The sequence below is a fragment of the Lunatimonas salinarum genome, from assembly GCF_017811155.1.
GTDB lineage: Bacteria > Bacteroidota > Bacteroidia > Cytophagales > Cyclobacteriaceae > Lunatimonas > Lunatimonas salinarum.
On record NZ_JACVCV010000016.1, the window covers coordinates 1 to 99,017 of the forward strand.

Here is a 99,017-nt window from a genome sequence, read left to right on the forward strand (position 1 = left end):
TCCTTCACTTCTCATTCTTGACCTTGCGAAGTTTCCCCTTAATTGATAGCAACTAACATGTATTCGACGCATTATGAGAAATCTTGCCTTCCTAAATGTTTTGCTTAGTTGGTAGTATCCACTAGGATAAAGATTCCATTCTCTCGGAATATCATTTGTGAATTGAAGGTAATAACGCGGCACCTTTGAGGTCTAATTCTATCCAATCATAATGATTAGCTCAATCTTAGCGTTATCAGACCAAATAACTTTTTTTTTAATTTTACCAAGTCTCTGATTCTTTCTCAACCTCATCTACTGAAGAAAACTTCCTCAAGTCCCGTAGGGATGGCCGATTTAATCTTGGTAAGTATCGGCCGTCCCGATTGGACTTTTGCTAGTCACAGTTGTGGCAGCCCCCGCGGTTAATAATTCACTTCCAACCCACGCAAAGTCCTTGCGAACATCCGATGGTTTTCTTCTCTGAAACAGCCTTGCTCCCATCCACCGTTAATCCCTTACCTTTTGCATCCGGTTTTTGTCCTGCCCACTCGTCAAAAACCGCAGCCTTTTTGCCTTCCTCCGTCAAAATAATGCTAACTTTACAGACTTGTAGCTGTTACACCTCTAGCCATGAATACCCCATTGGACCACTCCCGGATAACCGCCTATTTACTGGAAAACCTCCAGCAGCAGACCCCCTCCGGGGCCACGGAATGGCTGCAGGCCCAAGCCGTAAAGATCGCAGGAGCAGATAAGGCCTCTCCGCTCTTTATTGCCTTTGGCCAAGCCTCCAGGTACTTTCCCAAAGAGGCATTTGCCCTCACCCCCGAGGCAGCTGCAAGTGCCAAAAAGCTACGGAAGGATTGGAGACCGGAAACCTGGGATCAGCTCAAGGCGGCACGGGCTTATTTGGTTTTGCACCTGAATGCGTCCGATGCCGACTGGTGGATGGCACAGCTTAGCCGCCTCTTTGAGACGGGGGATATGTACGAGTTGGAGGCACTCTATGCCGCCCTCTGCATCCTGCCCCACCAAGGCAGGCTGGCACAGCGGGCTTCCGAAGGCCTGCGCTCCAATATCAGTACGGTATTCGACGCCGTGGCGCTGAACAATCCCTTTCCTTCCGAGCAGCTCAACGAAATGGCCTGGAACCAACTGGTGCTAAAAGCCATCTTCCTGCAACGCCCCCTGTACCAAATCATCGGCTCCGATAGCCGCAACAATGCCAACCTGGCCGATACGCTGCTCGACGCCGTGCGGGAACGGTGGTCGGCAAACCGTAGCGTGATGCCGGAACTCTGGCGCTACGTGGGGCCGTTTATAGACGAAAGCAACTTCTACCTTATTGAAAAGCTCTTTGCTCAGGGAAGCACACTGGAACTACAGGCCGGCATGCTGGCCCTGACAGTGAGCAACTATCCTCCTGCACAGGAGTTGATGGGCAGGCATCCGGAAATACGCCGTCAAATCGAATCAGGGGAGGTAACCTGGGACAGCGTAGGCAGACAATACGTTCCCTTTTCCTAAGATCCTGTACTTAGGAGCCGGTCCAAAAGGCAGAAGCCTTGAAATACAACCCGAAAATAGTTAGGTTAGCATAAATATTCCTACGCGATGATGTACTTAGATCCACATATCCATATGGTCTCCCGGACCACCAACGACTACGAAGCCATGAAAAAAGCTGGCATTGTGGCCGTGATCGAACCCGCATTCTGGCTGGGGCAGCCCCGCACGACGGTGGGCAGTTTTCAGGATTATTTCAGTACCCTGGTGGGCTGGGAGCGCTTTCGGGCCAAGCAATTTGGCATCAAGCACTACTGCACCATCGGCCTGAACAGCAAGGAAGCCAACAACGTGGCCCTGGCCGAGGAGGTCATGGAGTTGCTTCCGCTCTATGCGGGGAAGGAAGGCGTGGTAGCCATCGGTGAGATCGGCTACGACGATCAGACCGAGGCGGAAGACCGATTCTTCCGGGCCCAACTGGAGTTGGCCAAGGAAATGAACCTGCCGGTGATGATCCATACCCCCCACCGGGACAAACGAAAGGGCACCCTGCGCAGCATGGCCGTATGCGAGGAGCACGGCATGGATCCTACCATGGTGGTGGTGGACCACAACAACGAAGAAACGGTAAAGGATGTGCTGGACCGCGGTTATTGGGCCGGATTTACCATCTACCCACACTCCAAGATGGACAGTACCCGCATGGCGGTCGTGGTGGAGCAGTATGGCCCGGATCGGATTATCGTGGACAGTTCGGCCGATTGGGGAGTAAGTGATCCCCTTGCCGTACCCAGAACCGCCCAGATCATGCGGGACCGGGGCATATCCGAAGCCCATATCCGCATGACCTCCTATCAAAATGCACTGGACATATATGGCAAGAGCGGACAGATCAAAGAAAGCGACTGGCTAAGCCGGGCGCCCATCAATCAGACCGAACTCCACGACGGCAACTCCGTCTTGCGCGGTCAGACCCCACTGGTGGAGGATGAAGCCTCGGTAAAATCTAACGGCAACTAAGCCCGGATGGGAAACCTATTAGCGCACATACGCCTCACGAGGCCCGCCAATATCGTTACCGCCGTAGCGGACATATGGGCGGGTTTTGCTATTTCAGGGGTAGTCGCCGCACTGATAAGCGGCGACCTCTCGGTGTACCTCGGAGACATGGTTTGGCTCACGATAGCCACCGTTGGCCTCTATGGTGGAGGGGTGGCTTTTAACGACGTGTTTGATGCAGAGCTGGATCGGGTGGAGCGGCCCGAGCGGCCAATTCCATCGGGTCAGGCCAGCGTGTGGAGTGCGGGATTGATGGCAGCAGGACTCCTGCTGCTGGGAATCATAGCTGCGTTGCAGGTGGGTGTCTGGAGTGGTGAGATTGCGGTATTTATTGCTGTATTTGCGGTGATCTATGATGCTTGGGGCAAGCACCAACAGATCTTCGGCCCTATCAATATGGGGCTATGCCGTGGGGCCAACCTGCTCCTTGGCGTAAGTCTTATTTCCGAGTCCATTGGTCCCAATTGGTACCTGGCATTGGTTCCTATTGCCTACATTTCGGCGATCACGATGATCAGTCGGGGGGAGGTTCGCGGAAAAAACCGAAGCGCACTCTTGGGAGGATTATGGATTTATTTCGCCATATTTGCCGCGCTATTAGCTATTTCCGTGAAGCAACAGGGATATGGCTTCTGGCAGGTAGTTCCCTTTATCGGCCTATTTGCATACCTCATTCTTCCCCCGTTATGGAAGGCGATTGCCACACAAGAGCCTAAACATATCGGCAAGGCGGTAAAGGCCGGGGTTCTTTCCCTGATCGTGATGAATGCCTGCTTTGCCGCGGCATTTGCCGGTTGGTGGGTTGCCTTGATCATTTTGGCGCTGCTTCCTTTATCGAGGTGGCTTGCAAAAAGGTTTGCCGTAACCTAACGGGCTTGGAAGGGGTTAACTATATTGGAAGCCGCTGCCTTATGAACATTGATAAACAAGGACAATCAGATGAATAAAATTATTGAGCAAACATTTAGCGTACCCTTTCGGTATCCGGTTTGTTTTACATCTCGCCTATTTGACCCCAAGAATACCCTTCTGGCTGACCTGCTGAAGGGCGATAAAATACCCAAGGCCTTTTTTGTGATCGATCAGGGTGTTAGTGACGCCCATCCGAGCTTGATCAGCGATATACTAACATATGCTCAGGCACACAGTGGCGTATTCACGCTTGCTGCCGATCCGTTGGTAGTACCCGGCGGGGAGCAATGCAAAAACGACCAAAAGCCCTTTCAGCAGGTATTGGACGCCTCCAATGACTTTGGCATTGATCGGCATTCGTATATCATTGCCATCGGAGGAGGTGCCTTGTTGGACATGGTAGGCTTTGCAGCTGCCATTGCCCACCGGGGGATTCGGCATATCCGCATACCTACCACCGTACTTTCCCAAAACGATTCTGGGGTAGGGGTCAAAAACGGCATCAATGCCTACGGCAAAAAGAATTTTCTGGGCACCTTTACCCCACCTGCGGCCGTAATCAATGACTTGGCATTCTTGGAAACACTGGATGACCGGGACTGGCGCTCCGGGATATCCGAGGCGATCAAGGTTGCCTTGATCAAAGACGCGGATTTCTTTCGATGGATTGTGGAAAATGCCCGGGCATTGGCCGAGCGGGATATGGATGCGATGAATCAGCTGATCATCCGATGTGCGGAGATGCACATGGAACATATCGGCGGGAAAGATCCCTTTGAAACCGGTTCATCCAGGCCGTTGGACTTCGGCCACTGGGCGGCGCATAAGCTGGAACACTTGACCGACTACCGCGTTCGACATGGCGAGGCCGTGGCTATCGGCATCGCGTTGGACTCCACCTATTCTTACCTGAAAGGGCTGTTGGCGGCCGAGGAGCTGGATCAGATCATTCAGGTAATCCGGGATTTGGGCTTCGAGCTGTATGTTCCTGAGCTTTCCGGGGAGGTGCTGCTCCAAGGTTTGCAGGAGTTTCGAGAGCACTTAGGAGGTAGACTTACCATCATGTTGCTGGAAAAGATCGGACATGGGGTAGAGGTGCATGCAATGGACACCGAGCTTATCCAAGAGGCAGCCGCCAGGCTAAAGGCGTCACAGATGGAGGGACAAAATGTCTCCTCGTAAAGAATATTCCATTTTCTCCCAGTAACCCCGTTCATATGCACGTAAAGCAGCATCATCTCACTTATTGTTCCAACATCCACCCGGGTGAAAGCTGGGCGGCTACCAAGGCAAATTTGGAGAAGTACCTGCCAGAAATAAAGTCCAAGGTATCTGGTTCCGCGCCCCTTGCCATAGGTCTGCGCCTGTCCAACGAGGCGAGCCTGGATATCTTAAAGAATGACCAATTGCCAGCCTTCAAGCGTTGGCTGGACGAAAACGGCTTTTATATCTTTACTTTCAACGGCTTTCCGTATGGCGGATTCCACCGACAGGTGGTAAAGGACGAGGTGCACACGCCTGATTGGACCACAGCGGACAGAAAGGCTTACACGCTTCGTCTATTCGATATCCTTTCGGTGTTGTTGGCCGAGGGGATGGATGGAGGGGTTTCGACCTCTCCCCTGTCTTATAAATACTGGCATCCAAAGCCTTCCGATCTGGATTTTGCCATGCAGCGCAGCACCGAGCAGGTGGTGGAAGTGGCCGTTAGACTTTTTGAAATCTATCAGCAGCAAGGCAAGCTGCTGCACCTGGACATTGAACCAGAGCCGGATGGATTGATTGAGAACAGCGAGGAGCTTATTTCGTTTTTCAGCAATTGGCTGCTACCGCTAGGAGTGCCTGTGTTTAAGGAGAAATTTGACCTGACGGATGAATTGGCAGAAAAGGCCCTAAAGGAGCATATCCGCGTGTGTTACGATATCTGCCATTTTGCCGTAGGCTTCGAACATCACCAAGAGGTATTTGATGCCTTGGACCAAGAAGGCATCAAGATCGGAAAGATACAGATCAGTGCGGCGTTGAAGGTGCCGATTCCCGTAGAAATCAGTGAGCGTAAAAAGGTGGAGAAAGCCCTGCATCCGTTTGTAGAATCCACGTACCTGCACCAGGTGGTGGGCAAAAAGGAGAACGGTTCGCTTAAGTCTTTTCGTGATCTTCCCGACGCCCTTATTACCCTAGCGGAGACGAAACTCACCGAATGGCGAATCCACTTCCACGTGCCGATTTTTTTGGATACTTATGGGAGATTGGCCTCTACGCAGGGAGATATCACCGAGGTGCTTAAGTTGGTGAACGAGCGCCCGCTTACCAACCACTTGGAAATTGAAACGTACACTTGGGAGGTTCTTCCCGAGGATATCCATTTGAGTCTTGGGGAGTCCATCTCCCGGGAGTTGCTTTGGACATTGGAGAAACTGCAATCATGAAGAAATCTGTAATCATTGATATCGTAGCCCTGTCATCCAGGGTGATCGGAGAGTATACGCCCTTTTTGGCCCAATGGGCAAAGGATGCCCATCACGCCCGTATCCGACCGGTGCTGCCCGCCGTGACCTGCTCTGCACAGAGCGTTTACCTCACGGGCAAGTGGCCTGAAGAGAACGGCATCGTGGGCAATGGCTGGTACTTCAGAGACGAATGTGAAGTGAAGTTCTGGCGCCAATCCAACCGCTTAGTGCAGTCCCCTAAAATCTGGGAGGAACTCAAACAGCAAAATCCGGAATTTACCTGTGCGAATATGTTCTGGTGGTACAATATGTACAGTAGCGTGGACTACGCAGTGACTCCTCGGCCCTTGTACCCGTCCGACGGACGCAAGTTGCCTGATGTGCACTCCCAGCCCATGGATCTCAGGGATCGGCTTCAGCAGGAGTTGGGTCAGTTCCCTTTGTTTTCTTTTTGGGGACCAAATGCCAATATCGAATCTACCCAGTGGATCGCCAAGGCATCCATGAAGGTGGATGAGTGGTTTGACCCAACTCTTACCTTGATTTACCTGCCCCACCTGGATTATGGCTTGCAGAAGCATGGGATCGACTTTGACAAGATCGGCAAGGATTTGCGAGAGGTAGACGAGGTGGTTCGTGAACTGGTGACCTACTACGAGGCAAAAGGGGCCGATGTGCTGCTGTTGTCCGAATATGGCATCACCACAGTAAATCGCCCAGTGCACATCAACCGCATGCTTCGTAAAGAGGGGTATATCCAAGTCAAAAACGAGCTTGGGCTGGAAACACTGGATGCAGGTACCTGCAGGGCTTTTGCGGTAGCTGACCATCAGCTGGCCCACCTATACATTCCTAATCCAGAAGACAGGCCCAAGGTGAAAGCCCTGGTAGAGGCTATGCCGGGTGTGGAGCGGGTATTGGATGAGACCAGCAAAGGGGATGAACACATCGGCCACGAACGTGCCGGGGACCTGATAGCCGTAGCGGACAAGGACTCCTGGTTTACCTATTACTACTGGCTGGACGATACCAAGGCACCGGACTATGCGCGTACGGTAGACATACACCGCAAGCCAGGGTATGATCCCGTAGAAATGTTTGCCAACCCCGAAATCCCCCTTCTAAAAGCCAAAATTGGCTGGAAGCTCATTCAGAAGAAGTTGGGCTTTAGGTACCTGATGGATGTGATTCCGCTGAAGGCGGAACTGGTAAAGGGGTCCCATGGCCGCATTCCAGAAGACAGCTTGGATTGGCCGGTGTTAATAGGAAAACGGAAAGCCTGTATTCCATCAGCGTCCGTTAGCCCTACGGATGTTTATGGGGTCATTCGGGACTACGTGGAAGGAAAGTAGGATATCTTAGGAATAGTTTGGGGTATTCGCAGCACGAAATAGCGAAATCAGGAAAAGGTGGTTTTTGCAGCCGTATTTTTTTCCTAACTTCGTTCGTATTTATTCAACATCAATCGGTTACCGGATTCGTTTGAGGATGGCCTGGGCGGTACGACCTAAGGGAAGCAAGCGTAGACAGACTTTGTGTTTGCCGTAAGGCAGGCACCTGACCATAAATAGAGAAAAGGATGAATAAAGGATGGAAAATCTTCTTTGGGACTTGGGCCGGGTTGTTTCTATTGTTTGCTTTTTGGCAGCTAAACGATCCCGATCCGGAGTGGTGGGTTCCTGCCTATTTGATCGGGGCGCTGATGTCTGGTTTGGCGGCAACTGGTCGGTTTAACCTTCGGATATTGGTGATCACCACGCTGCTGTACCTTACCGTATCCCTGTTTTTTTGGCCTCAGGAGATCTTTGGGTGGGTCTCGCAGGAATGGGAACAGAAAAATCTGGCCATGAAGACCGATGCGATGGAAATCAATCGAGAGTTTTTCGGTCTGCTTACGTTGGCACTCATCACCGGCTTAGCTTATTGGGTTGGTAGAGGTCAACATATCAAAAAACAACAATCATGATGAAGAAATACGATGTAACCGGCATTGGCAACGCCCTGGTAGATATAGAGTTTACCGTTTCGGATGAATTTTTAGCTAGGTTTGGCGTGGAAAAGGGCTTGATGACGCTGGTGGACGAGGAGCGGCAGACCATGCTGATGCAAGAAATCAACCGAAAGACCGCCAAAATGCAATGCGGAGGTTCAGCGGCCAACACGGTGATTGCGCTGAGTCAGTTTGGGGGCAATTCCTATTACTGCTGCCGGGTGGGTGATGACGAGCTGGGAAGGTTCTTTTTGGATGACCTAAAGGAATCGGGTGTTCATCATAGTTTGGATGCGGAAAAGCTGGAAAAAGGTATCACCGGTAAGTGTTTGGTGATGGTGACCGAGGATGCGGAGCGGACCATGAACACCTTTTTGGGCATTACCCAAGATTTTTCTATTCGTGACATCAACGAATATGCGCTGAAGGATTCCAAGTACGTGTATATCGAAGGATATTTGGTTACTTCTGAGAATGGAAAGGAAGCCATGCGGTATGCTAAGAGGGTGGCCGAAGACAGCGGCTCCAAGGTGGCCCTTACGTTTTCAGACCCAGCCATGGTCAAGTATTTTTCCTCAGCGTTTGACGAGGTAATCGGGGCGAGTGTGGACCTGCTCTTTGCCAATGAGGAAGAAGCCATGCTGTATACCAAGAAAAGTAACCTACAGGAAGCCCGCGAGGAGCTGAAAAAGGCAGCCAAGCATTTTGTTATCACCCAAGGTAAAAATGGTGCGATGATATACGACGGGGATACCTTTATAGATATAGAACCCTATTCCACCAAGGCCGTGGACAGCAACGGTGCCGGCGATATGTTTGCGGGAGCATTTTTGTACGGTATCACCAATGGGCATTCCTATGCATCCAGTGGAAAGTTGGCCAGTATGGCTTCGTCCAAGGTGGTCAGCCAGTTTGGTCCTAGGCTGAAATGGCACGAGGCCAAGGAAATTTTGGGGAGATTACTGCCCTAGAGCGGAAAGTCAATAAAAAATAGCTCGGTTTCCTCGTGCATACGAGACAGTTAATTACCGTCGTATACGTTGGTCACATGATTGATGACCAGTCGTGTGGCTGGTAGCGTGTCGTTGTCCGTGGGTGTATAATCCAATTCCAACGTGGCCACTTTCAAGTCCAGTGCATCGTAAATGATCAGTTGAAATACGGTGGTGTCCAATGGCGTGAAGCTATAGTGGTTGCCCTCTCTGAGTCCGATCGAGAGTTCTCCCGGTAATTCTTTTGGAAACCGTAGTTTGAGGTAGTATTTGTCTTCGTATAAAAAATGGTCGAATAACTCTGGATGTAGCCAGGTGGTGGTCCGGTCTTTAGCGGTGTTTGGGGTTGAAGGGGTGGCATTGTCGGGATTCTTTACAGAATCCGAAGGATTGCTGAGTATTTCGGGCTCATTCATGGCAGTGTGGTTATTCGGAGTAGGACCACAGGAAATAAGCAGCATGAAGCAGCATATTCGACTGCATGAAACGATCAGCCGGGTTTCCATGCGCGGGTCATTTCTTTTTTACCTGGAGGCCCAGGCACCTGATCCAAAACCAAGCCCAGCGCCTGTAGGTCTCTTTTCAGTTGGGCGGCGGCGCAGTAGGTGACGAACACGGCATTTGGATTCATGGCATCCACGATGTCCCTTAGCCTATCTATGTGCCAGAGTTCGGGTTGCTTTTTCGGCGAAAAAGCATCAAAATAGACCACGTCTATCGGGTAGAGTGTTGCCTCTTGCAGGGTTGTTTGGTCTTTCTTGATATTGAAAAACTCCGTCATTGGCTTACCAAGGTCCCATTCCATCGCATGCAGCCGGTTGAAGTAGGCATTGTAGTGGATGGTGAAGGATTCATCGACAGTGGTGTAGTTCAGGGCTGAATAGATTTCTTTTTCGAGTGGGAAGGGCTCGATGGTATGGTAAGCCACCGGCACTTGACTTTGTTCAGCCCAAATGAGGCTCAGCCAAGCATTCAGGCCGGTGCCGAAGCCAACCTCAAAAACGCGTATGGGAAATTTCCCACGGTTTCGAGCAAACCAGGCTTCCAAACCGTAGAGAATAAATACATGCACGGATTCTCTGTAAGCACCGTGTGAACTGTGGTAACTTTCGTTGATCTCGGGTAAGTAGATGGAGTGTGAACCGTCCTCGGTGGTGATGATTTTCGTTTCCCGTGCCATGTTAGCCTTTTTGGTGGATCAATACGACACAATAAGCCGAAACGCCCTCTTCCCGCCCCACAAACCCGAGTTTTTCGGTGGTGGTGGCTTTGATGGAAAGTTGTCCCTCGGAAATACCCATCACCTTGGCAAGGCAGGTCTTCATTTCCGGAATGTGGGGGTTGATTTTGGGCACTTGCAGGCAGATCGTGGAATCGATATTGCCGATTACATATCCTGCTTTATCGAGTAAGTTGACGACATCCTTCAGCAAAATTTTACTATCGATACCCTTGTATTTGGGGTCTTTGTCAGAAAAGTGATATCCGATATCCCGCAGGTTTGCTGCTCCCAAGAGGGCATCGCAGATCACGTGCACCAACACATCCGCATCGGAATGTCCCACGGCCCCTTTGGTATGGGGGATCTGTATACCGCCTAGCCAAAAGGCCTGACCTTCCTGTAGTTGGTGTACGTCATATCCAAATCCTACTCTAAATCCATTCATCGTTATGGGGTTATCGGGAGCGTTTCGATATTTTTAGGCTACCGCCTCTGTTTCGTTTTGCATCACACCCCCTTCTTGGGGAGTCTGTTTGTAATAGAGCACCGACGCATTTTCGGGCACAAGGATTTTGTTGGCCCAGGAGATGATTTCGGCGCTCTTGGTTTTGAGTTTTTGGGTGTATTCCGCTTCGTACAGCTCTGGACTTCCCAAGTGAGCGTAATAGGCTAGTTTCATCGCCCGGTTGAGCAGGTGTACTCCTTCGTAAGACCGCATGGCCTCGCTTTGGTTTTTCACTTTCTGCAAAATCTTGGGGGAAATGGTGGATACCTTGAAACTCTCCAACTCCCTGTCCAAGAGTTCTTCTGCCTGCTCGGCGGTAAAGCCCTTTTCCATCCGCCCGCTTACAATCAGAAGGCTGGGATCCACGCTGCCCAATACATAAGCCCGGCAGTTGGCAAAAACCTCCGTGTTTTTTACCAAGCGTTGTTCCAAAATGGAGGAGCGTCCGAAGCCCAATACATCGGTAATCAGGTCGGCTTCCAAGTATCCCGCTTCCAAGCGGCCCGGCATATGATACGCCTTGTACAGGGAATCGGTAGGTACCTCGGCAAAGACCGTTTTGGTTCGTTGCTGCGTTTGGGGGGGTTCGCTGACCGGGCGTAACAAGTGCGCTTTGCCTACGGGAATGGTGCCAAACCATTTTTCAGAGAGGCGTTCTATTTGGTCGAGCGTTACGTTGCCGGCCACTACCAAGATGGCGTTGTCAGGTCGGTAGTAGGTCTCGTAAAAGTCCCGGATGTCGGCTTCGGTGAAATTTTCGATATCGCTCACCTCCAAGCCGATGGTCGGCCAGCGGTAGGGGTGCTTGGTAAAGGCCAAAGCTCTCAGATGGTGCATGGCATCCCCATAAGGCTGGTTCAGGTAGCGCTGTTTAAACTCTTCGATGACTACGTTACGTTGGGCTTCTATCACTCGCTCTTGTAGCGTCAGCGCCAGCATCCTATCCGATTCCAACCAAAAGGCCGTTTCTATGTTGATGGCGGGAAGGCTGATATAGTAGTTGGTGATGTCGGTGGAGGTGAAGGCATTGCATTCGCCTCCTACCCGCTCGATGGCTGTGTCGAAGGAAGGCACGTGCTCTGAGCCGCCAAACATCAGGTGCTCAAAATAGTGCGCCAGCCCGGTTTTGCCGGGGACCTCGTTTCTCGAGCCCACCTTATAAAGCAGGTTGAGGACAGCCATTTCGGTGTTTGGGTCCTCGTGTACGTATACCTGCAGCCCGTTGCCCAGTACAAATTTTTGGTAGTCCATCATAGTTTGGAAAGCAAAATTAGCGATTTTTTCCGCTTTCCCACCCGGGAACCTAAATAGATTCTCCCCGGTAACCTGCCCGTTGCAGCGCCGATTTCACTGTTTCTTCTGGCAAGTCTCCAGCTACTTCCAGGATACGGTCGGGATGACTCAGGTCTACTTTCCACTGGTTTGGTGCGATTTTGTCCATTTCGGGGGTAATGCTGGCCACGCAGGCGCCACATTTCACATTTGTCTTAAGCTTGATCATGATAGAATTGTTTTTAGTTTGCGAATTTTAATCTCAGGCTGTTGCTAACGACTGAAACTGAGCTCAGGGCCATGGCGGCTCCGGCGATCATCGGATTCAGCAAAAAGCCAAAAGCGGGGAACAGCACCCCCGCGGCTACCGGTATGCCGATGATGTTGTAAATAAAGGCCCAGAACAGGTTCTGATGGATGGTGCGGACGGTCTTTTTGGAGAGCCTGAGTAACTTGGGGATTTCCGACAGGGTTGAATGCATCAGGGTAGCCTTGGCTACGTCCATGGCGATGTCCGTTCCCTTGCCCATTGCGATGCTGAGGTCAGCGAGCACCAACGCCTCACTGTCGTTGATTCCATCCCCCGCCATGGCAACCCGTTTGCCTTCGTCTTTGAGCTGTTCGATATAGGCAGCCTTATCACTGGGCAGGGCCTGACTGCGCACTTTGGAAATGCCAACCTGTCTGGCGATGTGTGCAGCGGTTTTTTCATTGTCACCGGTCAGCATGTGTACCTCAATGCCCATCTGTATCAGTTCACGTATGGCTTCCCTAGAATCTTCCTTGATGGGATCTGCAATCCCTATCACGGCCAGAACCTCCGAAGGATTGGCGAAGTAGATTACGATCATTCCTTGCCCAAGGAGAGCGTGGGCCTGTGCCTGTAGCTCGGTTGAAAGTTGACAACCCTGGCTTTTCAGCCAAGTGATGCTGCCAGCAAGGTACGTTTTTCCTGCGATTTCCCCGCTGACACCCTTTCCAGTGACCGACTGGAAGCCAGAAACCTTTGGACGGTTAGCGGGTTCGTTGGAGAAGTAGTCTGTCAGCGCAACGGCTAAGGGGTGTTCACTGCGGGATTCCAGGGCGGCTAATGCCTGGCCCAGTTCGGTGCTTTCCGCAGGGTGTTGCCAGTGTACCACCCGCACCTCAGGTTTGCCGGCAGTGATGGTGCCCGTTTTGTCCAATACCAAGGTGTCTATCTGTTTGCCCAGTTCCAGGCTTTCGGCGTCCTTTACCAGTATCCCCATGGAGGCAGCCTTTCCGATCCCAACCATGATGGCGGTGGGCGTGGCTAGCCCTAAGGCACAGGGACAAGCAATGACCAATACCGTGATCATGGATAGCATGCCCATCAGGTAGGCACCGGTCAACATCCAGACCACAAAGGTGAGCAAGGAGATGGCGAGGACGGCAGGCACAAAGATGGCCGTCACCTTGTCTACTGTTCGCTGTATAGGTGCTTTGGAGCTTTGTGCGGCTTTTACCCGCTGGATAATGCCGGCCAGAAGTGTATGGGCGGAGCTTTCTGTTACCAGCACCTCCATGCGGCCTGCTTGGTTGATGGTTCCGGCAAACACCTTTTCTCCCGAAACCTTTCGGACGGGGAGGGGTTCTCCGGTAAGCATACTTTCGTCCACGAAGGAATCGCCTTCCGTCACGGTCCCGTCTAGGGGGATTTTTTGTCCCGGTTTGACAAGAATAAGTTCACCCTTTCTGACTTCTTCCACGGCCTTTTCGATCTCTTGGGTTTCTGCTAGTACCCAAACCCGGTCGGGTTGTAGGCTCATGAGTTTTTTCAGCGCTTCCCCGGTGCCCGCCTTTGCGCCGGATTCCAATGTTCGTCCAAGTAAGATAAAAAATACAATGACTGCAGCAGTTTCGAAATACACATGTGGCTCCATCCCTCGGCTGAGCAAGACCTGTGGAAATAGGGTGTTGAACGTACTGTAGGAATAGGCGATGCCCGTACTTAGTGCCACGAGTGAGTCCATATTTGCCTTGCCCATCCGTGTTTGGTTGGCTGCATTGATAAAAAAGCTTCTTCCAAAATAGAAAAGAACGGGTGTGGTGAGTAGCCAAGATAGTTCATTCCCATAAGGCATGTGCATCCAAAACATGCCGATCATAAAAACAGGTAGGGCAAGAAGCCCTGCAGCAAGGGTGTTTCGTTTTAGCTGCTGAAACGCCCTCTTTTGGATTCCTTCCAAGTCCTTTTGTTCTTGTTCCTCTATAAGCAGGTCGTATCCAATGGATTTTACCAACTGCCGCAATTCAGTCAAGTTGGCAGGGTGATCCGGATCCAAAGTGATCACCGCTGAATGGCTGGCGTAATTCACCCGTACATCAGATACGCCGGGTGCTTGCGAGAGCATCGACTCCACACTGCCGGCACAAGCCGCGCAGCTCATTCCGGTGACGGGTAATTCAATTTCTTGGGTCATGATAGGCAAAGGATTCATTAGATTACAAAGGTAACTGTTGGAATGCAGGGACTTTCATAGAATTTTTGAAAGAGTTTATACGTCCACATTGCCATTCAAGAAATTCACCCTGGCCATTTGCAGGTTGTAACGGGCGATACCCAAAAAAATGATAACTTTACGGAGCATGAACAGATGAACTATACCGCTCACTTTAGAGTTTTCATCCATATTCGAAAAGTTAAACCGCATACCCTTACATGAAGCAATCTGCCGTCGATCCCGCGTGTACCTCGTTGTTTTCGCCCCTTTTTCTCGATTATTTAGATCAAAAAGAAGCCTTAAAACCCTTCTATTCTTTTTTTCCGGAGCTTTCCAATTTTGGTCAAGCTATTCAGGGAAGACGGTTTTCTACCGGTAACCGGGAGGTATTGGCAGACGAGCTGGCACGGCAGTACGAGAATCTACCCGATCGCGGAGTAGTAGATCAACAGATCAGGCTGCTGCAGGAGGATCGTACGTTCACAGTCACTACAGGCCACCAACTGAATTTGATGACAGGCCCTTTGTACTTCATTTATAAGATAGTCTCCACCATCAATCTGGCCAAAAAGCTGAAGACAGCCTATCCCGAATACGAATTTGTTCCCGTATACTGGATGGCTTCAGAAGATCATGACTTTGCAGAGATCAACCATTTCGTATTTGATGGCAAAAAGTATGCATGGGAGAGCGATCAAACAGGCCCGGTTGGCGCATTTCAGATTGACGCGTCTTTACAGGAGCTGCTTGCTGACCTGCGTTTTTTGCCCGAGTTCTTCCGAAAAGCGTACCTCGAGTCTGCGAATCTGTCAGAGGCTGTCCGGAAATATGTCCACTATTTGTTTGGGGCGGAGGGTCTATTGGTGTTGGATGCAAGCAGTGCGCCCTTAAAGCGTCTCTTTAAACCGGTAATCGAGGATGACCTCCTTACTCAGCGAGCCAATGAACTGGTCAAGCTCCAAAACGATAGCTTGCAATCGCTTGGTTATAAGACCCAGATTTACCCTCGGGAAATCAACTTTTTCTATATGAAAGAAGGGTTACGGGAGCGCATTGTCCGCGCCGGAAGCCGGTTTGAGGTAGTAGGAACGGAGTTGTCATGGACGGAGCAGGAACTGATGGCGGAGTTGGAAGCCCATCCAGCGCGTTTCAGTCCGAACGTGGTCATGCGTCCGTTGTACCAAGAGGTGATTCTCCCCAATATCGCCTATTTGGGCGGTCCGGCGGAAGTCGCCTACTGGTTCCAGCTCAAGGGGGTATTTGATCATTATCAAGTAGATTATCCCGCTGTGATGCCGCGAAATTTTGGGCTAATCGTGCCCAAGGTAGTATCCAGGAAGATAGCAGCTTTGGGATTGTCCAAAGAGGATTTGTTTAAATCTTTTGACGAATTGCGGATCTCCTATACCATTGCCCATGCGGAAGCGGACGTGTTGTTAGGTTCAGAGCATGTGGAGCTGAAAGATTTATTCGGAAGATTAGAGGAACGTTTGTCGGCAGTCGATCCAACGTTGGGTCCGGCGGTTCTGGCAGCGGAAAGGAGGGGACTTTCGATCCTTCAGCAACTTTCGGTTAAGCTTCGCAAGGCGGAGGAGCGGAAGCATCAGGAATCGATCCGTAGGTTATTGGAGATCAAAGAAGCGCTATTCCCAGGAGGGGTGCCCCAGGAACGAAGGGAGAATTTCCTCCATTTTTATCTCGGACATGAGGCGATCATTTCAGAATTTCTTTCCACCTTTGATCCGTTGGATTTCCGGGTTGTAGTGATGGAATTGGATGATTGAGGGTAAAGATAGCATACGGAGGCGATACAAAAAGAAGCGGGCAGATTTAGGCCCCGAGCAGAGGGCTGCGTTAAGTGGTCAATTGATAGCGCAGGCCATGGCCTTCCTTGCCAGTCGGGGTCAGGTACGGCATATTCACTTATTTTTACCCATTGCCCGCTTGTACGAGGTAGATACCACCCTATTGATAGACCGGCTAGTTGAAAGTGGCAGAAAACTGTATACCTCGGTCACGGACTTTTCGGCCAAGAAAATGCAAACGGTTTCCCTTGTGCCGGGGACGAAGTGGGAGGAAGATGAGAGGGGTATTCCGGTGCCGTCTAATTTTCAGGTGGTAGAACATGAAGGTCAAATTGATTTGGTGTTTTTGCCGCTTTTGGCATTTGATTTGGAGGGTTTTCGTATTGGCTATGGCATGGGCTACTACGATCAATTTTTGTCGCGCCTTCCGAATGGGGTATTGAAGGTGGGCCTGTCGTATTTTCCGGCAGAGGAACGCTTACCAAGGGAACACCACGATGTGCCCATGGATGCATGTATTTTACCGAAAGAAATTTTATATTTTATTAGATAACTAAACGTTTTATTATGAAGGAAAGAATCCTATTGATCGTGTTTGGGTTGTTGGTATTGACGCTGACTACCGAGGTGAAGGCACAGTCATATGCCACGGGCATAGGGCTACGTTCGGGTGTGAGTAATGGGTTGACGGTGAAGCATTTTATCGACACAGACCTGGCTATTGAAGGTATTTTGCACTCCCGTTGGAGAGGACTGGTGATCACGGGTTTGATCGAGAAGCACAAGGACATCTCCGAAGTACGCGGTTTGAGGTGGTTTTATGGTGGGGGTGCCCATATAGGTTCCTGGAATGGCAACCGTAATCCTCCGTGGGCGGATTCATCGTTTAGCGGTGGCACCGTATTCGGGTTAGATGGTATCATCGGGTTGGATTACATTTTTACCGGTGCGCCGATTAACCTTTCGTTGGATTATAAGCCGGCATTCAACATTACCAACAATGCCGGATTTTGGGGGGATGAGGTCGCACTTTCGATCCGCTTCGCATTTTGATGCAGGGGATAAAAAAAATCCGGAGGAAATTTCATCTTTTCTCCGGATTTTTTGTTTCGATTAGGTTTTCACGTTAGCCTTGCGGCACCAGTTTGATCAGTAGGCCTGTTGCCTCGGTTACGGCATAGATGTACCCATCCGGGCTTTGGGCCACGTGGCGAACCCTGCCAATGTCCTGAAGGAGTCTTTCTTCATTGATAAATTGGGTGCCTTGTAATTGTACTCGGTTGATATGTTGCTTGGCCAGTGCGCCTACCAATAGGTTACCTTTCCAAGAGGGGTATTTATCCGAAGTAACCAAGACCGCTCCACAAGGGGCGATAGAGGGTCTCCAGAAGTGGATAGGCTGCTCCAATCCTGTACGGACGGTATCCTCCGTAATGATTGTATCGTCGTAGTTGATGCCGTAGGTTATTTCTGGCCAGCCGTAATTCTTGCCCTTTTGGATTAGGTTGATTTCGTCACCTCCCTTCGGTCCGTGTTCGATGCCCCAGATTCTGTCGGAGGAGGCATCGTATACCAATCCTTGAGGATTTCGGTTGCCATAGGTCCAGATTGATGGGATGGCATCGGGCTCGTTTACAAATGGGTTGTCAGAGGGGATGCGTCCATCGTCGTGGATTCGGTGAATCTTTCCATGGGAGTTTTTCAGTGTTTGGGCGTTTTCCGGATTGGCTCCGCGCTCCCCGTTGCTAAAAAACAAGTAGTTGTCCTTATCAAAGATGATTCGGCTACCAAAGTGCCTTCCGCCTTCTACAGCCGGTGTGGTGATGATCAGATCTTCCTGTTCTACCAGTCGGTTGCCATCCAGTTTAGCCCGCATGATGGCCGTGGCCCCGCCGCCTTCTACCGGTTTGGCATAGGCGATGTAGATCCATCCGTTATGGGTATAATCCGGGTGGATTTGAATGTCTAACAGGCCCGCCTGATTGACTGCATGGACGGCCGGCACACCTTCTAATTTATGGCCGGTGAAGGCATCGTTTTCAAAAACCAGAATTTCGCCTTTGCGTTCTGTGACCAACATTCTGCCATCCGGCAACCAGGTCATGCCCCATGGGTTTTCTAGTTCCGTGTACAGCGTGTCCACTTTGATGACGTGTTTTTCGGTTGTCACCGCAAAGGGGTCGATTTCGATAACAGCCTCGGATGTTTTTTCTTCGCAGGAAGAAAAGGCGATGATTGCCAGTAGGATAAAATGTAAGGAATGGTTTATTTTCATCTGTTTATAATTTGTTCTTTAGCGGTCAGATGGAATCTCGCACGAATTACAATCGTCCCTCCGTGTGTCGCTTGCGTCGTGCTCGATTTCATGTGTCTATAATTGTTTTTCAGTGGTAACGTCGAACTTCGGTATATAAAGCAGTAGTCAATGTGCGTATCCCGCATGTTCCTGCCGGTTTGCCGTTGAAGGAAACGTATTTTACGGTGTATTGACCTTATTTAACCTGATCCATTGGTTTCCAATACACTTCGATTGGCAAAGGTAACCAATTCCCGGAAATAATTTGGGTTTGGGTGTAGGCCATTTCTTACGCATATACGTGACTTCTGCGGGAATTTCGGCATGTGGTCTTATACGGTTCACTAGCTTCTTCCCCCATGGCCTTTTGGGTAGCTTTTTTAGCTATGATTACGCCTGTAGAGTTGGAGATTTAGGGTCTAAGGTTCGATTTTTGAGTCCTTCACATGGGTGAAGTTTTTTCTTTTACCATTTCACATATAATATTCTGTAATTTACGGTATTAAATCTGCTTTATATTTATTTTTTAACTATATATTGAAAATATACAAAATAATATTTTGATTTGTACTCGATATTCTATACATTTAGTAAGTGTCAGTGATTAGCGATGGCAGGGGAGTTGTCCCTTAATTATTGTGATCATGGACAGGATTGAGGGTGAATTTGATGAGGGAAGACGAAGGGCGAGATAGGTGGGCGGTCATGCAATGTTCAAATTGATTTTACCCGATTTTTCCTACGATTCACCTTTCAAAATGGGCGGTTAATCGAATATTCCCGGAATTCGCCAGACTTGTATCGATATTTGGGATATCAAAACTGAACAGCTAAAAGGATAAAATTATGAATAAGGCAATTATCTATCGTTGGGGGGGAATTTTTATGACAGTCGCCGTGCTGTCGTTTACCTCCTGTATGCCGGATCCGATTGAAGAGGGTCCGAGTGACATTGTGGAAACCCCTCTATCGGGGTTGGTGGCCAGTGAAGCGTTTGAATGGTCTACCTTTAAGGAAGTAGAGGTTTCCGTGACTGGTTTGCCACTACCTGCCCTAGTGGAAAGAAGACTTACCTTAATGACAGGTGATGGGGATGTGTTCTTTTCCGGTCTTCAGTCGATGTCGGAGGATTTCAAGATGGTGTTTTCCCTACCCAATCACATCTCTACCCTGAAAATGACATACGGGGAGATCGAAAAGGAAGTGACCATCGAATCTGCCAAGGTGGTGTTGGATTACTTAGTAGCATTGGACAATGCAGATTTGGACGAATAGAACCCTACAAAAGACATTTATTATGAAGAAGATCACATATATTCTATTGGGTTTGCTTGTTGGCTTTCAAACGGCCTTTGGGCAGAATACCCTCGAAAACGATGCAGAGGCTGGCAGCAGGGATATTTATGCTGCGCAGTGTTGGGCTTTTGGTGCGGTGACGGCAAGTAATTCAGCAAGTACTTTGATATCAGGAAGTTATAGTTTTCGGACTAATCAAGTTACGAGCGACCTAAATACCTCTACTTGGATCAAAAGCCCTTGGATTCAGCCCTTGGAAGGTGCTATTACATTCAATGCAAGGCTGGATGGTACTCAGGGAGGAAATCGTTCCATCTTGATTCAATACATTCCCTACGACGAAAGCAGTGCAAATGGGGAGGGTACTGAGGTGTTGTTTCACCAATACGATTTTCCCAATCCTATCACCAATCAAACAGTAGGAAGAGAAGTCAGCGCCGCTATTCCGGCAGCTATCATTGGTAAGCCACATAAGATTTTCATCAGCTTTGTTGGAACGGGCGGCACTGCACGTATTGGGCTGGATGATTTGGTGATTCCCGGTATTTATTTCTCTGATCCATCAAATGGCTGTACAATAGAGAAGACCGTAAAGGATGCCGATGGAGATGGTGTAGCCGATGCCGAAGATGCGTATCCGGAAGATCCCTATCGGGCATTTGATAACCCATTCCCTGCAAAGGGTTTCAGCACCTTGATGTTTGAAGACTTGTGGCCTGCCTTGGGAGATTACGATTTCAATGACTTGGTGGTAGATTACCGCATCAATCGTGTGACCGATGCCAAAGGCGAAATCGTGGAGGTGATTGCTGAACTCAAGACGAGGGCTGCGGGTGCGGGTTATCGAAATGGGTTTGGAATCGAATTTACCGGGGTAGCTCCTTCCAAGGTTATTGGAGTGGAAGGAACGAAAATCAAAGGAGGTTCCATTCACCAATTCGAGGCAAATGGGCTGGAATCAAATACGAGGTTTGTCACAGTGATTGCCTTTGATGACGTATACAATGTGCTGCCGCACCTTGGCCAAGGTACTACAGGGGTGAATACCACTCCGGGAGGTCCGTTTCAGGAGGTTACGCTTCAGCAAGTGGTGATAACCTTCAAAAAGGATGGAATAGCCGGTTCTGGGGGTGCTGCGAAGTTGAGTGACATCACCCATGCTAATTTCAATCCTTTCCTGATAGCGAACCAAAAGAGAGGCTACGAGATCCATTTGCCCTTCAAGCCAGCGACAAGTTTGGCGGATCCAAGTTTGTTTGGAACCATCGATGACAATGCCATGGTTGGTGCTAGGGCTAGAAGCAATTATCGAAGCAAAAACGGAAATCTACCTTGGGCATTGGATATAGCGGAGAACATCCCCTACCTTCAGGAAGGTAATAATTTTACCAAAGGATACCTGAAGTTTACAGACTGGGTAAAGTCGAATGGTAGCATGTATGCAGATTGGTATTTGGACGAGTCGGGCTATCGCAACAGGGAGGCTCTCTTAGATATCAAGTAAGGATGCGGGGTCGTCAATAGGTAGGGGTTTACCTACTATGGTAATTTTGATATGAATTGTTAAAAAGAACAGGGGATACACTTAGCTCCTGTTCTTTTTATTGGGTGAAAATTAAAATTTTGTTTAGCTTTGTCCAAGTGAGCATGTCAAGCTTAGGGGGCATTTAAGAACCAATCGCATAAGTTGTCACACGAGAAGCATGCCTTTTTGATGGGTCGGGTTTTTTCGGTGTTTTATGGAATGTAGGGGAATAGTTTTTAATAAGGGAATATGATGAGTGATATCAAAGATTTAATCAGTAGATCAGTGGGTTTGATCACGATTTTCAAAGCTGCTGTGGTTTTATTTTTTTGCTTTCAAGCCAGTGTTCTGCTCGGCCAAAGTATCGTGGTGACAGAAAACCAGAACAATATACCTATTGTGGAACTGACCTTGGAAGTGGATGGACAGGAGATTGTACAGGTTTCCGCGGAAGGGAATATTAACCCTACTCCAGCAAATGTCCCGGTAGTCATCAAGTCAGTTAAGGTAGCGGAGGATCGAAATATCTTCGCCACTACCAGGCGGCCGATAGTTACCAATCCAAACCCCCTACTAGGGACGGAACAGATACCAGCGAATGCGGTGCAAATCATTAATTTTGACAATCAAAACATATCGCACCGGGATCCGACTTTTTTGGCTAGGTTTGAGGATGCCGTTTCAGTACCGGATTTGCGGACGTATTGGGACATCAGCTTTCAACCGTCCATTCCCAGAGGTGAGCAGTTTGTTGACTTGATCTATCCGGATCAGGTAGTAACCAACGGTTTTCTGTTGTATACCGAACGATTTGGGAACTCAGCGACCGACTTTATTGCATTGGGAAGAAATGGAGAACCCATCCCAGGGGCGAATTTGGTTCAAGTGCGAGGTTGGCAATGGGATACCGGTGTAAATCACGTTTCCAACGTTTCCGAACAAAGTCAGTGGCTGATCCTGTTTTCCCCTTCCATTTTTGAATCCAGCGAGCCAATATTCGGCATACGCGTGATCAGTACGAATGAACCCGATGGAAAGATTGTCTTTTTCGTAAACTCGGTTTCTGCTACACCGGATTTGGTAGAGCGGGTTAACAGTGAAATAGGAGGTGAAAGCATCGTAAACGTCCTTGACAACGACGAGCTAAACGGATTGCCTTTGGTTCCCATTGATGTACAACTGAGCATTTTGGAGCCCTTTGGAACAGACCAAGTGATCTTGAATGCGGATGGTTCGGTAGATGTGCTACCCAATACTCCTCCAGGTGTATACACCGCTACCTATCAAATCCGAGCAGGGGACGGCGAAATTTCTACCGCAGACATAACCATTGAGGTGATCGAGTACATCCCTATTGCAGGAGAAGATTTTGTGGCACTGGACAATAGTCTGGGGCAGGAGGCTGCTGTAAATGTCTTACAAAACGATTTATTGAACGGCTTGCCAGCTACTGCTGAAAGTGTGTTGCTGACGGAGGTGACCAATGAGACGGGAGGAATTCTCACACTCAATGCAGATGGTACAGTGGATGTAGCGGTCGGTGTTCCTAACGGTATCTATACCCTGGTATATCAGATTTGCGACCGCGAAGACCCGGCGAAGTGTGATCAAGCAACAGTGACCGTTGCGGTTAATGAGACGGTGCTGCGAGCGATTGATGATGATTTTAGAAGGATTAACCTGAATGTGGGAGGGGTTGCTGGTAATGTGATTGCCAACGATTTGTTAAACAATCAACCCATCCCCCCGGGTAGAGTAGGGGCGACGATCACAGATAATGCAGGATTGATGGGTGTGTCCCTATCGGAGACCGGAGAGTTGGTTATCCCAGAAGGTCTTCCCGAGGGAATTTACACGTTGACTTACGATTTATTTGAATTGGTAAATACGGACAATCGGGATGAGGCTACGATAACCATCGAGCTAGTAGATCCCCAGATTAGGGCGGAGGACGACTCGGCAATCACCAACCAAAATGAGGCAGTAACCATACCGATTTTGGCTAATGACTTTATTTCTGTAGGGGAGTTGGTTTTGTCGACTCTTGCCGTGACCGTGCCCCCTGCAAATGGTACCGCCGCTATCAGTGCGGAGGGTACAGTGACGTACACCCCGATGGCCAACTTTTCAGGGCAGGATACCTTTACCTACCAAATATGTGGAGAGGAGCCAGGCGTATGTGATATTGCATTGGTGACGGTCACTGTGCAGCCGATATTAGTGGAATTACTCAAGGAGGCCGATGTCTCCGAGGCGCAGGTGGGAGATTTGGTAAATTATACGGTTGAAGTCACCAATAATTCGGTTTTTGAACTTTCGGAATTTGTAATCCAGGACCTCTTGCCATCTAATTTGGAGTTGGTGAGTTCTGAACCTGCACTAGGCAGTGACCTGGCGTGGAATTTGGGTGGGCTGGCAGCCGGTGTTTCCGTATCCTTTACCTTGCAGGTAAGGGCCCTATCCGAGGGGTCAGCGATAAATCAGGTCAGCATGGTTCTTGGTGCCTATCAAAACACCCAAGCCGCAGATCCGGTAATCATTGGGCCAAGGCAAGTCGACCTAGTTGTCTCAAAAACGTCTTTTGAGGCGGAGATTTTTGAGGGAAATGAATTTGAATACGAAATTCAGCTATCTAACGTAGGGGACCGTATGGCGACCGATGTCCAATTGGTAGATAATCTGCCAGCGGGCTTGGTATTCCTTGGGTTTACTTCGGTAGATTTCACCGGAGCGCCCAGCGTTTCCGCAAATGCCATCACCTGGACGGTACCTGTGGTGAATCCGGGGCAGACAATGCGCTTCCGAATCCGTGCGCAAGCCACCCAAGTAGGGCAGATTACCAATACCGTTCGATTTACCCTAGGTGAAGGGCAGGAATTGCTGACTTCAACGGCAGAAGCAACTGACATCAACAATGTTCGGGCATTTTTTATACCGAATGTAATTACTCCAGGTCGAATGGACGGGAAAAATGACCGGTTCGTAATCGGTGGAGTAGATCGATTTGCCTACAGCAAGCTGACCATTTTTAACCGAAATGGGGATCATGTCTTAGAGCGTGAAAATTACGCCAATGACTGGTCAGCCGACGGCTTACAAGCCGGATCCTACTACTACGTACTCACTACGAGGGATTCGGACGGAACGGAGCGCACATTTAAGGGCTGGGTACAGGTTATTCGGTAGGACAAACACGTAGAGGCAATAGAAAGAAAAATAAACCTGATTTTTGGTTTACACGCAGTAAGTAACAGACCGGGAATCGTAATTAAGTAGGAGGAATGAAAGAGACTTTTAGAATTTTATGCGTGGTGTGGGTAGCGCTTGGCTTGGTCGTTGGAAATCTCCAAGCGCAGCAACTCCCCCAATTTAGCCAATACATGTTCAATGGCTTACATATCAACCCGGCCTATGCGGGCTACAAGGGGGAACATTATATACAATCGACCTATCGAAGTCAATGGGTGGACTTTCCGGGCGCACCGAAGACGTTCACTGCCACCGGAGATTTCAGCGCCAATGAGGGACGTATGGGCTTTGGGGCATCCTTTATGACCGATCAGTTTGGGCCCGCAAAGACAAACGCTATCATGGCATCCTATGCGTACCGAATTCAAACAGGTGAAGATTCCTATTTGGGGCTGGGAGCCAGTGCAGGGGCTATTGAATATGCCATTGATGGAAGCCTTTTTAATCCGGGTGATCTAGATGATCCCGATGTGCCACAAGGTGTGCTGAACGCCTTCACTCCCAACCTGAATACGGGTGTGTTTTTCCACACCCCGAGGTTTTATGCAGGAGTAAGTGCTTATAATTTGGTGGGAAGGCAGAAGTTGGCAGATGAAGGGCTGGCCTTGGCCTACCATAACTTGCACTATTATGTAACGATGGGCGGATTGTTTCCGCTTTCAGAAAAAGTGCAGTTCAAGCCTTCCTTTCTGGTGCGTCATTCCGATACAGGGCCTACTAACGTGGACTTGAACGGCATGGTGCTGTTTGTGGAAAGAATCTGGGTGGGTGCATCGTACCGTACCAATGTAAAGGTCAACAGTGGATTGCCGGAGGATCTTTCTTCCCGAAACGCGCTTTCGTTTATCTTGGAACTTTTTGCGTTGGATAATCTGAGATTGGGCTATGCCTACGATTTGCAAAACAACGTATTGAGCGGTTTGCGGAATAATTCCCATGAATTTTCCGTGGGCTATTACATCGCTCCGAGGAAAGTTAATATGAAAAACCCCAGATGGTTCTGATTATGAAAAAGATTTTTACCTATTTATTCAGCATAACGGTACTATACTGTTTTTCAACACCGGTCTTAGGTCAAACAGGTGCTCTTCGCTACGCAGATGCCCGCATGAAAGAGGGAAATCTCAAGGAAGCGGCATTGGGCTATGAGGACGCATATAAGCGAAAGCCCTCTTACCGGGCGGCAGTTGGTGCTGCAGAAGCCTATTCACTGCTGAGGGATTACCCAAAGGCGTACCAGTATCGGAAAAATGCCATGAGCCATCCGCAGGCAAGCAAAGAGGATGTATTGCAGTTCGTTGCAGCCACCAACCAACAAGGAGACCTGGAGGCGGTTTTTAAGGCATTGGACTCACTGTCTTATTCAGTAAACGGCCCAATTTCGAATCTCCATTTGGATTCGCTCCGCAAATGGTATGGCACTGCGGCAAATGCCGAGTTGGTCAGCGTTAAGGAAATTAATACCGCTAGTACGGAATACGGTATAGTCCGTGATGCGGCTGGGAATACTTATTTCTCATCAGATAGGGGAGGTGCCGCTGCATTGAGGGCCAAAAAGGCGCTTCGATTTGATCGTTCCAGCGTTTATTACGATCGGGCTGTTGATTTTACCGGCCGGAATTTCCTGGGCATATACAGATTGAATGCCGCTGGGTCGGAGGTGAAAATGATTGACATTCCTGTGCCAAGTCATTTGCATGCGTCCGATCCTACTTTTTTGACCGAAAAGTCCTTGATGTTTTATTCTGTAACCCGGCAGGTTAAGTCGAAGGGAGATTACACGGTGCATCCGGAAATATTCTACAGCAAGATCGATAGCGAAGGCAAATTGACAGATTACGTTTCCTTTGTCTCCAACAACGCGCTGGAATACGGATTGATTACCCCCTATGTGGATGAGGCTGCCAAGCGCCTGTATTTCGCCTCCGATATGCCGGGGGGACAAGGGGGCTATGACCTTTACTATGTCACTTACGATCTTGATTTGAATTTTAGTGATCCGGTCAACCTAGGCCCCAGCATCAATACCCCCGGTCACGAGCGGGATCCTTATGTAGCAGGCAATGAATTTTATTTTTCTTCGAATGGGCATCCTGGTTTGGGTGGGCAGGACTTGTTTGTTGCATCCCTTCGAAACGGTCGTGTAGTAGGCGTAAAAAACCTGGGCATACCCATCAATTCGCCTCAGGATGACCTCAAGATATTCAAAGGGAAAGCTTCGTCGGTTTATGTGGCATCCAATCGAAGCCAAGGCTTAGACGATGTCTACGTATTGCAGGAGTTGTTTAAAAAGCTCCAGGCGGTAGTCATTGACTGTGAAGGTGAATCGATAGCGGGTGACCTGCAAGTGGTAATCGCTGATAAGCAATCTAAAGTGAATCAGTCGGTGGACGTAGCTGGCAACGGTACTTTTACAGCGCAGTTGGCACCAGATGCGGATTTTGAGCTGTCGATCCGAAAGCCAGGATATTTCGCACTTCTTGGCGAGGCGCTAAGTAGCAAGGGGGTGCAGGGCGAAGGAATGCAAAAATCGTATAAGCTGATCAGAATTCCTTACCAAGCGCCCGTCTACACGGATTTGATCTATTATAATTTGGACCAATCTGCCATTCGTAAGGATGCGGAACCCATCCTTACGAAGGTAGCCGAATTGCTTAAATCCTACTCCTTTATAGATATTTCTGTCGATTCCCATACGGATGCACGTGCGTCTGACGAATACAATCAGGCGCTAAGTGAACGAAGGGCCAATGCAGTGCGTGATTTCTTGAGTCAGTACGGTATCGCCCGCTCTAGGGTAAAAGCCAATTGGTATGGTAAAACCCAGTTAGTCAACGACTGTGGGGAGGGCGTACCTTGTCCAGAGCAGGATCATCAGTTAAACAGAAGAAGTGAGTTGGTACTGTATGCTTTTCCGGAGATAGACCGAGCCTATGATATTCCATCGGAATTGGTTGGGGTAGATCTGTGTGAGCCTGCCAATCTTCAGATTCCCATGGAACTGCCCGTGGTTTATTTTGGGTTTGATCGGGCCGATTTAAGTGCGGCAGACAAGCAGTCTTTGGAGCGAGTGGTTTTGATGCTTCGGCACATGGTTAATCAGCGGCTTCAAATTACCGGACATACCGATTCCAGAGGGCCTGATGCTTACAATGAATCACTTTCGGAGAAGCGTGCAGTGGTTGTAAAGAGCTATTTAGAAAAGCGCGGAATCGCCAGCGAACGCGTGGTTTACGACTTTTTTGGGAAACTTCGGCCGGTGAATAATTGTGAAACAGTAGCATGTTCCGAAGCAATGCATCGGATTAACCGGCGAACCGAACTGTCCCTCCCGGAGCTAAACAAAGATTGGACCAAGGGTCAACGATAGCAAATTAAGGAGTGGCGCAGGATGTCTAGTCGTTCGCTAAAGGTTCTGCGTGGGCTCGGATTGGAAAGATGACCTATTCAGTTGGGTTTCTCCCGGGTAGATACCAAAAAATAGAAAGGAGGCTGTCTTAGATCATAAAGACAGCCTCCTCTTTTTATGCTTGAGTTTTACGGGGATCCGGTTTTTCAATTGTCGTTTAATGTAAGCAGGGTACTTGGAGTGGTGTAGGGAATCGCCACCAATGTCTGTATAATACTCCGTTTGGTGTCCTCAAACGCTACCTTGTTTTCTTCGGAGATCGGTTCTGCTGGGGGGATTTTTTCTTTCAGCCAATCGACTTGCTTTCCATGCTTCCAAAAGCGAAAGCAAAGGTGCGGGCCGGTAGCCAAACCGGTACTGCCTACATAGCCGATTACCTGCCCCTGACGTACGCGGGTGCCTGCCTTGATGCCCGAGCCGAACTTAGACATGTGCAGGTATTGGGTGGTATAGGTGGCGTTATGCTTGATTTTTACGTAGTTGCCATTGCCACCGCTGTATCCTGCCTCCACAACGGTTCCGTCGCCTACGGATCGGATCTCTGTACCGGTGGGCGCCGCGTAATCGGTGCCCAGATGGGGCTTGTAGCGTTTTTGTACCGGATGAAACCGATTGAGGTTGTAACGGGAACTGATGCGGGTGAATTTTAAGGGGTCCCTAAGAAAGGCTTTTTTAAGACTTTCCCCGTGTTGATCGAAGTAGGACATTTCCCCGTTTTGAACAAACGGAATTGCATGATAGGGTTCTCCCATATGTTCAAAATAAGCAGCTTCGATGTCTTCTATGCCGACGATGTTTCCTTCTATGCTTTTTTCGTTGAATATTACCTTAAACTTATCGCCCTTCTGCAGCCGTTGGAAGTCCACTACCCAACCATATAAGTCTGCAAATTGATCAATCAGGTCGGGCGTCAAACCTAGCTCCACCATATTTACATAAAGGGACTTGCTAATGGTGCCACCGATTTCCCGCCTGCTGATCTGTACCGGTTTGCTTTCTTTGTACACATTGGCGTCGTCCAATTTGAAAACCACAAACTCCGTGGGGTTTGGCTCATAAATGAAATATTGGGCCAAGAGCGTATCCTTTGGGGTGAGGACCGTGAATTTTTTATTGAATGCGATTCGTCTCACATCAAAGATGTCTTTCGATTTTTTGGCAATCTCATCAATCATCTGATAGGAGACATTGAATGGGCTTAGAATGGTGGACAGCGTCTGATTACGTTCTACGGTGCCTTCGATAATCTCAAAATTATCGACATTGATTCCAAAAAGTAGGTTTTCCTCTTCCTCGATGATTTCTTCCGGGAGTTCATTTACCACGTAATCCTGCTCCAGAGATGTGTAATAATGGTAAAAGGCAAATGCAGATGCTAGCAATAAAAAAGATCCTAGGGCTGTCCAAATGTATTTCATGTGTGGAATGTGGGTTTAATGGCGATAAACGAACTACAAAAGAAGGTTTTTTTTCGGTAAAAGTGCAACTATTTTGAATTAATTTTATAATTGAACTAGGATAAACTTTGTATTTCGGTGTAGTAAACTCCATGTTGAATTGCTATCTTTGGCGATTCAATTTGACAAAAAGCGAATCTGACATGTTAAGGACACATACTTGCGGTGAATTACGTATCTCGGATATTAACAAAGAAGTCGTTTTAGCCGGCTGGGTGCAGCGGGTCAGAAATAAAGGTGGTCTTATTTGGGTGGATCTCCGCGATCGATATGGGCTTACTCAGCTTATTTTTGAGGAAGGTAGTGGGAATTTGTCGCTGTTGGAAAAAGCGGCCTCGCTTGGGCGGGAATTTGTGGTTCAGGCAAAAGGTACCGTAATCGAACGTGCAGCCAAAAATGACCGGATTCCGACGGGTGATATCGAAGTAAGGCCTCATGAACTGAACGTGCTGAATCCAGCCAAGGTGCCTCCCTTTATCATCGAGGATGAAACCGATGGGGGAGAGGATTTACGCATGAAATACCGTTACTTGGACTTGCGGAGAAATGTGATACGTGAAAAGCTACAGCTACGGCACCGCATGATGCAGGAAACCCGAAAATACATGGATGGGGAGCATTTCATTGAAGTGGAAACCCCGGTTTTGATCAAATCCACTCCAGAAGGAGCCCGGGATTTTGTGGTACCCAGCCGGATTAATCCGGGTGAGTTTTATGCTTTGCCCCAATCTCCACAGACTTTCAAACAGCTATTGATGGTCAGTGGATTTGACCGGTATTTTCAGATAGTGAAATGTTTTCGGGACGAGGATCTTCGGGCAGATCGGCAGCCGGAGTTTACGCAGATAGATTGTGAAATGGCCTTCGTGGAGCAAGAGGATATCCTACAAACATTCGAGGGTCTGATAAGGCATCTTTTTGCCACCGTGAAAGGGGTGGAATTAGGTGAGGTGGCACGCATGAGCTATGCAGATGCGATGAAATATTACGGCAACGATAAGCCAGACCTTCGTTTTGGCATGCCGTTTTCGGAGCTGAATGATTTGGCGCAGGGAAAGGGCTTCTCGATTTTTGACCAGGCGGAGCTCGTGGTGGGTTTTTGTGCCTCCGGGGCAGGAGAGTATACCCGGAAGCAGGTCGATGCCCTAACCGATTGGGTGCGACGCCCTCAGATTGGGGCAAAGGGCCTAGTTTATGTCAAATGCAATGCGGATGGTACCTTTAAGTCGTCGGTAGATAAGTTTTACGGACAGGAAGATTTGAGAGCATGGGCCGACAGAATGGGGGCTGAAGCAGGTGATTTAATGCTTATTCTATCCGGCGAATCCGCTGCGACCCGCAAGCAGCTTTCCGAGTTGCGGCTGAAGATGGGAGAAGACCTGGGTTTGCGGGACCGAAACGTATTCAAACCACTTTGGGTATTGGATTTCCCCCTATTGGAGTGGGACGAGGAAACGCAGCGTTACCATGCCATGCACCATCCCTTTACTTCTCCAAAGAAAGAGGATTTTGGCCTATTGGATTCAGATCCAGGGTCGGTGCGGGCCAATGCCTATGATTTGGTGATTAACGGTGTCGAGATTGGAGGCGGGTCGATTCGTATTCACGACCGAGGGATGCAACAAACGATGTTTAGGCACCTCGGTTTCACAGAAGAAGAGGCCAAAGCGCAATTTGGCTTTTTGATGGAAGCTTTTGAATACGGGGCGCCTCCACATGGAGGTATCGCTTTCGGTTTCGATAGGCTGTGTGCGATTTTTGGGGGAAGTGATTCCATCCGCGATTACATTGCTTTTCCAAAGAATAATTCGGGTCGGGACGTCATGATTGATTCTCCAAGTCCCATTGCTGCTGCACAATTGGAAGAGCTGAGCATTTCCCTTGCGCCAAAGAAGTCCTAAATCACGCTGTGCGGGAATGTTGTAATGCTTGTTAGCAGATAAGAGCTACTAAAAATACGCCTTGGATGATCCCAGGGCTTATTTTTTTATGGCGATCAAGTGGCTGCGTATACCCATCACGATGAGTAATTGGGCCATTGTATAGGTGCCCATAATGAGTATGCCGGCATCGTCTATGGGTTGGAAGAAGCGGTTGAGAGCCAATATTGAATCCGAAACCAAGAAAAGTGCAGCTCCTAAAAATACCTGCCAAAAACTGGCGGCGTTTGTTTTTCCGAATCGTTCCCTAGCCATGGTTACCATCATCACGATGACCATGATGTAGATGACCATGGGAATTTGAAGATCCTGAAGGTTTTTGCGTATTAGGAAATAGACAAATGCGGCAGCAATGTAAATGGGTAAGTTAAAAAAGAACGTCCGTACAAAATTGACGTTCAAGGGGTTGAAACCTTGGTTTTGGGTGAGTTTAAAGGCAACGATATAGCAGATATGAGTCATTAGGAAAGCACCTAGGCCAAAGAGGAATAGATTTGGAAATAGCAATAGGGTGTCTCCGGCGATGGAAAAGATCAAGCCGGCGGCCACACTCTTTCGTAGGATGCTGCCCTTGATGCTGTTTGTGCTGGTCAAAAAATAGAACAGCAGGCCTGTGACAATCAGAGGCTTGCTCGCATAACGGAACTGCGGTTCTCCCTGTGTGACAAAAGCCATGTCTGCGATGGCAGCCAATAGGAATAAGTAGAGCCAAGCGATTCCTTTACGGTACATAAGGTGGGATGAGTTGGTGGAGGATAAAGATAGAGATAAAAAAATACCGGCTCGAATGATCGGGTAATATTCTATTTGGAAAAGACAAAAAACCAACTCTAGATCCAATTGGCATGGATGGTATTCTGCTTTTTTTGATAGTTTTTTGAGTAAAATCCAATGAAAAATTTGTTTTTTCAGCAAACTAAGGGGGTAGAAATATTTCCTTTGTCGATTTGTTTTACCTGAATGTTAATTACTTTTGCATTGAGAACGCCAAACTTAACAATTTCCCAAAACGTTTGCGCTCGGCAAATCCTACCTTTGCACTGCCCAAAAAACCTTGATTCGCTTTAGCAGTTATCTATTCTTGATTATAACTATAAACAACATGAGGCAAAATTTACTGAGAAATTTATTTGGGATGTTCGTATTGACGGTACTTACGGTCAATGCCGGACTTGCACAGGTGACCACTAGTTTCCTTCAGGGGATTATTAGTGATGCCGACGGTGAATCGCTCCCCGGAGCAAACATTGTGGCTATCCATGAGCCTTCGGGTACTCGCTATGGAGCTGTTTCTAACATGGATGGTAGATTTACACTCCCAAACCTGCGGACCGGCGGCCCTTATACTGTTCAGGTTAGTTTTATCGGGTTCAGATCCCAATCCTACACAGATATTAATCTGAAGCTTGGTGAGCCCTATTCCTTGAATGTTGTGCTTCAGGATGACAGCGCAGACTTGTCAGAGGTGGTTATTTCAGCTTCCAGGTCCAGTGATTTTACTTCGTCTAGGACAGGTGCTGCCACGAACGTGAGTAACGAACAGATCAATTCATTGCCGACTATCCAGCGAAGCTTAACCGATTTTACAAGGCTTACGCCCCAGGCCAACGGAAATAGTTTTGCGGGCAGAGATGGTAGGTATAACAATGTGCAGATTGACGGGGCAAACTTTAACAATGGCTTTGGCCTTAGTGATGGATTGCTTCCAGGAGGTAGGTCTCAGCCGATCTCATTGGATGCCATAGAAGAAATAACGGTAAATATCGCCCCGTTTGATGTTCGCCAGAGCGGGTTTACCGGCGCGGGTGTAAATGCGATTACCCGTAGCGGAACCAACTCTTTTGAAGGGTCAGCGTTTGGTTTTTTCAGAAATCAGGATTACAACGGCAGACGGGTAGGTAGCCTCGAGCTAGACGAACAGGATCAGGCATCCACCCGTATAATGGGATTCCGATTAGGAGGCCCCATCATTAAGAATAAGCTATTCTTTTTCGTGAATGCCGAGCAAACCAGAAACGAAGGAACCAACCCAGGTGCAGTAAACCTATGGAAGCCTTCACAAGACGGAGTAGCCATTCCAGATCAAAATATTGCACGGACAAGAGAGTCTGATCTGATCGCAGTACGGGATCACCTGATAAATCAATGGAACTATGATCCCGGACGATACGAAGGATATGCCAACGATGCCGGTGACGAAAGCCTGTCACTGTTTGCCAGATTGGATTGGAACATCAATGACAAACATAAATTGTCGGCGAGATTTAGCAATGTACGTGGATCACGTAGTTCACTCGTAAACGGAAGCTCAGGGCCAAGGCCAAGATCCGGTACCAACAGGGTGAGTGACCAATCTATCGCGTTCGAGTCCACACAGTATGGTATAGATGATATCGTGGATTCCTATGCGATCGAATTGAGTAGCTATTTCACGCCCAAGCTTTCCAATCAGTTTATCGCCTCTTATTCAAAAATCCAGGCAACCCGATCGTCGTTTAGCCCAAGGGTGTTCCCTACCATTGATATTGGTTTTGGTATAGAAACAAATCCAGAGACGGGATTGCCTGACGGACACAGTAATTACATCACAGCCGGTTATGATCCGTTTACATTCGGAAACGATGTGATCAACAATAACTTTAACTTTGTAAACAACCTGACCTATATCGAGGGGAAACACGAAATTACTGCAGGAGCGGCTTTTGAATCCCAAAATTTCGGTAACCAGTTTTTAAGATTGGGTGCGTCCTATTACCGGTATAGAACTGTAGAGGATTTTCTGACCACCGGTACCCCAAATGAAGTGGCGCCTATCATGTTTGGTGTCACCTATCCTTACGAAGGGGCAGATACCTATGGTGGAATTACACTGGGAACCGCAGGGCTTTACATTCAAGACAAAATCAATGTTAATCAAAAGCTGGACTTGACAGTTGGTTTGCGTGGAGAGATGGCCTTATTCATGAACCAGTTGACCACAAATCCAGAAATTGATGCGCTTCAATTCCGCTCCATCGATGGTGGAACGAAGAATTACCGTTCGGGGGAGTGGCCTAAATCCAGACTTAATCTTAGCCCAAGGGTCGGTTTTAATTACGATGTGTACGGAGACGGCGCACTCAAACTGCGAGGGGGTACCGGTATTTTCTTTGGTAACATTCCTTTTGTTTGGTTTACTAACATGCCTTCCGGTGCCGGTGGATATCAAAACAATGTAGAGCCTAATACCTATGCGGAAATCCAAGGATGGATCGGAAATATTCGATTTAATCCAGACCAATACCACTGGCCAAATAACCCCCCTGCAGGTGCGGAGGATGTTTTTATCAGAAGTGCAGAAGGTGGAGTTCCCAGTACGATTGCCTTGGTAGACGATGATTTTAGAATGCCAAGTGTGTGGAGAAGCAGCCTTGGTTTAGACTACAAGGTTCCGTCTCTCCCTATCACCCTTACCACAGACCTGATGTATACGCGGGATGTGAACGCAGTCTATCAGTTCTTGGCCAACAGGGCAGAGGCTACGGAATTTATCAATAACGGAAACGACAATCGGGAGTTTTATCCCAACGGTGCAACAAGATTCAATTCCGCGGTTGGGCCTAATAGTGTGTTTATCCTGTCTAATACACAGGAAAAAGGAAATATCTTCAATGCAACGTTTGGTGCCTCGGTGAATACCAACAAAGGATTATTTGGTTCTTTAGCGTACACCTACACCTATGCAGACGAAGTTTCCAGCAACCCCGGGTCATCTGCCAATTCGGCTTTTGCTGGGCCAAACATTAACAATCCAAATCAGCAGATGCTGTACAACTCGTTCTTTGCGGTACCCCACCGGATTGTAGGAAGCGTTTCGTACCGATTCAATTATTTCAATCATGCTGCGACTACCATATCCTTGTTTTACAACGGTTCGCATCAGGGAAGATTTAGCTATCGGTACCTGAACGACGTAAACAACGATGGTATAAACTCGGATCTACTCTATATACCGGCAAATGATAGCGAGATTAATTTCGCAGATATCGTTTCAGGAGGAACGGTACGGTTTACGGCGGCGGAACAATTGGCAGCATTCAACAGGTACATCGAAAACGACGAATACCTTCGTAACAGAAGGGGACAATATGCGGAGAGAAATTCCAACTTAATCCCTTGGTTGAACAGAGTAGATTTTAGGTTACTTCAGGATGTTTTTACCGATATAGGAAGTAGGAAAAATACGCTTCAGCTTAGCTTGGATGTCCTCAATTTCGGAAACCTGATCAATTCGGATTGGGGAATTGCCAAAACACTAAACAATGCGCAGAACCTGCTTAATCCGGTAAGCGTGCAACAAAATGGTCCTTCCACGTTTAGGATGAATACGGTGACGGAAGGTGGCGTGACCGTTTTGCCGACTACCCCATTTAGAAACGTAACGACCACAAGCACAACCTGGAGCATGCAAATTGGGCTTCGATATATTTTCTAAGTCACAAATGACGATTTGAAAAAGAGAGGTCATTCCATTTTGGTTTGATCTCTCTTTGCTTAAAGTGTATTTCGAGAATTCGAAATGCCGTTGAGCGACAGTTGAATCAACAACCAACTATTTGTAATTTTATGTGTATATCTATTTTTGGGGCTTTAATTTTAACCGATATTAAAAAAAATTAATTAAAATATGGCAAAGCAAGTTGGTTTTGCCAACTTGTAAGCGGAAATTCAATAACAACCATTTGTGGCTGCTTGTAGCCACCTGTGTCTATTTACTTTATTTAAATGACTCAAATGGCTATTTTGCCATCTAATAAAGTGTAAGATTTCGGTTTTAAATTGCTCAGTAGAAACAAATAAAATAAGGTGTTTTCGTGAATCCAAGTAGCGGAAAATGGCGCCCTTTGTTACTAATAGTCTCCGACTTAAAACGAACTAAACCTATTCAATACCCCTGATGAAGAAACAGACTAAGCTTATTGTTATCATAATCACCGTGTTGGTGATTGGGATCGCATTTTTTTATCCCCGCATGGATTCTTTTTTTTCCAAGACTGAACAAACGGGACCCGTTCCCGCTTCCGCTTCGCAGCAGGGTTCCGGAGGTGGTCAGGGGCTTCCGGTAAACGTGATAGAGGCAAGGTATGAGACTTTGGAAAACAGTTTGAATGTTACCGGTAGTTTAATTCCGAACGAGATGGTCAACCTTCGGCCGGAGATCGCCGGTCTTGTCACCAGGATTGATTTTAGAGAGGGTCAGTTTGTAAAGAAGGGTACCCCATTACTTTATCTGCGGGATGATGAATTGCGTGCGCAGTACGATCGCTTGAATTATACCAAAAAGCTATTTGAAAGCCAAGAGAATAGGCAGAAGCAACTCTTGGAGCGAGAGGCAATCTCTCAGGAGGAATACGATATCGCATTAAATCAGTTTAATACCAACTTGGCTGACCTCCGGTTAATCGAAGCGCAGTTGGATAAGACGGTGATTGTGGCACCTTTTGACGGGGTGCTCGGCTTACGAGATGTCTCGGAGGGAGGTGTCATCAGCTCTGCGGATGTGATTTCCACCATCGTAAATATCGATCCAATTAAACTGGAGTTTTCAATACCTGAGCGCTATGCCAACGATATCAAAGTAGGTGCTTCGGTATATTTCCGATCAACCGTGACCTCTGAGGAAGCGGAGGGAAAGGTATATGCGATTGAACCAAACATCGACGTGAATACCCGTACGCTTAAAATTCGAGCAGAAAGCCCCAACAATGACCGACGTTTTCTTCCAGGTATGTTTGCCCGCGTCAGGTTGGTATTGAATGTGGAAGAAGACGCGATTTTGGTTCCATCTGAATCAGTCATTCCGGAATTATCCGGATACAAAGTATTTGTAGCCAAAGACGGCAAGGCAGAGTCACGGGTAGTGACCATCGGTAAACGAACTGAAAATACGGTTCAAATACTTAGTGGTGTCAAACCCGGGGAGCAGGTATTGACAACCGGTATATTACAAGCAAGAGAAGGAATGTCTCTTCAAGTCACACAAATCAACTGATAGCCCATGTCTAGTTTATCCACCATCAGTATCCGGAGACCTGTGTTGTCCATCGTGATGAGCCTCACCATCATGATTTTTGGACTCATAGGGATTTCCTTTTTGGGAGTGAGGGAATATCCCAGTGTGGATCCTCCGATCATCAGTGTAAGGACATCCTATGTGGGAGCGAATGCGGACGTAATCCTAGCGCAAATCACCGAGCCGTTGGAAGAGGCAATCAACGGTATTTCCGGCATCAAGTCCCTCACCTCCATCAGTAACGACGGTGTATCCAATATCACGGTAGAATTTGAAGTAGGCGGAGACATGGAGGCAGCCGCCAACGACGTGCGGGACAAGGTGTCCCGTGCGCAGCGAAACCTTCCACCGGACGTAGATCCGCCGGTCATCTCCAAGCAAGATGCAGACTCGCAACCGGTGGTGATGATGACCGTAGGCAGTAGTCAACGGAACCTATTGGAGCTTTCGGATATTGCATTGAATATCTTTAAGGAGCGCATTCAGACCATTGAAGGGGTGAGTGAGATTCGAATTTGGGGGGATAAGGAGTACGCCATGCGCCTGAGAATGGATCCACTCTTGATGGCGTCTTATGGGGTTACTCCTTTGGATGTATTGAACAAGGTGCAGAGTGAAAACGTGGAGCTTCCTTCGGGGAGAATTGAAGGGGATGCCATCGAACTGTCAGTTAGGACTAAAAGTAGTTTGAGTACTCCTGAGGAATTTAATCGGCTTATTATTCGAGAGGAGTCTAACCGGGTGGTGCTGTTTCAGGATGTGGGACGTGCCGAGTTGGCACCGCTAAATGAGCGAACCGTGCTTAAAAAGGATGGAGTGCCAATGGTAGGCGTGGCCGTTTATCCCCTTCCCGGAGCTAATAGTATCGATATCGTGGATCAGTTCTATGAACGCGTAGAGTTTATCAAAAAGGACCTTCCAAGCGATATCGAATTGAGTGTAGGGATTGATACGACCAAGTTTATCCGCCAATCCATCAATGAAGTGCAGGAAACGATCATTGTGGCTTTTTTCTTGGTGGTTTTGGTGATCTTTTTGTTTCTCCGGGATTGGCGTACCACATTCATACCCGTATTGACTATTCCGATTAGTTTGGTGGGCGTATTTTTTATCATGTACCTGATGGGTTTTTCCATCAATGTGCTGACGCTATTGGGTATTGTGTTGTCCATTGGCCTAGTCGTGGATGATGCCATTGTGGTATTGGAAAACATTTATACGAAGATTGAGAAAGGAGAGGATCCAAAGAAAGCAGCAGAGCTTGGAGCCGAGGAGATATTTTTTGCCGTGATAGCGACTACGGTAGCCTTGGCTGCGGTGTTTTTGCCGGTGATATTCCTCACGGGTACCACGGGCAGGCTGTTTAGGGAGTTTGGGGTGGTGGTTGCAGGTGCGGTGATTATTTCCTCCTTTGTGGCGCTTACCATGACGCCCATGCTAAGTTCCAAGCTTTTGAAGAAACGCGAAAAGCAAAGCTGGTTATACTTGAAAACAGAACCATTCTTCGTCTGGTTGAACGAGGCATACGAAAGTTTACTGGTTCGCTTTATGGGATATCGATGGCTTTCCCTGGTGATCTTTGGAGTGATGGTGTATGGGATTTATTACCTGTTTGGGCAAATCCCCACCGAGCTGGCGCCTATTGAAGACCGTGGACAGATCCGGGTAAACCTTACCGGCCCGGAGGGGGCTACGTTTGCCTACATGGATAGAGTGATTGATGAAATGACTTCGGAGTTGGGGGAAGTGATTCCTGAAGAAGACCGCAAGGGATTGATGGGGATTACCTCTCCAGGATTTGGCAGTGCCTCATCCAACTCCGGTTTTATCCGGGTAATGCTACAGGATGCCACAGACCGGGAGCGTAGTCAGCAGGAGATATTCAATGATGTAAATAACTACCTGCGTAGAAAGACCTCTGCGCGATCCTTTGCGGTGCAGGAGCCGTCCATTGGTGATCGAAGGGCGGGGTTGCCGGTACAATACGTCATTCAGGCGCAGACGATCGATAAATTGAAAGCCATTATTCCGGACTTCTTGGAAAGGGCTAACAAGAGTGAGGTGTTTAATTTTGCCGATGTAAACCTGAAATTTACCAAGCCCGAAATCGAGGTGGAGATTGACCGGGAAAAGGCCAGAAACATTGGGGTATCGGTTCAGGAGATAGCGCGAACTCTCCAACTCTCCTATTCCGGTCAGCGGTTTGACTATTTTATCATGAATGGAAAGCAGTACCAGGTAATCGGTGAGATGCAATTGGAAGACAGGAATGAGCCTATAAATCTAAGGATGCTTTACGTGCGGGCAGAGAATGGTCAGTTAATTCAAATGGACAACTTGGTCACCATTTCCGAAAGGAGCACTCCCCCGTCGTTATATAGGTTTAACCGATTTGTAAGTGCCACTGTAACGGCCGGTCTGTCCGATGGCTATACCGTAGGTCAGGGATTAGATGAGATGGATCGGATCGCAGAAGAAGTGCTGGATGAAACCTACAGTACGGATGTTGCAGGGCTCTCCAAGGAATACCGGGACAGTTCCAATAGCTTGATATTCGCCTTTGTGTTTGCCTTGATACTTATTTATTTGGTGTTATCTGCTCAGTTTGAGAGCTTTATGGATCCTCTTACAATCATGTTTACGGTGCCATTGGCCATATTTGGGGCATTGTTTTCACTTTGGTTGTTTGATTTCACCTTGAATGTGTTCAGTCAGATTGGTATCATCATGCTGATAGGCTTGGTGACCAAAAACGGTATTTTGATTGTCGAATTTGCCAATCAGCGAAAAGCACAGGGAATGAGTGTGCGTGAATCCATAGAGGGAGCTGCTTCCGCCCGCTTTAGACCTATATTGATGACCAGTTTTTCCACTATTTTAGGAATTCTGCCTATCGCATTGGCTTTGGGTGCTGGAGCGGAAAGCCGGGTGCCTATGGGTGTGGCGGTAATTGGTGGCATGTTGATCTCTACCATACTTACGCTGTTTGTGATTCCCGGAATATACACATACTTAACCTCCAAAGAAGGAAGATTAGCAAGAGCTTGATGAATAGACTATTTTTAATAATCGCATGTGGGTTATTGCTGTGCCCTGGTAGTTATGCACAGGATATCGAAGAACTCAATTTTGAACGGGCCATTGAGATCGGATTAGAGCGTAACTTCGACGTGAAGATCGCCATCAATGAAGGTCTATTAAGAGAAAATGACCGTAGGATCGGTGAAAGTGCTTTGATGCCTTCGCTAGGGGTAACCAATACACGGACGTTTCGAAGGGAAGATACCGAACAACGGTTCGTGAACGACCCTGAGCCCCGGTTGATTGATGGTGCCCAAACCCGCATCAATAATTACAGCCTTGTGGCTATTTACGGCTTTCGTCCCGAAGCAGTAGTTGCCTTGAAGCGCTTAGGCAAACTTAGTGAGGTGGGTGAGCTGGAAGCTAAGGTAATGATGGAGAATACGGTGGCGGCCATTTCTATGGCCTACTACCGATTGGTGCTGGAATTGCAACGGTATAATGTATTGAACACGACGCTGAAATTCTCAGATGAACGTAGGGAAATAGCCAAAGCGCAATACGAGTTCGGGAGGGCTTCGAAGAGGGATTTTTTGGCCGCCCAAGTGGATTACAACGCAGACCTGACGGCACTTGTCAATCAGGAGCAGATTATCCAAAACTCCCGCGTCAATCTCAATCAGCTTTTGGCATTGGATCCGGATAAGGAGTTTGCGGTAAAGGATACGATTCTGATTCAGGAAAACCTAAACTTTGAGGATTTGGTAGATAATGCCTATGAGCATAACAAGCAATTGCTTATCACACAGCGAATGCAGAATGTGGCATTTTTGCAGTTGCGGGAAATTCAGGCCGAACGCCTGCCTTTTGTGACGCTAAATGGGGCGTACAATGACAATACCCTTAATTCACAGGCAGGCTTTTTGATTCAGAATAAGCAACAGGGTTACACCCTAGGAGCGACGCTTGGCCTTAATCTTTTCAGTGGTTTTTCCATCAATAGAAGGGTGCAGGGAGCCAAGCTTCAAATGCGCAATCAACAGCACATGTTGGATCAGTACGAGCTACAAATGAAATCGGATCTTCAGCGTACGTACAACGTGTATCAAAACAGCAAGCGGCTCCTTGATATAGAAAGAGCAAATTACGAAGTGGCGATCGAAAATGCAGATATTGCCTTGGATCGGTTTAGGCTCGGAATAGCCAACTACCTAGAGTTTAGAGATGCGCAGGTGAACCGTCTTACGGCTGAGAGCCGCTTAATCGAATCGTTGTACAACATTAAGGAAAATGAAATTGAATTGATGCGTCTTTCCGGTAGGATTTATTTTGCCAATCCGAACGAAAATATCTATTGATGATTTGGTTTTTTTGTCGTTTTTTAATGCTCCGAATCCAGGTGTTTTTCAAATAATTTGGTATCCTGTCAATTATGCTGTATAATTGAGGGAATCAATTCCTGAATGACAGGAGCTACTGCATGAAAAAACATACATGGCACGTCTTTGTATTCGGAATCTTTATTTTTTTTCTCCCCGCGTGTGATAACAGTGAGCCAGCAGAACCACATTTTTGGGAAAACCCAGCAGAGATAGATTTTGATGCTATTAAAGAAAGAGGATTTATCCGTGCGGTGGTGGATAACTCCTCTACCAGCTATTACGTATATCGTGGGCGCACGATGGGTTATGAGTTTGAACTTCTCCGTAACCTATCCAATCGTCTTGGCGTAGAACTTCACCTCGTAGTCAGTGATGGGTTGGAGGAGTCCTTTCGCTTACTGAATCAAGGGAAGGCGGATCTAATTGCCATCAATTTCGAGCGGTCGGAGGAGCGGAGGAAATTTGCAGCCTTTACGAACCCGATTAATGAGATGCGTACCATCTTGGTGCAGCAGAAGCGTGAAGATATGATTACCTCATTCGATCAATTACAGAATACCGAGGTATTCATCAAAAAGGGGACCATCTACAAGGATAAATTGCGGGCACTGAACGATTCGCTCGACCTTGGTATAGAGGTTGTTGAAAACGAGGAATCCTTGGAGTCCCTGATTCTGAAGGTGGTTGAAGGGGAAATTCCCCACACGGTGGTGGATGAAGATATTGCCCTTGTAAATGCCACCTATTACGATGAGATAGATGTCAGCTTTGCGGTGAGCAACCCATCCCAGGTGGGTTGGGCGGTGCGCAAAAATGCACCGCAGCTATTGGGTAAGTTGAATGAATGGATTGCTCGGATCCATAAATCCGGTTTTCAGGCAATTTTGTATCAAAAGTACTTTTTGAACAAGAAGAATAGCTATTTTCGAAGCAGTTCCGCATTTTCTTCCGTGTCCGGAGGGCGGATTTCTGCTTTTGATGAGCTGATCAAAGAGGGAGCCGATATGTTGGGATGGGATTGGCGGTTGCTGGCTTCTCTGGTATACAAAGAGAGTCGTTTTGATACCACGGCGGTCTCCTATGCCGGGGCCGTCGGCTTGCTGCAGTTAATGCCGGTCACACTCAGGCAATTTGGAGTCACCAATCCCAATGATCCACGAGAAAGCTTGCGTGGAGGGGTCAATTACCTGCGGTACTTGGATGGATTTTGGCTGGAACGCATCCCGGATAACAATGAGCGCATCCGCTTTATTCTGGCTTCCTACAATATTGGCCATGGGCACGTACAGGATGCTTGGAGGTTGGCCTTAAAATATGGGAAAGATTCCCGGATCTGGTCGAGTGTTGCGTTCTATTTGGAGCGGAAATCCAAGCCAGAGATCTATCGGGATCCATTGGTCACAAGTGGCTATGCCAAAGGGCATTTGGCAGTGCAATATGTAATTGATATTCTAAGCCTTTACGAGTCTTACAAGGTGCTGGTCAATCCCTGACCTGCTTTTCACGGATCATTTCGGTCATGATTTTGGCCGATAGGAGGCTGAGGGGTATGCCGCCGCCAGGATGTACACTTCCTCCGCAAAAATACAGGTTTCGGATTTCTGAGGAATCATTGGCATGCCGGAGAAAGGCCGCATAGCGGTTGTTGGAGCTGTTGCCGTAGAGAGCGCCTTGTGAGCTGGAAGTCTTGGATTCAATGGTTCTGGGATCCAGTACCTCCTCTACTTCGATGAGGGGCTCCAAGTCTGTTTGGAGAATACGGTTTATCTTTTGGATGATATTTTTGCGGGCATCCGCGATCATTTTTTCCCAATCCTGTCCCTGATTATTGGGGGTATTGATCATTGTAAACCAATTCATTCCGCCTTCTGGGGCATCATCGGATTTGTAAACCGACGTGATGTTGATATACACCGTAGGATCATGGTAGATACGGCCCTGCTGGAAAATATGGGAAAATTCCGCTTGGTAATCCTCGCTAAAAAAGATGTTGTGCAGGTCAAGTTCCCGAAAGGATTTTTTGATTCCCCAGTAAAAGATTAGTGCGGAGCTGGATTTAGGCTGTTTGAGGAGGTACTGTGGTTGTTTTTGGTCACTGAGTAAATGCCGGTAAGCATTTACCATGTCCATGTTGTTGACGACCAAATCTCCTTGGTAGGACTTTTCAGCCACCCGTATGCCGACGGCGTTTCCATTTTCTACCAGGATTTTATCCACCTTTTGATTAAAATGAAACGTTACACCCATATCCAGTGCCAGCCGGTAGATGCTTAAGGTGATGTCGTGCATGCCCTTTTTGGGAAAGAAAGCCCCCATGTTGTATTCCAAGTGGGGAATGATGTTAAGGGTCGCCGGTGTTTGGTAGGGGTCGGATCCGTTGTAGGTGGCATAGCGGTTGAAGAGCTGAACCATTTTTGGGTTCCGAAATTGTTTTTGGTTGGCACCGTTCATGGTACCGAATATTCCCAATTTGCCCATTCTCAAGTAGGATGCCATAGCCTTGCGGTTGACCCAGGTTTTCCAGCGGTGCAGGGACCGGTGCATGAACAAGGGGGCGAGGTGCCGGTACATATAAGCGGAGCGATCTAGCGACTTGCGTACATGTTCAGCCGGTTCGCCGAGCTTATCTGCTACCTCTTGGGCAAATTTTTCCGGATCGGCATGTGCCTTCAGTCGGGTGCCATCCTCCCAAAAATAGTGGCAAAGTACCGGTAACCGTATATATTCAAAATGTTCCTCGGGGGTTTTGCCGGATAGTCGAAAGAGTTCCTCTACGTGTTCGGGAAGGGTAAAGAGAGAAGGGCCCGCATCGAAGCGATAGTTACCAATTTGAATTTCAGAGAGTTTTCCGCCAGGATACGAATTGGCTTCAAATACCTCTACGGCATACCCCAGGTTTTTTAGTCGTACTGCTGCAGCCAGTCCAGCGATTCCCGAGCCGATTACGATGGCTTTTTTATTCATGTTGATACAACCTAGATCGATAGAAAGTGTTTTTCGCCCGGTGGGTAGTAGTATGGTTTAGTTAAAGATAATGGTTCGGTTGCCCACTACCTGTATCTTACGGGCCAAGTGGTATTTAATTGCCCGGGAGAGGACTACCTTTTCCACATCTTGGCCCATTTGAACCATTTCTTCTACGGTGTTGTGGTGCCTCACACGGGCCACATCCTGCTCGATTATCGGGCCTGCGTCGAGTTCTTCGGTGACATAGTGGGCGGTGGCTCCGATGATTTTCACGCCTCTTTTATGGGCAGCGTGGTAGGGTTTTGCGCCCACGAAGGCTGGTAGGAAGGAGTGGTGTATATTGATGATACGGTTAGGGTAATTCCGGATAAAATCCCCGCTTAGGATCTGCATGTAACGGGCCAATACCACGAAGTCTACCCGATGTTCCCGTAACAACTCAAGCTGTCTTTGCTCCTGTTCTTGTTTGTTTTCTTTGGTGATAGGCAAATGATAGAATGGAATACCAAAGCCTTTTACCACCCTTTTCAAGTCGGTATGGTTGGAGATGATCAAGGGAATTTCTACCTGAAACTGTCCGGAGTAATAGCGGCTAAGGATGTCGAATAGGCAATGGGACAATTTGGAAACAAAAATCACCATCCGTGGTTTCGGGGTATTGAACTCCAGCGAACAATTCATGGCAAACTGCTTGCCGACTTCGTCGTGGAATACTTGGGAGATGCGGTCTTTGGGTATGGCAAAGCTCTCCAGTTCCCACTCGGCCCGCATAAAGAAATCGCCGACCTCCTCGTCGATGTGTTGGTCCACTTCGATGATATTGCCATTATATCGGAACAAGAAATCCGATACCGCAGCGACGATTCCCTTATCGTCTCTGCATTGTATGATCATAATCGCTGTTTGCATGGCTAATTCGTTGGTTGGGGGATTTAGGATAGTAGTGCGGCAATATCTTCGCTGTTTAGGCTTTTGATAAAGCTTTCTTCCGTGTGGATCAGTTCTCCTGCAAGGGCCATCTTTCGTTCCTGCAGCGCCATGATTTTCTCTTCAACGGTATCTTTGGTGATGAATTTGTAGATGATGACTTTATTTTCTTGTCCGATGCGGTGGGCACGATCTATGGCTTGTGCCTCCACGGCGGGATTCCACCAGGGATCCAATAGGAACACGTATTCTGCTTTGGTCAGGTTCAAACCTACCCCACCGGCTTTTAGGGAGATCAGGAATACCTTGATGTCGTCGTTTTGCTGAAAGGAAGAAACCTGCGCCTGACGGTCTTTGGTACTGCCATCCAAATAGGCAAACGAGATGGCTTCTTTGGTAAGGATCTCACTGATAATGTCTAGGTGTTTCACAAATTGACTAAATATCAGTACTTTGTGGCCTTCGCTTGCGGTTGAGGAAATCATATGAGTGATATCTTCCAACTTGCCCGAATCACCAAGATACCCTTCATCGGTCAGCTTGGGGTGATTGGCAATCTGCCGCAGTTGTGTAAGGCCGCGTAGCAGCGTAAAGGAGTTTCTCGAAAGGCCGGGAATGGAAGCGTCATCCATGATTTTTTCCCGAAAGTAGTTTTTGGTGTCCTCGTATATTTTAGCCTGTTCCTTCGACATGGATGAATATTTCACATTGATCACCTTTTCCGGAAGGTCCGTAGCCACTTGGGTTTTAAGTCGCCGCAGGATAAATGGTTTGATCATGGAATGGAGCTTGGCGGCTTTGCCCATATCTCCTTTCTTTTCAATGGGTAGCAAAAACTGCCTTTTAAAGCTTCCTTTGGATCCAAGTAGGCCCGGGTTAATAAAGTTTACTTGAGACCAAAGGTCCATGGTTCCGTTTTCTACCGGCGTACCGGTGAGGATTAGCCTGTGGTGGCTCTTGAGCTGCATCACGGATTTGGAGATAATGCTTTCCGGGTTTTTAATCGCTTGCGATTCGTCCAATATGACATAGTTGAAAAAGAAATTGCTGAGGACATCGATGTCGATTCGCGTGATACCATAAGAGGTGAGTACCAGGTCGTATCTGCTAAACTGCTCTACATCTTTGACCCGTTGGCCGCCGGTATATACCAGCACCTTGAGTTTGGGGGTAAACTTCCGTGCCTCAAGTTCCCAATTATATATCAGCGAGGTAGGCATGACTAGCAAGGAGGTTGAGCCCTCTGAAAACTCTTTTTGATGTGCCAGGAGTGCCAATGTTTGTACGGTCTTTCCCAGTCCCATATCGTCTGCCAAGCAGCCTCCAAATTGGTACTCGTGTAGAAAGCGTAGCCAGTTGTAGCCAGCCTTTTGGTATGGTCTTAGTTTACCTTTGAAATATCTCGAAAGATCGTAATCCTCAAATTGGGTAAAATCTTTTAGCCTAGCCAGTCGTTCGCTCAAGGAAAGTTTCACCAAGTTGGACTTTTGGAGCTCTTGGGCCAGTGCAATATGGTGTTTTTTCAGCTTTAGCTTTCCGGCGCTTGCCTCTTCCTCCTCCATAAAGGAAAAAATTTCTCCGTAGTGTTCAAACCAGGATTTAGGGATTATGGCGATCTCTTTGTTGGGCAGTTCTAATTCGGACCGGCCATTCAGCAGCATTTTACGGAATTTCTTAAATGGAATCTCATAGTCTCCAAAAGTGACCACGGCCTCCACGTCAAACCAATCGATTTTTTCCGAAATTCGAATGGAAATATTGGTTTTTCCGATAAAATAACGTTTGCTTTTGTCTTGGTTTGCCTGAATAAGCGTAATGCCGAGCTCATCCATTTTTTCTTTGTGGATAAGAATCCATTCGTATGCGGCACGTTTGGACATGGGGACTCTTCCACTGCGAAATGTCAGGCCACGGCTTTTGAAAAAGTCGCAGATTTCGGCTTCCCTTACTAAGTTCCGGATGATTTTATGAAACGTATACTCCTCACCATGTTTTTCCAACGCAACGTTGGTAGGTGTCAATTGGTCCGCTCGATAAGAGTTGAATCCATACTGAAAGCGCAAGTCAAAGACCAGTTTTTCTTCCGCTTCTATGTCGAGTTTTTTTCCAAACATATCTGTGGTAGGATTCCCGGGGAGGTCGCTGATGATGAGCTGAGGATCTGGTTTTGACCGATCTACCACGATGTCGAATCCCTTCGCGTGCACATCAAAAGAGGCTACCAATTGCGTGACAAATCTACGGTAATAATCGTCCTCCATCTTGCGGGGGATGACGATGAATTTTTTATTGAGGAAGGGGGCCAGCTTTTTGCCATCTACGTTTTTTTCGAAGCTAAATAGTCTGCCATCTACGACCAGCCAAGCAGGCTCTTTGCAGATGAGGTATCCTCCACGGTACTGCCACTCCAGCTTTTCGTTTCCGTATTTCAGTGTGGGAAAGTAGTGGGTGTTTTCTTCATTTCGGCGAAAGTGAAATAGTGCCGTCGCTTTTTCAGGCAGGATTTCTATTTCCTTCCAGGCAGGGTTTCCGTCACTGCCGGTTTCGAACAGGCGTTTGCCTTTCAGGAGGTTCAGGATCTTTGCACGGGTAATTTCCAAACGGTTTTCTATGAGTTTTTGGGTTTCCTTGGCGTATGCGTTTTGCGGCTGCTCCTGATAGATTTTGCGGATAAAGTCCTTGGGCTTTACATTTTTGCTGTTGAATTTTTTCACAATGGCCTCCTGTTGCATGCTGTCCATCAGTCGAATAAGCTCATAGTCTGCGTCGTCCAATTCACTGGCAAATTCGGCGGCATTCTGATAGGAGATATTTTGGTAGGCAAGCGAAAGCCGTCCCTTCTCATCCAATTGTACAGCGTATGATTCGAAAAGAATTCCAAGGAATTCGTGGTTGAAGAGGGCATATATGATCCTAAACGGCTTTTCAGCGGAAACTTTCATGATAGTATGCTATTACGGTCAGAATTTGAAAAAATAGTGAATATTCGAATTTAACCAGTTTGCAAATTACGCAAATAATTAACTATTCCTCTATGCCCTTGGTATTATTTGGCGCTAGAGGTGGTCCACCGTTCGGACCTTTGAGGCAATCAATGCGGGTCTATAGGAAGCTAAAAAGGTAATGACAACCACGCTTAAACTGGTGTACAAAAAGTCGCTAAGCTTCATCTTGACGGGATAGCTATCCACTACGGAAGAAGTGACACCAAGGGAGACGAGCCCGAAGGTGTCCTGAAGCCAGCAAACCAAAAAGCCCAATACCAATCCAATCAGTGCTCCAGATAATGCGATAATCGCCCCTTCCTTCACGTAAATGGCTTTGATAAGCCTGCGGGGAGCACCCATTGCGAAAAGAACGGCGATATCCTTTTTCTTTTCGATGGCCAGCATGCTTAAGGAAAAGAAAATATTAAAGGAAGCCACCGCTAATATAAAGGTAAGGGTCAGGAATACAAATAGTTTTTCCAAACGGATGGTCATTAGCAGACTGGCATGCTGTTCATCGGTGTCTTTAACGGTGAAGGGGTCACCAAGCTGAGTGCGGAGTAGTTGTTTTACTTTTTTGATATCCTGTCCGGGGCTTACTTTGATCTCCAAGGCGGTTCGCTTGTCGCCGTAGTTCATTAGGCGCTGGGCAAAACTCAGGGGGACTATGATATATTCGTCGTCAAACTGTTTTTCGATACTGAAAATTCCCACTGGGCGCAGTGTCTCCCGATTATACATGCTGTTTGGGTCAATGCTGCCCGCCCGAGGGGCTTTTGGGTAGTAGGCCTGTAGGAGATCAAACTCATTTTCCAAGTCTATCAACAAGTAGTAGGAAACGCCCCTTCCCACTAGCGCAAAGGGTTTGGTGTCTGTTCCCAGGGACATTTCTCCCGCAAACAGTCCCTGCTCGAATCTGCCCTGTTCCAGGAAGTTGTCCGATACGCCCTTAATGGTGGCGACCAATTGGTTTTCACCAAAGCGGAACAGCGCATTGTCTTCGATGACCTCTGTGACCACTTCCACGCCGGGGGTTTGGCGGATAGTTTCCAGCCACTCTTCGGTTACTTCAAAGGACTTTCCTTGGCTTGCTTCCACCTTGAGCTCGGCATCAAAGGAGGCGTAGAGGCTTTTGATAAGATCCTCCAGCCCGTTAAATACGGAAAGGACGATCACTAATGCCATGGTGCCCACCGCCACGCCAATCATCGATATCCGGGAAAGGATCGTGATGAAATTCCGTTTCTTTTTACTCCGGAAATACCTAGCCGCTATAAAGAAAGATAGATTCAATTAGTTTACAGAATAAGGCCGTCGTTATGCTTCTTCTTCTTCTTCATTCTCTTCCGGAGCTTCCGGTATGTCTAGTTTAGAAATTACGCCGTCCATGTGTTGGGCGTATGCGGCAGATTCATCCAGGAAAAAGGCAATTTCCGGGGTAATGCGTGCGGACTTTCCGATTCGCTTACCCAAGCCTCCCCTAATCGCCTTTTTGGCCGCATTTATTTTTTCAAAAAGTACTTGATTGTTTGCATTAAGGAAGCTTAGGTATACCCTCGCAACGCTCAAATCCGGACTCATCTGCACCCGTGTTACCGTAACCAAGGCATTTCCGATTAGGGATCGGGATTCCCGCTGAAAAATATCGCCTAGCTCCTTTTGGATAAGTTTAGAATACTTCAACTGTCTTTTGCTTTCCATGATAATAAAGTTAGGACAAATTTAGTGAATTATATCCTTTACACTTAATTTCGTATCCTTCAAATCAACCATAAGGTTCCCTTGCTCCAATTTTTCAAATTAAACGACCCCTTTAGGCTGGTAGGAATCCTGTTGTTCCTCGGGCTTTTTAGGCTGCCATACTACCTGATCGGCATGCCCCTAATCCAGCCTGAAATGGTTTGGCTGCTTATTGGCGAAAGAATGGCAGGGGGATTTGCGATGTATGGGGAAATCATGGATGACACCGGGCCGTTTTCGGCCCTTACCTATGGGCTATTGCACTTTTTTTTTGGGAGGTCACTATTTATGCACCATCTCTTCGCAGCCTTTGTGATCTTCTTTCAGGTTACGTATCTCAATTTCCTCTTTATCCGGTTTAAAACCTACAAGGAGAACACCTATTTGCCGGCAATTGTTATGCTGTGTTTTTTTCATCTTTCCTATGATTTTCTTGTACTTTCTCCCAGTCTACTGGGCAACACGTTTATCCTCTTGGCATTCGGGCAGCTGTTTTCTCAAACGGCCGTAAATAAAAATTCCACGGAATCCATCTTGCTATTGGGGCTCTATGGAGGTATCGCTTTGTGTTTTCACTTTCCCTTGGTCGTATTTCTGCCACTCATGGTGGTTTTTGGGATGGTGATCGGTGGTTTTAATTTTCAGCAGCTACTTTTGGCTGTTACCGCCTATTTGATACCATTGGCGTTGGTTGGGGTTTATTTCTTTTGGATAGAGGGGCTTGAGGATTTTTTCATTGAGTTTGTGCTGGCCTCGCGTAAGATTGAGGGGCTGGTACACAGTACCTTGCGTGAAATAGGCTTTGTCTTTTTTCTACCTCTGTTACTTTCTACATGGGGCTTCTTTGCGATTCTGTTAGTAAAAAAGCTATATATCAATCAGCAAAAACAAAGTCAGTTGATGATTCTGTACCTGGTGTGTGCTTCTTTTACCGTGTTTGTCGCAAACCGTACCATTGCATACCAATTTTTGGGTTTGATACCGGTATTTACCTTCTACACGGTACACTATTTGGTGTCTATTCGTAAGCCTATTCTCCAGTCATTGCTGTTTTATGTGTTGTTTTTAGGGACGCCGTTCATTGGAGCTAGTTGGTTGTTTTACAAACAAAATGATCCGACTTATTTTGAGTACGCAGTCAAAGACGGTCCGGAATACCATTTTTCGGATGGGGCTTCGGTTCTGGTATTAGGTAAAGACCTGGGCTATTACCGAAATGCGCCTTTGGCCACACCTTACCTGAATTTTGCGATGGCGAAGCCATATTTGGCTGATCTGGAGAATTTTGAAAACAGGGCAAAGATCAACCGGTTTTTCAGGGAGGAAAGGCCCGGGTGGGTTATTGATGATGAGGGGGTTTTTGGCGATTTATTGCCCAATTACCCTCAGATTCAAGCGATGTATGAATTGGAGGAAATAAACAGGTATCGGTTAAAAAAATAACGAGGCCAATGATCTCACGGGCCTCGTTGAAGAACTTTTTCAATGGGAGCAGTTAGCAGGGGATTTTATTTACCCGTGTGGCGTGACGCCCCCCCTCAAAGTCCGTCTGAAGGAAGATATCTACCATTCGGACTACCAAGTCAAAGTCCACAAAACGAGCCGGAATCGAGATTAGGTTAGCGTCATTATGCTGCCTTGAAAGGGCTGCAAGGTCTTCATTCCAGCAGATGGCCGCTCTTATTCCCTGATGTTTGTTTGCAGTGATTGCTACGCCATTACCACTCCCGCAGATGATTATGCCGCGTTGGTGGTTTCCCGCTTCTATGCTCTGGCAAAGGGGATGTATGAAATCGGGGTAGTCTACAGACGCATCGGAACTGGGTCCGAAATCCTTCACTTGGTATCCTTTTTTTTCCAGTACCTCGATCAGGCGCTGTTTATATTCAAATCCGGCATGGTCGCCGCCGATGGCAATTACTTCATTCATGTGCTTGGCTAGTAATCGTTTTTCAATTCCTCTTCCCGCTGCTGTCGTTCTAGACGCTTGGCAATAAAAATGCCTGCTTCATACAGCACCAGAATGGGCATTGCAATCAATATTTGACTGATGACATCAGGCGGTGTGATCAATGCAGACAACACTAATATGATCACGATGGCATGCCTACGGTATGTTTTCAAAAACGCCGAGCTTACCAAGCCCGCCTTGGTGAGGAAGTATATCACAATAGGCAGTTGGAACATGACAGCCGACGCCAGGACGAGCATGGCCAACGTGGAAATGTAGGAGGTGATGTCAAATTCGTTTGCAATCGACGGATCCAACTGGTAATTCGACAGGAAGTTGATGGAAAGTGGAGCCAGTATAAAATATCCGAAAGCCGCTCCCATAAAGAACAGTAGGCTCACAAAAAACACCGCACCTCGGGCTGCATTGCGTTCCTTGTCGTAAAGGCCCGGGGAAATAAATCGCCATACTTCCCAAAATACATAGGGAAAGGCAACGATCAGACCCACTACCAAGCTGGAAGTCATGTGCATGGAAAACTGACCCGTCATTTGCCGGCTCTGAATGATAAAGGGAAGTTCCTGTATGCACAAAGCAGGTATAGAAAGCGCCTCTGATACCTGGCAAAGTACCCGGTAGGTGATAAAGTCAATCTTAGAGGGGCCCAAGATAACGACCCCAAACACAAAACTTTTGGACAGAAAAGCGGCCACCATAAAGATAAGGATAGCCGAAATCGATCGAAGCAGGTGCCAGCGAAGCTGCTCTAAGTGGTCTAGGAAGGACATGCCTTCCTCTTCCTCATCGTCTTTGTATTGATCCAGTGCCACGTGCTTTCGTTAGTCGTTTAGTACAAAGGAAATTGAACCATCCATTCGTTCACCTCTTGCTTGATTTTGGCGAGCATGGATTCGTCTTGGTTGTTGGAGAGTGCTTTGTCAATCAGGTTGACGATCTTTCGCATATCGTCTTCTTTCAGTCCCCTCGTGGTGACTGCGGCCGTGCCGACGCGCATGCCCGAGGTTACGAATGGGGAACGGGTATCGAAAGGCACCATGTTTTTATTAATGGTAATGTCTACTTTGCCAAGCGTCTCTTCGGCCAATTTTCCGGTAAGGTCTTTGTTTCGCAGATCGATCAGCATGAGGTGGTTGTCCGTGCCTCCAGAGATGATTTCATAGCCTTTTCCCAGAAACGCCTGCGCCATGACTGCCCCATTCTTTTGAACCTGTAAGATGTAGTGCATGTAGTCGTCAGACAGCGCTTCTTGGAACGCAACCGCTTTGGCGGCGATGATATGCTCCAAAGGACCTCCCTGAGTACCTGGAAACACTCCTGAATCCAGCAAGGATGACATTTTCCGTAATTCGCCTTTTGGTGTCGTAAGTCCGAAGGGATTTTCAAAATCTTCCCGCATCAGGATAAGCCCGCCTCTGGGGCCTCTAAGGGTCTTATGCGTGGTAGTAGTGACAATATGGCAATAGTCCAGCGGATCATTTAACAAGCCCTTGGCGATAAGTCCGGACGGGTGCGAAATATCCGCCAACAAGATAGCTCCCACTTCGTCGGCAATCTCTCGAAGGCGCTTGTAATCCCAGTCCCTGCTGTAGGCTGAGGCACCGCATATTAATAGTTTGGGTTTTACCTCACGGGCTTTTGAAGCTACTTTGTCGTAGTCTATGAGACCGGTTTCCTGCTCTACTCCGTAGAAGTGGGGCTGGTATAGCTTACCGGAAAAGTTCACAGGCGATCCGTGGGTAAGGTGCCCGCCGTGTGACAAGTCAAAACCGAGGATGCTATCTCCTGTCTGCAAGCAGGCCAAAAATACCGCAGCATTTGCTTGGGCGCCAGAGTGTGGCTGTACATTGGCCCAGGTAGCTCCAAAAAGTTCCTTGGCGCGATCGATGGCAAGCTGCTCGATTTCGTCTACCACCTCACAACCGCCATAGTATCGTTTATTGGGCAGTCCTTCGGCATATTTGTTGGTCAATACGCTGCCTGCGGCCTCCATGACCTGCTTGCTGGTGAAGTTTTCGGAGGCAATCAGTTCTATACCCCGGCGTTGTCTGTCTTCTTCTTTTGCAATTAGGCCAAATATTACCTGATCTCTTTCCATTGGATGTATGCTAATTAATGTCGATTGGGCTTAGAGCCTTCGGTAGGGTATTCAGCTAAAGGCCTAAGTCCCACCCCCAAACATAAGGCTATTTTTTGGATGGGCAAAATTAGTCCGAATCGCTGTATATTCCAATCGAATAGGGGATTTGATCGGGGGTGAACCGGGATATTTTTACATTATGTGTATCTTTGAATATCTTAAGAAGATTATGAAAAAAATATTGATAAGTACCGGAGGGGGTGATTGCCCTGGACTGAATGCGGTCATCCGGGGGATTTATAAGCGTGCCAAACACGAAAAAGGCTGGGAGGTGTATGGTAGTATTGAGGCGCTAAGCGGGATTATGCGCAACCCGCCCGAGCTAGTCAAGCTCACCCGGTCTAAGACAGCCGGCATTCACGTGCGGGGCGGTACCATCCTAAAGACCACAAATAAGGGTAATCCACTGATGTATCCCATCAAGGATGAACAGGGTCAGATTACTTTTCACGACATCACCGATCGAGTAGCGGCCCGGATCAGAGAGCTGGGTTTTGATGCGGTAATCAACATCGGAGGTGACGGTTCCCAAAAGATATCAGAAGCACTGCATCGCCATGGTATCCCAATTATCGGTGTTCCCAAGACCATTGATAACGATCTGAAGGGTACCGATATGACCTTCGGGTTTCAAACTGCCGTGCAGATCGCAACGGACAGCTTCGATAAGTTGGTCACCACGGCGGAAAGCCACCACCGGGTCATGATCATGGAGGTCATGGGTAGGGACGCTGGGTGGATAGCCCTCCATACGGCCATCGCAGGAGGAGCAGAGATTTGTCTCATCCCGGAGATTCCCTATGAGGTAAATAAGGTGCTCAAACGTATCAATGACCGGTATGAAAAGGGCCGAGGCTTTATCAACATAGTCATCGCAGAAGGCGCTAAAGCCAAAGATGGCACCATCACTTTTTCAGCTGGAGAGGAAGGGTCTGAGCATGTGCGGCTGGGTGGAGTTGCCTTTGAGTTGGCACGTCAGTTGAAAGCTGCCGGCTGTAAGCAGGAGATCCGGGAGACAGTCCTGGGTCATGTGCAGCGTGGAGGTACTCCGGTGGCCTTTGATCGGGTATTGGCCACCCTGTTTGGAGTCAAGGCCTTTGAGTTGGTGCTGGAAGGGGCCTTCGGCCGAATGGTTTCTTTTCAGAATAATACCATCACCTCGGTAGCACTGGCAGATGCCACCCAGAGCTACAACCACGTGGATCCAGATGGGTTTCTGGTACAGGCTGCCAAAGGCATGGGGGTTTCTTTTGGAGATTGATGCCTTGGAGGCGCGGGACTTTTCTAGGTATTCAATCCGCAATGGACCGGTGTTTGGTGGGGACTTCTTTGCGCAGGCCTAGCTGAGCAAAATAGTTTATTTGCCTAGTGAAATTGCTAATTTTGCTGATCCTGCAAAAAAAAGGGGGCTGACTCGTGATGAGTAGCCCCCTTTTTCGATATATAAGAGAGTAAAAAAATGCTTACCAACTTCTGGCTCCACCAGGGCGCATACCACTACCTCCGGGTCGCATCCCAGGGCCAAAGCCACCTTGACCGGGTGCTTCCTCGGCTTTCTTAAAGTTGCCGATGATGTAGGTGAAACTAAGCATGCCGTATCGGGTCAGTACATTGGAGAAAACGTCTGTTATCGCCACATCGGATATGGTTCGCGAGATGGCGTTGTTTTGGCTTAGCACATCGAAGACAAATAGCTTTAACTCGGCTTTGTTGTTTTTCATGAACCGGTAGCCGGCCTCTATGTTCCAAAGCCATACCGACTGATCCAACCCTTCGGAGAGGCCCCGGTAGAGCATGTTGTTAGCGCTGTTGGCGATAAACAATTTGCCGTCATTGGGAGAATAGTAGAAGCGGAGGTTGCTGTTTTGGATGTAGTAATTGTTATCCAGGTTGCTTTGCAAGCTACTTTTTACCACGGTGTAGGTACCGTTGGTGGACAGGGTGAAGTCGACGTCTTTGCTGATGTTACTGGCCAGGGTCACGCCACCACGGAAGTCGAAGTTTTCGTTTACGTTCATCTGTCCGTTGATGATACCGGGGGTGCGTCCGTAGCTCAGACCCGGATTTACATTTACTTTGGTCTTAAATTTAGGAATACTGGTGCCGTAGTTAACAGCCAATCGAGACATCCACTGTCCGTTTAGGTTTACCGGTCGGGTAATCTGTCCACCGCTCCGGAGCAGAATTTCGTTGTTAATCAAGGTATCTCTGGTCGCTACAAAGGTGTTTGTACCCACGAAGTTGTCAGTGATAGAGGCAAACAGAAACATGAATAAGGTTTTGTTTTTTTCCATATCCACCTTTGACATGTTTAGGAAAAACGTGTTGTTAAAGGCCTGTGCCAGCTCAGGGTTACCCACTGTTAGGTTGAGCGGGTTGTTATTGTTAATCACGTTTTGGAGCTGATTTACGCTGGGTTCCTGAGTCCGCGTTCGGTACCTGAATCGATAGCTGATGCCTTTTTCGGTACGGTAGTTGACCACCGCTGTAGGCAGGAAGTTGCGGAAATCCCGGTAGACATTGCCCTCCTGAGGAAACATGATGTCGTTGTCCAATACGGCGTATTGGTAGTCCATGCTAAAATTGGCATTAAATCCTTTGTAGGTGTACATGTAGCCTAATCCTGCCCGCTGGGTAAAGAAGCGGTTGTCAAACTCATTGCTGAGGGCGGTGTCCAAGACCATGATCCCTTGCTCATTGGCGAGCTGGAAGGTCTTCTGGTCTGCGGCGCTTTTATTGTTTCCGAAGGAATATCGCGCTGTGGCTACCGATCGCTCGGAAATGGGTTCGGTATAAGACAGGTTAATATTGTAGTTAAAGCCGTCGGATAAGGCACTTGTTTCTTGGATCAGGGTGTCTTGAGAAGACCGTACATAATCCCTATTTGCCGCGATCAGATCTGTGAGTTGGTCGCGCTTGTTGAGCGAGGTAAACACATCGGTGGATAGTGTTCTGCCCTTTTTTTCAAATTTGTACCGATAGGTTAGGGAGTTGGACAGGTTATACCCCTGGGTTTCGTTTTCGGTAGTCGTTCTGGTGGCACTTAGCGGGTCCAGAGCGCTATTCAGGTTTAGCCCGTCTAGGTCACTGTAGCGGCTGTTGTTTTGAAAACTAAGCGAGGGACGGATTATCAGTGCGTTTTTGTCATTGATATCGTATTCGATCATTCCATTCATCCGGTGATTTCGGTTGTTGACCGTAGAGAGTTGGTTTTCTTGGTAGAACTGTCGCTGCTGTTCGCTCAGGATGGTCTCCCGGTTGGTAATATCCAGTACGGCATTGTCGGTGTCGTTATAGAAATAGCTGCCGGTAAAGTTTATTTTTTCGCCCCATTTGTCGCTGTAGTTTATTCCCAGGGAGTTGGTGGTTACTATACCGTTGTTTTGCGCCACGGCAAAATTACCGCCGCCACCACCGCCCCAGCCGCCACCGCCGGGTCTTCCACCTCCACCACCTCGTCGGCCACCGCCGCCCATAGAACTACTAGTGACGCCCAGTAGATCGTCAGAGGAGAAATTTTGTTGGTTTACGTTGTTGAAAAGGCCGATGATTGAGAATCGTTTGGCACCTTTGAAAAAATTGATGTTTCCACCCAGGGAATAGCGATCGTCAGTTCCGTACCCGGCATACACCCGGCCAAAGTGGCTATTACGCATGTTGCCCTTGGTAATGATGTTGATCGTTTTGGCGTAGTTGCCGTCATCCAATCCGGTGAGGCGGGACTGGTCTGACCGCTGATCTAATACCTGCACACTCTCAACCATATCTGCGGGGAGGTTGCGAAGGGCAATGGAGGGGTCGTTGCCAAAAAATTCCCGACCGTCCACCAGGATACGCTGCACTTGCTCGCCTTGCGCCTGTACCTGCCCGTTTTCGATCGTTACGCCAGGCAGCTTTCCAATAAGTTCCTCAGCCATCGCGTTTTCTCGGGTCTTAAATGCGCTTGCATTAAATACCGCCGTGTCACCTTTCATTTCACCTACCGCGGTTTCGCCTTGAATCACCACTTCCCCCAGTAACTCACTGTCCTCGCTGATGGCGATCACCCCGAGGTCTAGAGGAACCCCCCTATTCATGTTTCGGGTTACTTTTTCATAGCCCACATAGGTGATTTCCAGTTTGAAGGATTGCATGCGGGGATAGGCAATCTCAAATTTGCCATCCGTGCCAGTCACTGTATTGCTCACCAGGGTGTCGCCCATGGTTTTGATCAGGATATTGGCACCGATCAGTGGATCTTTTGTGGTACCCTCTACTACCTGTCCGCGGATCATGGGTGTATCCCCCCCGGTGGCTCTTCGCTGCTGGGCTTCCAGGACTTGTAGACCAAAAAGGAATACGAAAAGTGTGGATAATGTAAAGATTTTCATGTGTTTATAATTGTTTTTCAGCGGTCCCATGGAATCTCGCATGGCCAATAGTCATTCTGTTGTTTGATGCCTACTTCATGCTCGATTTCATTGCAGATGTCTTGTTTGTCCCAGTTAGACATCTGCTACTTATAGAAAGTTTAATGAAGGTGTCGGGAAAGGGTCAATATTGTTTTGAATGGGTAAAAATTCCATTGGAAGGTTAAAAAAAGGGTTGGGGTAACGGGTATTGGTGTGAAAAAGATCGGTCCAAGGTTAATTGGACCGATCCATCAGTTCTTCGTAGTTGATACCCATATGACTGGTATCGTATACCGCCTCTCCGTTTTTGATCAAAATGACCTGCGGTGAGGCATGCGGGACTGCAAAACGGCTGGCAATGGCATCGGAAATGCCCCTGTAGGCAATCAAGTCCAAGTAGTAGGGTTCCACCTTTTGGTTGTCCTCTTCCTTCCAGCTACGTGTGATGCGGTTCCAGGCCATGCTGCTGATCGAACAGCGCGTAGAATGTTTGAAAACCACCACCGGCCGCGTTTTGCTTTCCTCGATCAATTGATCGATCTGCGTTATTTCTTCCAATTTTTTCCAACTCATGGGGCAAAGTGTTTACAGAACCTTTACAGGTAGTTCGTTTGTTGTGTATAACCGATCAGAAAGTAATTTGAGTTCACCCACTGAAAAAAAATTGCCTGCTTACCGGTTTCCGTACTAAATTCGTTATAGTTTTGGCCCAGAGGTTATTTCCCCTTAGGATAGGTCAGTCGGTGTTTTTGGCACCTATAGCCCGATAACCCACCTTCAATTATGATTTTCAGACGCGTCACTACCCCTATTTTCCCGGTTTTTCTTTTGGTTGTCCTACTTGGCTGTCGGAAGATTGACCCAGCCAAGCCTACCTATGTAGGAGAGCGACAGCCCCTCCCCAAGGCGGTTTCCGAAATCAATCTTCGCTTGGCCCTGCCACTCTCCCTGTTTGAAAGCAAACTGAATGAGCAGTTGGCTGAAAACCTTTTTTCCGAAAAAGGCATTGACCTCGGCAATGGGCTGTTTTCCGATGTGACCGTGGTCAAGACGGGCCTGCTGCGGCTGGCAGCCACCGAATCGGGTAAGCTACGGGTCACCCTTCCGGTTTTTTTGGATGGCAAAGTGAGCTTGGAGAAGCGCATTTTTGGGCAGGTAGTATCGGCGGGGGTGCCCTTTAAGGAATCCCTTACGCCTCAGGTCAGTTTTCGTCCGCATTTGGATGAAAACTGGGAGGTAGAGATCAACGAATTGGAAGTAGAAAGTTGGGGCAGGTCGCTGCGTTATGACCTGTTGGGCTATTCACTGGACCTGGAGCCGATCATGAAGCAGCAGCTAGAGAACATGCTGGAACGGAAGCTAGCCTCCAACCTGCTCGCCAGCCTAGACTTGCGGCGCATAGCAACACAAGCGTGGGAGGCCTACAGTGAGCCTATTTCGCTCAGGAGTGAGGGAATCGAGTTGTTCCTGACCGCTGTGCCCGAGCGGGTGATGATCCGCGAGCAGTTTACCGAGGACCAGCAACTGCTGCTGCATTTGGGCATAGACGGCGAAGTGTTCAGTCAAATGAACCCACCGGCAGCACGCCCCAAGAGCCCACTGCCCAGGGTGTATCCCAACGACCGGGAGGAGAGCAGGGCAGTAATCACGCTCCCCTTGGCACTTTCCTACGCGTGGATGGATCAGTACCTTCAGGAGGAAATGGTGGGCAATGTCTTTCGGGTAGACAACCGGACGACGCTCGTTCCGCATTCCTTCGCGACCCAGGCCTACGGTGACCGCGCGCTGGTTAGGATGGAGTTTACCGCAAAACGCATCCGGAAAAAGGATGTGAAAGGGGAGCTATACCTGGTTGGGATGCCCGTGTATGACGAGGAAAAGCAGGCGGTCGTTTTTGAGGAAGTGGATTTTGATCTAAAAACCCAGCATTTTCTTACCAACAGCGCCAATTGGCTCAAGGGAGGAAAGATCCGTTCGGCGATCGAAAAGCAGGCGGTTTTTCCCATCGGAGATTACCTGGCGGAAGCAAGAAGGGAGCTCCGGGAGTTGGGAAGCTGGCAGACGGCCTTTGCAGATTTTTCGCTGGTCAGCCCCGAGCTGGAAGTGCAGGGCATCTACGTGACCGAAGAGGGCATTCAGGTTTACGTGCGGTCCATGGGAGATATCGCGGTGCGCATGAAGTAGTATCGGTTATCCTAGGGTGTAAGGGGTTCCTGGCGTACTATTCAGCATGGCAGATGCCTCTGGATAGGTAGGTTAACATATAATAGCTGTGTAGTTACAAGCTATGTGTAGTTGGGGCGGGCGGCTTCGGTGATATCCAAATCTAACGCCCGTAAATCCATCCGCTGGCATATATTTCACCCCTTCCAGCTTTTGAGGTGGACGTCGATACCTACATAAATGTTTTGGCCGGAATAATCGTTTTTGTTAACTTGTGTTTGCATAAGTTTTGGAGGTTTTAGCTTGGTTGTAGAAAACTTAAACTAATGATTTTCTAAAACTTATGCTATTACTTTGCAAACATATGGCCTTCGGGATTATGGTATCGGGTGGGTATTAATCGGTTCCGGACACGATAGGTTTTTTGTTAAGATAGAAAAATGCAATTGCAGGTCAAACCGGCTTCTCAATCCCGAATGGATGAAAAGATTATAGCCATAAACAATCTAAGCTGTCGCAAACCCCGTAGGGGTGGCATTTTTGACCGAGCGGGTTGCTGATTTCTTTGGTGTGGGTTTTGATTGCTGCTATGGAAGGGAGTACCCCCATCCAACGTTATCGCGATGATGTCCCCACTGGGGTAAAATTGGATCCTTCAATAGGGCAATCATCCCCTAAAATTCCCTTTTATTGCCATCAATAGTACATGAGATATATTACAAAAGCGTACTTTTTATTATCTTGTAGGATGGCAAAGCGATTCCACAACCTTCACGACCTCTTTGTTAGGGAGTCATTCGCCGATTCGGAAAGGGCTGTGGCATTCTTTGAGCGTTTCCTACCGAAATCAATAATAGGCCATCTGAATCTTGACACGCTAACCGTGTAAAAGGAAACCTATATCAATGAAACGTTAAAGGAGCATTTTTCGGATCTGGTATTTGAAGTGTCCCTCAAATCCGATCATTCGGTCAAAATGGATGTAGCCCTGCTCTTCGAACACAAATCGTCACCGGACAGAAATGTGCTTTTTCAGATCGGGTACTATATGTTTGCGCATTGGACAAAATGTATCTCCGAAACCAGAGAGCCAAAACCCATTATTCCCGTTATCTATTATCAGGGCAAGAAAAACTGGAGCGTCGGAAGCCTTCCAGACCTCTTCAAAAACTACCCGAATGAAGTAAAGGAGTATCTGCCTATTCTCAACCACATTTTTATTGACCTGAGGGCGATCAGCGAAGATCAGCTATTGAGTATGCGCAATAACATGATGAAAGCGGCGATTCTTGCCCAGCAGTGGCGCATTAATCCGATCAAACTCAAAGAAGACTTCGAGCGCATCTTCCGGCTGTTACCGATAGAGGGCTCAAACAGGAACTTTTTGGAGATGATTGTTGTATATGCATTGAATGTTTCCGAAATTACCGAGGCCCAGTTAGGCGAAACAATACGATCAATTCCCGAACCTCTAAAAGAAAAAATCATGACAACCTACACCATGCTTATTGAAAAAGGCAAATCGGAAGGAGAACAGATAGGAATTCAGAAGGGCAAGCTTGAGGAGAAAACCGAGGTTATCGTCAGCCTTTTTGATGAGGGATTTGACGTACCCAAAATTGCCAAAATCGTCAAATTGCCAGAGGAGGAAGTCGTAAGAATCCTCACTGAAAAGGGAAGGGTAGAATAAGAACACGCCTTCGTTTACCAATTTTTGTTGCATGGTGCAGATGCAGTTTCAACCCACCCAATTGGGCATTCATATTCAATTCTAAGCTCCTCAAATTCATCCGCTGGCATATATGTCACCCCTACGGGGTTTTTTATCTTCGTATTTCCTGTTTTCTATAAAAATGCCATCCCTTCAGGATTGGTGGATTGGAAGTATTTTAATCGGTGCCCTTATTAGGAGATTTTGGTAACACCGAATAATCATGCCATCCAATATTAATCTCAATCCCGAAGGGATGAAAGGATTATAGCCATCAAGAATCCAAGCTTTGGCAAACCCCGCAGGGGTGGCACTATTGACCACTGCTATCACTCCTGTAGTAAGTAGAAAAGAGCCGTCCGAAATCCATTTGCAAAGGCTAAAACTGACTCTTTTTTGGATCGAAATTCATTATAGCTTCCCGATAAGATCCGGCATTATAAATGCCTAGGGTTACGTATGTTATGGTATATTAGGGATGTAGATGCAATCTACACCCGGTCGAGAGACAATTACGATTGATGCGGACACTTTGCCATTTTGGGACGAAGCCAAAAAAATATTGGAAAATATCAAGGTGTTTAGCTAGTAGGAATTCATCGTTGTGAATCATTCCTGTTGAGTGGTAGAGGAAAAGAAAGGCAGCCAAACGAGGGATTTTAAAACTACCTTATCCCGCTTTAATAATCACAGGAGCAGTTTCCTGAATTTAAGCAGTGCTTATCCGCTACCCGTTTGGATACACGGCCCTTCTTCCGGTGAGTGCATTTTGGTTAGTTGGTTTTATCCCAATCTACCTCCAACCTCTTACCTAAGGCCTTGAGGTCTTCGACTACAGGGGGAAGAAGTGGTATCCCGTCATTTCTGCGTATGGCTTCCAATTCCCTTTCTGGGTCTCCCGGAATGATCACTTTTTCCTGTCCATCCACCGTTTTCGCCTCCCGAAATCTCCCGATCCAGTTATCCATGTCAGATTTGAATTCATCCGCGGGTCGAAAAGCGTCTATGCGCATGGCCCCGAAGAAGTGCCCCAAGCCTTCACCAACGGGATGGGGGTGGGGCTCCAAAAATGCCACAAATGGGGGTACCCAGGGCCCATAATTCGCCCCCGACAGCACTGCAGAGAAAATATCCACCACGGCACCTAGCCCATACCCTTTGTGGGAGCCATGTTCCCGGTCTCCTCCCAGCGGCAGTAGCGCCCCCCCATCCTTCACCCCGTTCGGGCTGTTGGTAGGGTGGCCGTCTTTGTCTTGAATCCATCCGTAGGGCGCTTCTTGCTGCTTACGCTGTAGGATTTCCAATTTGCCATTGGCGGCGGTAGTAGTAGCCATATCCAGTACAAAAGGAGGCTGGGTAGAGGCAGGAATGGCTACCGATATCGGGTTGGTTCCTAAAAGTCGCTCTTTGGAAAACGTAGGGCTGACCAATGGGCTGGCATTGGTCAGGGAAATGCCTATCATATCGTGGTTTAAGGCCTGCATGGCGTGGATGCCTGCGATACCGTAATGGTTGGAGTTTTTGACGGATACCCATCCGGTGCCCGCGATTTTGGCTTTTTCAATCGCTACCCGCATAGCGTAGGGTGCCACCACCAGTCCTAGGCCTCCGTCGCCGTCTACTACTGCGGTGCTAGGTGTTTCGTGTACGATGCGAATGTTTGGTTGGGCATTTATGCGCTTTTTTTCCCAAAGCCGCACGTATCCAGATAGTCTGGCTACACCGTGTGAGTCGACGCCCCTTAGGTCAGCGGACAGCAGTATTTCCGTTGCTGTGGCGGCATCTTTTTCAGGACATCCGATACGAAGCAGGATTTCTTTGGTAAACCGTTCCAGGTGAGACAAAGGATAGGTACTCATGAGTGCGTGGTTTGTAATACGTATGGAGGGTGCAAAATTCGCAAAATTCGCGACAATCAAAAAAATAAACGGAAAAGGGGTTGGTTTAAATAGCTTGCCGTGCAAACTGCAACGGTTTGTTGCCGCTTTGGTTATGGAGTATCTCCGCAATGGCGCCCTCTTTCAGTGAGTAGGTGGAACAGTGCAGCAAATCGGTGTCCACCTGTTCTAAGATGAACTGAATCAGGCAGGAAGCAACGACGATCATATCTACCCGCATGGGAATCATGCCCTTGATCTGTAGCCGTTCTGTCCTGTTCAGATGGATCAGTTGCCCGGCGATTTGTTGAAAACTTGCTGCTGGAATGGAATAGGTGCTTTGGTAGCGGAGCTTGGCTTCCTGTACCCTCGCCCGGTACATGTCCGTGAGCGTGTCGAAAGTTCCAGAGGCGCCAACTAATCGGGTTGGTTGGAAATGGGAGATGGCTTGGCAGAGGGACTCCAGCTTGCTTTTCAGGTAGTCGTTTAGCCGGCAAATTTCTGTCGGCAGGATGGGGTCGTGGTAATGGAATAGATCCAGCATGCGCTGCCCTCCGATTTCGAAACTTTGTTTCCAGAAGATGCGGCGATCGTTTCCGATGATGAACTCCACTGATCCACCGCCGATATCCATCATGAGGGAGGTGTCTCCGTTTAGGCTTCCGCTTAAGCGAATGCCTTTGTAGATCAGTTCTGCTTCTCGGTTTCCATCGATGATGTTCACATCTATGCCCATCCGGTCTTTGATTTCGTTAACAAATTCGTAGCCGTTTCGGGCATTTCTTACGGCACTGGTGGCAAAGGCGTATACTTGGTCTATTTTTTCACCTTTAATCAAATTGGAAAAGTGGGTGAGTGTGTGGAAGGCTCGCTTTTTTGCTTCGGGAAGGATCAGTTCTTTGGATATGCCTCCTTCCCCTAGTTTTACCGGGATCTTTTCTTTGTATAGCGTACGGAACCCGTTCTCTTCCAACGCTACAAGAAGCAGGTGAAAGGTATTTGTCCCCATGTCGATGACTGCCGCCTTATCCATTATGTTGCCGGTCATTTTTTGATGGTGCGAATATAGAAAGTTTATTCAAATCCGTAGGTTATGAAATGATTATATATTCATAAAAATGACGTTTATTTTTACAAACGGCGCTACCTATTTGATTGTTCTTACTTTTGGCAGGAAAAGCACTATACCAAAGGCATTTTCACAATCCGGTAGCCTGTTTTTTCGAGTTTTGGGTAAGCGCTTCGCTTTTGTGGGTAAAAATGAGTGGTTTTGACGTCTTTTATTCGCAGCCTATTTTTCTCCCTCACAGGTGGTACCTATATTTGGTAAGCAGGAAATGCCAAACCACATTTATGAAAACAGATCAATCCACAACGAACGGCCCAGGCTTGAAACAGCAACAGCTGGATTTACTCAGATCCAAAAATGAGGAAGCGATGCAGGGAGGTGGTAAAGGCCGCATTTCCGTACAGCATGCGAAGGGAAAGCTGACCGCGAGGGAGCGCCTGTCGCTGCTGTTGGACGAGGGATCGTTTCAGGAATTGGATAGGCTCGTCGTACACCGGGGCCGAGATTTTGGGATTGAACGCGAAAAATACCCAGGCGATGGGGTGGTTACGGGTTTTGGCCGGGTGGCCGGACGGCTGGTGTATGTTTTTTCGCAGGACTTCACCGTGTTTGGCGGATCGCTGTCTGAGACCCATGCTGAAAAAATTTGTAAAATCATGGACCTCGCCATGAAAAACGGTGCACCCGTGATCGGGCTTAACGATTCAGGCGGTGCGCGGATCCAAGAGGGGGTCAGTTCCCTAGGGGGCTATGCGGACATTTTTTACCGAAATACCCTGGCTTCGGGGGTGATCCCACAGATCTCGGCCATTATGGGTCCTTGCGCCGGGGGCGCCGTGTATTCACCGGCGATCACGGATTTTATCCTGATGGTGGAGCATACTTCTTACATGTTTGTGACCGGACCCAATGTGGTCAAAACCGTAACACAGGAGCAGGTAAGCTCCGAGGAACTGGGAGGTGCTTCGGCCCACAGTGCCAAAAGTGGTGTGACCCACTTTGCCTGCGCCAATGAGGTAGCCTGCATCTCCTCCATCAAACAACTTCTGTCCTACATGCCGCAAAACTGCGAGGAGGATGCACCCCGTGTGCCCTACACTGCCGGTCAGTCAGAGATCAGGGAGGTATTGGACGAGATCATTCCCGAAAACCCCAATCAGCCTTACGATATGCGGGAGGTGGTAGAAGGTATCGTCGATGAAGGTAGTTTTTTGGAAGTGCATCGGGATTTTGCGGAGAATATCGTTGTGGGCTTTGCACGCGTGGCAGGAAGAAGCATAGGCATAGTAGGCAATCAACCGGCCGTTCTAGCGGGAGTACTCGATATCAAATCTTCGCTCAAGGCCGCCCGGTTTGTGCGGTTCTGTGACTGCTTTAATATTCCTTTGTTGGTGTTGGTGGATGTGCCGGGTTTTTTGCCGGGGACCGACCAAGAATGGAAAGGCATCATTTCCAATGGTGCCAAGCTATTGTATGCGTTTTCTGAAGCTACCGTACCCAGGGTGACAGTCATCACCCGCAAGGCCTATGGAGGTGCTTATGATGTGATGAATTCAAAGCACATCGGAGCGGACCTGAATTTTGCCTGGCCCTCGGCAGAGATTGCTGTGATGGGAGCAAAGGGAGCGTCCGAAATCATCTTCAAAAAGCAGATTGCGGAGGCGGAAGACCCGGAGGCAAAGCTTTCGGAAAAAATCGATGAATTTACCCGTAAATTTGCCAATCCATATACAGCGGCGGAGCGAGGCTTTATCGACGAGGTGATTCTGCCGCGGGATACTAGGCACCGGTTAATCCGGGCTTTTTCCATGTTGGAAAACAAAGTGGATAACTTGCCCAAAAAGAAGCACGGTAATATTCCTTTATAACGGGTTGACAAGGAGGGTCTCAGGAAAAATCGCTCGAAGGAGAACGGGTGATAGTTGGATCCTGGGCAGGGTATTTACCGGCTAAAAATGGCTAATTTGAAGTGTAGTGTACTAACCAAAATACAATGACAAAAAACGAAGAATTCCTATACCGTTACCTCAATAACGCGTCGCCTACCGGCTTCGAAGCTTCGGGACAGCAGATTTGGCTGGACTATGTAAAACCGTTGGTGGATGATTACTTTACCGATGCCTACGGCACAGCCGTAGGGGTTATCAATCCACAGGCGGATTACAAGGTAGTCATCGAGGCCCATGCTGATGAGATCAGCTGGTTTGTGAATTACATTACTCCCGAAGGCTATATTTATGTGGTTCGAAACGGAGGCTCGGACCACATGATAGCACCCTCTATGCGGGTAAATATCCATACCGACGAACGCGTGATCCAAGGGGTATTTGGTTGGCCTGCGATTCATGTGCGGGATAAGGCAAAGGAAGAAGCCCCCAAGACCGAGAATATCTTCATAGACGTGGGTGCTCGGTCGAAGGAAGAGGTGCTTGAAATGGGTGTTTATGTGGGCTGTGTGGTCACGTTTAAAGATGAATTGACCGATTTAAATGGTAAATTTTACACGGGGAGGGCATTGGATAACCGCATCGGTGGATACATGATTGCCGAAGTAGCCCGATACCTAAAAGAGCAGAAGCGAAAGCTTCCTTTTGGGGTGTACGTGGTCAACGCAGTACAGGAGGAAATTGGGCTTCGGGGTGCGGAGATGATTGCTGCTAGTATCAAGCCAAATGCAGCCCTGATTACGGACGTCTGCCACGACACCACAGCGCCTATGTACAATAAGGTGGTGAGCGGGGATTATACGGCAGGGAAGGGTCCGGTGTTGACCGTGGGACCGGCCGTGCATCGCAAACTGTTGGATTTGGTGCTGGCGGCTGCCCATAAGCGAGAGATTCCCTATCAGCGATCGGCTTCGTCTAGAAGTACCGGCACGGATACCGACGCCTTTGCTTACTCTAACGGTGGGGTGCCTTCTGCACTGATATCGTTGCCATTAAAGTACATGCATACTACCGTGGAGACGGCAAGCAAATCGGATATCAACGATGTCATACGGCTGATGGCGGGGTTTTTGGAGGATTTTGATCCATCGTTTGATTTCCGATATGTCAAGTGACGATCGCTCACCAATCTGAAAAGGAACAGTATATGAAATCGAGCATGACGTGGCCGTTACACACTGTGATGACTATGCTACATGCGAGATTCCATGTGACCTTTAAAAAACAATTATAGACACATGAAATCGAGCACGACGCAAGCGACACACGGAGGAACGATTGTAATACGTGCGAGATTCCATCTGACCGCTTAAAGACAAATTATAAACAGATGAAAGTATTTATCAATAAAATCATTCCCGACCATGGTCTTGGACTACTTAAGCAAGCGGGAGTGGAGGTGACCATGTGGCGCGAGCCCTCCGTGCTTACGAGGGAGCAGGCCATTGCTTTTTGCAAAGACCACGATGCTTTTTTGAGTGCTGGACAAGCGGGACTGGATGAAGGTTTTTTTAGGGAGTGTAGCCACCTAAAAGTGGTAGCCCTGCATTCCGTAGGTTTTGACGGAGTGGATATTGCTGCCGCCACACAGTTGGGTATTCCCATTGGAAATACCCCAAACGTGCTAAACAAGGCGACGGCCGAAACAGCGCTTCTTTTGATGCTAACGGTGGCTCGTCGAGCACTCTATTTGCACCGAAAAATTAAAAAGGGTGAATGGGGTGTTAGCCAACCCACACAGGATCTGGGGTTTGATCTGGCAGGTAAAACCCTCGGGATTGTAGGTTTGGGTCGGATTGGAGCCGAGCTGGCCCGTATGTGTACGCAATCTTGGGGCATGAAGATTGTCTATCACAATAGAACGCGAAACGAGGAGGCAGAAAAGGAGTTTGGCGCCACCTGGCTGCCCTTTGAGGAACTACTGGAGCAGAGCGACTGTGTATCGGTTCATACCGCCTTGACCGAGGAAACGAGGGGCTTGTTTGGCTATGAGCAGTTTAAACGCATGAAACCCAGTGCCATATTTATCAACACAGCCCGTGGCGGTGTGCACCGAGAAGACGATCTTATTCGAGCCTTGCGGGAGAGGTTGATTTACGGAGCAGGATTGGATGTGACTGATCCGGAACCCATGTCGCCGGATAGTCCCCTACTGCAGATGGATAATGCCGTGGTGTTTCCGCATATTGGATCCTCTACGGTGGAAACCCGCAACAAGATGTCCCGGTGTGCTGCGGAAAACATACTTGCTGGACTGAAAGGTGAACGCCTCCCTTACCCGGTAAACCCCGAAGTATACAGTTAAAAAAAATGCCTGAAGCTTTAGGGCTTCAGGCTACTGTGGTTAAAGGGATCGTTTTGCAAGGTAGAAATCTACCATTTCGTAGTCACTCGCTTCCCGATCCAACATTTCGGCTACCGTTTTTGGAGGAGATACGATCACTTGGTCTCCCTCTCTCCAATCCAACGGCATAGAGACCTTGTGTTCATCTGCCGTTTGCAGGGCTACAAGCGCTCGTTTGATTTCGTCCATGTTTCTTCCCACGTTTAGCGGATAGTACATGATTAGGCGGATTTTTCCTTTGGGGTCTATGAAGAAAACGGCTCTAACAGCCGCCGTTTCGCTTTCACCGGGTTGCAGCATGCCGTATTTTTTAGAGACGCTCATGTCGATATCCGCAATGATGGGGAATTCGAACAGTACGCCTGTGTTTTTCTTCACATTATTTACCCAAGCAATATGGGCATGGATGGAGTCAATGCTCAAACCGATCAGTTTGGTCTGTCGACCGGCAAAGAAGTCTTTTTCAAGCGCAAATCCACTCATCTCGGTGGTACAAACCGGAGTGAAGTCCGCAGGATGGGAAAACAGGATGGTCCAGCTGTCTTTGATGTACTCAGAAAAACGGATTTTTCCGGTGGTAGTCATTGATTCAAAGTCAGGAGCCATATCTCCAATACGGGGCATGTTATATGTTTGATCTTCCATGATTTTTGCCGTTTTTATTGTTTTTTATGTATATCCAAAATTAGGGATCAATAAGGGCCTTAAAGGTGATCAAAGTCACGCAGGGGCCCGTACTTAAGATTGAAATCCCCTATGCCCTATTGAGGTGTTCTATCAGTTTGACGGGGCAGGCATCGAAAAATTTTGGAAAAACTTGGGTATATTACCACACTTCTGACGTAAATCAGTAATGAATAGCCTGTCTCATCCGGGATTTAGTGGTGTTTAGATCAGTTGCCTGCATCTCCTACAAAAGTCATGGATACAGAAATCAGGTCTTCGTTCCTAGAAATATTACCGATATCATCCTATTAATAGTAAAGAAAAGTATGACACCATTCGCAGTTTTCCCAGGTAGGCAATTTTTAGTTTTAGTGATATGGGCTTTGTCCGTTTTTTCCTGTGACCAAAAAAAGGAGGTGCAACGAGTGCGTTTCGGATTAATCTCGGATGTACATTTACCTACCATGCACGACTCGGAAGCCCGAATCCGCGCGTTTGTGGACAGCATGGAGATTGCCCAGCCGGATTTTTTGATTGAACTCGGAGATTTGGTCACGCCGGCTCCGCAGTACCAATCCCTGTATGAAATCTGGGCTAGCTACCCTGGAGAGAAGTATTCCGTCATTGGAAACCATGAAATGGACGGAGGCTATGGTTTAGAGCAGGTATTGGAACACCGCAAGTTGGATCGATCTTATTATCATTTTGAAAAGAACGGCTTCCAGTTTTTGGTTTTGGATGGAAACGATAAGCGAACGCCCGATGAAAAGGGTTACCGTAATTACATTGGGGAGGAGCAGCAAGTATGGCTACGGGAAACCTTAAGCCAAATGCGGGGGCCGGTGGTAATTTTTTCCCATCAGGCTATTGGGCCACTCGGATCCATGTATAATGGAGCGGAGATCCGTGAGATACTGGAGGACCACAATGCGGCTTTTCCCGAAAGCCCGGTCATTGCCTGTTTTAACGGACACCTTCACTACGACGATGCCCGGCAAGTCAATGGCATTTGGTATATTCACGTCAACAGCGCGGCTTACTTTTGGATGGGCGAGGAGTACGAGCACGTCCGATATTCTAAGGAGGTGGACGAGGAGTTCCGTTGGATAAAATACACGGCTCCCTATCGCGATCCTCTGTTTGCCGTGGTGGAAATTTCCTCAGACGGAGAAATCATCATCCATGGCAAGCGATCCGAATACGAAGGCCCCTCTCCTTGGGATTTGGGTTTCCCGGAGACGGATCGGGAGGCTATCCGTCCGGCTATTTCTGACAGGGTACTCCGAGTTGATTAATTCTTGACGTGACCATTGTATACCAAGTCGTTAATTACTATGTTTAGTTGATAAACCATTTGATAGAAAAAATGAGGGCATTAGTGATATCAGGAGGGGGAAGCAAGGGCGCATTCGCAGGAGGCGTGGCGGAATTCCTCATTCGAGCGTGCCGGTATGATTACCGGCTATTCCTAGGTACCTCTACCGGTAGCTTGCTAGTACCTCTGCTGTCGATCGGAGAGATTGAAAAGATCAAAGCCATCTATACCTCCGTGACGCAAGGCCAGATTTTTGATATTTCGCCGTTTTACATTGTTCATGAAAATGGAGAGCCTCGTATTAAGATCAACCACATAAACACCGTACGTATGTTTATCAAGGGCAGGAAGACCTTCGGGGAAAGCTTGGCTCTTTTGAAGTTGATCAAAAAAATAATTACGCAGGAGGATTTCGCCCGCATGCAGGCAAATGAAGCTAACGTGTACGTGACAGTTTCTAATCTCACGACCAACCGGGTCGAGTATAAGTCCCTAAAGGAGCACAGCTACGAAGATTTCTGTGAGTGGATTTGGGCGTCTTCAAACTTGGTTCCATTTATGAGTCTATTAGAGAAAAACGGGTGTCAATATGCCGACGGAGGGTTTGCGGATATTGTACCCATCTCTGAGGCCATCTATCGGGGCGCCAAGGAGATCGATGTCATTGTACTTAAATCCAATCAGCCCCGGGGCAAAAAGGACAATGTGAAAAATGCGTTGGAACTGATGACCCGAACCTTTGACTTTATGCTGGATCAGATTTCGGCTGATGACATCAAGATTGGGAAGCTTGAAGGTGGGAGAAGAAAGGTAGATCTTAATTTTTATTATCCGCCAACGGTGCTGACTGAAAACTCCCTGATTTTTGACCCAAAGCAAATGAAGCAATGGTGGCAGGATGGCTACGATTTTGCCGCAGCCCATAATCCCGTGTGCAAGTGTCTGGAGGTGGGCTGATAAGAATCCGTACTAAAAGAAATCTATGGACCTTCGTATACCGTTGCTCGTCAAAATCCGCTTACTTCTGATAATTAGCTGCTTGTTTGGTGGCCGTTTTTGAAGTGGGCGAGGAGTCCGAAGAGGCGGTTAGACGAACCGGGTTTGAACGGATGATGGAGTTTACCGCATTGGCATATGGGAAGGGTGTAGATCTAACCGTTGGTTCTCATTCGTATGTTCCCTATGCAGCCTATGGATCTGCCTATCAGCGGGAGATGGAGCTTTTGCATGCGTGCGGCATGTCGCTGGCTGATTTGATCCGAGCAGCCACTTGGGGCAACGCCCGGTTTTTGGGAGCTCAGGAAGAAATCGGCAGTATTGAGCCAGGGAAAAAGGCCGATTTGGTGCTTCTTTCTAGCAACCCATTGGAACATGTGAAAAACCTGGAAAAAGTCGAAAAAGTCATGCTCAACGGCGTTTGGGTGGATTGAGCTCATTTTGAGCTAGATAAATGTGTGGGGTAAATAACCGCTTGTTTTTAAAGAGATTTATTTGCGCATAATCGTTTTATTACCCACTTTTGTGAGGTAAATGCGCACGTGGCGAAATTGGTAGACGCACTGTCTTCAGGCGGCAGCGCCTTCGGGTGTGAAGGTTCGAATCCTTTCGTGCGCACTTTTTACTTTTTTTCAAAGCGACGCTTTAATAATTTCCAGAAATTTTCCTTCTTTTCGTTTACCGGAAATTCATCCCCCAATAAATAGCCGTAGGGCTCTAGTCCCGGGATCCGATCTAGCGTAATCTTCAAGATGCCTATTAGTGGAATGGATAGGATCATACCTGATACCCCCCATATTGCACCGCCGAGCAAAATGGCCAATACCACGGCAAGGACGTTAACCTTTACTTTGCCACCTACCACCACCGGGGTTATCAGGTTATTTTCCATTAGTTGGATGCCCCAAAGTACCAGAAGCGTGAGTAGGGGATAAAAAAGGGTATCTGTAGTCAGAAAGACGTATAAGATAACGAGTGCGGAACTGATGATTACTCCAATATATGGTATAAGGTTCATCACAGCAATGAACATTGCAAACAGCAGGAAGAACTTGATGCCGACAAGGTAAAAATAAATTCCTGCCATCACCGATACGATCAGGGTGACCTTTGCCATCCCCACCAAGTACTGATGGATGACCTTGCCGGAATCCTCTGCCCAGGCGATGATTTTTTCATTGCTTCTACTGGAAGCCTGCATCAGAAACGCCGTAAAAAAGTCTTTATAGTAAATCAAGAGAAAAATGTAAAGTGGGATAATACCTATTAGGGTTAGGGATTTGCCGGTGTTGAAGATTGTTTGGTTTAGGTTGTCAGGATTTAAAAATAAGCTGAGCAGGTCGGTTTCGGTCCAATTGCTTAAGTCAAGGCCGGTGAGTTCGGAGACATCTTTGAGATAATCGGCGAGTTTGGCTTGGAATAGGGCCCCGATTTCGGGAATGTCTGCCAGCAAGGATACCATTTGATTGCCTACCAAGCTCAAAATGCCTAGGAAGCACAATGTGAAAAGGACCAACGTAAGAACGATCGCCAAGCCTCGAGGAATCCGCTTGTTTTCCATCCAGTCTGAAACGGGGTAAAGGGCAAAAGCAAAAAAGATTCCCCAGGTGAGCGGGACAAAAATGAAGTCCCCATACCAAAGGATCAACGTGCCAAGGGTAAGAATGATCGATCCGTGTGCGAGTTTTTCTAAAAGTCCGGTTTCTGCGTTCATGTGGTATATTTTGTGGCAGGCTAAATTTATGGAAATCTGCTTAAAGAACGGGAAATAGGCTTTTTTTTATCGAATTGCCCGACTTTTTGGCCAATAAATGAGATCACATTGGTATCGTTGCCCTAAATTACTATATTCACTTTCGATTTTTGAATGACCCAATGAATAATGATACGAATTAAGCTTATACTTTCGCTCGTACTGGCCTGTGTTTCATTTCAGGTGCTGGAAGCCCAGCAAGCCCCTTTGAAAATCATCATGATAGGTGCCCATCCCGATGATTGTGAAATCAAAGGTGGGGGGACGGCTGCCTTGTTTATAGAAATGGGGCATCAGGTAAAATTTGTATCGGTAACAAACGGTGATGCTGGTCATATGGAGATGGGCGGTGGTATGCTCGCCAAGCGCAGAAAGGCCGAAACCGAAGAGGTGGCGCGGAGATTGGGTGTGTCCTACGAGGTGTTGGACAACCACGATGGGGAGCTTTTGGCTACGCTACCGGTTCGATTGGATATCATCCGGTTGATTCGTGAGTGGGAGGCGGACGTGGTGATTTCCCACCGACCCAACGATTACCACCCTGACCACCGCTACACGGCCATATTGGTTCAGGATGCGGCCTACATGGTAGGCGTGCCCAATGTGGCGCCCGATGTGCCTCCATTGAGGAAAAATCCCGTTTTTCTTTATTTTCAGGATAATTTTCAAAAACCAAACCCCTTTACCCCCGATATCGCGGTGGACATATCTTCGGTGATAGATAAAAAAATCAATGCCATGGATGCCCATGTTTCCCAATTTTACGAATGGCTCCCCTGGATTGGTGGCTATGCTGATGAGGTTCCTACTGGCAGTGCCGAGCGTAAGGCTTGGCTGCGTGAAAAACGATGGGGAAGCGTAAGCGCTGCTTTGATCCCGGCGCTGGAGAAATGGTACGGGAAGTCCAGAGCCTCTCAGGCTACTTATGTGGAGGCTTTTGAAGTTTGTGAATACGGAAGCAGACCCTCCGAGCAGGACATCAAACGGTTATTCCCCATGCTTGGAAGGTAGCGTTGGGCCGGCAGAATTCCCGTAGCATAATTTAGTGTATAACAAGTTAACCATAGAAGCAATCTTTTACATTCATGAACAAACGAAATGTGCTGGTCACAGGAGGTGCCAGCGGAATAGGTCTCGCCATATCCCGTCGATTTGCGCAAGCAGGGGATAGGGTTTACGTGCTGGATTTCAATAAGGAAAACGGCGAAAAGGTGGTCGCTGCCCTTCAGGAAGAAGGGTATGAGGCCAGATTTTTGGTAACGGATGTGTCCTCCCAAGAACAGGTAAAGGGGGTGGTAGATGGTATAGAGGGGGATTTGCACGTCCTGATAAACAATGCGGGTGTATCGCATGTCGGAAATTTGGAGCAGACGGTGGAAAGTGAGTTGGACCGGTTGTACAGCGTAAATATTAAAGGTGTCTACAATTGCTCTCTAGCGGTCATTGGCCGGATGAAGGAGCAAGGGGGGGGTGTCATTATCAATATGGCGTCTGTGGCAGCCACGGTTGGGATAGCGGATCGATTTGCCTACTCCATGACCAAAGGGGCTGTGCGCACCATGACACTTTCTATGGCCAGAGACTATGTGCAATTTAATATTCGGGTGAATGCCATTTCCCCAGCTAGGGTTCATACGCCCTTTGTGGACGGGTACCTGGCCAAGAATTACCCCGGTAGAGAGCAAGAGGTATTTGATCAATTGGCCGCTACCCAGCCGATCGGCCGGATGGGTAGCCCTGTAGAAGTCGCTAACATGGCCTTTTACCTCGCATCCGATGAGGCTTCCTTCCTTACCGGGGCAGATTACCTGGTGGATGGCGGTTTTTCCCATTTGAAAATGTAAAAACAATTATAAACACATGAAATTAATACGATTTGGAAATGCCGGTGCAGAAAGACCGGGAGTCGTTTTAGAAGACGGCAGGCAGCTGGATGTGAGTGCATTTGGTATCGACTGGAACGAGGAGTTTCTCGGTGATGAGGCAGGATTTCAAAAGCTTGCCGAATGGCTGGAAGCCCATCAACAGGATTGCCCCGAGATTCCGTCCGGGGTAAGGCTAGGGTCACCGATTGCCCGCCCTTCCAAGATTATTTGCGTGGGGCTCAATTATTCCTTGCATGCCAAAGAAAGCGGTATGGAAGTTCCCAAGCAACCGGTGTTGTTTATGAAGGCTACTTCCTCCCTGTCCGGCCCATTTGATGAGATAGTGATACCAAAAAATTCCGAAGCAACGGACTGGGAAGTAGAGCTCGCCGTGGTAATCGGTAAAAAAGCTTCCTACGTGAGCAAGGAAGATGCTTACGACTATATTGCGGGCTACGCGGTCCATAATGACGTTAGTGAGCGGGATTTTCAGTTGCGCCACGGCGGGCAATGGGTCAAAGGAAAAAGTGCCGACACCTTTGCGCCCTTGGGACCCTGGCTGGTGACTAAGGAAGAAGTAGCGGATCCCAACAACCTGCGCCTTTGGCTAAAACTCAATGGTAAGACTGTACAGGACAGCAGTACTTCTGACTTGGTGTTTGATGTTCCTACCCTGGTAAGCTATATCAGTCAATACATGACACTCCTTCCGGGGGATGTCATCAGCACCGGCACACCATCCGGTGTAGGGATGGGTTTTAATCCTCCCGTGTACCTCAAGGCAGGAGACGTAGTGGAGCTTGGTGTAGAAGGACTTGGCGTTTCCAAGCAAAGCGTCATTGCGTATAAAGGGTGAGTTTTGTCTCTACAAAGTATACTTCCCGGTGACCAGCCCACACAAACGGCTAGTCATCGGGAAGTTTGTTTTCCAACACCAGCCCACCCCACTCGATAGATGGTTCGGTTTGTGTTGATTCGAGCTTTTTTTACCTCTATCGCATTGCCGTTATGCCTCTCTACCGAATTCACGAGCCATGATTGAACGAAAGGTGTGTTTGTTACGCAGAATCAGTTGCCGAAAGCTTTTGGTGCTGCTTTTCATGCTTTGCCTGCAAGTGGCGGAAGGCTATGCTCAGGAACTGCAATGGCAAACCTTGCCCGCGATTCCCGACGCAGAGGGATTTGCGGGGATGTATGCAGGTGTTAGCAATGAGGTGCTTTTGGTGGCGGGAGGGGCGAATTTTCCCGAAAAGAGGCCTTGGGAGGGTGGCGAAAAGATTTGGTACGATCGGATTTTTTTCTTGGAGTCCCCAGAGGCGGCATGGGGAACCTCAGATGTCGTGCTGCCAAGGCCTCTCGGCTATGGGGTTTCGATTACCTTCAACAATACCGTATTGATCATCGGCGGGAGCCACTCATCAGGCCACAGTGCCTCGGTGTTCGGATTGCGGTTTGAGAAAGGTCAGGTTGTAGTGGATTCGGACTACCCAGATTTGCCGCATCCCTTGGCGAATATGGCCGGAGCTGTGGTAGACGGAGTGGTAGTCTTGATCGGAGGGCAGAAAAGTCCGCAAGGTCTGGCAGAGTCTCAGTTATGGTTGTTAGATCTGAACCTCCCCCGTGAAAAGCAGCAATGGGTAGAAGGCACGGCTATACCGGGCAAGGCCCGGATGCAGGCGGTTGCTGGAGTCATGGGCGGTGCCTTTTACGTTTTTAGTGGGTTTCACCTTACCGAAAAGGAGGACGGAGGCTGGGATAGGCATCTTTTGCTGGATGCCTATAGGTTTTCACTTGGTTCAGAACTAGTAGGGGGAACTTGGGAGCGGCTCTCGGACTTGCCCAGAGGGATTGCAGCTGCCCCTTCGCCGGCATTTGGAGTCGGTGCTTCTCACCTGCTGATCCCAGGGGGGGTGGATGCAGCGTTGGCTGACCATCCAGATCCTTCCTCACATCCCGGATTCCGGGACCAGTTGCTGGCATACCACCTAATGAGCGATACGTGGGTAGAGATGGGAGAAATCCCCGCGGGTAGCGCTAGGGTCACCGCTCCGACTGCTTACTGGCAGAAACATTGGGTGGTGCCCAGCGGGGAGAAGACGCCCGGAGTGCGCTCGCGTGAGGTCTACGCATTGACCCAACAGTCGGATTTTGGATGGCTAAATTGGTCAAGCGTTGGCATTTACCTGGTGTTGATGTTGGGGATAGGGGTGTATTTTGCCAGACAGGAGAAAACTACCGAAAACTATTTTCTGGCTGGAAGAAAAATACCTTGGTGGGCGGCAGGATTGAGTATTTATGGCACCCAACTCAGTGCCATCACGTTTATGGCAATTCCGGTAGTGGTGTATGCCACAGACTGGCGTTTGATTATGGGGGCCGTAATGATCGTGTCGATTGTGCCCATTGTCATTCGCTTTTACCTGCCGTTTTTTCGACGAGTGAATATTTTGACAGCATATCAATACTTAGAGCGACGATTTGATCGGCATGTGCGTAGTTTGGGGAGTGTCACCTTTATCCTGATGCAGTTGGCGCGAATGGGTGTGGTACTTTACCTCCCTGCTATCGCCATTTCCTCGGTTACGGGCATGGACATATTGCTTTGTATTGGCATCATGGGCGTATTCAGCACGCTATATACCGTTTTGGGAGGCATGGAGGCAGTGATTTGGACAGACGTCATTCAAGTGATCGTACTCCTAGGCGGGGCGGTGACGGCACTGCTGACTGCGGTGGCCCAGATCGATGGGGGGCTTGGACAGGTGTGGGATATCGGGATGGCACAAGGCAAATTCCGCGTCATGGAGTGGGGATGGGACTACCGGGAGCTGGTATTTTGGGTGGCGATTGTCGGTTTCTTTTTTTTGAATATTATCTCCTATACTTCCGATCAGGTAGTGATACAACGCTACCTGACCGTATCCACTGAGAAGGAGGCAGCGAAGAGCCTATGGACCAATGGGATCATGACGCTTCCGGGAATTTTGATGTTTTTGGGGCTTGGAACCGTATTGTATGTGTTTTACCTGACCAATCCGCACAAGGTAGGTAGCTCTCGTCCGGAGGAGTTGTTGCCATATTACATTGTGACTGAACTTCCGGCCGGGGTTGCAGGATTGGTTATTGCAGGGATATTTGCTGCGAGTATGTCTTCTTTGGACAGTTCTATGAACAGTATTTCAACAGCCTATATTTCGGATATTCACCGCATCTTCCGGCCCGGCTGGGGCGATAGCAAGAATTTGAAGTTAGCGAAGTGGCTTACTGTATGGATTGGTTTTTTCGGCACTATGAGTGCGGTTTGGATAGCTGTATCCAATATCGGTTTTGTGTTTGACCTCTTTCAAAAGCTGCTGGGCATGATTGGAGGTACATTGGCAGGGGTGTTTATATTGGGGATTTTCACCCGGCGAGCCAGTGCCAAGGGTGCCCTGTTAGGGATCCTGGCCGGTACCTTGATCACGTTTGTGGTAAGCCAATTGACAGATACGAACGGGTATCTTTTCGGCGCAGTTGGCGTAGTTTCTTGTGTGGTGACGGGCTATTTGACTAGTTTGATATTTCCTGACCGAGTGTCTAAGGCCAAAGGAAATACGTATGGGGATTTGATCCAACGGAACTAACGCCGATCTAGTCTGTTTCCTTATCTGCTGTTTGATGAGTCGAATTGGTCTTTGGGTTCTGCGGTAAGTTCAGTTCGCTCGATTTTAGGTGCAGGTCACGCTGGGGAAATGGGATTTCAATCCCCGCTTCATTAAAGGCGTCATAGGTGTCTGACAAAACTTGATTTCGGACATCTATCCAGGTGTCGAAGTTGGTGACCCAAAACAGTATGCGAAATTCAACTGCACTATCTGCAAAGTTGTGAATGAGGACTTTTGGAGCGGGGAATAGCATGACCTCGTTTTTTTGCAGGACTTCCTCCAGTACTTTTTGTACCAGTTTAAGGTCAGAACCATAGGCAACCCCCACTATTACCTCAATCCGTCGTTTTCTATCCGATAATGTCCAGTTAATCAGGTGCTGAGAGAGTAGGTCGCCATTAGGGATGATGACCTCTGAACCATCATACGCTTGAATGGTACTTGAGCGTATGCCCACTTCTTTCACTACCCCGGATCTTCCACCCACCTCAATGGCATCTCCAATCTGTATCGGGCGTTCAAAAGCAAGTATAATACCGGAGGCGAGGTTGTTCACGATTGTTTGAAGTCCAAAAGCAATGCCGACACTGAGGCCTCCCAATATGATGGTTAAGTTGTCCAAGGAGATTCCCGAAAACGCCAAAGCGAGCAAAAAGCCCACGATCAACACAGCCAGGCGGATAAGCAGCACAGAAGATCCCAGCCTTTTGTCCCGTCCATCTGCTTTTTCGCTGTCGCGAATCGAAATAAAGTAGGCGATGTTCTTTGCCAAAACGGTGGAAACCCAAATGACTACGACAAAGATAAAAATACTGCTGAAGGTAAAGGAAGTGTTCCCGATCGCTCGGCTTTCGATAAAGAACTGCTTGATGGATTCAATGATGAAATCATCAATGGATAGGTTCAACGCCAAAAAATATGCCCACATGGCTGAAGCCAGTAAAATGAAGAAGTTGCTCAATCGCTTATAGATTACTTTGTAGTCCAAGTAATTGGTGTATCCTTTGGTGTTGTCTTGAAGAAGCTCTATTTGCAGATAGAGTGCTTCCATGATGATGGTCACAAAAAGATACAGGCTGATTCCTTGGGTAACACTCATCGTGGCGCTAACCCCAAGCATTTTGGCCAAGCTGAACCTACCTAGGACATGCAATATGACCGAAGCGACCTGGAGGGCAAGATAAAGGTATAAGAGGTACTTCAGATAAGCCGGGTATTGATCTGGATTGCGCTGTATCAGCGATAGGCTGCGCCATCCTGCATAAAGTCCAATTATTGAAAAGGTAACCAGGTACCAGCGCTCTTGATTTGCTTCCTCCACGATTAGGTTACTGACACCAAAGATGATTAGACTGATAACCAAGAAAATCCACATACGGAAAACTTCGCGGATCAAGACCTTTTGTATGAGCAGGGAGGTAAAGACCGTTGTGGCCAAAAGCACTAGGAGAATAAAACTATTTGGCGGGTAGGGCAATACATAGGGCCCAAGGGTAAACATGCTTAACAGGGCACAGAGGAGTGGAGATTTCGTGAGGTATTTGTTTCTGTCAAGGATCAATTTGGAAAATTCCTTTTCTTTTCGAATGCTGTTTACCAAGTAAAAGAACCAAATATATATCCCGAGGCCTAGAATCGTCACCCAAATAAAGGTGTTAAGGTTTCTCTTCAAATAGGTTCGTATGATGATGCGGTTAAGAAGTATTGATTCTTCGACCACTGGGACGAGAGCAGGAAGTTCATTAAGCGAACGTAAATGCCAGATGAACGGAGAATCTTGTTTGGAAAAGGCATTTCGAATGGTCCTTTGCTGCTCTCTGATCTCGTCTTTGGCATCACTAATTCCGACGCTAATGGCCGATAGTTTGGCCTGAAGGTCTAGATTATCGATATTTTGAGCGGTATACAGCGTATCGGCCCGGTTTAGTCGCTTTAAGAGGGCTTCCCATTGTTCATTCAAGGCAGGGAGGGAACTGGAATCCACCATTGAGGTGGCGGATTGGTAGGTGTCTTTCACTACCTTAATATTCTCACCGATTAGGGACAGTGTCTCCGCCCGACCTTCTACCTCGCTACGGAAGCGGCTTATCAAGAGATTGTAGCCAGAAAGCAAGTTGTCCAATTCGCTGAGGTATTGGAGGTTGAATTCGATTTCTCCCGAGTAAAAATTTTGCATGATCCGCTCCACAACTCCTTCTATAATGGAGATGTCGCGATGAATGGTTTCAACCTCCGGACTGCGCTGTAGGCGAATGATGGCCGTCTGTAGGGAGTGAAAATAGTCCTCGTTTTTCCGTATAAGTTCGTTGAGGGTAAGTGGTTTTTGGGGGATGGAATCTGACAAACTGGCAGTGGGGTCTTCGTTTTCCGGTGCTGATAGAGCTGTCGCACTGTCCCGTTGTGCCCAAGTGGCGTGGGTTAGTGATAGTAAAGCAATTACAAGGAAGACAGGGATTATTCTTTGTATACATGCAGCCTGCATAGTGTCAGCGGTGAAATGGGTAAAGCGATACAGAATCCGGGGGTAGTTGGTTTTTATTTCCTCAGAGCCAAATTTATACGATTTAATTGTTAAATTTATAAAAATGCGTCAGTAGCTAAATGACTCCTTCAGATTTATAATTGGAATATCGCCAAACATGGCATCCCGATTGTTGTTTAACTAATTGCGGTGTAGGGTTACCTCAAAGGGGCGCTTGGTAAAATTTTAGTGGGTTGCGTTAAATCCTGTTAAAATTTTCTATCGGAGTTCATTTGGCATTCTTTTGGGGCAACCCAATACGGATAATATCGTGGAAAGTGTATCAATTAACAGAAAGAAAGGAATAAAATGAGCAAAAAGCAGTTTTTCTTGGGAATCGTTTTGGCGTCTCTCATCGGTGGATTAGTCGCCCTGTTTGGGGTGAGTGTGCTACAGGACAAGAATGGAAATTCATCTACCTACACAGAACAGCAAAGTGCCAGTCTTGTCAATTGGCTCAACGATGAGCGCTTTGTCATTCCTGATGGAATCAACTTTGTGGCCGCAGCCCAAGTGGTAACCCCTGCGGTGGTGCACGTTAGGAGTAGTGTGACCGTGAGTGGGCGTTCCGGAGGAGTAGATCCGCTGGAGGAGTTCTTTGGGTTCAGATCACCTTCCCCAAGAGGAGAACAAGCTCCTAGAGAGGGGCGTAGTTCCGGTTCCGGGGTCATCGTTTCATCCGACGGATATATCGTGACCAATAATCACGTGATCGAAAATGCCACCAAGGTGGATATTACCCTGGAGGACAACAGGCGATATGTTGCAAAAGTAGTCGGCACGGATCCCACCACCGATCTGGCACTGCTGAAAATAGAGGAAAAAGGATTGCCCCATATCCCATTTGGAGATTCTGATAATGCGATGATCGGAGAGTGGGTATTAGCAGTAGGCAATCCCTACGAGCTGAATTCCACCGTAACAGCGGGTATTATCAGTGCAAAGGCACGAAATATCCGGATTCTGCGGGACGAAAATAACCTGCAAATTGAGTCATTTATTCAAACCGATGCAGCGGTCAATCCAGGTAATTCCGGCGGTCCGTTAGTAAACCTATCTGGAGAAATTATTGGTATCAACACAGCCATTGCCTCCCGGACCGGAGGATTTAGCGGCTACTCCTTTGCTGTGCCCAGTGCCATTGTGAAGAAGGTTACCGAAGACCTGATGGAGTACGGAACCGTGCAGCGTGGTTTGATAGGGGTTTCTATTCAGGATGTAAGTCCTGAACTGGAAGAGCGTGAGGGCATCAAAATTCAAGCTACCCGTGGAGTTTATGTGGCCGGTGTGAATGAGGGAAGTGGTGGCGAAGAGGCCGGATTGAAAAAGGGAGACGTGATTATCGGCATTGACGGTGCGGATACGTACACCACGTCAGCGTTACAGGAGCGAGTGGCCCGAAAACGTCCCGGCGACAAAGTAGACATAAAATTCCTTCGGGATGGAAAGGAAATGAACACCACTGCGACGCTGAGAAATATTTCTGGAGACACCAAAGTGGTCGTGAAGGAAATTCCAAAACGCGAGGAGTTTGAAGGGGTAGTATTCGAAGATGTGCCAGGAAGCATCAAAAACAGGCTTGAAATCGAAGGCGGGGCTTCCATATCCATCGTGGACAACGAGGCCTGGAAAGAGGCTGGACTTCGGGAGGGCTTTATCATCACCAAAATCGGACGGACTCGCATCAATAATGCGAAGGACGTGGTTGAGGCGCTTAAGCAATATAAGGGCGAAGAGGTAAGTATTTTGGGAGTATACCCCAACGGGCAGCGCTCTTATTACGACGTTCAGCTGTAACGGTTACCGGTGAAATCACCTCATCAAAAAGAGCTGCCAATCATTGGCAGCTCTTTTAATTTGAACTTGGTATAATATTTTTAGATGATAGTCAGTAGCTTGGAATAAGGATAGTAAAAAAAATGAGTGGAATGTTTGACATAATCAATATTGGGGCTACATTTGCAAACCGATTCGGGGAAACAAGTTGATTTTTGTGCCCCTACTAAATGGGAGTTTAGCTCAGCTGGTTCAGAGCATCTGCCTTACAAGCAGAGGGTCGGGGGTTCGAATCCCTCAACTCCCACAGGTACCAAGTCCCTTACTATCAGTAACATGAGAGTCAGGGATTTTTGTTTTGGAGATGGCTCCATGAGTGGTTTAGCTAAGAGTTAGCATCCGTTTTTTAAGGGTCTCTCAATTTTCCATAGAGGCTGTGGTGCCCAAAGTAACTAATCGTTCTCAAACCAATACCACTGGAATAATTCTGTTCATTACTTTTCTAAATTCAGGTATCACTTGAACTGAGTGGTGAGTTCGCCCCTCGCGAGGTAAACTCCCCCTTTGCCACAGAAATCAATCCCGTATTCGGTGAAAACCTTGGCTGTCCGGAAGTTTTCCGCTACAATTTTGCCTACTTTTTTTCTTCGATAATTGCTAATTTTGCTATATTTTAAATGATATTATTATATTTTATTTAAGTAATTTTTTTTTAGGTTTTTAAAAAACTAACCCCAGGATTGATACCTTGAGCCATATCCTGAAGTGTAGTAATCATTATCATACCGGTGAGGTGGTCCCTAAGGGCTTTGAACTTGTGATGAACTGCACAGGGATGCTTTTCCGAACATTCCTTTAAGCCCAGGGCACAGCCAGTAAAAATAGAATCACCGTCAATCACCTGTACAATTCGATAAAGTGGAGCCTTTCTTCCCTCTTCATTGATTTCAAAGCCTCCATGCGGGCCTTTGATGGATAAAAGAAGGCTTTCCCGAACCAAAACTCGTAGGGTTTTGGCTGTAAAAGCCTCCGGAGAATTGATAGCAAAAGAAATCTCTTTCAGCCCGGACCGCTCCTGACCTTCCGGAAGTGTGGCCAGGAAAATCATGGAGTTGATTTCGTATTGACGGGTTTTGGAAAATATCTTTGGACTGATTGATGTGTGAATTGTAACATAAAAATAATAAGGGATAAAAATATCCTGTAAAATTTGCATAAATTTTCGAATAACAAAAAAGGCCTGCCCGGATTATAAACCGGACAGGCTGGCATTTTTCTTACTACTTCTAATCCTAACTTAAAACAGATTCCTTTTTTGAACGCTGAAACTTAGCTTTGATTCGATCAGCTACCTCATAGACCATCGGCACGAGGTACACGGTCAAGATCAAAGAGGAAAGCAAACCTCCGATAATCACCCAAGCCAAGCCGTTTTTCCATTCGCTGGCTGCACCGCTAGCCAAGGCAATGGGAAGCATCCCAATTGCCATGGAAAGTGTGGTCATTAGAATAGGTCGCATTCTTCCTTTGCCGGCTTCGATCAGCGCTTCCCGGGTTCCCATTCCCTTTTCTTTCAACTGATTGGCAAAATCCACGATCAAAATCGCGTTTTTGGCAACCAAACCCATCAGCATGATCAAGCCCAAGAGTGCAAATAAACTTAGGTTATTCATCGACAGATTAAGGGCTAGCATCGCTCCAATCACGGCAACCGGAATGGAAAACAACACCACAAAAGGGTAAATAAAACTATCGTATAGTGCCACCATGATCAGGTAGATCAACAGGAAGGAAATCAACAACACCTGCCCCAAAGCACCAAAACTGTCATTTTGCCGCTTGATATCGGAACCCCACACCATGCTGATTCCTTCGGGAAGAGGATTATCTTTTAGGTAAGCCACCACCTCATCGGCAACCGTACCGGAAGGCCTGCCCAAAGCATCCGCGGTCAACGTCACCGCAGGCTGCCGGTTTTTTCGTTCAAGCATAGATGGAGAATTAGACTGAACCACTTCAGCTACCTGGGACAGGACAATCGGCATTCCCTTGGGATTGATCAGCTGAAAATTGCTGACATCTTCGTACGACTGTCGGTTGAATTGGTCCAATTGAATCCGGACCGGATATTCGGTTCCAGCCTCAGTCAAGGTTGCATCCTCGTTACCCGCAAAGGCATTTCGAAGCGTCAACCCCAATACGGCATTGGATAAGCCCAATCGCTGCAACTTATCCGAATCAGGAATCACCTGAAACTCGGGACTCCCCTCTTCTACGGATAGCTTGACGTAATCCGCACCGGGGATTTTCTCAAGAACCAAGGCCAAATCCTTCGCTACCTGCATTACTTGTTCCTGATCGGGTCCGCTAAGCGTCATCTCGATGGGCGCCGACCGGGGAATCAATCCCAAGGCAGTCATTGAGAAACTGATTCCTGGAAAGGTCCGCTTAAGTTCTTCTCGTACGTCTTTCATGAATTGTTCGGTGGAAAGCCCTCCGGTTTCTTTCTTGTCCAGCAGCTGAACGGTCAGTTCGGATTTATAAGGCAATCCCACTCCCAAACTTCCGATCCCCGTGGTAGGTCCGGCCACATTGCTGAACAGCGTAGAGACTTCAGGCTGCTGCAGCAGAAATTGCTCAACTTGAAGCGTGCGGAGGTTATTTTCCTTCACACTGGTGGACTTGTCGTATTCCAGATAAAGCCGAAACTTACCCTGATCTCCTGTAGCAATCAGTTCCTTGCCGATGATCCCCTGTCTAAGGATACCCAAGGTCATCACGAATAGCAAAATCACCATCCCTGTGAAAGCCAGCTTATGGTTCAAAACCCAAGTTAACTGTCTGCCATACCAAGCGATAAAGCGATCCAACTGATGCTCAAATCCGATTAAAAACCGATTAAATGCATTAGTCGGCTTCAAATCCTCTGCCTTCCCGATTCTAGAAGCCATCCAAGGAGTCAGTGTAAAGCCAACTAACAAGCTGGTCAAGGTAGAAGTGATGACCACTACCGAAAACTGCTTTAGCATGTCAGCAACAAAAACTTGAAGAAAAAGGATCGGCAGGAAAACTACCACGTCCACCAAAGTGATGGATAGCGCCGAAAAACCAATTTCCATACGTCCGACCATTGCTGCGGATTTTTTATCCTTTCTCATATCCAGATGGCGTTGGATATTTTCCAACACTACCGTCGCATCATCCACCAATATCCCGATGATCAACGACATGGCGAGCAAAGTCATCAGATTGAGCGTATACCCGAGCAACCACATCACCGCAAAGGCGGTGACAAGCGAAGTTGGAATAGCGATCAAGACAATCAATGAATTTCGGAAGCTGCGCAAAAAGAGCAGCATGACCAGAGAAACCAGAATCACCGCAAGGATCAAGTCAAACACTACTGAATTCACTGCTGCGATGGTATTGTCCGTACTGTCATCGGCGATAATAAACGAAACTCCTCCGGCAGAATTCTGAGCCTCGATTTGAGCAAGTTTTTCCCGGACAGCCTTCGATACATCGACCGCATTGGCATCGCCTTGCTTCTTGAGCAATAGTCCGATCCCTTCTTTACCATTGAACCGGCTGACTGAAGTGATTTCTTTGGTTTCGTCACTGACTACCGCCAAATCCCTCACATAAATCGGTGTACCGGGCACAGGCATCGCCACTTGGACATTTTCGATGGCTGACAACTCGTTGAATTTTCCGCTCAATCGAACAGAACTTTGAACTTGATCGGTCTGCACATTTCCGGCAGGCACATCCAAGCCAGCCCGATTGATGGCCTCCACTACCTGCTGAAGCGGAATCTGATAAAAGCGCAATTTTTCGGGATCGATATTCACTTGAATTTCCCGCTGCTCTCCACCCAAAACGGTGATCTCGGCCACCCCTTTCAACTGCTGAATCTGAGGTATAAAATCATCCACCATTTTTTGGTAAAAGACCTTGGATTCAAGTTGGCTCGTAGCCGTAATAGACATGATCGGCAGATCGTTAGGCGATACTTTGGTCATCACAGGCGAAAGCACATCCTCAGGCAAATCTTTGGAAATATTGTCGATGTATCGCTGCGCATCTTGCATGGACTGATCGAGATCCACACCATAGTTCATATTGGCAATGATGACCGAGGCATTGGGCATGGACTTGGTGACCAAGTAATCGACACCTTCCAGGTTGGAAAGTGCGTCCTCGATTTTCTCCGAAACCGAAGATTGCACCTCATCAGGCAATGCGCCCGGATAGCCAGTCTTGATCACCAACACCGGCTGATTGAAATCCGGCATGAGTTCATAAGACAAATTGGTAAAGCCGATGTATCCAAGCAGGATAAACAAGCTGAACAAGACGATGATCAGCGAGGGCCTATTGATCGAAATGGAAGTGATATTCATCGCTCAGAAGAAAAATTGGGTTCCACATTTGCACCTTCAAATACATTGACCAAGCCGCCTGTGATGACTAGGTCTCCAGGCTTGATGCCACTTTTCAAGATCAGTTGATTACCAATTCGCTGTGCAACCGCAATGGACTGAAGCTTGGCCTTCCCATCCTGAATCACATAGACTTTGGGATCCAAGTCTGAACCTACTAAGGCAGATGCCGGCAAAATCACTCCTTGGGAATTTGCCTCGGTTTTCACCAAAACTTCCCCAAACATCCCCGCCTTCACGGCTAGATCTCCGGTATTTTCAAACGTCAACTCCACCGGAAAACTATTCCCGACAGAGCCCCGACTGCCAATTAAGGTAACTTTTGCCGGGATTTCAGTTGTAAGAGAAGTAATTTTGATCAGGTGGGAACTACCGCTTTGAAAAAAGGCTAGGTCGTTTTCAGGAACCTGAATGGTCAATTTCACCCGACTCAGGTCAGTCACTTGGATCAAAGGTTTTCCCGGAGCTGCAAAATCCCCGGCTTCGGTCATTTTCGCAGTGATAATACCTGCAAAAGGTGCCCGGATGGATGATTTGGCGATTTGCTCTTTTAGCGTAGCGATCTGCACTTCCAAACCTGCCAAAGCCAGCTCGGTTTTTTCCAATTGTATGCCTTGAATGGCTTCATTTTCCACCAACACCCGGTAGCGCTTCAGATCCGCTTCCAGTCCGCCTTTTTGAACCTCAGCCGATTTGAGTTGAAGCTGAAGTAAGGCAACGTCCTGCTGTACCAACAGCTGATTCGTACCGACTCGCTGACCGACTTCGACAGCCATGCGTGTGACTTTACCCTGCACTTCGGCACTGACTTTACTTTCTCGAAGGGGTTCGATCACACCGGAGAAGCCACGCTGATTGTCCAGCTGACCTTCTGATGCCTTCACTGCAAAAACAGGAACCGATTGATCTTTGTCATAGACATAGACACGTTCTTCGGCAGTTTTTTTATTGGATATTAGCTTGATAGCCACGATTGCGACCAAAGCCAATGGGATGATATAAATGAGTATCTTTTTCATTGTTCAATCAATTGAGTAGTGTGGCAGAAGATTTTTTGAGTTCTAGTGTAGCTTTGAGATAGGCGACCATGGCATCGAGATAGCTTTGTTGGGCAGATCGAAGGGATTGATCCGCCAGCAGGATATCCGTCAGCGTCGCCAAACCTTCCTGCTGAAGCAGTATGGATTTGGCATAAATGGACTCGGCAAGTTGGATCTGAGAGTCAGTGGTTTGGATTTGCTTTTTGGCGGTAGCCTGCTGACGCAAAGCAGCTTGATAGTGCATCTGAGTCTGATCGGCTACGAGTGATTTTTGAATCGCGGCATTTTCCAATTCCAGTTCCTTTTGGCGGATCTTTTTGGAGGTGACCGTTCCGTTAAAAATCGGAAAACTGACCTGCGCTCCGATGAAGCTCTGAGGGTAAAAATCCAGAAATGATTCCGGTGCACCATTGTATCCAAAACCAGTCGTTCCATAGTTGGCAATCAGGTGGACACTTGGAATTCTGGAGTTTTTGATGGCTTTCAATTCATGCCCAAGCATTTTTTCCCGGACTTCCTGAATTCGAAAATCAGAAGTCAAGCCCGGATTGGGAGCTTCCGATTCCTCGATTTGAACCTGAGTCTGTACATCCATTTCCCGATCAAGTGGCAAACCCATCACCAATTTGAGCTGCTGAAGTACGGTTAGGTATTGGCTTTCCAATTGGAAAAGCTGGGATTCCAGTTGCTGATTTTGCAGGATGACCTTGTCCAAATCCGTTCTGCTGGCCAATTTTTGCTCATAAAGCAAGCGAACGTTTCGTTCGAGCTTTTCCCCATTGACTTGGTTGGCTTGGAGAAAAGCAAACTGATTTTTCAGAATCTGGGCATTGTAATACAGATTGGAAACTTCCAGGTAAACCTGTTCCTCGGTTTTGACCCGCTGCCGTTCGGTCAGTTCCTGATACGATTCAGAAATCTGTATTCCCGCCATCACCTGTGGATCATAAATCGGCATTCTCAGATTGACATTACCCATGATGGTATGAGGCACGCCAAATTGTACCGCCCGATAAACTCCCTCCGGTCCACCAAATGCAGCTTGTGGCAGCATCTGATAGGGTAGCTGGGTGAAGTACTTGTAGTCAGCCGTGGCCATGACTTTAGGCAGAAGCTGACTCCGCGACTCCTGATTTTTCAGCTCAGCGGCAGTCAATTGATTTCCTGCCATCTGCAAGGTTTTGTTATGCATCAAAGCCGTATCGAGACTTTGCTGCAGCGTCCATTCCTGCGCCTGTGCGGTTACTCCGAGAAGCAGTGTCAGCAAGAAAATGATAAACAGTTTGTGAATATTTACTAACATAATAAGATAAATTTTTTTAGCTTTTAATCAGTGTTAAAATCGATTGAATCAACTCATTCCCGGTAGTATTCAGATCAAAGTTGAATCCGGAAACCCTCCATTTGAACATTTGAAGGCGAAAAGCCCCCAATACCAAATGCACCAATTTTTCGGCAGAAACGTCGGTTTTGAATATTCCCTGTGCCTGACCCTTTTGGATCAAAGGCATCAGAAATCCCATTTTAGTCTGCATCAAAGCCAAAATTGCTTGATTGATCTGATCACTTTCCTCCCAAAGACCATCAGAAAATACAGCCACCACGAAATGGGGATGTGCGGTAAAAAAGGAGAATTGACTTGAGAAAATAGCCTTGAACAAGTCTTCTACGCCCAAATTAGAATCCAGCGCAGAAAGCCTGGATGACATGTTTTCCCGAAGGTATTCGAGCAAAGCCAAAATTATCGCCTCCTTGCTGGAAAAATGCCTGTAAATAGCCGCCTCCGAAAATCCCATTTCCAAAGCGAGCTTTTTGGTGGTTAGGCCTCCGATACCGGATTCGGTCAGGATTCTGCCTGCCGCATCGATGATTTCTTTTTGTCTTTCGGAGATCATTTTTGAGTTAGTTAGTGTTTACTAACAAATTTCAAAATAAAAATCGTAACCACCAAACTTTTATGCCAAAATGTTTTTCAATTCAAATTCACAAATGGTGGATAGTCCTTATCCAATTTTTTTTGCGGCTTGAATATTGATGTTAGTCAGGATCCCAATACCAACTCTCCTCAGGCCTGCCTCAACTTTGCTAGGAGCAGTGGCCAAATCTTCTGACTTCAGGTTATGGGATAGATCGTAAGTCATGGGATCGCATGGGTTGGATGAATAATTATTTCCTTCTAAATAGTGCGACCGAATAGTTTTGGGCAGTTCCGGAAGGGGTAATATGATCGTAATTTAAGCTTTGGATTAGCTCAAACTCTTGTACGAAAAACTCCTCCAAATCTTGGATATCGTATTGTTGTACAGTAAGTCCGCTGCAGGTGGTAGGGCCAGATTTGGAAAAGGTCATGACCAGCAAAAATCCTCCCGAATGAATGGAGCATTCCACGAGCCTTCGATAGATTTGCTGATCTTTTGGATTGGTAAGAAAATGAAATACTGCTCGATCGTGCCAAAGGTCAAATTTTTTTTTAGGCTCAAAATCAAGAATATCACAAGCCTCCCATAGCACCTTGGAGGAGGGTTCACCTAGTCTTATTTTTGATTTTTCCAGGGCTGAAGCAGAGATATCCAACACCGTAATTTTCTCAAATCCCTCTTCCAAAAGCCAATCCACCAATGCTCCATCTCCTCCACCTACATCGATGACTGAGGTGGTTCCAGAGATTTTTGTTCCTGAGATTAGATCAATAGAAACTTTCGGTGTTCCCTGAAACCAACCCACTTGAGTAGTATCTTTGGTTTGATAGACATTTTCCCAGTGACTTTTGTTGATTTTTTCCATTTCCTTTTTGATAGAAAGGTAAAAATGGACAAGAAAGTCTCCTTTTACAGTGACTTGGGTTACAAATTCCTGCTTATTGGTTTCCCCCAACTCACCAAGCGTGGGCTTACTTCACCGAAAATATTAACGATGATGCATTTTCGAATAACCCTTACTTTTAAGAAAAATTACTGTAAATGCAATAGAAGTTAAAATTTCTCTAACCTTTAAAGATCACGGAGGAATTATCCTTTATTTTTTTATATATTAGATTTGCTTCTCGGAAGGGAAAATCAGTTCCTTTTCTTTTAAACTTAAAAAGGATAACAATATCCTTTAATAAAGTAAGTAAAATGAAATTCCTGCAATTAAAAGCCCTAAATCTACTCCCATTGGTTCTTATAAGCCTGGTTTTGGGTATTTCAGGAGGCTTGATCAGATTGGGAGAGGTCTCCATCCCAATAGCAGAGGCGGGAATTTATTATGCCAGGTGGCTTTTTGGGGACTTTGATTTCGATCGAGCGCGCGATGGTCATGGAAAAAAAACCTGGCTGATTATTCCTCTTTTGACTGGATCTTCGGTCTTTCTTTTCCTAATGGGATACGCTGATCTGGAGCTTATTCTCCTAATGGCAGGTTCACTCAGTCTGAGTCTGATTATGCACCTGCAAAGCCTCAAGCATCCCAAATTTCACACGGCATTGCTGTATGGAGGAGTGGTCTCTTGGTTTGTAGGCATTTCCTCGCTTGGCAAACAGTTACCTCCTATTGATTCAATTTATCCTGATGGCTTGGATCATCCTGTGGAAAATTGATCAAAGTAAAAAAGGAAGGCCTGAGCGTAACCAAAGTCACTCTGATAATCCAAAAAACCAATCATTTTTGCATACCGGTGTCTAAAACTTGGCTACATATTGCCCTGATCTTGCTCATTCTACTAAACGGAATGGGTTACACGCTGATTCAGATCCACTTTTACATGGACCGGGGCCAAATCACGGCACTGCATTGTATCAACAAAGACAAGCCCGAACTTGAATGTGATGGGAAGTGTGAGCTTTCCAAACGACTTTCCGAAGCCAAAAATCATAGTGAAAGTGGAGAAGAAATTACTCTGGAAGAACTTCAACTTACCTTTTTGGCAAAAAATCGGGAAGCATTTCTATATTTCATCCCCAAGGTAAATCATGAAATCATCCCTACCCCAAGGTATCAAATGGTCCATTCTTTGGATTTGGGAAAGTATTTTTTTCATCCCCCACAGGGCTGATTTTTTTCCAGAAATGAATTCGGAATTGTGCTATTCCGGAGACAATCCCTTTTAATTTCGTAAATCGATTATCATGAAAAAGCTCATTTTGCCGGCTTTAAGGATGGTATTTGTCCTTGCCTTGGCTCTACACAACCTTTTCCCTGCCGTTGCGCAGGAAAAGCAACCCCTTCGTATCTTGGATCATACCACGCTTGAAGGAATCCCGGGAGTTACTTATCGCCATGGCATCCAAAAAGGGATTTCAGACAGAAGTGGCACCATTTATATAGCGACCGATGAGGAAACGTGGCTGTATCTCAGCCATCTTGGCTACGGTGCTTGGACGCTCGATCCACTGGAAATATCTAAAGCCATTCAACATGGAAGCATTTCTCAGAAGGAAAAGCTACATGGTCTACAGCCACTATCGGTGATCTCCCTGAAAATGACCGACGAAAAAGACAAAAAAATTACCATCTCTGATCAGGAGCGACTTCACCACGATGCCGGGGCTATTCTTAGTTTAGATCCGATCGTTTCGGGAATTCGCAAAAGCAGCAGCTTTGCCTTTGATCCGGTCATACGTGGGTTCAAATATGATCAGCTCAATATCGTAGTCAATGGCCTCCAATCAGCCAATGCAGCCTGCCCCAACCGCATGGATCCGCCTACTTCCCAAGTTGCCCTCAATCGTATCCGCGAAGTAGAAATTCTTAAAGGACCGCATGCTTTACGGTACGGAATTGGCCTTGGAGGCACGATCAATTACATTCAGGAGGCTCCGGCTTTCACTGCCACTCCAGGAATTTACGGACGGGTTTCTTCCCTTTTTGAAAGCAATGGCGATGTTTGGAGAAACGATGCCCGACTGGGTTTTCAGGGAGCAAAGTATGACATCGGGGTCTTAGGAAGCTACTCCGTCGGCAATGACTACCTCGATGGAGATGGAAATCCAGTTCTTGCCAATTTTAAGCGGGGAACCGTGGGTTTTTATGCGGATTTTCAAGCCACACAAAAGGATCTAGTTCAATTATCCGTCAACAGAAACTTTGCCCGGGATGTGGATTTCCCTTCTCTGGGAATGGACCTACGCACCGATGACACTTGGATGGGAAGCTTAAAACATACCCGGGTTTTTAGCGGGAGATCACTGGCAAAGTGGAGCAACTCGATCTATTTCACTCAGGTAGATCACCTAATGGACAATCTCTTGAGAGAGCCTCGTACCTCAAATGCCGGAGTACCCGTGATCACCCAAAACTTCGGCTTCCGAAGCGAGGGAGAGTGGAAGTTTAGCACAGCCAAACTCTTTGCGGGAGTGGACTTCAAAGAGGAATCTGCAAACGGAATTCGTACTCGTGAAATCACTGCCGGTCCGATGGCAGGCAAGGTTTTCTACGACAATCTATGGCAGGATTCCCAGATCCGTAAAACAGGACTTTTCGCCAATTACCTGATTCCCGTGGGCCAAACGGTCATCAGTGCTTCAGGAAGGCTGGAAGTGAATCAGGCAGTAGCCAGCGATCCGGCAGAAGAGTTTGCCCAACTACACAGCGAGGTAGAAAACACCCAACTCAATCCTGGAATCAGCATTGGTGCTCAGCGGGATTTGGGAAAGGCATTCAGCCTTGGCATTTGGGCTGCGACTGTGAGAAGAAGCGGAAGTCTTTTGGAGCGCTACATCAACTATCTAGCTGTGGGGCTTGATCCATGGGAACTGGTAGGTGATCCGCAGATCAAGCCTGAAACCAACAATGAATTGGATCTTGTGCTCGGGTACAACCGTGATAAAATCTCCCTTGAACTCACCCTTTTTGGTTCGTATATGACGGACTACATCTCCTCTGTCAAAACCGACTTGAAGCCCCGATTGGCCACGAGCCCGGGCGTGCGACAATACATAAATGTAGATGAAGCGGTGAAAACTGGCTTCGAACTCAATTTCAGACAGCAACTCAGTAGCAATTTCAGTCATACGCTTGGCGTGGCCTACACCCATGGTAAAGACCTGATGTTGGACGCCCCACTTCCAGAGATTGCTCCTTTGGATCTTCGATACGGAGTGAGAGGAGTATTTTTGGATGAAAAGCTTCAGACTGGACTTAATGTAAGACATGTCCTAGCGCAAGAGCGGGTTTCTGAGGCATTTGGAGAAGGAAAAACTCCAGGCTTCACCCTGCTTGATCTGGATGCAAGCTATCCGATCGGAAAAATGCTACTTTTGAAAAGTGGTATTCAAAACCTCTTCGCGGAGACCTACTACGAGCATTTGACTCGCCCGATTGGAGCAAACAAAACTCCGATGTATGCACCGGGCAGAAATTTCTTCGTGATGTTGAGTTTTAAGTTTCCTTGATCCAAAATTTATTCCAATGCTTCTGGAGTTACATCGCGAGGAGAAAGGCCTGTTCCTCCTGTGAAAATCAACAGTGCAATTCCGGATTCAGCGGCTTCTTTTGCATGCTGCTTGATCAGATCTAGATCATCTGGAATGATTAATTTTTCCAAGACGCTCATCCCTTGCTTTTCAAAAGGAAGAATTCCAAAGCTTTGGATTGATCTGTTTCATTTCTACCCTGAAGCATATTGTAGCCTAATTGGTTGACAAGATGCTCGGGAGGTCTAAAATCCCAAGAAAGTCGCTCCGAAAGTGCTTGAAAATGTTGAGTCAGATGGCTTATGTCTTGCACATCACGGTAGGAAATCCCATAACCTTCAAAAATGGTGGTGATTCCGTTATAGAAGGCAATAATTGGAACGGAGTTATGGTTTTCATTTTCGAAGTATTCCAATTTTGCAGGCAATTCACCCTTGCTTTTACTGTTCAATGACTCATACAATCGGACATGACGATCACGGTTTCTGATATTCCTTTTGCCCCAATTGGCAGTAGCTAGGTAAAGAAATCTTTCAAATGATCGATCGGTCAGGGTATTTAACTTTTGGTCCATGGTTTCTGTATCCCAGGTTCCGAAACTTGGGTCAACTGCAATAAATGAATTGAAAGGAGACTTTTCCTTCATGTAGGCATGAGTGGCCAACAATCCTCCCAGAGAATGTCCAAAGAGTATTCGATATGGAGCGGTCCTGTACTCTTGGTCTAACTCAGGTAAAAGTTCTCCTTCCAAAAAGCTAAGAAAACGATCTCCACCTCCTGAATTATTCGCTCTTACCGTAATGATTTTGTCAGGTGTAAAGTCCCTTCTTCGATCTACATTTTGTATGCCCACCACAATCATCTCCGGGATTTTCCAGCTTCTATAAAAATCAGAACTCAGGTAGTTTACGGTTCCTACGATCGGCTTAAAGTGTAAATTTCCATCGAGTACAATTAGCACCGGATAGCGCTTATGGTAGGATTCTTTTTCATGGTAGGAATCAGGAAGGCTAATCCAATACGCTCTTTCTTCATTCAAGATATCCGAATGAAGGGAATGCTTTGTGCCGATTACAATGGGGCCAAGATCTTGTGATTTTACTTGATTGATTCCAATTAACACTAGCAGAACTGCAAGAAAGTTTCTTTTCATTATTTTTTTAGTTTTATTGACAACTGCTGGGATTTTCGCAACTCAGTATAGTCAAAGGTCTAATTATTAGTATGTTACGATTTTAAATTATAGATTTAAAATCAGATTTACTGACTTATTCGACGGTACAAAAATTATTTTAGGCAGGCGTGTTGATTTATAACTTAACTGCAGTTTGTCCATACAGCATAAATGACTGCATGTCTTCATCCTTTTTAAAGGAAATTTGTATCCCGGTATTCGTATGAATAAAATCCAACTCTTCTCCCACAATGGGAATAAGCGGATATTCATCCCCATTTGGAAAGAAAAGTGAAATTTGATTTGTGCCTTCGTCGAAGGAAATAGACAAATCTATTTGGTCGTTCCAACTGTATTTTCCAGACAATCCATCCAATAGGTTTGAATCTATTGGCTTACGCTTAACCTCGGTTTGCTTGAAATGCTGCCAATTATAAATCTGAGAGGCAGATAGTAACAGTTCATTTCCCAGCGCCCCACCATTATCAGAATTAATTAAATAGACCAAGCCATATCCACTGCTTAGGCTTATTGTCATTCCCGTACGGAACCCTGCATTGCCACCATAATGAGTGAGCGAAATATCATTCTCAGAACGATTCACGATGAAACCATACACATGACCATCTCGCTCATGACTTAAAATAGAATGGATATCGGAGGCTGAAAATATCGAAGTGTCGCCTTGATAAGCTTTATAGATCTCAATCATGAATCTGGCCATGTCTTCCGAGTTACTCCAAAGCCCAGCTGCTGCTTGCTCTGGGTGATTTCGCCAGCCACCTTCAAGCAAATCTCCCGATTGCGTATAGCCTTTAGCAACCCTAAGAGAATCCGAAGCAGTCAAAGGCTGTGTGAACAGTGAGTTTTTCATACCTGCAGGTTCAAGAATCCATTTTTCCATGATGCTGGAAAATTCCTCATCAAATATATCTTGAAGTGCCAGTTCGGCCAAAGTGTATCCACCACCGGAGTAAGCCAGCGTTTCATTGGGAGCTGTGACAACTTCTATCGCTGGGGAATTAACATCGGCATTGCCTCTTAAGATATCCAGGTCAGAAGGCACCCTGAGACTTTTCTCATATCCCTGATACCCTCCCGGGCTGATACCTGAGGTATGGGAAAAGATATTGCGAAAAGTAATGGGGTTATCGGATGTTTGTTTGCCTTTTGGAATTACAAATTCCTTCAGATAATCCTGGATATTTTTATCCAGATCTATTTTACCTGCAGCATGCATCCGTAATGTCGCAAGAAAGGTCACGGGTTTTGATAAAGATGCTGCCTGGTAAATGCTGGTACTGTCTAGGTTTATTTGCTGTTGAAAATTTTCGTTTTGATAAATTTCTGTCCAGGCTATTTCTGGTCTAGCCCCCTATTAATCGGACTTTATTTTTTTTGATATTGCATTATAATGC

The 99,017-nt window shown here is 47.5% G+C and carries 75 protein-coding genes, 2 tRNA genes and 1 pseudogene; 42 read left to right on the top strand and 36 right to left on the bottom strand.

From position 1 onward, the window contains the following. Positions 1-412: 412 nt before the first annotated feature. The gene (locus IAQ59_RS17320) at positions 413-568 is read right to left on the bottom strand and encodes a hypothetical protein (protein ID WP_209332108.1); all 156 of its coding nucleotides are present in this window, start codon (positions 566-568) and stop codon (positions 413-415) included. A gap of 44 nt (positions 569-612) precedes the next feature. On the opposite strand from IAQ59_RS17320, the gene IAQ59_RS17325 reads away from it, so the two are divergent. From IAQ59_RS17325 to IAQ59_RS17360, 8 genes are all read left to right on the top strand, one after another. Then, the gene (locus IAQ59_RS17325; protein WP_209332109.1) at positions 613-1,509 is read left to right on the top strand and encodes an EboA domain-containing protein; all 897 of its coding nucleotides are present in this window, start codon (positions 613-615) and stop codon (positions 1,507-1,509) included. Between the two features lie 87 nt (positions 1,510-1,596). Further along, positions 1,597-2,508: a TatD family hydrolase gene (locus tag IAQ59_RS17330; protein WP_209332110.1), complete on the top strand. Its 912-nt coding sequence runs from the start codon at positions 1,597-1,599 to the stop codon at positions 2,506-2,508. A 6-nt stretch (positions 2,509-2,514) separates the two neighbouring features. Further along, positions 2,515-3,417 carry a UbiA-like protein EboC gene (gene eboC, locus IAQ59_RS17335; RefSeq protein ID WP_209332111.1) on the top strand — a complete coding sequence of 301 codons (903 nt, stop codon included), beginning with the start codon at positions 2,515-2,517 and terminating at the stop codon, positions 3,415-3,417. A gap of 69 nt (positions 3,418-3,486) precedes the next feature. Next, positions 3,487-4,641 carry a 3-dehydroquinate synthase gene (locus tag IAQ59_RS17340; protein WP_209332112.1) on the top strand — a complete coding sequence of 385 codons (1,155 nt, stop codon included), beginning with the start codon at positions 3,487-3,489 and terminating at the stop codon, positions 4,639-4,641. Between the two features lie 35 nt (positions 4,642-4,676). Further along, complete coding sequence (eboE, locus tag IAQ59_RS17345; protein WP_209332113.1) at positions 4,677-5,888, top strand: metabolite traffic protein EboE; 1,212 nt, start codon at positions 4,677-4,679, stop codon at positions 5,886-5,888. Further along, positions 5,885-7,261 carry an alkaline phosphatase family protein gene (locus IAQ59_RS17350; protein ID WP_209332114.1) on the top strand — a complete coding sequence of 459 codons (1,377 nt, stop codon included), beginning with the start codon at positions 5,885-5,887 and terminating at the stop codon, positions 7,259-7,261. Before eboE ends, IAQ59_RS17350 begins: the two co-directional genes overlap by 4 nt. Before the next feature lie 227 nt (positions 7,262-7,488). After that, a complete protein-coding gene (locus IAQ59_RS17355) occupies positions 7,489-7,875 on the top strand; it encodes a transmembrane 220 family protein (protein ID WP_209332115.1) in 387 nt (128 codons plus the stop codon). Further along, a complete protein-coding gene (locus IAQ59_RS17360; RefSeq protein WP_209332177.1) occupies positions 7,875-8,870 on the top strand; it encodes an adenosine kinase in 996 nt (331 codons plus the stop codon). The genes IAQ59_RS17355 and IAQ59_RS17360 overlap by 1 nt, the downstream gene beginning before the upstream one ends. A 50-nt stretch (positions 8,871-8,920) precedes the next feature. Here the strand turns inward: IAQ59_RS17360 and IAQ59_RS17365 are convergent, their stop codons facing one another. The 6 genes from IAQ59_RS17365 to IAQ59_RS17390 are packed head-to-tail and all read right to left on the bottom strand — an operon-like array spanning position 8,921 to position 14,331. Beyond that, the gene (locus IAQ59_RS17365; RefSeq protein WP_209332116.1) at positions 8,921-9,397 is read right to left on the bottom strand and encodes a hypothetical protein; all 477 of its coding nucleotides are present in this window, start codon (positions 9,395-9,397) and stop codon (positions 8,921-8,923) included. Continuing rightward, the gene (gene mnmC2 / locus IAQ59_RS17370) at positions 9,382-10,071 is read right to left on the bottom strand and encodes a tRNA (5-methylaminomethyl-2-thiouridine)(34)-methyltransferase MnmC2 (protein WP_209332117.1); all 690 of its coding nucleotides are present in this window, start codon (positions 10,069-10,071) and stop codon (positions 9,382-9,384) included. Before mnmC2 ends, IAQ59_RS17365 begins: the two co-directional genes overlap by 16 nt. 1 nt (position 10,072) lies before the next feature. Next, a complete protein-coding gene (gene ispF, locus IAQ59_RS17375; protein WP_209332118.1) occupies positions 10,073-10,558 on the bottom strand; it encodes a 2-C-methyl-D-erythritol 2,4-cyclodiphosphate synthase in 486 nt (161 codons plus the stop codon). Between the two features lie 33 nt (positions 10,559-10,591). Then, positions 10,592-11,872: a M16 family metallopeptidase gene (locus tag IAQ59_RS17380; protein WP_209332119.1), complete on the bottom strand. Its 1,281-nt coding sequence runs from the start codon at positions 11,870-11,872 to the stop codon at positions 10,592-10,594. A 49-nt stretch (positions 11,873-11,921) separates the two neighbouring features. Then, positions 11,922-12,119 (bottom strand): heavy-metal-associated domain-containing protein, encoded by a 198-nt coding sequence (locus tag IAQ59_RS17385; protein ID WP_209332120.1) that lies wholly within the window; start codon positions 12,117-12,119, stop codon positions 11,922-11,924. A gap of 13 nt (positions 12,120-12,132) precedes the next feature. Beyond that, on the bottom strand, positions 12,133-14,331 hold the full coding sequence (locus IAQ59_RS17390; protein ID WP_209332121.1) for a heavy metal translocating P-type ATPase: 2,199 nt from the start codon (positions 14,329-14,331) through the stop codon (positions 12,133-12,135). Between the two features lie 239 nt (positions 14,332-14,570). Between IAQ59_RS17390 and bshC the strand changes: the two genes are divergently transcribed. From bshC to IAQ59_RS17405, 3 genes are read left to right on the top strand one after another with little or no spacing between them, the layout of a single operon-like run. Beyond that, positions 14,571-16,136: a bacillithiol biosynthesis cysteine-adding enzyme BshC gene (gene bshC, locus IAQ59_RS17395; protein ID WP_209332122.1), complete on the top strand. Its 1,566-nt coding sequence runs from the start codon at positions 14,571-14,573 to the stop codon at positions 16,134-16,136. Beyond that, complete coding sequence (locus tag IAQ59_RS17400) at positions 16,129-16,710, top strand: 5-formyltetrahydrofolate cyclo-ligase (RefSeq protein WP_209332123.1); 582 nt, start codon at positions 16,129-16,131, stop codon at positions 16,708-16,710. The genes bshC and IAQ59_RS17400 overlap by 8 nt, the downstream gene beginning before the upstream one ends. Positions 16,711-16,724: 14 nt before the next feature. Beyond that, positions 16,725-17,210: a hypothetical protein gene (locus IAQ59_RS17405; protein ID WP_209332124.1), complete on the top strand. Its 486-nt coding sequence runs from the start codon at positions 16,725-16,727 to the stop codon at positions 17,208-17,210. A gap of 73 nt (positions 17,211-17,283) precedes the next feature. Here the strand turns inward: IAQ59_RS17405 and IAQ59_RS17410 are convergent, their stop codons facing one another. Continuing rightward, entirely contained in the window at positions 17,284-18,432 is a 1,149-nt protein-coding gene (locus IAQ59_RS17410) for a PQQ-dependent sugar dehydrogenase (protein ID WP_209332125.1), read from the bottom strand. An 867-nt stretch (positions 18,433-19,299) separates the two neighbouring features. On the opposite strand from IAQ59_RS17410, the gene IAQ59_RS17415 reads away from it, so the two are divergent. The 5 genes from IAQ59_RS17415 (at position 19,300) to IAQ59_RS17435 (ending at position 27,893) form a co-directional block, all read left to right on the top strand. Next, positions 19,300-19,728, top strand: a complete 429-nt coding sequence (locus tag IAQ59_RS17415) for a hypothetical protein (RefSeq protein WP_209332126.1) — start codon at positions 19,300-19,302, stop codon at positions 19,726-19,728. Between the two features lie 22 nt (positions 19,729-19,750). Continuing rightward, positions 19,751-21,253 carry an LruC domain-containing protein gene (locus IAQ59_RS17420; protein WP_209332127.1) on the top strand — a complete coding sequence of 501 codons (1,503 nt, stop codon included), beginning with the start codon at positions 19,751-19,753 and terminating at the stop codon, positions 21,251-21,253. A 390-nt stretch (positions 21,254-21,643) separates the two neighbouring features. Further along, entirely contained in the window at positions 21,644-24,460 is a 2,817-nt protein-coding gene (locus IAQ59_RS17425) for an Ig-like domain-containing protein (protein WP_209332128.1), read from the top strand. A 95-nt stretch (positions 24,461-24,555) separates the two neighbouring features. After that, complete coding sequence (locus tag IAQ59_RS17430; protein ID WP_209332129.1) at positions 24,556-25,527, top strand: PorP/SprF family type IX secretion system membrane protein; 972 nt, start codon at positions 24,556-24,558, stop codon at positions 25,525-25,527. 2 nt (positions 25,528-25,529) lie between these two features. Continuing rightward, the gene (locus IAQ59_RS17435; protein ID WP_209332130.1) at positions 25,530-27,893 is read left to right on the top strand and encodes an OmpA family protein; all 2,364 of its coding nucleotides are present in this window, start codon (positions 25,530-25,532) and stop codon (positions 27,891-27,893) included. A gap of 185 nt (positions 27,894-28,078) precedes the next feature. Here IAQ59_RS17435 and IAQ59_RS17440 read toward each other — a convergent pair whose 3' ends face one another. Then, positions 28,079-29,350: a M23 family metallopeptidase gene (locus IAQ59_RS17440; RefSeq protein WP_209332131.1), complete on the bottom strand. Its 1,272-nt coding sequence runs from the start codon at positions 29,348-29,350 to the stop codon at positions 28,079-28,081. A gap of 182 nt (positions 29,351-29,532) precedes the next feature. On the opposite strand from IAQ59_RS17440, the gene aspS reads away from it, so the two are divergent. Beyond that, positions 29,533-31,290, top strand: a complete 1,758-nt coding sequence (gene aspS / locus IAQ59_RS17445) for an aspartate--tRNA ligase (protein ID WP_209332132.1) — start codon at positions 29,533-29,535, stop codon at positions 31,288-31,290. Positions 31,291-31,368: 78 nt separating this feature from the next. Here the strand turns inward: aspS and IAQ59_RS17450 are convergent, their stop codons facing one another. Next, complete coding sequence (locus IAQ59_RS17450; protein ID WP_209332133.1) at positions 31,369-32,061, bottom strand: lysoplasmalogenase; 693 nt, start codon at positions 32,059-32,061, stop codon at positions 31,369-31,371. Positions 32,062-32,431: 370 nt separating this feature from the next. Between IAQ59_RS17450 and IAQ59_RS17455 the strand changes: the two genes are divergently transcribed. From IAQ59_RS17455 to IAQ59_RS17475, 5 genes are all read left to right on the top strand, one after another. Further along, complete coding sequence (locus tag IAQ59_RS17455; RefSeq protein ID WP_209332134.1) at positions 32,432-35,803, top strand: TonB-dependent receptor; 3,372 nt, start codon at positions 32,432-32,434, stop codon at positions 35,801-35,803. 462 nt (positions 35,804-36,265) lie between these two features. Then, positions 36,266-37,360 (top strand): efflux RND transporter periplasmic adaptor subunit, encoded by a 1,095-nt coding sequence (locus tag IAQ59_RS17460; RefSeq protein ID WP_209332135.1) that lies wholly within the window; start codon positions 36,266-36,268, stop codon positions 37,358-37,360. Between the two features lie 6 nt (positions 37,361-37,366). Further along, the gene (locus IAQ59_RS17465; RefSeq protein WP_209332136.1) at positions 37,367-40,429 is read left to right on the top strand and encodes an efflux RND transporter permease subunit; all 3,063 of its coding nucleotides are present in this window, start codon (positions 37,367-37,369) and stop codon (positions 40,427-40,429) included. Further along, positions 40,429-41,760: a TolC family protein gene (locus IAQ59_RS17470; RefSeq protein ID WP_209332137.1), complete on the top strand. Its 1,332-nt coding sequence runs from the start codon at positions 40,429-40,431 to the stop codon at positions 41,758-41,760. The genes IAQ59_RS17465 and IAQ59_RS17470 overlap by 1 nt, the downstream gene beginning before the upstream one ends. A 122-nt stretch (positions 41,761-41,882) precedes the next feature. Continuing rightward, the gene (locus IAQ59_RS17475; protein ID WP_209332138.1) at positions 41,883-43,277 is read left to right on the top strand and encodes an MltF family protein; all 1,395 of its coding nucleotides are present in this window, start codon (positions 41,883-41,885) and stop codon (positions 43,275-43,277) included. Here the strand turns inward: IAQ59_RS17475 and crtD are convergent. The 5 genes from crtD to rbfA all read right to left on the bottom strand — a co-directional run bounded on the left by crtD (position 43,267) and on the right by rbfA (position 50,366). Next, positions 43,267-44,748 (bottom strand): 1-hydroxycarotenoid 3,4-desaturase CrtD, encoded by a 1,482-nt coding sequence (crtD, locus tag IAQ59_RS17480; RefSeq protein WP_209332139.1) that lies wholly within the window; start codon positions 44,746-44,748, stop codon positions 43,267-43,269. The genes IAQ59_RS17475 and crtD overlap by 11 nt on opposite strands. 57 nt (positions 44,749-44,805) lie before the next feature. Then, positions 44,806-45,660: a formyltetrahydrofolate deformylase gene (gene purU, locus IAQ59_RS17485; protein WP_209332140.1), complete on the bottom strand. Its 855-nt coding sequence runs from the start codon at positions 45,658-45,660 to the stop codon at positions 44,806-44,808. A 23-nt stretch (positions 45,661-45,683) separates the two neighbouring features. Beyond that, positions 45,684-48,620: a DEAD/DEAH box helicase gene (locus IAQ59_RS17490; protein ID WP_209332141.1), complete on the bottom strand. Its 2,937-nt coding sequence runs from the start codon at positions 48,618-48,620 to the stop codon at positions 45,684-45,686. Positions 48,621-48,734: 114 nt separating this feature from the next. Continuing rightward, positions 48,735-49,958, bottom strand: a complete 1,224-nt coding sequence (locus tag IAQ59_RS17495; protein ID WP_209332142.1) for an FtsX-like permease family protein — start codon at positions 49,956-49,958, stop codon at positions 48,735-48,737. A gap of 24 nt (positions 49,959-49,982) precedes the next feature. Next, positions 49,983-50,366 carry a 30S ribosome-binding factor RbfA gene (gene rbfA / locus IAQ59_RS17500; RefSeq protein ID WP_209332143.1) on the bottom strand — a complete coding sequence of 128 codons (384 nt, stop codon included), beginning with the start codon at positions 50,364-50,366 and terminating at the stop codon, positions 49,983-49,985. A gap of 174 nt (positions 50,367-50,540) precedes the next feature. On the opposite strand from rbfA, the gene IAQ59_RS17505 reads away from it, so the two are divergent. Further along, positions 50,541-51,848: a hypothetical protein gene (locus tag IAQ59_RS17505; RefSeq protein WP_209332144.1), complete on the top strand. Its 1,308-nt coding sequence runs from the start codon at positions 50,541-50,543 to the stop codon at positions 51,846-51,848. A 52-nt stretch (positions 51,849-51,900) separates the two neighbouring features. Here the strand turns inward: IAQ59_RS17505 and rpiB are convergent, their stop codons facing one another. From rpiB to IAQ59_RS17520, 3 genes are read right to left on the bottom strand one after another with little or no spacing between them, the layout of a single operon-like run. Then, positions 51,901-52,335: a ribose 5-phosphate isomerase B gene (gene rpiB, locus IAQ59_RS17510; RefSeq protein ID WP_209332145.1), complete on the bottom strand. Its 435-nt coding sequence runs from the start codon at positions 52,333-52,335 to the stop codon at positions 51,901-51,903. An 8-nt stretch (positions 52,336-52,343) separates the two neighbouring features. Continuing rightward, positions 52,344-53,186: a twin-arginine translocase subunit TatC gene (tatC, locus tag IAQ59_RS17515; protein WP_209332146.1), complete on the bottom strand. Its 843-nt coding sequence runs from the start codon at positions 53,184-53,186 to the stop codon at positions 52,344-52,346. Positions 53,187-53,203: 17 nt separating this feature from the next. Continuing rightward, on the bottom strand, positions 53,204-54,472 hold the full coding sequence (locus IAQ59_RS17520) for a serine hydroxymethyltransferase (RefSeq protein ID WP_209332147.1): 1,269 nt from the start codon (positions 54,470-54,472) through the stop codon (positions 53,204-53,206). 211 nt (positions 54,473-54,683) lie between these two features. Between IAQ59_RS17520 and IAQ59_RS17525 the strand changes: the two genes are divergently transcribed. Further along, positions 54,684-55,775, top strand: coding sequence for a 6-phosphofructokinase (locus IAQ59_RS17525; RefSeq protein WP_209332148.1), 1,092 nt, complete (start codon positions 54,684-54,686; stop codon positions 55,773-55,775). Between the two features lie 202 nt (positions 55,776-55,977). Here IAQ59_RS17525 and IAQ59_RS17530 read toward each other — a convergent pair whose 3' ends face one another. Together IAQ59_RS17530 and ytxJ are read right to left on the bottom strand one after the other, a co-directional pair. Further along, complete coding sequence (locus IAQ59_RS17530) at positions 55,978-58,884, bottom strand: outer membrane beta-barrel protein (RefSeq protein ID WP_209332149.1); 2,907 nt, start codon at positions 58,882-58,884, stop codon at positions 55,978-55,980. A 255-nt stretch (positions 58,885-59,139) separates the two neighbouring features. After that, the gene (gene ytxJ / locus IAQ59_RS17535) at positions 59,140-59,478 is read right to left on the bottom strand and encodes a bacillithiol system redox-active protein YtxJ (RefSeq protein WP_209332150.1); all 339 of its coding nucleotides are present in this window, start codon (positions 59,476-59,478) and stop codon (positions 59,140-59,142) included. 210 nt (positions 59,479-59,688) lie between these two features. Here ytxJ and IAQ59_RS17540 point away from each other — a divergent pair, with 210 nt between their 5' ends. Then, on the top strand, positions 59,689-61,089 hold the full coding sequence (locus tag IAQ59_RS17540; protein WP_209332151.1) for a DUF4403 family protein: 1,401 nt from the start codon (positions 59,689-59,691) through the stop codon (positions 61,087-61,089). Between the two features lie 727 nt (positions 61,090-61,816). After that, positions 61,817-62,758, top strand: a pseudogene (locus IAQ59_RS17545) (Rpn family recombination-promoting nuclease/putative transposase). Between the two features lie 794 nt (positions 62,759-63,552). Here the strand turns inward: IAQ59_RS17545 and IAQ59_RS17550 are convergent. Together IAQ59_RS17550 and IAQ59_RS17555 are read right to left on the bottom strand one after the other, a co-directional pair. Next, positions 63,553-64,638 (bottom strand): Ldh family oxidoreductase, encoded by a 1,086-nt coding sequence (locus IAQ59_RS17550; protein WP_209332152.1) that lies wholly within the window; start codon positions 64,636-64,638, stop codon positions 63,553-63,555. A gap of 85 nt (positions 64,639-64,723) precedes the next feature. Continuing rightward, a complete protein-coding gene (locus IAQ59_RS17555) occupies positions 64,724-65,689 on the bottom strand; it encodes a Ppx/GppA phosphatase family protein (protein ID WP_209332153.1) in 966 nt (321 codons plus the stop codon). Positions 65,690-66,009: 320 nt separating this feature from the next. On the opposite strand from IAQ59_RS17555, the gene IAQ59_RS17560 reads away from it, so the two are divergent. The 3 genes from IAQ59_RS17560 (at position 66,010) to IAQ59_RS17570 (ending at position 69,976) form a co-directional block, all read left to right on the top strand. Further along, positions 66,010-67,593, top strand: a complete 1,584-nt coding sequence (locus tag IAQ59_RS17560; RefSeq protein WP_209332154.1) for an acyl-CoA carboxylase subunit beta — start codon at positions 66,010-66,012, stop codon at positions 67,591-67,593. A 125-nt stretch (positions 67,594-67,718) separates the two neighbouring features. Continuing rightward, positions 67,719-68,786 carry a M20/M25/M40 family metallo-hydrolase gene (locus IAQ59_RS17565; RefSeq protein ID WP_209332155.1) on the top strand — a complete coding sequence of 356 codons (1,068 nt, stop codon included), beginning with the start codon at positions 67,719-67,721 and terminating at the stop codon, positions 68,784-68,786. A 215-nt stretch (positions 68,787-69,001) separates the two neighbouring features. Then, positions 69,002-69,976: a 2-hydroxyacid dehydrogenase gene (locus IAQ59_RS17570; RefSeq protein WP_209332156.1), complete on the top strand. Its 975-nt coding sequence runs from the start codon at positions 69,002-69,004 to the stop codon at positions 69,974-69,976. A 39-nt stretch (positions 69,977-70,015) separates the two neighbouring features. Here the strand turns inward: IAQ59_RS17570 and IAQ59_RS17575 are convergent, their stop codons facing one another. Further along, positions 70,016-70,660 (bottom strand): peroxiredoxin, encoded by a 645-nt coding sequence (locus tag IAQ59_RS17575; RefSeq protein WP_245189682.1) that lies wholly within the window; start codon positions 70,658-70,660, stop codon positions 70,016-70,018. Positions 70,661-71,106: 446 nt separating this feature from the next. Here IAQ59_RS17575 and IAQ59_RS17580 point away from each other — a divergent pair, with 446 nt between their 5' ends. From IAQ59_RS17580 to IAQ59_RS17595, 4 genes are all read left to right on the top strand, one after another. After that, positions 71,107-71,976: a metallophosphoesterase family protein gene (locus tag IAQ59_RS17580; RefSeq protein WP_342450722.1), complete on the top strand. Its 870-nt coding sequence runs from the start codon at positions 71,107-71,109 to the stop codon at positions 71,974-71,976. Between the two features lie 71 nt (positions 71,977-72,047). Next, positions 72,048-72,953: a patatin-like phospholipase family protein gene (locus tag IAQ59_RS17585; protein WP_209332158.1), complete on the top strand. Its 906-nt coding sequence runs from the start codon at positions 72,048-72,050 to the stop codon at positions 72,951-72,953. Between the two features lie 89 nt (positions 72,954-73,042). Continuing rightward, entirely contained in the window at positions 73,043-73,426 is a 384-nt protein-coding gene (locus IAQ59_RS17590) for an amidohydrolase family protein (protein WP_342450723.1), read from the top strand. A gap of 102 nt (positions 73,427-73,528) precedes the next feature. Beyond that, a tRNA-Leu gene (locus tag IAQ59_RS17595) sits at positions 73,529-73,610 on the top strand. A gap of 4 nt (positions 73,611-73,614) precedes the next feature. Here the strand turns inward: IAQ59_RS17595 and IAQ59_RS17600 are convergent. Continuing rightward, entirely contained in the window at positions 73,615-74,706 is a 1,092-nt protein-coding gene (locus tag IAQ59_RS17600) for an AI-2E family transporter (RefSeq protein ID WP_209332160.1), read from the bottom strand. A 168-nt stretch (positions 74,707-74,874) separates the two neighbouring features. Between IAQ59_RS17600 and IAQ59_RS17605 the strand changes: the two genes are divergently transcribed. From IAQ59_RS17605 to IAQ59_RS17620, 4 genes are all read left to right on the top strand, one after another. Further along, positions 74,875-75,756: a PIG-L deacetylase family protein gene (locus IAQ59_RS17605; RefSeq protein WP_209332161.1), complete on the top strand. Its 882-nt coding sequence runs from the start codon at positions 74,875-74,877 to the stop codon at positions 75,754-75,756. Between the two features lie 74 nt (positions 75,757-75,830). Further along, positions 75,831-76,589, top strand: a complete 759-nt coding sequence (locus tag IAQ59_RS17610; RefSeq protein WP_209332162.1) for an SDR family NAD(P)-dependent oxidoreductase — start codon at positions 75,831-75,833, stop codon at positions 76,587-76,589. A gap of 16 nt (positions 76,590-76,605) precedes the next feature. After that, entirely contained in the window at positions 76,606-77,466 is an 861-nt protein-coding gene (locus IAQ59_RS17615) for a fumarylacetoacetate hydrolase family protein (protein WP_209332163.1), read from the top strand. Positions 77,467-77,644: 178 nt separating this feature from the next. Further along, positions 77,645-80,233: a sodium:solute symporter family protein gene (locus IAQ59_RS17620; protein WP_245189683.1), complete on the top strand. Its 2,589-nt coding sequence runs from the start codon at positions 77,645-77,647 to the stop codon at positions 80,231-80,233. Positions 80,234-80,240: 7 nt separating this feature from the next. Here the strand turns inward: IAQ59_RS17620 and IAQ59_RS17625 are convergent, their stop codons facing one another. Next, complete coding sequence (locus tag IAQ59_RS17625) at positions 80,241-82,736, bottom strand: mechanosensitive ion channel family protein (RefSeq protein WP_209332164.1); 2,496 nt, start codon at positions 82,734-82,736, stop codon at positions 80,241-80,243. A gap of 348 nt (positions 82,737-83,084) precedes the next feature. Here IAQ59_RS17625 and IAQ59_RS17630 point away from each other — a divergent pair, with 348 nt between their 5' ends. Together IAQ59_RS17630 and IAQ59_RS17635 are read left to right on the top strand one after the other, a co-directional pair. After that, on the top strand, positions 83,085-84,572 hold the full coding sequence (locus IAQ59_RS17630; protein WP_209332165.1) for a Do family serine endopeptidase: 1,488 nt from the start codon (positions 83,085-83,087) through the stop codon (positions 84,570-84,572). A 211-nt stretch (positions 84,573-84,783) separates the two neighbouring features. Continuing rightward, positions 84,784-84,858, top strand: a tRNA-Val gene (locus IAQ59_RS17635). Between the two features lie 208 nt (positions 84,859-85,066). Here IAQ59_RS17635 and IAQ59_RS22535 read toward each other — a convergent pair. The 8 genes from IAQ59_RS22535 to IAQ59_RS17675 form a co-directional block, all read right to left on the bottom strand. Continuing rightward, entirely contained in the window at positions 85,067-85,213 is a 147-nt protein-coding gene (locus tag IAQ59_RS22535; RefSeq protein WP_342450724.1) for a DUF542 domain-containing protein, read from the bottom strand. Between the two features lie 50 nt (positions 85,214-85,263). Then, positions 85,264-85,767, bottom strand: a complete 504-nt coding sequence (locus IAQ59_RS17645; RefSeq protein ID WP_280868009.1) for an RrF2 family transcriptional regulator — start codon at positions 85,765-85,767, stop codon at positions 85,264-85,266. A 76-nt stretch (positions 85,768-85,843) separates the two neighbouring features. Beyond that, positions 85,844-88,954 (bottom strand): efflux RND transporter permease subunit, encoded by a 3,111-nt coding sequence (locus IAQ59_RS17650; RefSeq protein WP_209332166.1) that lies wholly within the window; start codon positions 88,952-88,954, stop codon positions 85,844-85,846. Beyond that, positions 88,951-90,012: an efflux RND transporter periplasmic adaptor subunit gene (locus IAQ59_RS17655; RefSeq protein WP_209332167.1), complete on the bottom strand. Its 1,062-nt coding sequence runs from the start codon at positions 90,010-90,012 to the stop codon at positions 88,951-88,953. Before IAQ59_RS17655 ends, IAQ59_RS17650 begins: the two co-directional genes overlap by 4 nt. Positions 90,013-90,019: 7 nt before the next feature. Continuing rightward, on the bottom strand, positions 90,020-91,336 hold the full coding sequence (locus tag IAQ59_RS17660) for a TolC family protein (RefSeq protein WP_209332168.1): 1,317 nt from the start codon (positions 91,334-91,336) through the stop codon (positions 90,020-90,022). A 16-nt stretch (positions 91,337-91,352) separates the two neighbouring features. After that, positions 91,353-91,928, bottom strand: a complete 576-nt coding sequence (locus tag IAQ59_RS17665; protein ID WP_209332169.1) for a TetR/AcrR family transcriptional regulator — start codon at positions 91,926-91,928, stop codon at positions 91,353-91,355. Positions 91,929-92,036: 108 nt separating this feature from the next. Further along, positions 92,037-92,174, bottom strand: a complete 138-nt coding sequence (locus tag IAQ59_RS17670) for a hypothetical protein (protein ID WP_209332170.1) — start codon at positions 92,172-92,174, stop codon at positions 92,037-92,039. Between the two features lie 25 nt (positions 92,175-92,199). Continuing rightward, positions 92,200-92,817 (bottom strand): class I SAM-dependent methyltransferase, encoded by a 618-nt coding sequence (locus IAQ59_RS17675; protein ID WP_209332171.1) that lies wholly within the window; start codon positions 92,815-92,817, stop codon positions 92,200-92,202. A 332-nt stretch (positions 92,818-93,149) separates the two neighbouring features. Between IAQ59_RS17675 and IAQ59_RS17680 the strand changes: the two genes are divergently transcribed. From IAQ59_RS17680 to IAQ59_RS17690, 3 genes are all read left to right on the top strand, one after another. Then, positions 93,150-93,611, top strand: coding sequence for a hypothetical protein (locus tag IAQ59_RS17680; protein ID WP_209332172.1), 462 nt, complete (start codon positions 93,150-93,152; stop codon positions 93,609-93,611). Then, positions 93,608-94,066, top strand: a complete 459-nt coding sequence (locus IAQ59_RS17685; RefSeq protein ID WP_209332173.1) for a hypothetical protein — start codon at positions 93,608-93,610, stop codon at positions 94,064-94,066. Before IAQ59_RS17680 ends, IAQ59_RS17685 begins: the two co-directional genes overlap by 4 nt. Before the next feature lie 73 nt (positions 94,067-94,139). Then, a complete protein-coding gene (locus IAQ59_RS17690) occupies positions 94,140-96,404 on the top strand; it encodes a TonB-dependent receptor domain-containing protein (protein ID WP_209332174.1) in 2,265 nt (754 codons plus the stop codon). 8 nt (positions 96,405-96,412) lie between these two features. Here the strand turns inward: IAQ59_RS17690 and IAQ59_RS17695 are convergent, their stop codons facing one another. The 3 genes from IAQ59_RS17695 to IAQ59_RS17705 all read right to left on the bottom strand — a co-directional run bounded on the left by IAQ59_RS17695 (position 96,413) and on the right by IAQ59_RS17705 (position 98,959). Continuing rightward, the gene (locus IAQ59_RS17695) at positions 96,413-96,556 is read right to left on the bottom strand and encodes a molybdopterin-binding protein (RefSeq protein WP_245189684.1); all 144 of its coding nucleotides are present in this window, start codon (positions 96,554-96,556) and stop codon (positions 96,413-96,415) included. 5 nt (positions 96,557-96,561) lie between these two features. Beyond that, positions 96,562-97,578, bottom strand: coding sequence for an alpha/beta hydrolase (locus tag IAQ59_RS17700; protein WP_209332176.1), 1,017 nt, complete (start codon positions 97,576-97,578; stop codon positions 96,562-96,564). Between the two features lie 157 nt (positions 97,579-97,735). After that, a complete protein-coding gene (locus IAQ59_RS17705) occupies positions 97,736-98,959 on the bottom strand; it encodes a serine hydrolase (protein ID WP_209332182.1) in 1,224 nt (407 codons plus the stop codon). Positions 98,960-99,017: the final 58 nt, after the last annotated feature.

Excerpts from the sequence above, each read along its gene's own strand:
- IAQ59_RS17325 (WP_209332109.1), top strand. The coding sequence starts at position 613 with ATGAATACCCCATTGGACCACTCCCGGATAACCGCCTATTTACTGGAA.
- IAQ59_RS17330 (WP_209332110.1), top strand. The coding sequence starts at position 1,597 with ATGATGTACTTAGATCCACATATCCATATGGTCTCCCGGACCACCAAC.
- eboC (WP_209332111.1), top strand. The coding sequence starts at position 2,515 with ATGGGAAACCTATTAGCGCACATACGCCTCACGAGGCCCGCCAATATC.
- IAQ59_RS17340 (WP_209332112.1), top strand. The coding sequence starts at position 3,487 with ATGAATAAAATTATTGAGCAAACATTTAGCGTACCCTTTCGGTATCCG.
- eboE (WP_209332113.1), top strand. The coding sequence starts at position 4,677 with ATGCACGTAAAGCAGCATCATCTCACTTATTGTTCCAACATCCACCCG.
- IAQ59_RS17350 (WP_209332114.1), top strand. The coding sequence starts at position 5,885 with ATGAAGAAATCTGTAATCATTGATATCGTAGCCCTGTCATCCAGGGTG.
- IAQ59_RS17355 (WP_209332115.1), top strand. The coding sequence starts at position 7,489 with ATGAATAAAGGATGGAAAATCTTCTTTGGGACTTGGGCCGGGTTGTTT.
- IAQ59_RS17360 (WP_209332177.1), top strand. The coding sequence starts at position 7,875 with ATGAAGAAATACGATGTAACCGGCATTGGCAACGCCCTGGTAGATATA.
- IAQ59_RS17365 (WP_209332116.1), bottom strand. The coding sequence starts at position 9,397 with ATGGAAACCCGGCTGATCGTTTCATGCAGTCGAATATGCTGCTTCATG.
- mnmC2 (WP_209332117.1), bottom strand. The coding sequence starts at position 10,071 with ATGGCACGGGAAACGAAAATCATCACCACCGAGGACGGTTCACACTCC.
- ispF (WP_209332118.1), bottom strand. The coding sequence starts at position 10,558 with ATGAATGGATTTAGAGTAGGATTTGGATATGACGTACACCAACTACAG.
- IAQ59_RS17380 (WP_209332119.1), bottom strand. The coding sequence starts at position 11,872 with ATGATGGACTACCAAAAATTTGTACTGGGCAACGGGCTGCAGGTATAC.
- IAQ59_RS17385 (WP_209332120.1), bottom strand. The coding sequence starts at position 12,119 with ATGATCAAGCTTAAGACAAATGTGAAATGTGGCGCCTGCGTGGCCAGC.
- IAQ59_RS17390 (WP_209332121.1), bottom strand. The coding sequence starts at position 14,331 with ATGACCCAAGAAATTGAATTACCCGTCACCGGAATGAGCTGCGCGGCT.
- bshC (WP_209332122.1), top strand. The coding sequence starts at position 14,571 with ATGAAGCAATCTGCCGTCGATCCCGCGTGTACCTCGTTGTTTTCGCCC.
- IAQ59_RS17400 (WP_209332123.1), top strand. The coding sequence starts at position 16,129 with ATGATTGAGGGTAAAGATAGCATACGGAGGCGATACAAAAAGAAGCGG.
- IAQ59_RS17405 (WP_209332124.1), top strand. The coding sequence starts at position 16,725 with ATGAAGGAAAGAATCCTATTGATCGTGTTTGGGTTGTTGGTATTGACG.
- IAQ59_RS17410 (WP_209332125.1), bottom strand. The coding sequence starts at position 18,432 with ATGAAAATAAACCATTCCTTACATTTTATCCTACTGGCAATCATCGCC.
- IAQ59_RS17415 (WP_209332126.1), top strand. The coding sequence starts at position 19,300 with ATGAATAAGGCAATTATCTATCGTTGGGGGGGAATTTTTATGACAGTC.
- IAQ59_RS17420 (WP_209332127.1), top strand. The coding sequence starts at position 19,751 with ATGAAGAAGATCACATATATTCTATTGGGTTTGCTTGTTGGCTTTCAA.
- IAQ59_RS17430 (WP_209332129.1), top strand. The coding sequence starts at position 24,556 with ATGAAAGAGACTTTTAGAATTTTATGCGTGGTGTGGGTAGCGCTTGGC.
- IAQ59_RS17435 (WP_209332130.1), top strand. The coding sequence starts at position 25,530 with ATGAAAAAGATTTTTACCTATTTATTCAGCATAACGGTACTATACTGT.
- IAQ59_RS17440 (WP_209332131.1), bottom strand. The coding sequence starts at position 29,350 with ATGAAATACATTTGGACAGCCCTAGGATCTTTTTTATTGCTAGCATCT.
- aspS (WP_209332132.1), top strand. The coding sequence starts at position 29,533 with ATGTTAAGGACACATACTTGCGGTGAATTACGTATCTCGGATATTAAC.
- IAQ59_RS17450 (WP_209332133.1), bottom strand. The coding sequence starts at position 32,061 with ATGTACCGTAAAGGAATCGCTTGGCTCTACTTATTCCTATTGGCTGCC.
- IAQ59_RS17455 (WP_209332134.1), top strand. The coding sequence starts at position 32,432 with ATGAGGCAAAATTTACTGAGAAATTTATTTGGGATGTTCGTATTGACG.
- IAQ59_RS17460 (WP_209332135.1), top strand. The coding sequence starts at position 36,266 with ATGAAGAAACAGACTAAGCTTATTGTTATCATAATCACCGTGTTGGTG.
- IAQ59_RS17465 (WP_209332136.1), top strand. The coding sequence starts at position 37,367 with ATGTCTAGTTTATCCACCATCAGTATCCGGAGACCTGTGTTGTCCATC.
- IAQ59_RS17470 (WP_209332137.1), top strand. The coding sequence starts at position 40,429 with ATGAATAGACTATTTTTAATAATCGCATGTGGGTTATTGCTGTGCCCT.
- IAQ59_RS17475 (WP_209332138.1), top strand. The coding sequence starts at position 41,883 with ATGAAAAAACATACATGGCACGTCTTTGTATTCGGAATCTTTATTTTT.
- crtD (WP_209332139.1), bottom strand. The coding sequence starts at position 44,748 with ATGAATAAAAAAGCCATCGTAATCGGCTCGGGAATCGCTGGACTGGCT.
- purU (WP_209332140.1), bottom strand. The coding sequence starts at position 45,660 with ATGCAAACAGCGATTATGATCATACAATGCAGAGACGATAAGGGAATC.
- IAQ59_RS17490 (WP_209332141.1), bottom strand. The coding sequence starts at position 48,620 with ATGAAAGTTTCCGCTGAAAAGCCGTTTAGGATCATATATGCCCTCTTC.
- rbfA (WP_209332143.1), bottom strand. The coding sequence starts at position 50,366 with ATGGAAAGCAAAAGACAGTTGAAGTATTCTAAACTTATCCAAAAGGAG.
- IAQ59_RS17505 (WP_209332144.1), top strand. The coding sequence starts at position 50,541 with ATGCCCCTAATCCAGCCTGAAATGGTTTGGCTGCTTATTGGCGAAAGA.
- rpiB (WP_209332145.1), bottom strand. The coding sequence starts at position 52,335 with ATGAATGAAGTAATTGCCATCGGCGGCGACCATGCCGGATTTGAATAT.
- IAQ59_RS17520 (WP_209332147.1), bottom strand. The coding sequence starts at position 54,472 with ATGGAAAGAGATCAGGTAATATTTGGCCTAATTGCAAAAGAAGAAGAC.
- IAQ59_RS17525 (WP_209332148.1), top strand. The coding sequence starts at position 54,684 with ATGAAAAAAATATTGATAAGTACCGGAGGGGGTGATTGCCCTGGACTG.
- IAQ59_RS17530 (WP_209332149.1), bottom strand. The coding sequence starts at position 58,884 with ATGAAAATCTTTACATTATCCACACTTTTCGTATTCCTTTTTGGTCTA.
- ytxJ (WP_209332150.1), bottom strand. The coding sequence starts at position 59,478 with ATGAGTTGGAAAAAATTGGAAGAAATAACGCAGATCGATCAATTGATC.
- IAQ59_RS17540 (WP_209332151.1), top strand. The coding sequence starts at position 59,689 with ATGATTTTCAGACGCGTCACTACCCCTATTTTCCCGGTTTTTCTTTTG.
- IAQ59_RS17550 (WP_209332152.1), bottom strand. The coding sequence starts at position 64,638 with ATGAGTACCTATCCTTTGTCTCACCTGGAACGGTTTACCAAAGAAATC.
- IAQ59_RS17555 (WP_209332153.1), bottom strand. The coding sequence starts at position 65,689 with ATGGATAAGGCGGCAGTCATCGACATGGGGACAAATACCTTTCACCTG.
- IAQ59_RS17560 (WP_209332154.1), top strand. The coding sequence starts at position 66,010 with ATGAAAACAGATCAATCCACAACGAACGGCCCAGGCTTGAAACAGCAA.
- IAQ59_RS17565 (WP_209332155.1), top strand. The coding sequence starts at position 67,719 with ATGACAAAAAACGAAGAATTCCTATACCGTTACCTCAATAACGCGTCG.
- IAQ59_RS17570 (WP_209332156.1), top strand. The coding sequence starts at position 69,002 with ATGAAAGTATTTATCAATAAAATCATTCCCGACCATGGTCTTGGACTA.
- IAQ59_RS17575 (WP_245189682.1), bottom strand. The coding sequence starts at position 70,660 with ATGGAAGATCAAACATATAACATGCCCCGTATTGGAGATATGGCTCCT.
- IAQ59_RS17585 (WP_209332158.1), top strand. The coding sequence starts at position 72,048 with ATGAGGGCATTAGTGATATCAGGAGGGGGAAGCAAGGGCGCATTCGCA.
- IAQ59_RS17600 (WP_209332160.1), bottom strand. The coding sequence starts at position 74,706 with ATGAACGCAGAAACCGGACTTTTAGAAAAACTCGCACACGGATCGATC.
- IAQ59_RS17605 (WP_209332161.1), top strand. The coding sequence starts at position 74,875 with ATGATACGAATTAAGCTTATACTTTCGCTCGTACTGGCCTGTGTTTCA.
- IAQ59_RS17610 (WP_209332162.1), top strand. The coding sequence starts at position 75,831 with ATGAACAAACGAAATGTGCTGGTCACAGGAGGTGCCAGCGGAATAGGT.
- IAQ59_RS17615 (WP_209332163.1), top strand. The coding sequence starts at position 76,606 with ATGAAATTAATACGATTTGGAAATGCCGGTGCAGAAAGACCGGGAGTC.
- IAQ59_RS17620 (WP_245189683.1), top strand. The coding sequence starts at position 77,645 with ATGATTGAACGAAAGGTGTGTTTGTTACGCAGAATCAGTTGCCGAAAG.
- IAQ59_RS17625 (WP_209332164.1), bottom strand. The coding sequence starts at position 82,736 with ATGCAGGCTGCATGTATACAAAGAATAATCCCTGTCTTCCTTGTAATT.
- IAQ59_RS17630 (WP_209332165.1), top strand. The coding sequence starts at position 83,085 with ATGAGCAAAAAGCAGTTTTTCTTGGGAATCGTTTTGGCGTCTCTCATC.
- IAQ59_RS17645 (WP_280868009.1), bottom strand. The coding sequence starts at position 85,767 with ATGCAAATTTTACAGGATATTTTTATCCCTTATTATTTTTATGTTACA.
- IAQ59_RS17650 (WP_209332166.1), bottom strand. The coding sequence starts at position 88,954 with ATGAATATCACTTCCATTTCGATCAATAGGCCCTCGCTGATCATCGTC.
- IAQ59_RS17655 (WP_209332167.1), bottom strand. The coding sequence starts at position 90,012 with ATGAAAAAGATACTCATTTATATCATCCCATTGGCTTTGGTCGCAATC.
- IAQ59_RS17660 (WP_209332168.1), bottom strand. The coding sequence starts at position 91,336 with ATGTTAGTAAATATTCACAAACTGTTTATCATTTTCTTGCTGACACTG.
- IAQ59_RS17665 (WP_209332169.1), bottom strand. The coding sequence starts at position 91,928 with ATGATCTCCGAAAGACAAAAAGAAATCATCGATGCGGCAGGCAGAATC.
- IAQ59_RS17670 (WP_209332170.1), bottom strand. The coding sequence starts at position 92,174 with ATGACTTACGATCTATCCCATAACCTGAAGTCAGAAGATTTGGCCACT.
- IAQ59_RS17675 (WP_209332171.1), bottom strand. The coding sequence starts at position 92,817 with ATGGAAAAAATCAACAAAAGTCACTGGGAAAATGTCTATCAAACCAAA.
- IAQ59_RS17680 (WP_209332172.1), top strand. The coding sequence starts at position 93,150 with ATGAAATTCCTGCAATTAAAAGCCCTAAATCTACTCCCATTGGTTCTT.
- IAQ59_RS17690 (WP_209332174.1), top strand. The coding sequence starts at position 94,140 with ATGAAAAAGCTCATTTTGCCGGCTTTAAGGATGGTATTTGTCCTTGCC.
- IAQ59_RS17700 (WP_209332176.1), bottom strand. The coding sequence starts at position 97,578 with ATGAAAAGAAACTTTCTTGCAGTTCTGCTAGTGTTAATTGGAATCAAT.